Genomic DNA, 115,343 nt, shown 5'->3' with positions numbered 1-115,343 from the left:
GTTGGGCCGGTTTGAAAGGTTCCCTTCGTAAGATTCTCTTATAGGTATATTTAATAAAAATGTCATGCTTGATTTAATAGGTTTACATTATCTTGTCTTTATCAATTAAAAGAAGCTTCTCATTAGTCATTAGACTTTTGGGAAGCTTCATTTTTGATTACATGCTATCCGTTGACAATCGTGCCGCCATTCACATGAATAATCTGCCCGCTAACATAGGATGAATCATCACTTGCCAAATATACATAGGTTGGTGCGAGTTCGTATGGCTGTCCTGCACGTCCAAGCGGCGTGTCGGTTCCAAATTGAGCTACCTTATCAACAGAGAATGTAGATGGGATTAACGGGGTCCAAATGGGTCCCGGCGCTACCCCGTTTACACGAATTCCTCGTCCTGCAAGTGACAGCGCAAGAGATCTAGTAAAGGTAACGATTGCCCCTTTCGTTGCTGAGTAATCAATCAGCTGTTCATGGCCGGCATAGGCTGTTATCGAAGCGGTATTAATAATGGAACTGCCTTTTTGTAAATACGGTAGAACCATTTTTGTTAAATAAAAATAGGAAAAAATATTTGTTCGGAAAGTTCTTTCGAGTTGGTCAGAAGAAATATTCAGGAGACTATCCTGAGGGTGCTGCTCTGCAGCGTTATTTACTAACACATCTATTTTCCCAAACTGGTCAATCGTCTTATTGGCAATCTCCCTGCAAAAAGATTCAATTCCGATATCTCCTGGAAGTAATATACATTCTTGTCCTTCCGCTTCTATTAATTGCTTCGTTTCGTCTGCATCTTCCTGCTCTTCTAGGTAGTTGATTGCAATATTGGCCCCTTCTTTAGCAAAATAGATTGCTGCCGCCTTTCCAATTCCACTGTCACCACCTGAAATTAAAGCTATTTTTCCTCTTAATTTCCCTGATCCTTTATAATTGGGATCAATCGAGGTTGGTTTTGGATCCATCTGACTCTCTAATCCTGGCTGCTTGTTTTGATGCTGAGGGGGAAAAGCTTTTTGATTCGACTGATTTTGTTTGCTTGGCATGTTGACCGAACCTCCATCTAGTATTTACTTTCCTAGTATGGAGTGAATGGGCACGGAATATTTGTCAAAAAGAAGAACAGAGATGACTCCAAAAGTAGTGGATGTGGCGTTCGACTTTCTTTCACTGCGTTAGTTATTTCTACCGTCATAAAGGCAAGTTCTGTTTAGGTCAACTGACAATTAATTATTCACACAGAGAAGGACTTTCTCAAAAAACGGTCACCATGTAAAAATTAGAAACATTGATATATCAACATTAAAAAGGGAGTCTCAGAGCCGAAAAACTCGACTTATGAGACTCCCTTTTTATCTTTTCTTGACATTCCCAATCTTTTTAACTCAACTCTATTAAAGCGCTGGTAAATGGAATTTTTCTTATTCAACTTTGAAATTTTCTACTAATTTCTCTAATTCATCAGAAAGTTGGTGTAGATTATCAGAAGCATGATATATATTTTTAACGCTTCCTTCTTGCTCTTGAATTTTGAGATTTAGTGAACCAGAAATAGTCGCATTCTTTGCTGAAATATTCTCCAATTGCTGAGAGGTAGCTGTTATCTCTTCAGTAGATGCAGAGATTTGTTGAGATGATGCGGATACTTCCGAAATGTTTTGAGACACTTGATTTGTGTATGTTTGAATTTGACCAAATATTTCATCGGTATCTTTTCCGATACTTATCCCTTGAGCAATTTCCTTATTTCCAAGTTCAATGAAAGAAACAGCGTTATCCGTTTCAGTCTGAATTTCTTTAATAATATTAGCAATCATATCTGTAGACCTTCTTGATTCTTCAGCTAATTTTTTTACCTCTTCAGCTACAACTGAAAAGCCTTTTCCTGCTTCACCTGCTCTTGCAGCTTCAATAGCAGCATTTAAAGCAAGTAAATTTGTTTGATCGGCAATCGAACCGATAATCGTTAGGAAATCATTAATAGATTGAGAACGTCCCTTTAGTTGTGTGATCGCGCTTGTTATGTCAGCGAATGATTGATTAATCGAATCCATTTGTTCAATTAATCTCTTAATGGATTGAGAGCCTTCTCGTGTTATTTCATCCATTTCGATGGAAGATGTACTAACATCCTGTGAATTTCCTGCAATGGTTTGAATTGCGGTCGCTACTTCTTCTATTGCAAGTACAGTATTAGAAATAGATTCTTCCTGTGAATTCATTCCATCATTCATCACCTGAACGTCATGGGCAACTTGTACAGAATTCTTTCCTGTTTGCTCTGCGGATTGATGAAGAATGGCGGATGCGTGATTTATTTCAGCAGAAGTTTCCTTGATTTTAAAAATCATCTGCTGCATGTTATGTATCACTTTATTAAAGAGTGCAACGATTTGCCCGAGCTCATCATCCTTCTCTACCTTTAAGTTTACTTGAAGATTGCCGTTCCCAACTTCATTTAATCCTCTGAGAAGCTCATTTAGTGGCTTAAAAGATTTCCTTGTATAGAAAATCTGGAAAAGAATGATTAGAATCAACCCTGGCAGAAGTACAAATAAGGCCATCTTAGTTAACTTAACTTGACTCGTATGAAATAATTCTGCGCTAACGTCAACACCGAAATAAGCAAAGATTTCTCCATTGTTGTCCGTAAGCGGGTATAATTCTGAAATCCATGTACCGATGTCATCGTTATATATTTCAGAAGCAACCGTTGTTTTCGTTTCCATCATTTCATTAATAGCTGCTATAATTCGATCTGGCTGTGGAAATGGGTCACCTACTTTAACTCCCTCTTCTTTTAAAACCTCGACGAGATGTGATGGAGCACCGATTAACGGTGTGTTGTTTCCATCAACAATTTTAGTACTGAATATATAGGCTTGAGCGACTTTGTTATTATTTTTGGAAATTTGATCAAAGAAGGAAATTAACTTTTGTTGGGCAGGAGAATCATAATCTTCCTTCATAGCTTCCTTCACTTCAGCAATATCTAACTCTGTGCCCCATGTATGAACGATATTATTTGCTTCCTTGCTAATATCATTTTTTAAAATGTCTGATATTACTTGATAACTGGAAAAGCTGATGACAGCGCCGATAAAAACTGAGATGGCCACAGAAATAAATATGTTTCTGAAAATAAACGATTTTGTTCTTCGCATGTATCTTTCTCCTCGTTTAGATTTGATAGGAATTAGTTCTTTTATTCCTTGAAAAAATCGAAATCAGTACATCGTTATTGTGTGAGAGATTTTTCATAAAATCGTCAAAGAATAGGAGCGTAAATATGATTAAACCATTATTATCTGTAAAAACGATGAAAAACACTGACTTAACTATTATCGACAAATTTCACGAAATGGTTAGTATTTTTCCGAAATATCCAGCAATTTCAATGAATAATGAATCATTAACATATGATGACTTAAATAAAATGTCGAACGAGGTTGCCTTTAAACTGATAAATCAGGGAGTAAGAAAAGGAGACTTCGTCGGTGTTTTCTTAAACCGAAGCATGGAGGCCATCATTAGTCTGTTAGGAATTATGAAATCAGGCGGCGTCTATGTGCCAATTGACCCATCTTATCCAGACGAAAGAATTAGCTACATGGTAAATGACACAGCTTGTGAGCTTGTCATCACGAACTCCATCCTTCAAGGGAAATTAGATGAGGTTGGATTCTCCCGAAATATTTATCTTGTTGATAAGATTGGGTTTGATGATCGTAACATCGAATGCCAGGAACTTACTTCAGCCGATTTAGCTTATGTCATTTATACTTCGGGATCTACTGGGAATCCAAAAGGTGCTTTAATCAAACATCAGGGTGTCCTTAATTTAGCAGCATGGCTTTCAGATCACTATCAGTTTGATAATGATACGGTTATCTCTGAATTTGCATCTTTAAGTTTTGATGCATCCATTATCGATATTTTCCAAGCGCTGCTAAATGGCGTTCGTTTACATATTTTATCTGAAGAATCACGGAAAGACCCCAATCAATTAGCGAAAGAAATTGCTGATCAAAAAATTACTAATATGATTTTACCAACTGCTTATTTTCATCATATGACGAGTATATTAAATGAACATGATCTGCAAAAACTTGCTTCTTTAAAAGTAGTCGCATTAGCAGGAGAAGCTTTAACAGGAGAAATGGTCAGATTGTGGCAGGGGAAATTCGGGTATGCTATTCAAATCAGTAATTTCTATGGGCCAACTGAAACGACTGTGATGGCATCGTTTTATGATATTGCTGGCGAATGGCCGGAAGAGATGGCGAATGTCCCTATAGGTAAACCAATTCGAGGATTCGATTTTTATATTGTAAATGAAAAAGGAATGGACTGTAAGACGAATGAACCTGGGGAACTATTAATTGAAGGGCCGGGATTATCTGTTGGCTATTTAAATCAACCTGAAAAAACGGCTGAGGCATTCATCGATCATCCTACTAAGAAAAATACAAAACTCTACCGAACAGGAGATATTGTAAGATTATTGGAAGACGGAAATGTTGAATTTATCGGCAGAGATGACCAGCAAGTGAAAATAAGGGGGCATCGAGTGGAAATTGGAGAAATAGAAGACAAAATGCTGAAACTGCCTTTCTTGAAAGAGGCGGTTGTTATACCAAGACAAGTGAAGGGGCATGAAAAAGAGTTATTTGCGTTTTATACTGGTAAATCAAGTGAAAAGATTGAAAAAAATAAAATCCATCATGAATTAAAATCGGCATTACCGGACTATATGATACCTAGTTACTTTATTCAATTGGACGAGATGCCAATTGCCCCTACAGGAAAAATTGATCGGAAACATCTTGAAAAAGTCGATTTTAAAGAAGTTCTTTCTGCTAATATCATTGAGCCAAGAAATGAAGTAGAGATGATCATATCACAAGCTTTATGTGATGAATTACATGTGGACAAGCTTGATATTAAGGAAGATTTGTTTACAAATGGCTTAAACTCGCTAAAGGTTTTAAATGTATTAGTTAAGTTAAAGCCCCATTTTCCTGAAATCAGTATTCAGGACTTCTTCCAATGTAGGTCAATAGAAAAGTTAGCCGAGCATATAGCTAGTCTTGAATCGGAGGAATGGGATGAAGGGCAACTGATTGAGAAAAATCTGATTGAGCATCCACTTTATACAAAACCGCTGAAGGGCTACACCTATAAAATGAAACCGGAGTTAACGGCTATTCTTTTAACGGGTGCAACGGGATTTCTTGGCAGTCACATTTTATATGATTTATTAGAAAATACGAAAGCTCATATTCATTGTTTAACGAGGGCTAGCAGCACAGAAGAAGCTAAAAATCGATTAGAAGAAATACTAAAATATTATTTCGTTGAAATTCCGGAAACTTGGTTATCACGAATTGTCCCCGTTCTAGGCGATCTTTCTCAAGAAGCTATGGGACTTACATCTGCAGCAAGAACGTACTTGGAAACAAACCTAGATATGATTATTCATTGCGCGGCTGATGTAAGGCATTTTGGTGAGCAAAGCCACTTTAATAAAGTGAATATTGGTGGAACAGCTTCTTTATTGAATCTAGTTAAAAATAATAAAGGTGCCAAGTTCATCTATATTTCAACAATCGGCATTCCTGATGATCTTGCACATTCCAATTTGTGGGGAGAGTTTATTGGTACCAATCTAACTAGTTTTTCCTATACACTGACAAATGTGTATACGAGTAGTAAATTGGAAGCCGAGAAGCTTGTCTATCAAGCAATGGAAGAAGGTACACTAGCTACAGTTTGTCGGATGGGGAATATAACAGGCCATTCAGTTACAGGGAAATTCCAAAGAAATATTGAAACGAATGCTTTTTACCGCATGTTAAAAGCAGTCATGACCCTTGGAGAAATTCCTGAGTATACTGCAATCATTGATGTCACACCTGTAGACATTGCTAGCAAAACTGTTGTTGAACTGGCTATGAAGGAAGATGCAATTGGAAGGACGTTCCACATCGTTGATCCTGAGCCTACCCCTTTTGTGCAGTTTATTAATTATCTGAAAGAACTAGGTTATGCGATAGAATTAGTAGATAAGGCTTCTTTCTCAAAGCTTTTGTTACCAGAAAAAGGGCTGGATTCGGAGACGCTTCAGCTGGCAGTAAGTATCCTTGAAGGTGAAGGTGTGAAGGATTCCTTATACCGTTGGGACTGCAGCCAAACTGAAATGTTTTCAACACAAAAGCCACTCGATAAAGAGATTTATCTTTCTTTACTTGTCCAGCATGGTGAAGAGGTAGAGTATTTTCCAGCGCTCCAAAAAAGAGATTTAGTTTTAGTATAGTAGAATGTTTGGATTAAAGGTTAACTCGCCAAAAGCTGTTATTGCTCTTATGAATTTCACTCCTGTTTCAGAGCAAACCTTTAATGAATTACTAGATAAGTGTTCTGTAGATGAACGAGAATCGATTCTTAAATATAAGCAGCCACTCGATCAATTACGATCATTACTTGCTGTGATACAAATCAAATACTGCTGGAAAAAGTACTTTAATGTAGAAAGAGAATTATCGATAAAAAAAGATAAATATGGGAAGCCGAAAGTTGATCAATGGATAGGAGACATTAGTATATCGCATTCAGCTGAATGGATATTTACGGGCATTAGTTCAGAGGGAAAAATAGGTGTTGATATCGAAAGTTTAAATCCTTTTCCTTTCCTAGAAGGAACGGAGGAGCTATTTTTATCAGAAAAGGAATTATCCTTTTTTCGAACGATACGAAATGTTGAGGAATCCAAGCGGTATTTGCTTACACTTTGGACATTAAAGGAAGCATATCTAAAAGAAGTTGGTATTGGTTTAACACAGCTTAATCTAACTTCCTTATCCTTTAATTACAACGGAAAAAGCAAAAGTAAGTACTTTACATACGATGGGGCTAATGGGATTAGTATATTAAGAACCTTTGATATTGATAGAGCTACCCAAGCTTCTGTTTCAACTTCCAGTATCATTAGTCCGTTCATTCATTATTATAGACATGATCAAAAAAGAGTTATATCAGCATTTATTCATTCGAAATGAATATATACAGGGCCCTCTAGTGCAAATTGCATTAGAGGGTTTTTCTAAAAGGGATGGGGACAGGCACCCTCTCATTCCTAAAAAAGTAGTGACGTCGCGAAAAGAAATCTACTTATAATAGGAAAATCACTAATAAATGAAGAGTATATAATTGAAGGAAATTTTGTACCTATGTCAGGCCTTTTTCTCTTAGTTTACATTTTCAGGATGAATTTACATGGAATTAACACTCGTTCTTTATACTTAAGTATAGGAAATCCGATAAGGAGTGATTCAATTGCACCGGAACAATGAGGAGAAAGAATTTTTTATACGGCTAAATCAATACAAAAAAATCGCAGCAGTGAAGAGCCCTAAAGGGATTGAAAAAGTTATTAAACATAAGGATAGGATCAGTGCTGTTTTTTTGCTTACTGGAAATATCATGTCAATAAAAAGATACGTTGATTTATTCAAAAAAGAAGGCTTGCCTGTTTTTGTTCATATTGAAAAAATAGGCGGTTTGAGCATGAATGATGAAGGAATTGATTTTATTGCGAATTATGTACAGCCTTTAGGCATTGTATCAACCAAGCCTAATATGGTTGCAAAAGCGAAGAAGAGGAAGCTTATGGCTGTACAGCGAGTGTTTATGATCGATACGGAAGTATATGATTATGTATTGCATTCATTAGATCAAAACACCCCTGATATAATTGAGATCATGCCATCAAGACTTTCGCATGTAATTAGGGACTTAAGCAAGCAATTGAAAATACCGCTGATTACTGGCGGGTTGCTTTCGGAAAAAGCACATGCTATGGAGGTGCTTGCCTGCGGGGCGATTGCGATAACTACCTCTAATACGGATATTTGGAAAGAGGATCTCTAAAGCAGCGCTAATAGTTTCCTATAAAAACCATTATTTGATTATTTGATCTTTAGGGTTTATTTACATAATTATAAAACTTCTATAACAATTAATCGTTACAATCATAATTGAAAAGTGAATAGAAAATATTGGTTCTAATGAGAGAGACCTCAAATACTAACGGATCATCCCGTTTTATTTGAGGTCTATTTGTTTTTTCGGAGGTGGTGAAAAGGTCTTAACGGACAAAGAAATTAAGCTTGGATAAACGGACTATAGCATTTTAATAATATGAATGAATAAATGGAGGAATAACAATTGAAAAAAATATTTGTTTTCATGCTAACTCTATTAATGATTTTCCTTACAGCCTGTCAATCGAATAAAGTAGCAGGAACAACAGGGGACGGCGGTAGTGAGGCGGACGGAAAGAACGGAGAAAAGATTGAAATTACATATTGGTATGCCTGGGGAGATAAAATTGGGGAAAACAATGAAAATCTAGTAAAAATGTTCAATGAATCCCAAGACAAAATACATGTAACAGCAGAATACCAAGGCACGTATGTCGACCTTCATGCTAAAACACAGGCTGCATTGGCTGCTAAAAATGCTCCTGAAGTTACATTGAACGAAATTTCTTCAATTGGTGTATTTGCGAAATCAGGAATGACACAGGATTTAACGCCATTTATCGAGCGTGATGATATAAAAATGGACGATTTTAATCCTGGATTAATGGGGAATTCCTATGTAGGTGGCAAGCTTTATGGTCTCCCATACTTGCGCAGTACTCCTATTCTCTATATGAATACAACGATGCTAAAAGAGGCTGGTCTTGATCCATCGGGTCCAAAAGATTGGGCAGATTTTGAAAATTATTTAAGAGTTCTTACAGTAGAAGACAAATCAGTCGGAATGACAATGCCGGTAAACATTTGGATGTATGAAGCTTTTGTTGGATCTGTTGGAGGTCAAATGGTGGCAGATGACGACTCAAAAGTAACATTCAATGATATAGCTGGTGTTGAAGCACTGAAATTTTGGAAAAAGCTTGCCGGGGAAGGAATCATTAAGGTTCCAGGTGGAGAAACAGCAGCTGAAGTAGCCAAGCAAGACTTTGCAAACAGCCGTTCAGCAATGATTTTTTCTTCAACCGCCGACCTTTCCTATAATCTATCTGTTGCTAAAGACCAGGGATTTGAATTAAATACAGCATTTATGCCTTCACATAAAAAAAATGCTGTGCCTACAGGCGGAGCTAATCTTGTCATGACAGCTGGATTGGACAAAGAAAAGCAAGAAGCGGCATGGGAATTTATTAAATTTATGACTGCGAAAGAGCAAACGATTTATGCAAGTAAATATACTGGGTATCTACCAAGCCGTTTGTCCGCAGTTGAGTCAGAAGAAATGCAAGCTTTATATAAGGAAACACCGCAATTTAAAGTAGCAGTTGATCAATTGCAATATGGACATCCTCGTCCAATGGCTGAAGCCTATCCAGAAATTGCTACGATTCTTACGAATGAAATTACAAGAGCTTTATTAGAAAAGGATCTATCACCTAAAGATGCACTTGATGCAGCAGCTGAAAAATCGAATCAATTGCTTCAAAAATAAGAATGGCAGATTTATAGATTGTTCTGGAAGAAAAGTGTGAAGAATCAGCTTTTCTTCCTTACTTTCAAGGGGGGAACACGAATGATGGACTGGATAAAAAAAGTTAAAGCTGTGATTTTTGATTTAGATGGAACATTATATCAGGATTACACATTTTTAGGTCGTTATATTCAGCATATGCTTAAAGAGCAATTATCAAAAAGTGAATTAGAACAAGTCATTCTAGAAGCCTATTCGATATTAGAAGGCAGCCATCCTATACGTATTGGTTACTATTATAACCGCGAAAATCAAAAGGTGTACGCTCATGAAAACCTTAACCCAACCGCATGTTTTTCCTGGGATGGAGAAGAGCATGAAGAGGTTATGGAGGAGAGAAAGAATCTTTTCTATTTAGGAGATCCATGGGGAATCGCTGGACTATACGCTGAGAAGTATAACGTGGATAAATCAAGCAAGATGATGGCATTCGATTTGGTGCGCAAAGAAATGCTCTGTGAGCCAAACAAAATTTATCGTCATCAAGCTTTATTTGTAGCAATTTCTGATTTAAATGTAGAGAGAAAAGTTTTTATGACCAATACACCTGGACCGTCTGGACTCGAATTCTTAAAGTATTTAGAGATTGAACGCCATTTTGATGAATATATTTTTGACGCCAAAAAGCCTGTTGGAATGCAGCAAATGATGGAAATACTGCTAGCAGAGGGTTATCAGCCTGATGAGATATTGTCGGTTGGAGACAACCCATTTAATGATTTGTATCCCGTGAAAAATCTTGGTGGGAGAACATGTCTAATTTCAAGATATTCTCATGCCGATTCGACTAAATGGGATGTTAAAGTCCAAACAATTGAAGATCTGACAGCGTTTCTTCGGCAATTATGCAGTCATTCATTAGATGAATCGAAAGAAGATAGCTTGAGAGATGAGATCACGATTATACATTAGTCAATAGATTAATTGATTCTTTGAGAAGGAGAAGTGACGCATGGCTGAGATTATTCTGAGAAATGTTTCAAAAATTTTTAAAGATGAAGAGGTAATAAGTGATCTAAATCTAACGATACGTGATGGTTCATTTACCGTCTTGGTCGGTCCTTCTGGATGCGGCAAATCAACCACTCTTCGCATGATTGCGGGGCTTGAAAAACAATCATCTGGCGAGATATGGATTGGCGATCAGCTTGTTAATGATACACCGCCAGGCAAGCGTAATATTGCGATGGTTTTTCAAAACTATGCTCTATATCCAACTATGACGGTACGAGGGAACATTGAATTCGGTTTAATTAATAAGAAGGTGCCTAAACTTGAGCGTGAGGAACTAATTAAAGAAATCTCTGAAATTGTTGGCTTGACAGACTATCTAAATAAAAAACCTCAACAGCTATCCGGTGGACAAAGACAGCGTGTCGCTCTAGCACGAGCAATGGTCAAAAAGCCAAAGGTTTTTATCCTGGATGAGCCACTTTCTAATCTCGATGCAAAGCTGCGCGGACAGATGAGAACAGAATTAATTCAGCTGCATAAACGTTTAGGCACAACCTTTATTTATGTGACACATGATCAGGTCGAAGCCATGTCCATGGGAGATGAAATCGTTATTTTAAACAAAGGGGAAATTCAGCAGAAGGATAGTCCGATGAATGTTTATCATGATCCGAATAATATTTTTACAGCTAATTTTATCGGTACTCCAGCGATGAATATTATGGACTTTGAAAAAATGAAGAACTTTTTGCCTGCACTTAATGGTGATGTGAAATATGTTGGATTCAGACCCGAGCATATTCAATTGTCTGCAGCAGAAAAAACTGATCCCCACTCTATTATTTTGCTTGGTGAGATTTTAACAAGAGAAACTCTAGGAGCTGAAACGATTTATTCTGTAAAAACAAATGCGGGAATGATCAATTGTAAAAGCTTTAGTGAGCCGGTTGACCGTTTAAGGAATGTCCAGCTTCGAATCCCGCATGAAAAACTGTATTTCTTTAACTATCACGGTGAACGAAACCGTTCCGTCACAATTAAGCACAATGAACCTGTTCTCATAAAGGGAGGGAGATAACATGGCTTGGAACAGACTGCGGCCATATGTCATGATTTCTCCAGCCATTGTGATATTTTGCTTGTTTTTTATCTATCCAATTGGCTACATGATTTATTTAAGTATGCATGAATGGAACTTCGTGAGCCCGGATAAACAATTTGTTGGTCTGCAAAACTTCACGACACTCTTTGCTGAGCGTGAATTTGTTGAAGTCATGCAAAACACATTTACATACACGGCATTAACTGTCTCACTCACGATGATAATCTCACTCATTTTAGCTCTTTGGCTTAATCACAATGGCACTGTATACAGCTTCGTTCAAGGGGCCATATTTAGCCCGCATATCATTTCACTTGTTTCGGTTTCCATGCTATGGATGTGGCTGATGGATACAGATTATGGCTTATTAAATTGGTTTTTAAATTTATTTGGCCTATCGAATGTATCTTGGCTGACAGATCCGAGTACATCCCTTTTTTCGCTAGTTATTGTGGCTGTTTGGAAAGGGATTGGCTTTAATACGCTAATTTTCATTGCCGGCCTGCAAAGCATTCCTCGGGATATGTATGAAGCGGCTCAATTAGATGAATCGAGCAAGTTGCGTACTTTTTGGAAAATCACATTGCCCATGCTGTCGCCAACTTTATTTTTCTTAACAATCATCAGCCTAATTGGCTCCTTTCAGGTGTTTGAGACCATATCCATTATGACTAAAGGCGGGCCAATCAATTCAACGAATACATTTGTGTACTATATTTATGAATATGGTTTTCGATATTTTAAAATTGGATATTCGTCCGCGGCAGGTGTGCTATTGCTCATCATTGTCGGTTTACTGACGATTTTATACTTTAGGCTACTTGCAAAGCGCGTTCATTATCGCTAAAAATGGAGGATTCATATGAAGACATCCTATTTAGGAAAGCTTTTAAACGGAATTGGATTAATTCTTATTGTATGTGTGTTTGCTTTTCCTTTTGTGTGGATGATATCAACATCCTTTAAGACTTTAGGAGAAACGCTAACCTTTCCGCCTAAGTGGATCCCAGAACAATTTATTTGGGAAAATTTCACAAAGGCTTGGAATTCAGGGCCATTTTTTAAATACTTTTTAAATAGTTTAGTGGTGTCAGTCGGGATATTGATTTTGCAATTTTTAACGATTATTCCCGCCGCTTATGCATTTGCCCGATATCGTTTTGCGGGAAAGACATTTTTCTTCGCCCTAACGATGATTACCTTAATGATTCCAGGCCAGCTCATATTCCTCCCAGTTTATTTGCAGATGAGCTCGTGGGGTATACTTGATACGCTTTGGGCGCTTATTTTACCATTTGCTTCGAGTGCGTTTGGCATTTTCATGCTTCGCCAATCGTTTATGCAAGTCCCGGAGGAGCTTTTAGAAGCGGCCAGACTGGATGAAGCGCCAGAATGGAAAATCATTTTAAAAATCATGATCCCAATTGCAAAGCCAGTGTTGATTACTTTTGCTTTATTTAGTTTTATTAGTCATTGGAATGATTACTTTTGGCCACTTGTTATGACAACAAGTGATGCGGCCCGAACACTTCCGCTCGGAATCTCGAAATTAAGAGAGGTTGATGGAGGAATTGCCTGGAACGTCCTGATGGCTGGAAATATGATTTTAGTTCTTCCGATCTTAATTGTTTTCTTTTTTGCTCAGCGTCAAATTATCCGAGCCTTTGTTTATACAGGAGTTAAATAATTTTCGGAAGGGTGAAAGCATGGGGAGCCTAACAATCTCTTTTATTATTCCTTCATATAATGAGGCAGAAAATGTTCAAAATGTTCTCAAAGCAATCGAGTCTGAAATGCTGATTCAGCATTATGAATATGAAGTAGTGTTTGTGGATGATGGCAGCAAGGATGGAACAGTTGAGGCTATTCAAGATTTGGCTTTTTGTTATCCAGAGGTTAAATACGTATCTTTCTCACGTAATTTTGGAAAAGAGGCTGCCTTATTAGCAGGCCTCCGCCATTCACAAGGAGATGCTGTTATTATGATGGATGCTGATTTACAGCATCCTGCCTCTATGATTTCTAAGCTTTTAAAGGGATATGAGGAAGGATATGATCAAGTGATTGCCAAAAGAAATCGCAAGGGTGATTCACTTATTAGATCATTCATTTCCTTCGCATTTTATAGATTAATAAATAAAGCTGTGGATGTGGAGCTATCTGACGGGGAAGGAGATTTTCGACTTCTTAGCCGTAAAGCGGTTGATGCGCTATTAGTGCTTAGTGAAGGGAATCGATTTTCTAAAGGCTTATATTCATGGATTGGCCTTGAGAAAAAGGTCATCTCCTATGAGAATGTGGCAAGAGAAAAAGGGGAGACAAAGTGGTCCTTTGCAAAACTTATAAACTACGGAATAGATGGAGTAGTCTCCTTTAACCACAAACCATTACGTGCATGCTTCTATATAGGGGCCTTTGTTCTAATATTGTCTCTGCTTTATATTATCATTACTTTCACTGAGATATTGCAAAATGGCATCGCGGTTCCCGGATATTTTACTACAATCTCAGCTGTTCTCTTTTTAGGAGGGGTTCAGCTTGTCTGTTTGGGGATTATTGGGGAGTATATCGGCCGCATCTATTATGAAACAAAAAAACGCCCGCATTATATAATAGGAAAAACAAATATTGAAACAGCCGCAGAGAAGAGAGATAAGCATGTTATTCAATAAAAAAGAGTTTTTAAGGTTTGTCATTGTTGGGGTCGTGAATACTCTTCACTATTACGTCCTATATATGGCTTGTCTGCATATATTAGAGTTCCATTATATCCTCTCACATACTATCGGGTTTTTATTTAGTTTAATAGGTTCCTTTTTATTAAATACGATGTATACGTATAAGGTAAAGCCGACGTGGTCAAGGTTTCTTCGTTTTCCATTCACTCAAGCTTTTAATACAATTGCAACAGCCGTTTTATTGTTCATATTTGTTGACCTTTTCCATATTAGCAGCAGTCTTGCGCCAATTGCAGCCGTCTTTATTACTGTTCCAATGACCTTTATTCTTACAAGGAGAATATTGAAGCCATCATGATACAGTCAAAACATAAATTACCTCAGCTTTTTCCTAATGACCAATCTTTACTTGACCGCCTGATCCAACGTTTGAAAAAAAGGAAAGATTTATTCATTCTATTTTTATTAAGTTTGACCATAGCATGGATGAGCCATTTATTCTTTATTACGGAATGGTTTGATGGCCGTTATATGACTGGGATAAATGATGGGCTTTCTCAAATGCTTCCATTTAAACAATTACTGTACGATCAATATAAAAGTGGGGAATTTTTTTATTCGCCTAATTTTGGATTAGGAGGAAGTACATATACCCTGCTAGGTTACTATTTTTCGATGTCGATCGTTTTTATGGTGACAGCATTTGTCACTTTTTTGCTGGAGAGCGCTCAAGTAATTGATGAGCCTGATTTATATTATTGGGCAGACTTAATTCTTGTCATAAGCGTGATCCGCTTGACGATTATCATAATGTTAACGACATTCTATTTTCGGTATATGCAGTTTTCTAAAGTGCCGGCTTTTACTGGTGCAGTTGTGTACGGAACAAGCATTATTTACTTTCGTCATGTTACTTATTGGGAGTTTTTCGCTGATGCGATGATATGGCTGCCGCTGCTCCTTATTGGTGTAGAGAAAATCATTAGGGAAAGAAAAGCGGGCTGGTTTATACTAGCTGTTTCCATTAGTTTGTTTGATAATTTTTATTTTTCCTATGTGGATTTTTTATTAGCGGGATTTTATATCCTTTTTCGATGGATGATTCGGCTGAGGGATATAGAAACAAGTAAATGGACTCAAATTAAGCTTTATCTTCTAAGTGGTCTTTCAGGCATTGGTATTAGTGCCGTTTCATTTGTACCATCTGTTCATGGTTATTTAAACAATTACCGTCCTCCATATGAAGATCCTGTGCCCGTGTTTGATTTTGTCGATAATCTTTTATTAAATGGCCGGATTGTTTATTTACCAGCCTTTGTACTACTTAGTCTTTTTTTGTTTTCATTTTATCGTCATCGTCTTTTTCGCTTTTATGCATCAATAATCATTTTGCTAATTTTTATGCATTATAGTCCTTTTATAGGCAGTGTTTTCAATGGTTTTTCGGCGCCGCAATATCGATGGGAGTATTTTTTATCGTTAGCAGCAGGAGGAATGACAGCATCTGCACTAGAACAGTTAGGAAAAATAAAGAAGTGGCAGCTGGTTCTATCGAGCGCAATGTTGTTGATGTTGTATGCTCTTATTTATTTTTACGATCCTACAATGGAGTTTACTTCTCTAAAGTCGGCCAATATGGCGATATCGGCTGGTTTCGTCGTGTTTGTTGTCTATATTTATGCATTTACGAAAAGTCATCAAGTGTGGAAGGGATTAATCATCATTATTGTCGTTTCGTGTGTGTCGATTGCGAATTTTTTTCAAGAGGAGAGGCTGACGAAGACAGGTACAGAGTATAGAGTATCAAAGGAATTTATGCAGAGTGATCTATATAATGGGAAGCAACAGGAGGAACTAATCCGTTTTATTCAGAGTGAAGAGCAGGATTCGCTTGCTCGGGTTGACTGGATGATTGAAACGAGAAATAATACACCGATTGTTCAAGATTTTAAAGGATTTAGTGTGTACTCCAGCATTTTAAATAAAAATTTGCTGTTGTTTTATTTAAATGATTTGGGAATTGATATGGGGCGCGAGAGTGTCAGCAGATATGCCTCTCTAGGAGATCGGGCGAATTTGTATAGTATGTTAATGGGGAAGTATTATGTTGCAGAACGGGGAGACGATGCAATACCATATGGATTTTCGGAGTTTGCCTCTGTGGGAAAATATGTTGCCTACCAAAATCAGAATATGCTTCCATTTGTAAGAACAACAGGCAATGTTTTTTCTGAAGAAGCTTTGCTAGGGAAATCTCTAGTTGAAAAAGAGCGGGCAATGTTAACAGGAATTGTTTTAAAGGGAAAAAGCGATGATATGCCTGCTGCGATTCCAGCAAGCAAGAACATTATAAATCATGCACAGATTGAAGCAGTTAATGCCAAGTATGAGAATGGTTTGTTAAAGGTGACTGGTAAAGAGGGCGGGGTAGATCTCGTTCTTGATCAATTGGATCCGTCTGTTAAGGATCTCTATGTTTCCTTTTATATAAAAGACAAGGGCAATATAAAAGGGAATATTAATAAGGAGGAATTCACGCTTCAGGTAAATGAATATAGGACCACAAGGAAAGAAATGGGATCTACTTACAGGACAAATGTGAATAAGATAACGGTCAGGATAGCAGCAAAAGAGCGCATAGAAATTAGAGTTCCTAAAGGTTCCTATGAATTCAATGATTTCAATATTTATGAGGAAAATTATGATGTACTTGAAGCGGTAAAGGATAAGTATGCAGAGAAGCCAGCACCTATCGTAAGTTGGTCTGGAAATTCTCTATCATTTACAGTAGATAATGAAGAGAATGATCAATTCGCCCTGATTCCTGTTCCTTTTGAAAAAGGCTGGAGCGTTAAAGTGAATGGTGAAAAACAGGAAGTATTAAAGGCGAATTATGCGTTTATTGGAATTAAGCTGCAGGAAGGAATAAATGAGGTTAAGCTTGTTTATTATCCCCCGTACTTTCTTTTATGCCTTGTATGTTCATTAGGATCTTTAAGTATCGTTATTTTTTACTTGAGAAGAAAGAGAAAAATAAAAAGGGCGATTCACCAATGATAAGGTGATCGCCTTTTTGGTATGGATATGCGGGATCTATGACTCTTGATGATATGTATTTGTTCCTAGAAAAAGTAAATCTGTCCGTGGTTTTTAAAGGTAAATCAGTTTTTACTTCCAACTGGTATGAGCGGGATCCGGCATTCACGGTCCTCGTCGGTACCTCTTGCAATCGGATTATGTGAAAAGTGTTTAATATTGTTATAAATAACGGCAGCACTTTCCATTAGTGAATTATTTTTTACATCAATCGCTTGAACAATGATCTCTTCAGAAGTAATGTCTATATGACGGAATGCCTGCTGGTCTAGGCATGCAGATGTTTGGACAAAGGTCCAGTTTTTCTGGCGGACAATGGAATCAACATGTGTATGTCCGTTAAAATAAACACCGATTCCGTCCTTTTGATCTAATATCCTCCACATATCAATACTAGGATGGATAGAGCCTTTGTCTATATCGGAGCGTTTTGTCGTATTAAATACAGGATGGTGGGCAAAAACGAGGAGTGGTTTAGATCCAGATTCTTTTACGACATTTTCAAACCACTGCAATTGCTCTTCGTCAACCCAGCCTCCCCAATCTTCAAAATCCATTTCCTTTGCAGTGTCTAAGAATGCAAATACAGCTTCGTCTGTTGAGATGGAATGATAGCGTGCTTGGCCTGTCATTTTCAGCACATCTTCTCTTGGCTGTGCATATAAATCATGATTCCCTAAAACGTGGATAAAGTTCTTCTCTTTTCTTTTTAAATGAGTATAAATTCCTTGAAGTTCAGAATAACGGCCAAAATTCGTTAAGTCCCCAAGTGATACATGTAAATCCGCGTCAACCTCTAAAAATCTGTCAATAAAACATTCATAAAAGTTAGCTCGTGCTTCAAATAAACCTGGAACTGTTTCATCGATTGCTGGATAATGTAAATCCCCTATTAAAACAACCTTCATTTGAAATTCTCCTCTCAAAATATTTATTTGAAGAAAAATAGGATGGGCTAACAAACTATCATCCTCTATATAAACTTTATCGAATGAATGTTAATTACTGGTTTGAGTTGTATGAATTATTTGTAAAAGGTATATTTTTAGGAGACACATAGATTGTTTATAGTCATCAAGGGGTGCGAAATATACTTAGGTGCTACTAAGGTCAGCTCTTATCTTATTTTTTTTAAGTTGTTGACAAAAGAAATGATAAGTATTATTATTATCTCGAATCAGAGATAATTTAATTCGAGATTTATAGGTGGTGAAATAAATGGCGAGAAAATGCATGAATTTGCCCTTTTTGATATTAATGCAAACATCTAAAGAAATTCATGAGCGAATAAAGGAAGAAATGACAAAAAACAAGCTAAGCATAACGGAATTTTCTGTTTTAGAGGTACTGTATCAAAAAGGGAAACAAACCATTCACCAAATTGGAAAGTGCATATTAATTTCGAGCAGTTCGATGACCTATTGTTTAGATAAGTTAGAACAAAGAGGATTATTGAATCGAACCGCCTGTCCAGATGACCGCCGGGCGATACATGTGTTATTAACCGATAAGGGAAAAGAATTGATGAAGGAAATCATGCCGAAATACCATGAGTTAGTTGATGATCTGTTTGGTTCACTAGATTCTGATGAGGCAGAGACATTGGTGCATCTTTTGAAAAAGGTGAGGAATAATGTGTAGACTTATATTTTTTTAATAATATATCTTGGATTCGAGATAAAAATTTGTAGGAGGATTAATAGATGATAAATATTGGTTTATTAATTATTCGTTTAGTAATTGGAATTTTATTCATTGGCCATGGTGCTCAAAAATTATTTGGCTGGTTTGGTGGTTATGGGTTAAAGGGTACAGGAGGCTGGTTTGACTCCATTGGAATGAAGCCAGGAGTAACGATGGCACTCTTCGCAGGATTAGCAGAGCTTATTGGTGGAATATTGTTTGCTTTAGGTCTTTTAACCCCACTTGCAGGAATTATAATTGCAGGAACCATGCTCATAGCTATCTTTAAGGTTCACGGTCCTAACGGATTATGGGCGACTTCAAATGGATATGAATATAACTTAACGGTGCTTGCAGTTGCGGTTGCTATTGCTTTAATCGGTGCAGGCCAGTATAGTCTTGATGCTTTTTTATTCTAGAAATGAAGTGAAAAGAAAGGCTTCGTTATTAGCTATGCTTTTCATAATGGCTGCCAAGGAGAAAGGATGGGGTACCTGTCCCTTAGATTAAAACAAATTTATTAAAAGGGAGGGAAATTAAAATGAATAAAAAGACAATGGGCATCCACCATATTTCTGCCATAGTAGGTCATCCACAAGAGAATGTAGATTTCTACGCGGGAGTTCTCGGACTGCGTTTAGTGAAACAAACAGTAAACTTTGATGATCCAGGCACATATCACCTCTATTTTGGTGATGAAGGCGGTAAACCAGGAACGATTATTACGTTTTTTCCATGGGCAAATGCGTATCAAGGAAGGATTGGCGACGGTCAAGTAGGCGTTACTTCTTATGCCGTTCCTAAAGGTGCCATGAGTTTCTGGGAAGAGAGATTAGAGAAGTTCAATGTTTCTTTTTCTAAATTAAAACGGTTTGGCGAACAGTATTTAGCATTCGATGATCCACATGGTTTGCACTTGGAAATTGTGGAGCGGGATGAAGGGGAAGTCAATACGTGGAACTTTGGAGGCGTAACTCCAGAAGTAGCGATTAAAGGCTTCGGTGGTGCAACATTATTTTCCGCTCATCCAGATAAAACAGCAGAATTGTTAGAGCAGGTAATGGGACTTGAACTCATTGGAAAAGAAGGAGACTTTATCCGCTTCCGCTCTTCAGCTGATATTGGAAATATAATCGACCTAAAAGCAATTCCAACGGGTAGAGGTCAAATGGGTGTTGGTACTGTTCATCATATCGCTTGGAGAGCGAGCGATGACAATGATCAATTGGAATGGCAGAAATATGTTGCAGCAAATGGCTATGCTGTAACGCCTGTTCAAGATAGAAATTATTTTAATGCTATTTATTTTAGAGAACATGGAGAAATTTTATTTGAAATCGCAACAGATCCTCCTGGATTTGCTCATGATGAATCACAAGAAACAATGGGGGAGCAGTTAATGCTGCCTGTACAGTATGAACAATATAGAGAGGAACTTGAACGCAGATTGATACCGATTAAGGTGAAAGAAATAAATTAATATCTCGAGTTCAAGAGGCATGAAACTGGTGTAGTATTAAATTCCTTGTAATAGGGAATAAGAGAACAGTAAGCATTGAAAATTATTTGTTTTCAATGGGGGTGGTTCTAATAAGCGTTTTTAAAAACTAACAAATGGAAGGTGTCATATATGGGCTTTTTAGACAAGTTGTTTGGAAAATCAAAGGAGATGGAAAAGATGACAAACGTTAAATTAGCAGTAGTTTTTTATAGCATGGGTGGAACAAACTATCAATTAGCAAAATGGGCTGCAGAAGGCGCAAAAGAAGCTGGTGCTGAAGTGAAAATATTAAAAGTACAAGAATTAGCACCTGAATCTGTTATTGCAGGAAATGAAGCATGGAAAGCAACTGTCGACGCAACAAAAGACGTTCCAGTAGCAACATCAGCTGACATGGAATGGGCAGACGCCATCATCTTTAGTGTTCCAACGCGCTTTGGCAACATGCCATCACAAATGAAGCAATTCCTTGATACTCAAGGCGGACTATGGGCTTCTGGTAAAACAGTGAACAAAGTGGTAAGTGCGATGACTTCTGCACAAAATCCACATGGTGGTCAAGAAGCTACATTGTTATCCTTATATACTTCTATGATGCACTGGGGTGCGATTATTGCCACTCCTGGTTACACGGATCCAGTGATCTTTGGTGCAGGTGGAAACCCATACGGCACAAGTGTTACAGTCGGTCAAGATGGTAAAATGATCGAGGACGTTCAAGGTGCTGTTAAGCATCAAGCCAAACGTACTGTTACAGTTGCGGAATGGGTTAAAAAAGGAAATCAATAAGCATATTTCAAGAAGAGCCAATTCGATTTGATTGGCTCTTTCTTGAATGAATTGAAAAAAGACCGTTAAGAAACGGTCTTTTCAAACTTTGTTTACTGCTTATATTGTGGTTCTTCCTGCTCCACTTGCTGAAGTCGAGGATTTAGTTGGTCAATAATTAATTGTGTTTGTTGAGCCGTATTTTTATAAAGTTGTTTTGCTTGTTGGTTGTCAGTTTCAAGCGCAAATCCTTCTAAGCTTGCTTGTGCACTTTTTAACCCTGCTATCGTTTGTTTTATGTTTGTGATTACTGTCATTTGTGAATCCTCCTTAATGTATCGAAATAATTTTTCGAACAATATATAGGATGTCGCTCTTAAAAAAATATATGTTACCATTTTATGTTTCTACGGAATTAGGTTTTCATGTCTAAATTTGGTAATGAACTCTAGTTTGACGAAGAAGATTAATGATAAACTCAGCACTCGCTAGTGGATCTACATTTTGTTGGAATTCCCTTATCCTTTCTTGCAAAAACTGCATCTCAGTTGAGGAAATAAGCAAATTCCCTATTAATTCGTCGATATGATTTAATCCATCAATTTGAATGGCCAAACGATTTTTTACTAAATAATCACAATTTCCTTCTTCATGACCGGGAATTGGTTGATAAATATACAGAGGCAGCCCTTTTGATAATGCCTCATAACAGGTCAATCCACCTGGTTTTGTAATAAGTAAATCAGCCGCAATCATCCATTCGTCAATATGTTCAACAAACCCAATAATATGAACATGAGGATGATGAACCATTTTGTTTTTCAACAAGGTTCTTCTTAGTTTTTCATTCCTTCCAGTGCATATGATTACTTGAATCTTTTCTTTCCATTTTATAAGTTCGTTGGCAAGCTGCTGGATTCCACCTAATCCTAATCCCCCTCCCATTACCAATACAGAAGGCATATTTTTTAGTTTTAATTTTTTTCGTATTTCCTGTTTGTTTTTTCTGAGCCAAAAATTCGAACTTATAGGCAATCCTGTAGCGATAAGGCGATTTTCTGGAATTCCCATTTGCATTAATTGAGTAGATATATCTTCACTGGATACTAAATAAATATCTACCTCAGAATGAACCCATGCTCCATGAACATGAAAATCTGTTATGACCGTGCAAAGAGTAAAGGTATGACCAAGCCTTTTTAATCTTGATAAAGATGAACTAGTAAAAGGATGAGTGCAGATGACAAGATGAGGCTTTTCCTGTTCAATAATAACCTCAATCCGGCGATGAAACAGTTGGTAAATAACTGATTTTTTCCAATCAGAAAGAGGCTGGTTTTGTTTATATTGATACAATTTTCTCCATATTGAAGGAGAAAGGGAAATCATTTTGAGGTAAGAGTTAACTAGCAGCTTTGAAGTAAGAGGATGAAGTGTCTGGCCTACCTCTAGAATCTGTGTTTGAATAGATGGAGCAAGATGAGAAATTCCTTGCATTAACCCTTCTGCTGCTTTAGTATGCCCATCCCCAATAGCTTCAGATAGTATCAAGACCTTTTTACTCAAGATGGAAAAACCCCTTACTTTAATGTAATCCTTAAATAGTATTTACAATGCAGCTAATAAAAACATCTTTTCTAAAGATGATTTCAAATACTTATCAAAATATTTTCTGGGGTTTTTTTTCGTATTTATGGGGATAAATGAGTTGAATATTAATTTGGGAGAGAGAATTTTGGAGATTAACGTAATTACCTATAACATTCATCATGGCAAGGGAATTGATAAACAGGTCGATCTATACAGAATTGCTGAAGTTATTGATAAATCTGATGCTGATCTCGTAGGTCTTAATGAGGTCGATAAACATTTCTCAAAACGAAGTCTCTATGAAGACCAAATCAGCTGGCTTGCGAATCAACTAAATATGGAGCATGCTTTTAGTCCGTCTATTTCAATAAAATCTAAGAATTCAACAAAGGTACGGCAATATGGGAACGCCCTTTTATCTCGATATCCGATTGTAACAAAGAAAAGCCATTCATTTAACTATATACCTGGTCTAGTCGAAGGAAGATCATTACTGGACGTAGCCATTCAAATAAACAAACAGTTATTTCAAGTTAATGTTACCCATTTAAGTCTTAATCCCTTTCTACATAAAATGCAAACGGACTTCATCGTGAGTAAGCATAATAAGAATCCCCATCCTATTATCATCATGGGAGATTGGAATATGAGACCTGGATCAAGAGGATGGAGAAAATTGACTAGGAGTTTTCAAGATGCTTGGTATACTGAGGGAATAGGAGCAGGCCACACTTATCCGTCACATCGTCCAAGAACTAGGTTGGATTATATATTTGTCAGCCAAAATGTTAAAGTTGTTGAAGCAAAGGTTTTAACTAATATGTCAAAAGCCTCTGATCATTTGCCATTAACAGCAAGGCTACTTTACTGATATAGCGAAAATAAATGCCCACATTGTAGTGGGCATTTTGATTTAAAAAAATTATTTGTTTGTATTTGAACCTCTGTTAGGTACTAATTCCTTTGCAAACTCCGTTAAATTGGCCATTTTTGGCATTTGGCCAGCGCTTCTAAATTGAAAATTATTCATTAAGTTTTGAACGGGATTCTGCATATTGTTTTTTCGATTCCTTCCTAAGCCATAAGCAGCTGCACTAGCTCCTAGACCTAACAAAGACGCCCACATCATCCCTCTATTATTTCTTCTTCTGCCAAACATATTTAAAAGGTTTTGTCTTCTCCCTAACCTGAAAAGTAATTGTATCCAGTTATTCAATTACAAACACTCCCCTAAGAGAATTTTGGAAAGCGATGTTTTTCACCATCCACCATCTAATATTTGCTTTAAGGGGATTAAAGATGCTGGCAATGTTTGATATGTCCCCCAATATACTCGTTTTTGATAATTAAATGACACGATGGACAACATAAAAAAAATGTTCTTTTGTCCATGGGATGCAGCTAGAAAGGTTCCTTTCGTTACAAGGGAAAAGATATTTACAGGGGTGAGGAAAGTGGGAAGAGATAAAAGTACAATGATTCATATTATATTACTGCTGATTGTTATTACAGTTTTTATTTGGTCGGCTATTCGGCCAGTTCGATACTTCAATTGGACACTCGAAGTACTTCCAGCCGTAACAATACTGATCATCGCGATTACTACATATAGTAAGTTCCGCCTTACCACATTATCCTATTTCATTATTGCTATTCTTTCGATCATGATGTTCATAGGCGGGCATTATACTTTCCCAAAGGTTCCTCTTTTTAATTGGATAAAAGATTATTTTGATCTGAAACGAAATGACTATGATCGGTTTGGGCATTTCCTAAAAGGTTTATTGGCGATTGTGATAAGAGAAATATTGATACGGAGATCACCCCTTACGAAAGGAATATGGTTATATACGGTTACATTAAGTATTACCCTTGCCATTTCCGCCCTATATGAAATTATAGAATGGTTAGGCTCTGTCATAATAAAAGGCGGAAAAGTATCAGAGGACTTTCTAGGAACTCAAGGTGATGTTTGGGATACACAGTGGGATATGTTCCTATCATTCATTGGTGCCATACTTGCGCTACTTACCTTTTCAAATCTCCATACTAAGCAGCTAAGAAAAAAGATTTCTGGACCAAATAATTTTAATAGATAAAAAAGAAAAATAGATACTGAACGACTACCTGTCACGAATCGAATTTTGTCGAAAGAATTTAGTAGCCTTGGTATTTTTTGGGTAATGCCATTTTTATCCACCTAATCACATTACAAAATTGTTAAAAATGTGTTTTTCTTTAGCCGTAAACGCAGGTAATTACTAGAAATATTACAATTATATTAAAATAATAACTATATTAACAAATTTACCATTTGCATTTTGCGTTCCAATACACCATGTATGTCAATTGAATATAAACAACAAATATAATGGGTTAACCTAGTATAAAACCTTTACCTGACAACTAGTTGGGTAAAGGTTTTTTTTAGTATTTGTTTGAAAAAATGAAGTTGAATTCCGGAATAATTCATTGAAGTAATCACATTTTAAGATTTCAATAAGCACACCAATATTTCAGTTCTATAAAGATTGTCTCATAAATAACGATTTGGTAAAAAAGCGTGGAATAATATTGAAATCCCCTCTTTTAAGACTTATTATCGTCATTGCAAAGGGATATACATAAATGAAAAAAAGTTCGACTATTATTCACGAGTTGAACTTAAAACCACACTAATTTGTTTCTTTTAGTTAAGGCTCTGTTAATTCATATGTTGACGTATTAACCGTAAATCCAACAAAAAGAGACAGATTATTCGGAAGTTTGGAGTTCCCATTTTGGGGGTGGGGTTAGTGATTGATTAGAAAGTGCGCACTATGAATCGTTCATGGTGACCGTTTTCGGTGTTACCTTTGGAAAAACCACTATATGAAGTGTTCATGGTACTCGTTTTCGTTTGTGAACTTGAAAAACGCATTCCATGAATGGTTCATGGCGCTCATTTTCGGTTGTGAACTTAAGAAACACGTACTATGAATGGTTCATGGCACTCGTTTTAGTCGAAGCCCTTGGAAAACGCGTACTATAAAGTGCTCATGACGCTCGTTTAGGTGTAGCCCTTGGAAAGCACGTCCTATGAAGTGTTCATGACGCTCGTTTTTAGTGTAACCCATGAAAAACACGTCCCATGATTCGTTCATGTCACTCGTTTTCGTGGGTGAACTTGGAAGACGCGTACTATGAACCATTCATCACCACAATTCATTATTAAAGGAGGCGGAAAAAATGGTACTGATCCCCTTGGTTTGCATTGCGCTTTTAATAGTAGGGGTTATCGAGAAAAGAAAGCATCAGAAAAATATTGATCAATTAAAAATTCGTGTAAATATCAATGGCATTAGAGGGAAATCCACTGTTACTAGATTAATAACAGGGATATTGACTGAAGCGAAATTAAGGACTGTCGGGAAAACGACAGGGACATCAGCAAGAATGATCTACTGGAATTCAAATGAGGAGAAACCGATTAAACGGCGACCAGAAGGACCAAATATTCGTGAGCAGAAAATGGTGGTTAAAGAAGCGGCTGAGTTAAATGCAGAGGCACTTGTTAGTGAGTGTATGGCTGTTAATCCCGATTATCAGATTATTTTTCAAGAAGTCATGCTGCAAGCGAATATCGGCGTTATTGTAAATGTTCTTGAGGATCATATGGATGTTATGGGCCCGACATTAGATGAAATTGCCGAGGCCTTCACAGCAACGATTCCCTATAATGGGCATCTGATTATCTCTGAGTCACCATATGTGAAATTCTTCACAGATGTCGCGAAAAGCCGAAATACGAAAGTGATTGTTGCAGATAATTCAAGTATATCCGAAGACTTTCTTAAACAATTTGAGTATATGGTGTTTCCGGAGAATGCTTCACTTGCTTTAGGAGTCGCGGAAGCTCTTGGTATTGATAGAAAAACCGCATTAAGAGGCATGCTCAATGCTCATCCAGATCCAGGTGCCATGCGGATTTTGCCACTAGGAACACCATCTAATCCTGGGTATTTCGTGAATGGCTTTGCTGCAAACGATGCGGCATCCACTTTAAATATATGGGAGAGAGTGAAAGAGCTTGGATATCCCGCCGAAAATCCTGTTGTCATTATGAACTGTCGACCAGACCGGGTGGATCGTACGGAACAGTTCGCAAGGGATGTGATGCCCTATATTGAAATGTCTACTCTCGTTCTAATAGGAGAAACAGTTGATCCGATTCGGGACGCTTACGAAGCAGGAGAAATCCCAGCACAACGATTACTTAATTTAGAAGGCAAAAATACAGAAGCAGTCTTGCGGGAGATTAAGGATATGTTTGCTGGGCACGTCATATACGGTGTAGGGAATATACATGGTGATGGAGAACCGTTAATTGAAAGACTTCAAGAATATAAATTAGCACAACATGTTAGCTAGGAGGAAATGAAATGTTTGGCTCGGATTTATATATAGCTCTTGTACTTGGTGTTATATTAAGTTTAATTTTTGCTGAGAAAACAGGCGTATTGCCCGCAGGCCTTGTTGTTCCGGGATACCTTGCTCTTGTTTTTGACCAGCCTATATTTATGTTAATGATATTTTTCATTAGTTTGCTTACTTATTTGATCGTCACTTATGGGATTGCGCGTCTTACCATTTTATACGGGCGCCGGAAATTTGCCGCCATGCTTACGACAGGGATTGTTCTGAAATTGGTCTTTGATTATTTTTATCCCGTCATGCCTTTTGAAATTCATGAATTTAGAGGGATTGGGGTTATTGTTCCAGGATTAATTGCTAATACGATTCAAAGGCAAGGGTTAGTTCTTACATATACATCAACACTTCTATTAAGTGCTGCAACTTTCATTATCATGTTTGTCTATAACTTTATTTAGGGTGACATAAGATGTCGAGAAAACTTACTATGCAAGAAAAAATTTTGAAAAGAATAAAAAAAGACAAGAAAAGAACGCTTCGTCAATCAGTTATTATGTTAATCATTACAGGAATTATCATGTTTGGCTTAACACATTTAAATAAGACGGTAACTGCTGTAGCAACAAAGGACCCGGATCAGCTCTTAACAGCTACGATGGTAGGCGATATCATGCTAGGCCGGAATGTTGAACAAGTAACACAGCGATACGGCCATGATCATGTATTTCAATTTGTAAAACCATTTTTTGATGAATCAGATTATGTAACAGGGAATTTTGGACATCCAGTTGTTTCAGGGGAAGATGATCAAGAATCCACTCGTTCCATTCATTTCAAAGCAGATGAGGAATCCGTTAAGACAATGAAAGAGTTAAACGTTTCAGCGATGACGATTGCTAATAACCATATCATGGATTTTGGCAAAAAGGGGCTGACGGACACTCTACAATCGTTTAATAAAGCGGGCATTGATGTCGTGGGAGCGGGACGAAATTTAGAAGAGGCGAAAAAGATTTCTTATCAAGTAAAGAATGGAATAACAATTGCCATGCTAGGAATCACAGATTCTTATGCTAAAGGGGATAACGCACTTGAAAATCGCCGAGGGGTACTTGAGGCTGATCCAGATATTTATTTGCCATTGATTACGGAGGCGCGCTCTCAAGCGGACTTAGTCATTGTAAATATGCATTGGGGCCAAGAGTATGACAGTGAGCCGAATCCGAGGCAAAAAGGGATTGCTAGAGCAATAGCCGATGCCGGTGCGGATATCATTGTCGGCCATCATCCACACGTCCTATCATCTGTAGAAGTTTATAATGATACCGTTATTTTCTACAGTCTAGGGAATTTTGTTTTTGACCAGGGCTGGTCAAAAACGAGAGACAGTGCACTCGTTCAATATAAGCTGAATAAAGACGGGAAGGCGAGATTCGAAGTAACGCCATTAAGTATAAGAGAAGCGAGTCCCGCACCGTTAGGGAAGTTTAGTTTTCTTCAAGAACAAAAAATCTTTCGATTACTTACAAAGTATTCAGAGTCAAAAGATCTTTGGAAAAGAGAAAATGGAAAGCTGGTCTATGAAGTGGACCACTCCCGTGTATTGAAAGGAGCTTCCACCCTTGAAAATTAAAGGGTTTCTTCTTTTCTTGTTCTTCTGTGCAATGATTGGTTTGACTGTTTATATTTTTAACGATATTAGGGTTGAACAATCAGAAAATAATTATCAAGTTAAGCAATCTAAGCCTTTGAAAAGTGATAAAGGCTACGGAGTTAGTTCATCCCATCCACTGGCAGTAAAAGTAGGGATGGAGATATTAGAAAATGGCGGAAACGCTGTTGATGCTGCAGTTGCTGTGTCGTATGCGTTAGGGGTTGTAGAGCCATATAGTTCTGGGATTGGCGGAGGCGGAGAAATGATTATTATGCCAGGTGATAATCAGACTCCGATCTTTTATGAATATCGTGAGACCGCGCCTTTTTCTGGGAAGATCCCACAAGGATATGTTGGGATCCCCGGTTTAGTCAAAGGAATGGAATTGATTAATGCAGAGCTAGGATCTATGAATATAAAAGAATTGATCCAGCCAGCTGTCGATCTCGCCGAGAAAGGTTTTGAAGCAGATAACGATTTATCTAAACGATTAGAAAATGCGTCTTATCGAATGCCAGTTTCTTCTCTCCCTCACTTTTATCCAGATGGTGTAGCAATTAAACCAAAGGCCGTTATTAAGCAACATGATTTAGCTAATACCTTAAAACTTATTCAAGAGCACGGCTCGGATGCTTTTTATGATGAAGAAATTGCTGAACAAATAGTGGATAAGGTAAAAGGGTTGAAAGCGACTGACTTAAAAAATTACTCAGTAGTGAAAGCTGATCCCGTGTATGGCAAATTTAAGGACTTTGAAATCATATCCGCGCCGCCCCCGCTTTCGGGGGTAACATTGATCCAATCTTTGCGAATGGCAGAGATATTAAACTTACAATCTACTAAAGAAAATACGGCTGACTTTATCCATCTTGTCGGGGAAATCTCAAAGAGAGCCTATCATGACCGGTTGTCTGAAATTGCAGATCCAGCATTTTATCAATCCCCAAAAGACTTGACCAGTCGAAAGTATTCGAAAAAACTAGCAGAAGAAATATCAATTAAGAAGCTATCGGATGATTACAAAGTAAATGATTCGATAGCAGACGAAGAAGATTATGATAATACTACCCATTTTGTCATTATGGATAAAGAGGGGACCATGGTATCAGCCACTCATACTTTAGGTCATTTATTTGGTTCTGGAAAATATGCTGCAGGTTTTTTTCTAAATAACCAGTTAAGCAATTTTAGTCAAGCTGCGAATCGGATCAATAGTATTGAGCCTGGTAAAAGGCCGCGAAGCTTTACGAGTCCCTCTATATTAAGAAATGATGAAATGATGATTGGAATTGGCACTCCTGGCGGGAAGCGCATTCCCCAAGTGCTAACTCAAGTGTTAGCTAGACACCTTTTATTTGGGGATTCCATCCAGGATGCCATTGATGCTCCTCGATTTTATGTAGAGGATAAAAAAATTTATGTCGAAGATGGATTTCCAAGTAAAGTTTTGGACGAGCTCCGTGATAGAGGTTACAGGGTAATTATTAGAGATTCCCCCTATTACTACGGGGGAGTACAAGCATTAATTGAAGATAAAGAAGAGAAGATTATTCTCGGCGGTGCTGACCAGCGCAGAACTGGCATATGGCAAGTAAGAGAATAAATTGAAAGTTGGAGTGAAATCAATTATGAAAAAGTTTTTCCGTTCAGGATTACCATTCTTATTTTTGTTTGCGGCTCTATACGCTATGAGTACATTAAAGCATCTTGACACACTGTCTGTTAAAGAGACAGAGCAAATAAAAAGCTTCTTTGCGACTCAAGAGAATGGAACAATTAATTCCGAAGAATAAAAAAGTGCCTGGCACTCCTTGAATAATGTCGATTTTATAAAGTTTTTTGACAAAATTCAGGTGGTGACAGGCACTTTTTAAAAACCCTAAATCATACTTGACTTATAGGAATAGTTTAAATTATGATATTACTTAAAAATAGGAGGGGGGCCGTGGGGACCCTATGCAGCCGTTAATTATTAATTTAACAGGTAAGAAGGTCGTCATTGCTGGTGGCGGAAGGATTGCCGCGAGAAAAGCACAGACTTTAGCAGATCAGCGGGCAGAGATTACTTTTGTCGCTCCTCACTTTTGCGAAGAGATTCTAGAGCTATCTAATGCAAAGAATTTTTCCATTATTAAGAGAATAGCTCATCCAAATGATTTTGCAGGTGCATTCCTGGTCATCCTAGCGACAAATGTTCGAAGTGCTAATAAAGCATTGGCAAATCAGCTTTCACCTAATCAATTAGTTTGTGTAGTTGATGAATCTGATGAAGGAAATGTATCGTTTCCTGCGACGATCCAGAGGGGACACCTCCAAGTAGCGGTAACGTCAAATGGTGCGAGTCCAAAGCTGACGAGAAAGCTGAAAAAGGAGTTAGAAAAACAATTTGATCACTCCTGGGGAGCTTATTCTGAATTTTTGCTTCGATGCCGAAAAAAGCTGAAAGAGCTAAATGTTCCACTTGAAGAAAGAAACAAATTATTAGAAGAAATCCTTGATGAACGTTATCGCCTGGATAAATATGATCAGGAGGAGATATTAGAGCGCCTTAGCAAAATAGGGCCTTTTAAAGGTTAGTGAGGGACTATCTGACTATTTATTAGAAAATTTTATTTTCTTATTTACATTAATCCTATCGGCATGGTAGTATTTATGTAAATTATTAACATAACTTATAAGCGGGTTATGGAAAATATACAATAAATTTTAGCGGCTATTTCCAGTCATTATTATAAATTGGGGGAAGTTGATTAGTATTTCCTCCACGTATCAACATGTTGAAAGGGGGACGAATCAGCTGAATAATGGGGGAAGGGAAGAGCTGTATACACAGCTTGAAAAAATGCTGGACTCTTTAAAATTCGGATCCATCACGATAGTTGTTCAAGATGGCAAGGTCGTGCAAATAGAGAAAAATGAAAAGGTTCGTCTTCAATCAAATAAAACTCGCTGACTAGATAAACTAGAGGCGGTCTTCACTATTTTAATAGTGGGAGACTGCCTTTTTTTATTGATTATTACGCCCTTTTTCAATAACCCGCTTTATTTTTTGCTTGATTAGGAGGTTTACAAACAATGGAGACTGCTGTCACTTATCAAAACTGGTCCCAAATTTCTGACCGTTTTCACATTGGCGATGAATCAAAAGGGGCAAAGGAGGTTCTCGAGTGGGCGTACCATTCCTACCCAGAAGAGCAGCTTGTCTATGCCTCAAGCTTTGGGGCAGAAGCGATTGTCTTAATCGATCTGATCCAACAGTGTCAGCCAAATGCCCATATTGTTTTTTTAGATACTGGTTTGCACTTTCCAGAAACTTATGAAGTGATTGAAAAAATCAAAGCCCGTTTTCCTAGCTTAAGAATCGAGCGAAAACAGCCGCACTTAAGCCTGGACGATCAAGCAGTTCAATTTGGTACCGCCTTATGGAGAAGGAATCCAAACGAATGCTGCCATATTCGTAAGGTCATTCCATTACAAGAAGTACTCTCGACAAAACTAGCATGGATATCCGGCCTCCGTCGAGAGCAATCGCCGAATAGAGCCCATACTGAATTTATTAATAAAGACGAGAAGTTCAAGAATGTGAAAATTTGCCCGCTTATCCATTGGACTTGGAACGACATTTGGGAACACATCCGTAAAAGGGACCTTCCTTACAACAAGCTACATGATCAGCAGTACCCAAGTATTGGGTGTTTTCCTTGTACACAGCCAGTTGGTAACAATGGCGACTCACGTGCAGGACGTTGGACAGGAAGCGGCAAGACAGAGTGCGGTCTTCATACCCGATAAGGAGGACATGACAAGTGGTAACGATAATGGCAGTGATAATTGGATTGTTTTTTGCCATGAATATAGGTGGAAGCGGGGCAGCCGCTTCTATGGGCATTGCCTACGGTTCAGGAGTGATTAAAAAAGGCTTGGCATTAATGCTTTGCAGTATCGCGGTATTCCTAGGTGCTTGGCTTGGCGGCGGGGAGGTCGTAAAGACAATTGGGAGCGGAATTGTCCCTTCATCCACGTTCACAGTCCCAATTGCGTTGATCGTTTTAGCATCTGCGGCTTTGTCATTATTTTTGGCTAATATCTTTGGCATTCCGCTTTCAACGAGTGAAGTCGCAGTGGGGTCGATCATCGGTGCAGGAATTGTCTATCAGTCTGTATACGTGTGGAATCTACTCTGGATTATGAGTTTCTGGCTAATTACACCGCTAGCCGCATTTATAATTGCTGTTTTTGTTAGCTATCTATTAAAAAGTACATTCATTAAACGGATTATGAAAGCCCCTAAGGCTGTTCCCTTTCTAGCGATACTAGTTGTATTTATGGGCTTATTTGAAGCATTTTCGGCGGGGATGAATAATGTAGCAAATGCTGTTGGACCGCTTGTTGGCGCTGGAATCCTTTCTACGGGAAGCGGGATCCTCTGGGGCGGGTTATTTGTAGCATTCGGAGTGGTACTGTTAGGACGGCGCGTGCTGGAGACAAACGGTAAAAAAATCACTGAATTAAAGCTTGAAGAAGGCTGTGTCATTTCAGGAACAGGTGCAAGTATTGTCACAATCGCTTCATTATTCGGCATTCCTGTACCACTCACTCAAATAACGACTTCTTCCATCATAGGAATTGGGTTTGCCAAACAGGGCAAGGCGGTTTTGAAAAAGGGGATCGTTATTCAGTTGCTCACTGTTTGGATCGTATCACCCGTTCTTTCTATGGTTTTATCATATACGCTCATCCAGCTGATTATTGAACAAAATTTTTATCCAGTTATTGCGATGGCTGGTGTGCTGATTTCTGTTTTCGGAGTACTGTCATTAATCAAAAAGAAGCATACAGTCATTCAACATACTCCGCTAAAAGAATAGCAACATTAACCTAGTAAGCTCAAAAGCAATCAAAAAATATACGGAAAGGTCTGATAGGAATGTCATTTTTACCAACACCACATGGAGGAAAGTTAGTTCAATTATTTAACCCAAACTATGATTTTTCCCATATCGATAAAGAAATCGAAATTGATGCGGTTGCCCAAAGTGATTTAGAGCTAATCGGCATTGGCGTGTTCAGCCCGTTAACAGGTTTTCTTGGGAAAGAAGACTATGAATCTGTTGTCGCGAATATGCGGCTCGCAGACAACACCATTTGGTCAATCCCCGTAACACTTCCGATATCGTATGAAATAGCAGACACACTTAAAAAAGGCGAGGAAATTAAGCTTCTTAATAATCAAGAGGTTTATGGAGTGATTAAGGTTTCCGAATGGTATGAACCAGATTTAAATAAAGAAGCTCTCTTCGTTTATCGGACACAGGAGTTAGCCCATCCAGGAGTAAAGCGACTTTTTGAAAGAGGGCCGGTTTATGTCGCTGGAGAGATCACACTAATTAAAAAGGCGGAAAAAGGCATATTTAGCGATGTATGGTTTGAACCGAAGGAAACTCGCGCACTTTTTGAAAAAAATGGCTGGAAAACAGTAGTCGGGTTTCAAACGCGCAATCCGATTCACCGAGCGCATGAGTATATCCAAAAGGCCGCACTCGAAACTGTCGATGGACTGTTCGTTCATCCTCTTGTAGGAGAAACGAAGTCCGATGATATTCCAGCTGATGTCCGTTTAAAAAGCTACCGCGTGTTGCTCGAAAATTACTATCCAAAAGAACGCGTACAGCTTGGAGTTTACCCTGCGGCAATGAGATATGCGGGCCCAAGAGAAGCTATTTTTCATGCTATCGCCCGTAAAAATTTTGGCTGCACCCACTTTATTGTCGGCCGCGATCATGCGGGGGTAGGCAATTACTATGGAACATATGATGCACAGAAAATTTTCAGTGAGTTTTCGGAACATGAATTAGGAATACAGCCTTTATTTTTTGAACATAGTTTTTATTGCCGGTCATGCGAGGGAATGGCCTCAGATAAAACCTGCCCTCACAGTAAAGAGGACCGAGTTATTCTTTCGGGAACAAAAGTAAGAGAAATGCTTCGCAGTGGAGAGATTCCGCCTTCCGCCTTTAGCCGAAAAGAAGTTGTGGAAGTGCTCATCGATGGCTTGAAAGAACAAATAGAGGCATAAGGAGGGTCCCCAAAGATGTCCAAAGCAACAAATATTACTTGGCATGATGTTTCTGTTAAAAAGAACGACCGGCGAGCGCAGAACGGTCACGGAAGCTGTGTATTATGGTTTACTGGCCTTTCTGGATCGGGAAAATCAACGATTGCGAATGCAGTTTCAAGTGAATTATTCAAACAAGGCATTAATGAGTACGTTTTAGATGGTGATAATATCCGCCACGGTCTTAATCGAGATCTCGGTTTTTCAGAAGATGACAGAACGGAGAACATTAGACGGATTGGCGAAGTGGCTAAGCTTTTTGTTGATAGCGGCAAGATTGTGACAACTGCCTTCATTTCTCCATTCCACAATGATCGCGATGAAGTCCGCTCTCTTTTTGAAGCAGGGGAATTTATTGAAGTTTTTGTTGATTGTCCGATTGAAACGTGTGAAGACCGTGATCCGAAGCAGCTTTATGCAAAAGCACGAAGAGGGGAAATAAAGGATTTTACAGGGATTGACTCTCCATATGAGATTCCGCAAAATCCAGAAATCGTTATTCAGTCCCAATTATTAACCGTTGAGGAAGCGGTGCAGCAAATCTTTGGCTATCTTCGAGAGCATTTCATTATATAAGTTTTTTTACTCCAAAAATAAGAAGGAAGAAAGGCTGGTAATGCAATGATCGGCAAGGTCTATTTAGTAGGAGCAGGTCCTGGCGATCCAGACCTGATTACGGTAAAGGGATTGCGGTGCCTGAAAGAAGCGGATGTCATTCTTTATGATCGGCTCGTGAATCCGGAGCTCTTGCAGCATGCAAAGGAGGGGGCGCAGCTCGTCTACTGCGGCAAGCTCCCTCATTACCATACGATGAAGCAGGAGACAATTAATCACTTCCTAGTGAAATATGCAAAAAAGGGCAATCGCGTTGTCCGATTAAAAGGGGGCGATCCTTTCGTTTTCGGACGGGGCGGAGAAGAGGCTGAAGTATGTGCAAAGCACGCGATCCCATTCGAAATTGTTCCCGGCATTACGGCAGGAATTGCTGCTTCAGCTTATGCAGGCATTCCTGTAACCCATCGTACATTAAGCAAAAGCTTTGCTTTTATCACTGGTCATCAAGCTGGGGACGAAGCAGCGGAGCATCAATGGGCACATCTTGCTAATGGAGTAGACACCATTTGTGTCTATATGGGAGTATCTCAGCTTCCGACAATCATTAAAAATTTAATTGCAAATGGCAAATCGAAGCAAACGCCAATAGCATTAGTGCATTGGGGGACACTCAACGAGCAGAGAACGGTAGTAGGAACCCTTGAAACGATTGAAGAGCTAGTGAAGAAAGCAGAAATTTCGAACCCGAGTATGATTGTGATCGGCGAGGTTGTCCGGTTGCATCAAAAATTAAACTGGTTCCCGGAAGAGGTCATGTCCAAAGTGCCTGTCATCCATGGTTAAGAGAAGAAAGGTGGATGAGATGAAAGGAATTCTCTATATTGCCCACGGCACCCGTTCCAAAAAGGGAGCGAATGAAGCACGGAATTTTATTGAACGAGTAAGAAATCGAGTGGATATTCCTATTCAAGAAATTAGTTTCCTTGAACTAACGGATCCTTTAATAGATGAAGGCTTTAGACGATGTGTGGAAAAGGGGGCAACAAGCATTACCATTATTCCTCTTTTCTTGCTTGCGGCAGGGCATATAAAACAGGATATTCCGGAAAGCTTATCCGTTTTACAAGCCCAATTCCCTCATATTCGGATCCAGCTAGAGGATCCATTTGGCGTGCAGGAGATCATTCTTGATGCGGCGGCTGAGCTTGTGAAGAGAACGGCAGGTGGCCTTCAGCAAAACGATCGCTTGTTGATTGTCGGAAGGGGGAGCAGTGATCCGTCCATTCAGGGGGATTTTTCCGCGATTGCAAACGGAATCAAGAATAGATTAGGGATCCAGCACGTATCTGTTTGTTATTTAGCAGCTGCTGAACCAAGACTGAAGAACGGGCTAGATACTATTTTGGAAAATGCGGAGAGCCGAGTGATCGTTCTTCCTTACTTATTATTTTCCGGTCTGCTTAGTGCAGAAATAGAACGCGAAATAGTGAAGCGGAGTAAGGAGAGAAAGCAGCTGATCAATACGGGGCCATTGAGCCGACATCAAGTATTTGAAGAGATTGTTATGGAACGGGCAACTGGTGCCTAATGATTGTATCTAGGGTCGATAGATTCATATCGGCCAAAAAATATGAACATGATGATAGTGAGGTGTATTTTGTTGCAACTTCAAGTTTTAAATAGTCCATTTAATCAGGAGCAAGCTAATCTCCTTAGCCAGCTTCTGCCAACATTGACAGAAACACAAAAAGTTTGGTTGAGCGGGTATTTGGCCGCGACCGTTCAGGTAGGACCTTCTACCGCACAGACAGGGACCCTTCCGGCACAAAGTACTGTGGCGGTTGCATCGAAAGAAGTGACGATCCTATACGGTTCACAAACAGGAAATTCCCAAGGACTTGCGAAGAAAACGGCAAAAGAGCTGGAAAGCCACGGTTTTAACATCACTGTATTATCAATGAACGACTTTAAACCAAATCAATTAAAGAAGATTGACAATCTATTAATTGTCGTCAGTACACACGGTGAAGGGGACCCGCCAGATTCCGCATTAACCTTTTATGAATACCTTCATAGTAAAAGAGCGCCGAAGCTACATAATCTCCAATTTTCCGTTTTAGCACTTGGTGACAGTTCATACGAATTCTTTTGCAAAACAGGCAAAGATTTTGATCAGCGCTTAGAGGAGCTTGGGGGCACAAGGCTTTATCAGCGTACTGACTGCGATGTTGACTTTGACGAGCCCGCAGCCAAATGGACTGAAGGCGTTCTTAGTAGTTTAAAAAATGCAAGCGGTCAGGAAAGTGTTAGCGAAGCAGCAGCAACACTGCAGACAGTCGGTACAGTATATTCAAGAACAAATCCGTTTCAAGCGGAAGTGTTAGAAAATATTAATTTGAATGGACGGGGCTCAAGTAAAGAAACACGTCATCTTGAATTATCGTTGGAGGGCTCAGGCTTATCATTTGAACCTGGTGATAGTCTCGGTGTTTATCCTGAAAATGACCCGGCGCTTGTGGAACTTATTCTTCATGAACTGAAGTGGGATCCAGAAACAATCGTAACTGTCAAGCAAGGGGAGGCTCGAACTCTTAAAGATGCCCTTCTCTTATTCTATGAAATTACTGTTCTAACAAAGCCGCTTCTTGAGAAAGTGGAGCCGCTTTTAGCCAATAGTGAGCTTCAGGAGCTTTTGCGCTCTGGCAAAGTAAAAGAATATATAGAAGGCCGCGACTTGCTTGATTTCATTCGTGATTTCGGAATTTGGGGGGAGTCTGCTCAAGAGTTTGTTTCCGTTCTTCGAAAAATACCGGCTAGACTGTATTCGATTGCCAGCAGCTTATCTGCCAATCCCGATGAAGTTCATTTAACGATCGGGGCCGTCCGCTATGAGGCTTATGACCGGGAACGCCACGGGGTTTGTTCTATTCAAGCCGCAGAACGCCTCAAGCCAGGTGAGTTCCTGCCTGTTTTTATTCAGCATAATGAAAACTTTAAGCTGCCAAATAGCCTGGAAACGCCGATCATTATGGTTGGCCCTGGAACGGGCATTGCTCCATTTCGTTCCTTTTTGCAGGAGCGTGAGGAAATAGGAGCTGAAGGAAAGTCATGGCTATTTTTCGGGGATCAGCATTTCGTAACGGACTTCCTTTACCAGCTTGAATGGCAAAAATGGCTGAAGAGTGGAGTTTTGACGAAAATGGATATTGCTTTTTCAAGGGACGGGGATAACAAGGTTTATGTACAGCACCGCATGCTTGAACATAGCAAAGAACTATTCGAGTGGCTGGAAGAAGGCGCGTATATTTACGTATGCGGCGATGAGAAAAACATGGCCCATGATGTCCATAACACATTAATTGACATTATCCAAAAAGAAGGGGGCTTAAGCCGTCAGTTGGCGGAAGAATATGTAGCCAGCCTCCAACAGCAAAAGCGCTACCAGAGGGATGTTTATTAATATTGGAAGAAAGGGAGTTTGGTTGATATGGTCTTAAAGCAAGGATTAAAAGCACCGGACGGACCTCCGAGTGATGTTGAACGGATTAAAGACGATAGCCAGTATTTACGTGGGACATTAGAAGCGGCGATGCAGGATAATTTAAGTGCAGGCATCAACGATGATGATAACCGTTTAATGAAATTTCACGGCAGCTATTTGCAGGACGACCGTGATCTTCGGAATGAGAGGCAAAAGCAGAAGCTTGAACCTGCCTATGGATTTATGCTGCGTGTACGTGCCCCAGGAGGAGTTGTCAGCTCAGAGCAATGGCGTGTCCTTGAGGAGCTAGCTGATCAATATGCCAATGGAGCTTTAAAGCTGACTACTCGGCAATCCTTTCAAATGCATGGCATATTAAAATGGAATATGAAAAAAACCATTCAAGAGGTTAATAGTATTCTATTAAATACGCTTGCTGCCTGCGGAGATGTCAACCGGAATGTGATGTGCAACCCGAATCCGTATCAATCGGAAATACATGCAGAAGTATATGAATATGCAAAAGCTTTAAGTGATCATTTATTGCCGCGAACGAGGGCTTATCACGAAATTTGGCTTGATGAAGAAAAGGTAGCTGGCACGCCGGAAGTAGATGAAATTGAACCGATTTATGGAAAGCATTATTTGCCGAGAAAGTTCAAAATCGGCATTGCTGTTCCGCCATCAAATGATATTGATGTTTTCTCTCAAGATCTTGGATTTATCGCCATAGTGAATGAAGGCATTCTTCAAGGCTTTAATATCGCAATTGGCGGAGGAATGGGCTTTACACATGGTGACAAAGCGACCTATCCTCAAGTAGCAAAAGTGATTGGCTTCTGTACACCAGACAAAATAACCGAAGTAGCGGAAAAAATCATCACCATTCAGCTAGATTACGGAAATCGATCTGTCCGAAAAAACGCTCGGTTTAAATACACAATCGACCGTTTAGGACTGGAAGTAGTCAAAAATGAACTTGAAAATCGACTAGGCTGGAGCTTGGAAGAAGCAAGAGCCTATCATTTTGATCATAATGGCGACCGATACGGCTGGGTGAAGGGGATAGATGGAAATTGGCATTTTACCCTTTTTGTTCAAAATGGCCGCGTGATAGATTATCCAAATTATAAACTGAAGACCGGCCTGCAGGAAATCGCAAAAATCCATACAGGGGATTTCCGGCTAACGGCCAATCAAAATTTGGTTATCGCTAATGTTTCAACTGAAAAGAAAGAACAAATCAATGAACTAGTCGAAAAATATGGATTAACGAATAGTGAATTTTATACAGCCCTTCGTCGCAGCTCCATGGCATGCGTGGCCCTTCCGACTTGTGGATTAGCGATGGCAGAAAGTGAAAGATATTTACCCGTTCTAATTGATAAAATCGAAGAAATCATTGATGAAAACGGCCTGCGAGATGAAGAGATAACAATCCGCATGACCGGCTGTCCTAACGGATGTGCTCGACCTGCCCTCGGAGAAATTGCTTTTATAGGTAAAGCGCCAGGAAAATATAATATGTACCTCGGTGCAGCCTTTGACGGAAGCCGCCTGAATAAAATGTACCGTGAAAATATTGGAGAGGAAGAAATTTTAAGTGAAATGCGTGTACTGCTCTCACGCTACGCAAAAGAACGTGAAGAGAAAGAACATTTTGGTGACTTTGTCATCCGCGCTGGAATAATAAAAGCAGCCACCGACGGGACGAATTTTCATGAATAATTGAGATAGGGGAAAATAGAAGCTGAGATCAATGGCTTCTATTTTTATTTGGGGAAATCGGCCCCTTCAGAATTAAAAGAGGAGGCTTTGCCAATGAATAACAGTTATCTAAATACAAAGATGTAAAAATTTAATACTTTATGAAAATAACACTTCTATCTTCCTATGTCAGAATATAGAAGTGTTATTATTCTGTTGAAATAATATTGTGAAAAATATAAAATTATGATTAATGCAAATTTTAAAGGGGGAGTTACTATGACTAATGAAATATATCAATTATTAGCTATTATTATTTACATGGCTGCAATGGTGTTCATCGGTTGGTATGCATTTAGACGTACATCTAACTTGACGGACTACATGCTTGGCGGGCGTTCACTCGGGCCGGCGGTTACGGCTTTAAGTGCCGGAGCTGCGGATATGTCAGGCTGGTTACTTATGGGGCTTCCGGGGGCAATCTATGTAAGTGGTCTTGTTGAGGCTTGGATTGCTATCGGTCTGACGGTGGGCGCCTATTTGAACTATGTACTCGTTGCACCACGTCTTCGCGTATATACGCAAGTGTCGAATGATTCTATTACGATACCGAGTTACCTAGAAAGTCGTCTGAAAGATAAATCTCGTCTTTTGCGAATTGCTTCAGGAATTATTATTCTTATTTTCTTTACTTTCTACGTATCTTCCGGAATGGTTGCGGGCGGAAAGTTTTTCTTGAGCTCATTCGGACTTAACTATCACGCTGGTCTTTTGATTGTATCAGCCGTCGTTATTTTCTATACTTTGTTTGGAGGATTTTTAGCGGTTAGCTATACAGATGTTGTTCAAGGTCTAATTATGTTTTTCGCGCTTTTACTTATACCGATCGTCGGGGTATTTATGACGGGTGGTCTTTCGGAAACAACGACGAGCATTCGGGAAGTTAATCCGCAATTGTTGAACTTCATTTCTGGTGCCTCCTTCCTTGGGATTTTGTCGGCGGTAGCATGGGGACTTGGCTATTTTGGACAACCACATATTATTGTCCGTTTCATGGCGATCAGTTCGGTTAAAGAAGTGAAAAGTGCACGTCGCATCGGAATCGGTTGGATGTTCCTCAGCCTATTTGGGGCAGTTGTAACAGGACTTATCGGGGTCGCTTATTATCAGCAAAATAACGCCACACTCGCTGATCCGGAAACGGTTTTCATCGTTCTCGGGCAGATTATTTTCCACCCGTTTATCGCGGGAATTATGCTTGCAGCTGTACTTGCAGCTGTTATGAGTACGATTTCTTCACAGCTGATCGTCACATCATCAGCACTCATTGAAGACTTGTATAAAGCGGTTATTAAGACTGACGCATCTGATAAACAATATGTATTTTTAGGGAGAATGGCTGTTCTTGTCGTTTCGCTTATTGCGATGGTGCTCGCTTGGCCAAATAACGAGTCCATTTTAAAAATTGTATCGTTCGCGTGGGCTGGATTCGGTGCTTCATTCGGTCCGGTTATCTTACTTTCCCTATACTGGAGGAAGATTACCGCTAAAGGTGCCCTTTGGGGGATGGTTGCGGGTGCGATCACCGTTATGATTTGGGGTAATGTTAAAGCATTGTCGGGTAATCTCTATGAAATTGTTCCTGGTTTCATCATCTGTTGGATCGTTACTTACTTTGTAAGTTTAGCGACATATCGACCGAATGCTGAGATTGATAAGGAATTTACAGAAGCTCTTAATATACTAAAGAAAGAAAGCTGATCGAAAAGCCTGCAGTGTATGCTGTGGGCTTTTTTACCATTTGGTTGAATAATAATTACTATACAAACGGATTCCAAAAAAAGTATGATAATAGTATCAATTAGTTTGATTAAAAGGGTGTCTGGTACAACTTGAATTTTGTCAAAATAAAGAGAGAAGGTTTTTTATGAAAAAATTTAAGGGTGAACTGTTAATGCTCATTACCGCAGTCATGTGGGGAAGCGGTTTTGTCGGTATGGCGATTGGGTTAGAGCATTGGACAGTTATTCAATTAATGGCCCTGCGTTTTACATTAGCGACCATATTACTGGGTGTTGTATTTCATAAAAAAGTAAAAGTTATTTCGCGTAGTGTATTGTGGAAAGGGGCCGTTTTAGGCGCTATTTTGTTTGTCGCTTTTGTATTACAAACGATGGGTCTGGAATATACCACCCCATCAAAAAATGCGTTTTTAACAGCTATTAATGTTTTGATTGTCCCGATAATCGCATTTGTTGTTTATAAACGTAGAATCGATCGCTTTGAAGGGATTGCGGCTACGATCGCAGTTGCAGGAATCGGATTTTTATCTTTACACGATTCATTATCAATTAATATCGGTGACTTATTTTCTATTCTTTGTGCGGTTGGATTTGCATTCGATATTTTTTATACAAATGTTTTCGTGAAAAAGGAAGATGCACTAGCTTTAACGATTGTGCAATTTCTTGTAGCCTCCATTTTAAGCTGGATTGGCGTAATGATATTAGGAGAAGTACCAACTACAGCTAGCAAAGAAGGAATATTAACGATTATTTACCTCGCAGTATTTTGTACATTAATTGCTTATGTATGCCAAAATGTTGGTATGCAATATGCGAACCCAACTAAGTCTGCGATCATTCTTTCAACAGAATCATTATTTGGTACAATTGCTTCTGTCATTGTGTTAAATGAAATATTAACTGGAAAAATGATTATTGGTTGTTTTTTAATCTTCATTGCCATTATCGTAGCAGAAGTAAAGCCAACCTTTAATAAATCCATCATAAACGCATCACAAAAAGGCTAGGCTTCAAGGTACAGAAGCCTAGTTTTTTCTTTTCCCAACTAAATAATATGAATTAATCCACGAGGCAATTGGAATAATTAGAGCTATGCCAATTCCGGCACAAAAGATTGTGATCATTTCAGCACTAAATACTTTTGAATTGGCAATTTCTCCGACAGAATAGGATAAGTCCTTAAACCATATAAGCAATCCCATATAGCCTCCAAAGAACGCGAAGAATAGCGTATTCGTATTAGAGCCTAAAATGTCCTTCCCAATATTTAGCCCAGAAATGAATAAATCTTTTCTACTAATCAATGGATGATGATTAAATATCTCCCGCATAGGAGATGTAATGGAAATAGCCACATCGGTAATGGCACCTATTGTACTCATAATAATCACGGACGCTCCAATTTTAACAAAATCTACCCCGATAAATAGGGAGAACATGCCGAGCTCCTCTATTTCTTCCTCGCCAAATCCCTGAATCATTGCCATTCCTGTGATAATGTTAATAAAAATAAGTAAACCAGCAATCGTGATAATAGTCGAAAGGAATGCTGTTGTTGTTTTGCTATTTACCTCATTAATATAAAACAAATTAATACAACTAATCACTGTACACGCAATCATCGTTAAGATAATCGGATTAGCATTTGGATTGGTCATAAATATAACGGTAAGCAGGATGACGCCAAAGTTTAAGAATAAAGAAATAAAAGAACGGACTCCCTTACTTCCGCCGATAAGAGTCATCAATATAAATAATATGACTGCCAACAACACTAATACATTCATGATCTTGCCCTCTTTCGATTAACAAAGAAAATTGACGTATAGAGGCCAATTGGAATAGCTAACACAATTCCAATCCCTCCAGCCAGTGCTCTAGCTAATTCTAATGAAAGGTTCATGGATAAGGAATATGCCAATGGAGAAGCATTTTTTAAATATAAAATAAGCATTGGAATAGACCCGCTTATATAGGCAAAAAACAAAATGCTTGTCATCGTTCCCATAATATCTTTTCCAATATCTAATGCTGATTTTTTCAGTGCCTTTACCGGAATATTGTTGTCTTTTTCGTATAGTGCAAAGATAGAAGAAGACATTGTAATGGCCACATCCATAACAGCTCCTAAAGACCCGACGAATAATCCAGCCATAAAAACAAGTTTATAAGGGCGGGTTAAAAATTGCATTTCTTCATATCGAAGGCCATTTTCCGAAGTTATCCTCATAACAAGATAGGTAATAAGCAGAGAAATAAAAGTTCCGAGCAAGGTCGCAACAATCGCAGCATATGATTTTTCATTAAAGCCGTTAACAAGTAACAAAGAAATGATAGTAAACAAAATAGCACATATACCGCATATCAATAGCAAACTAATAGAGGGGTTTTTCACATACACATCCAATGCATAGGATAGCAAAAGGGCATTGACTGCCAAGCTGATTATAGAAAACAACCCATGTTTTTTGCCAACGATCAGTAAAATAAAGATAAAAACCCAAGCAATCATTAACACGTATTTATCGCGTTTAACATCTTTGATCGTTCCAGTTAAATATGTACTGTCCTTAATGTTCTCATTGATCAAAACAAATAATTCATTTCCAACACGATATGCTTGATCATAAGCCCCAGAAGATGAATACTCATTCTTTAAATGGATCAGCTGGCCTTTTTCAGGTCCATTTTTTAATTCGGCTATAATCTGTTGAGTGAATCGCTGATCTTTATTATCAAACATATCCTTTATTTCAATTGTCTCTTCGAGATTGGTTTTGATGATTTTAGCTATTGGGCGGTCATAGAATGAGTAATTGTAATTCACAAACAAAACTGAGGCGGCAAAACAAAGTAATATTATGGTGTACAAAGCAATTTGCATGTATGTCATTTTTTTAAATTTGTTTATGATGACATTCAAAGAAATACCTCCAACATATTGGTTTTTTGACCCCTTAAAACTATCAAAAAAATGTTCCTTTCTTCGCCGGTGCAAAGGTGGCTAGTTAACAATGGGCTTAGAATAACAAGAAAGTTTTCGAGGGTCAAGAGAGCCTCTACCCATTCAGTCTTTATGAGGAAAGCGGAAGACAGGAGCGGGGGTCTGATTTATCTACGAAAGAAATCCATATATTAAACCAAATTCATTATGTTTAAAGAGGCAAAACCACTAATCTTAGATGGGAATAAATACTATATAGAAATCGTATCTAGGAGTCAGTGGTATACTGTAGAACTTACCAAAGTCAAAGCTTGGACTCAGACTCTTCAGGAAGAAACTAGGCACTGTTCTAATATGTACGCTCGGATACTTATGTCTTTTATAGTAGGCACCTGCTTAATTTATTATTAATCCGCTCTTGTCCATACAGTTTTCTTTTAAGGGCATATGTTATTACTACCGCTGAACAAGTAACATCTTTCATTAAATGTCCAATTCACTCTGGTCTAATAAAATATATACAAATCTCCTACTGCTATATCCAACGTCGTACCCATATGATCCTCAGTACAGATACTTCTGAATGAAAGGAGGATAAAACAAATGCCATTTTTTGGATTTAATCGAAGAGTATTTTTTCGTGATGGTTTTAGAAGAAGGCGGTTTTTCCCAAGACGGTTTTTCCCATTTAGGAGACGTTTCTTCTAAATAAGCAACTCGTACTTGAATGATAGTTCTTGGAGCGGGTGCCTGCATGTAGTTCTATCCTGACTAAGCGTTCACGGCGCTTAGTCATTTTTTATATTATCCACAACAATCTTAACGATGAAGCGACATTTTGATTCAAAGGCGAAAAAAGTATTTGATGCTTGGATCAATCCAGAATTGTTTGGAAAATGGCTTTTTACGATGGAAACAACCAATAAGGATGCAAAGAATGAACCACAAGTTGGCGGTATTTGGGAAATAATTGATCAGCGAGGTGGAAAGGATTATAGAGCTATCGGTGAGTACATAGAAATTGACCGGCCAAATCGAATAGTTTTCACCTTTAGAATGCCTCAGTTTAGTGATACTGAGGACGGAATTACTGTCGTAATTAATCCAGTTGAAAATGGGTGCGAGATGACTTTTACACAAGAGATAGTCGTTCCTCATCAAGAAGGCTGGAGTGATCTTGAAGAGCTCCATTATAATAAGTAAGTTAAAATAGGACCGGGCGGCTTTCTCCCGGTTCTTCTTTATACGTGGGCGAAATTTTCTTTAAAATTCCAAGACACTATATTGGAAGCAAAAGGCTAATTCCCATAATTTTCATGATTTTAGTAAAGAACACGCCATAAATAAAAGGTAGCGTATGATTCCCAGTTCTTCCATAGAGTAGATAATTCTAAAATTTCATCTTTGGTAGGCTTTCGGTCCATATTCTTTACTGTTTTTATCGAATTAATAAGGCCTACGTCATCGATTGGAAAAGCCGTTGGGAACCTAAGGCAGCGCATTAGAACATAATTCGCAGTCCATGGGCCGATGCCGCGTATCTTCATTAAACTTTTCTCAGCCTCTTTAAAGTTCATTTTCATTAATTTTCCCTTCGATAATTCTCCACTTGCCATTAACTTCGCAATCCCAATGATGTATTCACTTTTTTTTACAGTCATTTTAATATCCGCCAGGTCGGCAGGCGTTAACATCGCAATCCGTTCAAAGGATGGGAAAACCCAATATTTTTTCCCGTTCCATTCAATAGAATCGCCGAATTTTTCTACAAATTGTTTCTTTAATGAGTACGCGAACGCTAAGTTAATTTGTTGCCCTAAAACTCCCCAACATAAAGCTTCAAATAAATCGGGAATTCCAATGACTCGTAATCCAAAGAATTTTTTTGCAGGCATTGTAAGTAATGGATCAGCTTTCGCCATTTCATAAAATGGGGTTAAATCGTTATCAAGATCAAACCATTCACGAATATATTTAACAATCTCTTCCCGTTGCCACTTTTCAGTAGGTCTAGAGTCACTTAAGAACTGAATAATCATTTGTTTATTATCGATTACGGTTAGCTGTACTAAGAAGCAAATTTCTTCGATGACTATGACTCTTCTAATGATACCGTTCTCGATTTCATACATGCATTCATTCTTTTCTCTTGTCAGATACCCCAGGTTTGCATTCATATCAAACTCTTTAGGTAATGGAATCATAATTTCATCATTGACTTCATGGCATGTCACTGTATCATTCTCCTTATCCTAATTACAATTTCTGATACTTTTTTCAAAAAATTAGAAGGAATCCTCAATGAATGAAGTTTCACTATATCACAAAATCATCTTGACGGATTTTGTTATCTTGCTATTACATTCTGAAAGTCTTATTTTTAAAATCAACTAGATAAAGACTATACGGATCTAAATAAATTTCAATATCTTGCTTTTTCATTTTTAGAACCGTGCATTCTGAATATATAGAGGATATATTGTAAGGAGAGGTGAGGGATATGACGGACAGGACCAATAATGGATTTCAAGAGTGCTATGATCATGGAATGTTAAATGATGTAGAAATGATGACAAATGAAAAGTGGCAAGCGATTATTAACAATGATGCATCGTACAATGATCGATTTTTCTATGCTGTAAAAACAACAGGGATTTTTTGTAAACCGTCATGCAAATCTCGTGTTCCCAAAAAAGAAAATGTACGCATTTTTCAGAACGCAGAACAAGCCCTCCATGCAAATTATCGTCCTTGTAAACGTTGCAAACCTACCAATGAGAGATTGCCTGATAGTGAGTGGGTGGTTCTTATCACTGAGTACATTGATAAAAATTTCACGGAAAAGTTAACGCTAGGAACGTTAGCAGAGATGAGTCATGGGAGTCCCTATCACTTACATCGTACGTTTAAAAAGATGAAGGGCATCACGCCAGGTGAGTATATACAACACGTTAGGATCAACGCGGCTAAAGAATATTTGCTTCAAACAAATAAAGCAATTGCGGATATATCTATATGTGTAGGTATGCCAAACACGCCTTATTTTATTACTTTTTTTAAAAAGATAACCGGACATACACCAGAACAATTTCGGAAGAATCATCGTTATACGGATAAATCGGAGGAAAAATAAAATGGAATTAAAGAATAAACCAACTATTTATTGGTCCTTACTAAAGAATAAGGATTGGAATTTTTATCTTGCTTCAACAACGAAAGGGCTATGCTTTGTTGGCTCACAGAATAAACCATTTGAGGAATTGTTCGAATGGTCTGAGAAACGCTTTCCGGGAAGTCCTCTTGTTGAAGACAGTGTAGAGCTTGAACCGTATGCAGTTGAAATCACCGAGTACCTAGAAGGAAAACGGAAAACTTTTACTGTACCATTTGATTACAATGGGACAGCGTTTCAGCTTGCAGTCTGGAACGCACTTTGTGAGATTCCGTACGGACAGACTAAATCCTATTCCGACATTGCAAATTCTATTAATAATCCATCCGCAGTTCGTGCTGTAGGGGCGGCGATTGGAGCTAATCCGGTATTAATTACTGTACCATGTCATCGTGTAGTGGGAAAGAATGGATCGTTAACCGGCTATCGAGGCGGATTGGAAATGAAGACACAGCTTTTGGATCTGGAAATACAAGGTTCATTCAGCAGTGAGTGAAGTCTTCGTACAGTGAATGGAAGAAAGATTTAGCCATTAAAAGTGCATGGTTCTACAAAAATCCGAAAACCAAGTTTTATTGTAAGTACCATACTAAAAAGCAATTTAGTGTAACTGAAGATCTATTGAAAGATGCGGCTAATCTTTAATTTAATTAATACTGTCTAAATATTTGATATAATCAAATGATTGTGCAATTATTAATTGGTAAATAAAATTTAATTAAAGAGGGTGTTAAAAGATGTCAAACGAAAGTTTATACCAAAAATCTTATATTCGTCGATTACCAGAGTTAGGGAAGCTTGCTCCGGATACATTTAAAGCCTTTATCGAATTTGATAAACAGGCACTGGCTGATGGAGCAATTACGAAGAAAGTGAAGGAATTAATTGCGGTAGCAGTTGCTCACGTCACTGGTTGTCCGTATTGTATTGATATTCATGTGTCGAATGCGAGAAGTTTAGAAGCCTCAAAGGAGGAAGTTGCGGAAGCCATTATGGTCGCAACGGCATTAAAAGCGGGTTCTGCGATCGCTCATGGATTGAATGCTTTAAATGCTTTTGATGAATCTGATCAGGAAGATCTTTATCAAAGAGCTAATATATCACGATTTAAGGAGTTTAAAGAATTAAATCCGGAAGCGTTTAGTGCTTTTAATAAATTTGATATGGAAGCAATGAAACCTGGATTAATAAGCAGAAAAGATAAAGAGTTAATTGCGGTTGCTGTTGCCCATGTTACCGGATGTGCCTATTGCATTGAAATCCATACAAAGGGTGCGAAAAAATTAGGAGTTACATTAGAAGAGCTGGCTGAAGCGATTTTTGTCGCTACAGCATTGAAAGCAGGTTCAGCACTTGCACATAGTGTGAACGCATTAAATGCCTATGATAATTAAGTTAAGAGATAAGGATCTTGTTCTTACCTCACTATAAATACAAACAATAAAAGCTAAGAGGATAATAACTCTTAGCTTTTACACTTAATTGTTGGTTTTTAAGCGATGGATGATTCTTCTAATGATCCAGCAGGGCCAAAGAATTCGTAACGAATATGTTCAGGTGCTACGCCAAAATCCTTTAATATACGGTAAACGGTTTTCATAAAAGGGGTAGGCCCACAGAAATAAAAGTCTGCATGGTTGCTTGGTACAATTGATTTCAGCCATTCTAAATCGATAAATCCCTCTTTATCAAAGCTTTTCTCAGTTCGGTCTTCGTTCGTTGGTTCCGCATAGCAAACATAGCTTTTCATATTTGAGTGTTCATTTGCGAGCTGTTTGACATGCTCCTTAAGGGCATGTACTTTGCCGTTTCTAGCCGCGTGAATAAAGAAGACCTCACGTTTGGAATTCTGCTCCATAAGGGTGTTCAGCATGCACATCATCGGGGTTAAGCCCACCCCTCCGCTAATGAGAACAACAGGGCTCTCTGTTGATGTATCAAGGACAAAGTCCCCTGCAGGTGCGGAAACTTGGAGAATATCTCCAGCTTGGACGGTTTGTTGAAGATAATTTGATACAATCCCCGGTGGCATATTTTTGCATTCATCTTCGCGTTTTACAGAAATCCGATAATAATTCTTACCTGGCGCATCCGATAAACTGTATTGTCGCAGTTGAGTATTCTTTTCACTTTCAGGCTGCACTTTTAACGTAATATATTGCCCAGGCTTAAAAGTAGCGATACTCCCACCATCTTCTGGTAGTAAATAAAATGACGTGATGACATCGCTTTCAGTCACTTTCTTGTCAACGATGAAGTTCCTAAACCCTTCCCAACCGCCGCTTTGCTCTTTTGCTTCTTGATACATGCCTTGTTCAACATCGATAAATGCCTGTGCAATTACATTGTATGCTTTTGCCCATGCATCTATAATTTTATCGGTCGCTGCATCACCAAGGACATCTTGAATGGCCCGTAGCAATGTTTCGCCAACAATTGGGTAATGCTCAGGCTGAACCCCCAATCCTCTATGTTTATGTCCGATTTGTTTAACGACGGGAATAATCGCTTCTAATTTATCAATATTTGCTGCAGCCGCATAAACCGCATTGGCTAATGCCGTTTGTTGACGTCCTTGTTTTTGATTAGCATGATTGAAAATATTCAATAGTTCGGGATGATTGCTAAAGAGTAATTCATAGAAGCGAGTTGTAATACTTTCCCCATGCTTTTCTAATACTGGAACGGTTGATTTAATAATTTCTATCGTTTGTTGATCAAGCATTGAATCATCTCCTATATCCGATTTTACCTTTCAAGGGGAAATAATTACCGCCACACCCTGTTATCTTGCTCCAATCTCATGAAAAGTATGAAGAGTGCTCTGACAGCTGCGGGACAAGGTACACGTCCCCATTTCCCAATTAGGGAAAAGGCTCACGTTCTCCGGGCTTATTATTTTTGACAATACATTTTACTTTGAGGTAATGTAACTGGGTAAGATGCAAACAATAGTGATAGAAAGATTTTTTATCACATTTCTCTTAAATAGGGTTAAAGACCCTTGCTATATAAGACTTTTTCTCGAAATGTTCATAGTTGGGATGAAGTAATCGATCATTACTAGGAGGAATTATTATGTCACAAACTACCTATGTAACCGAACAGCAAATGTTCCTCGACGTCATTAAGGAACGCCGTTCTGTTCGTACGTATGATCCAACAGTGCAAATTTCACGCGAAGAAATGACAGAAATATTGGAGCTAGCAACGTTGGCTCCATCGTCTTCGAATCTACAGCCATGGCGTTTTCTAGTCATCGATAAGCCAGAGCTGAAGGAAAGACTTCTGCCGATCGCGTTTAACCAACAGCAGGTAGTCGAGGCTTCAGCAGTTATTGCTGTGCTTGGCGATGTGGAAAGCTATAAGAAATCTGAAAAGATTTATACTCAAGCTGTTGATGCAGGCTTCATGCCGGAGGATACGGCTAAGTCATTTATCGAGCGTACGGTCGGGATGTACTCAAGCTTGCCGCCTGAAGTGGCTCGCCAAATTGTCTATACAGATGGTGGTCTCATTTCGATGCAGCTCATGCTGGTTGCCCGAGCTAAAGGATACGACACTGTTCCGATGGGTGGATACGATAAAGCGAAGTTCGTTGAAGCGTTCGAAGTTTCCGAAAAGTATGTGCCAGTTATGCTGATTGCGATTGGAAAAGCAGGGAAACCCGGACATCCAACAACACGTCTTCCTATTGAGGATGTAGCGTTCTTTAACGAAATGCCATCGGAATAAGGAAGACGTAATCACTAAAAGGGTATTTCTGATAAACCAATACTCTTGTTATAAAACACCCCTTCATTGTTAGGATGAACTAACAATGAAGGGGTGTTTTTATGTAGAGGGTTTAATAAAAGTTTTTTCACTGCTATATCTCCCATGCCCAGCACGGTAATCAGTAGCTCTATCTGATACCCGGTTTCTGCAAAAGCTGCCAGCATTAATGAGCTGTATTGTTCGAGCAGATATCAGTTGACAATTTTTAATGTACCGTTTAGAGTGGAATTAACTTACAAACCGGAAGGGTGACCCAACTCAATGAAGTTCTAATCCTATTTTCGAAAGCAAACAATTGAAGGGAATTTTTTTAACGCAACAAGTGCTTATTTGTGTTGCCTTTAATTGTCGTTTTTCAGAATAGGATTGGATTTCTATAGTTGAACTGTAAAGGAGTAACGGCTTTGCCTGCTCTTTTTGTCGTGCACCTATATCTTTCCATGCCTCCTATTCTGAATGAAGTAGGAGGCTTTTTATGTCTCCAGAATTTGTTTTTAAGGAGATGTTCATATGTTTTTATTAGAAGCTCAACATATCAAATACTACGTACAGGATCGTTTATTAATTGATGTTGAACAATTACAGATTCAGCAAAACGATCGAATTGGATTGGTCGGCAGAAATGGATGTGGGAAGACGACTTTAATGAAAATTTTAGCTGGAAAAATAACTCCCGAGGAAGGAACCGTCCTTCATTATTCTTCATGTAAGATGATCCCGCAGTTAAAACGATCAGATACGGTCAAAAGTGGCGGGGAAGTCACACAGCAATATATAAATGAAGCCTTCCTTAATAACCCGGAGCTCTTATTCGCAGACGAACCAACAACAAATTTGGATACGGATCATATTGAATGGGTCGAAAAAAAGCTGCTTCAATGGAGCGGTGCGTGTGTTGTTGTTTCGCATGATCGGGCATTTTTGGATGCTCTCTGCACAAAGATCTGGGAAATTAATGAAGGAAGAATAAAAGAATACCGCGGAAATTACAGCGACTATATTACGCAAAAAGAATTAGAACAGCAACAAGAGAAATTAGCCTTTGAAAAATATGAAAAAAAGAAAAAACAGTTAGAAGAAGCTCTACAACTAAAAGAGAAAAAGGCTGAAAAAGCGACAAAGGTCCCGAAAAAGGTAAGCAAGTCAGAAGCAAGTATTACAGGAGCTAAGCCCTACTTTGCCAAAAAAGAAAAGAAACTGCAAAAAACTGCAAAAGCGATTGAAACGAGACTAGAAAAGCTTGAAAAAGTAGAAAAAGTGAAAGAGCTCCCGCAGCTCAAAATGAATTTACCGCATGGAGAAGTGATTAAAGATCGGATTATTATGCGAGTTGAAGATGTATCAGGAGTTATTGGAAAACGAATTTTATGGAATAAAGCGAGCTTTTTTGTCCGCGGCGGCGATAAATTAGCGATTATCGGCTCAAATGGAAGCGGAAAAACAACTCTTGTTAAAATGCTGGTTAACGAAGATAAAGGGATTACTCTTTCACCCTCTGTAAAAGTGGGCTACTTTAGCCAAAATTTAAATATTTTAGATGCTGAAAAATCAATTTTGGGGAATGTCCAGTCCACTTCAAAGCAGAATGAAACACTCATTCGAACAGTGCTTGCAAGGATGCGTTTCTTTCGAGAGGATGTGTATAAGCTTGTAGGGGATTTGAGCGGGGGCGAGCGAGTAAAAGTAGCGCTTGCTAAGTTGTTTTTAAGCGATATCAATACGCTGATTTTAGATGAACCGACGAACTATCTAGATACGGAAGCTGTAGAAGCATTGGAATCTCTTCTGAAAGAGTACGAAGGGACAATTCTCTTTGTTTCCCATGATCGGCAATTTATCAAAAATCTCGCTACAAGAATTTTGGCGATTCGCCATGAGGAAATTGAATTGTTTGAAGGAACGTATCAACAATATTTACAATCTGATCCGCAAAAAACTAGGGTTGCCAATGAAGACGAACGGCTCATACTTGAAACGAAAATATCGGAAGTACTAAGTCGCTTAAGTATTGAACCGTCAGAAGAACTAGAAATGGAATTTCAAAGACTATTGAAAGAAAAACGTGAATTGGATAAGTTGAAGTGATCTTGAATAACGATATTCTTTTAACTATGTCAAAATAAGACTGGTCGATTTTCTCCCGGTTATTCTTTTTAATTTCAGGATGCTATACTTAGTAATAGTTTTTATTTTCTGATTCTATTTCAAGTGTCAAATATGGAATAAAGGATAGTTTCGGGAGGAAACGATGGAATTTTTTGAGTATGATGAACGTTTTAAAAGTGAAATTGAAAAGTATGTATTATCTAATGAGCAGCTTCAGTTTACAGGTAAGCCATTAGATTGCATAGAGCTATCAGAAGAAGATTCAGACAGACATTCGATATTGGCGTTTGAAAACAACGAATTTGTGACTTTCTTTGTTCTTCACGAAAACGAAGGGGTAAAACCATATTCTGGAAATTGTAAAGCCATCTTGTTAAGAGCATTTTCAACAAGCTATCACCATCAAGGGAGAGGATATGCAAAGAGGGCATTAATGTTATTGCCTGAATTTGTTCGGACAGAGTTTCCTGCTATCAACGAGATTGTCTTAGCTGTGAACGTACAAAATTTAGCAGCTAAATCACTTTACCAAAAGCGTGGCTTTATAGATGAAGGAGTTCGGAAAATGGGAAAGAAAGGAGAATTAATTATCATGAGCTATTATCTATGAGGGAGCTGCCAAGCGGCTCTCCCTTTAATCGTGCAGAAAAGCGGCATGGACTCCCTTTTGACATCCATTCATATTAATCTGTCTTTAACAAGGAATACATATATAAATCATCGAATTTACCACAAGTATATTCATATTTTCTTAGAAGCCCCTCACGCGAGAATCCGATCCTCTCAAATAATCTAATAGAAGCAGTATTGGGTGGTTCAATTAAGGCTTGTATTCTCATTAAATTAAAATGATTGAATCCATAAGGGATAATTGCCGATAATGCCTCGGTCATGATCCCTTTTCTCCAGTAATCCTTTGAAAGTTCAGCACCAATCTCTCCTCGGACATGCTTTTTAGAGAGGTCATGAAAGCCACAGCTCCCAATCACTGCATCATTTCCTTTTATCGTGATCCCCCAGCGTATTCCTGTCTTATTTGAAAAAATCTCATTATACCATTGGATCTCTTCCAGGGCATCCTGTTCACTTTGAAAGGGCTCCATCCCAAAATACTCCATAACTTCTTGATCTGATAGGTAAGTCAATATACTGGCTGCATCACTCGGAACAACCTCTCTTAGAAATAACCGTTTTGTTTCCAAAACGGGAAATGGTTTTGTTAACTCCATAAGACAATTACCTCCATTTTGTTACATTATCAATTATTTTAAACGATATACCGGCAACTCCTGTGTTACTCCAAAAAATATGTACTCTTGGTTAGCTCACAATGAATATATTAAATGATAAAATAAACTTACTATTTAAAAGATAAAAAATGGGGGAAGCAAAATGTTTACTCTTTCTACACTGAGTGCGTTCTTGGTTATTGTACTTGGACTATTTTTGATACCAGGCCCAGCGGTTCTTCTTGTCGTTACTCGTACCGTTCAAAGCGGGCGTAAAGAAGGAGTGATGACGGGACTTGGAATTGCGACCGGTGATTTAATTCATACATTGTTTGCAGCAGTTGGACTGTCAGCCATTTTGATGACCTCTGCATTAGCTTTCAATTTTATTAAGTTTGCTGGGGCAGCCTATTTGCTTTACCTGGGGATTCGCGCCATTTTGGAAAAGCCTGCAGATCCGCAAATGCCAAAGGTTTCTCCGGTGTCAGCAAAAGATTCTTATCGTCAGGCTATTTTAGTTGAAGTTTTAAACCCAAAAACAGCCCTATTCTTTCTAGCGTTTTTGCCACAATTTGTACATCCGGAGCAGGGATCGGCCATCTTTCAATTTCTAATTCTGGGTTGTATTTTAGTGGTGTTAAGCGTGATCTATACAACGATTATTGCCTTTAGCGTACGTGCAGTGATGCAGCAAGTCAAGCGAATAGCGTGGCTTGGCCGTTGGAGCGGCAAGATCGTAGGGGCCATCTATATCGGACTCGGATTGAAAGTGGCGATTCAGAGTCGAACCTAGGAAAAATGTGCTTCCTAATTTGCAAAGCAATCGAAGTTTTAAGCCATAAATAAAACGAGAATAGACACTTTTTCAGCATGTCTATTCTCTACATTGTTACGCATTCAATCTCCGTCTCATGTCTTCCGCAATTTTCAACCCGTGAAACCTTCCATCTTCAATGTAAACACGATTTGTAATGCCTCCAGTTACAACTCCTGCTAAATAAACGTTAGGCACGTTCGTTTCGTAAGTTTCTGAGTTGAAGGCAGGGACCAACGTGGAAGAATCGATCTGAATGCCGATGCTTTGAAGCATCCCGATATCTGGTTGGTATCCGATTAATGAAAAAGCATAATCATTTGGAATTGTGACTAATCCTTCAGGAGTTTCAAGACAAATGGTTGTCATGTTGATCTCTTTCACACTTGAATTCGCGTAAAATTTGATTTTTCCCTTTTCGATGAAGTTTCGAATATCTAGTAGCAAAGATGGCTTAATGCCTTTGTAAACATTATCTCCACGATGGACGAGTGTGACATGTGCCCCGTTACGATATAGATCAATCGCCGCTTCGACAGCAGAGTTTTTTCCACCTACTACGGTTACATTTTGTCCGTGGTAAGAATGACCCTCTTTATAATAGTGCGCAACCTTCGATAACTTTTCCCCTTCAATCCCGATCTTTTTCGGATGATCAAAAATTCCTGTAGCAATCACAATCATTCTTGCTTGATAGGAAAAATGAGTTCCTGTACGGTCAACGGTATGTACTGTAAAAGAATCCGAGTCTTTCGAAATGCGATCTACTCTTTGAAAGCATTTAATATTAAGAGCTTGCCGCTCTGTAACAAGGCGATAATATTTGAGCAGTTCACTTCGAGTGGGGCGTACTTCCTGAGAAAGGAATGGGATATTCCCAATTTCCAGCCGATCCGAAGTACTATAGAAGCGAATATCTAATGGACAATTAACGATGGAATTGACAATCGCCTCCTTTTCAATAATGACATATTTAATCCCTTTTTCTTGAAGAGCAAGACCTGTTGCTAAGCCGCATGGGCCTCCACCGATAATGACAACATCATACATAAGCGAAAATCCTCCAATTTCCAATCTTTTGTTTGTAACCATTTTTACCAGAGCAGGATGTAAAGATACTTCTCCCTATTTATTTTTTGCTTAAAACCGGTGTTACATTTCTTTCAAGTTGTGATACTGGAATACACAGGCGAATATTAATGAAAAATTGAACATAAAAGTTGAATAAGCGAGGTTAGGATACTAAAATAAATGTTAAGTTTATAATAGGCAGATATTTCATTTTGGTTGTCGCTATCGTGTTACTAATGTTAAGAATCGTGTTACTAAAAAACTAGCATTTTAAAGGAATCAAATTAGGAGGAAATGATGGAAGAGTCTACATTAAAAAGGTTCGGAATATCGATGGATGGGCATTTACTGCGCAAGTTTGACCATTTAGTTAAGCAAAAAGGGTATGAGAATCGGTCTGAAGCCATTCGCGATCTTGTCCGCGATGCGCTTATTCAGCATTCGTGGGAAAAGGATGAACAGATTGTGGCTGGAAGCATTCTTTTATTTTATGACCATCACAAACGAAATTTACTAGAAGAACTGACGAAGGCCCAGCATGATATGCACGATATTATTATGTCCACTACCCATTTTCATCTGGACCATGCGAATTGTCTTGAACTTATCATCGTAAAAGGAAAAGCAAAAGACATCCAGCAGCTAAGTCATAAACTAACTAGTTTAAAGGGTGTTCATTATGGCAAGTTTACAGTGGCACCAATAGAAAATATTTAAGTCAAATTTATAAAATAGAAATCTATGCATTTATAGGACGGGACTAAATGAAAGAGATTAAATGATGAGGTGAATAATTTGAGGAAAAAATGGTTTGGAATAATCGTCTTAGCAACTTTTATTTTATCATTTGTGCTAGCAGGCTGCGCGCAATCGAAGCCGAACGAATCAAGTACTGAGAGTAAAAATAACGAAAATAAAAAGGATGAGCTTGTGCTCGCTTTTGGATCGGAGCCTGAAACAGGATTCAATCCAACATCAGGCTGGGGGCGCTACGGTTCACCGCTATTCCAAAGTACACTGCTAAAAAGAGATGACAAGCTTAATATTGTTAATGATTTGGCAACAGATTATAACGTAAACGAAGAAGGCACTGTTTGGACAGTAAACATGCGTGATGATGTGAAATTCTCAGACGGTCAGCCATTAACAGCTGACGATGTCGTATTTACTTTTGAAACAGCTTCTAAAAATGGTTCTGTTGTTGATCTGAATGTATTGGACAAAGTGGAAGCAATAGATGATCACACAGTAAAGTTCACATTAAAAGAGCCTCAATCCACATTTGTTAATACGTTAATCGGAACGGGAATTGTTCCAAAACATGCATATGGAGCAGACTATGCTGAAAATCCTGTAGGTTCGGGGCCATTTCAGCTCGTTCAATGGGATAAAGGCCAACAGCTCATTATAAAAGCTAATCCTGCATACTATGACAAGCAGCCATATTTTAAAAAGATTACGTTCTTATTTTTAAGCGAGGATGCATCTTTTGCTGCTGCTCAAGCGGGTGAGGTTGATCTTGCTTACATACCAGCTGCATTTAGCAATCAAAAAGTTTCCGGAATGAGGTTAGAATCTGTTAAAACAGTAGATAACCGAGGGATTGTTTTCCCATTTGTAAAATCTGGGGAATTTACGAAAGACGGTTATCCAATTGGCAATGATGTGACAGCTGATCCAGCTATTCGACATGCGATCAATATTGCGGTAGATCGCCAAGCCCTTGTGGATGGAGTGTTAGAAGGACACGGAACGCCAGCCTATACTTCAGTAGATGGACTTCCATGGTGGAACCCGGATACGGTCATTAAAGCTGCTGATATAGAAGGGGCACGAAAGCTTTTAGAAGAAGCTGGCTGGAAGGATAAAGACGGAGACGGAATCCTTGAGAAAGGGTCTTTAAAAGCGGAATTCACTCTTTATTATGTAGCAAATGATGCGATCAGACAATCTCTTGCCATTTCGGTTGCAGATATGATGAAACCGCTAGGCATTCATATTAAATTAGAGGGCGGCAGCTGGGATGTCATTGAAAAGAATATGTATTCGAATGCTGTTCTTCTAGGCTGGGGAAGCCACGACCCTCATGAAATGTACAATATATATAGCAGTAAATTCGCAGGAGTAGACTTCTACAACACTGGCTATTATCAAAATAAAACAGTCGATGAATACTTTGAAAAGGCTCTTCGGGCTACAAATGAAAAAGAGGCGATTGAGTATTGGAAGAAGGCACAATGGGATGGAACAACAGGTTTAAGTGCAAAAGGTGACGCTCCGTGGGCGTGGTTAGTAAATATCAATCACTTGTATTTAGTGAAAGATGGACTTGATATCGGAGATCAAAGAATCCATGTTCATGGGCATGGCTGGCCAGCAACTGATAACATTGCCGAATGGAAATGGAGTAAGTAACTGTGGGTAAAAATCTAGGGAAATTCCTATTGCTGAAAGGATTAAGAATGGTGACATTATTAATCGCCATTTGCTTTATCTCCTTTCTTTTAATAAAAAATTCTCCGATTGATCCGATACAAGCTTACATTGGCGCGGATATGTTGAAGGTAGGTCCTGAGCAGCGAGAAATGATTGCTAAATATTGGGGCCTTGATCAGCCAGTCCTCGTACAATTTTTTAATTGGGCATCGGCATTGTTGAAAGGAGATCTAGGTACTTCGATGATGTTTCGCCGTCCGGTGGCTGACATTATTAGTGAACGTTTCTTAAATTCCCTTGCTCTTATGATCTCCGCTTGGATTTTATCAGGAATCATTGGATTTATAATGGGCGTGATCGCTGCCATGAAAAAAGGTACGTGGATCGATCGTATGATTAAATGGTACTGTTTCACACTAGCCTCCACTCCGACTTTCTGGATGGGGCTTCTTATCCTTATTGTCTTTGCTGTATGGCTAAGGTGGTTTCCAATTGGAATGGGAGTTCCCGCCGGTGTCCTGGCTGCTGATGTTACTATGGCGGATAAAATCAAGCATCTTATTCTTCCTGCCCTCACGCTTAGTGTAGTTGGGGTTGCGAATGTGGCATTACACACGCGGCAGAAGCTAATTGATGTTCTAGCCAGCGATTATGTTTTATTCGCAAGAGCGAGAGGAGAACAAGGGCTTATCCTATTTTGGCGGCATGGATTACGGAATGTGGCCTTGCCGGCGATTACCTTACAATTTGCTGCTTTTAGTGAATTATTTGGCGGAGCCGTGCTAGCTGAGCAAGTCTTTTCTTATCCCGGTTTAGGACAGGCTACAGTCGAGGCTGGGCTGAGAGGGGATGTTCCTCTTTTATTAGGATTAGTTATATTTAGTACACTATTTGTTTTTGCCGGAAATCTATTGGCTGATTTGATTTACCGCATTTTAGATCCGCGGATGAGAGAGGGGCGTTCGATATGATTCATAGCCTGAATAAACGATTCCCTCTTAATAGAAGGCAATGGACGATGATTTCGATTTTATTTGCTATTGCTTTTTTAGTTGTTGTGATTGTAGGGAGTTTTCTATTAGATGAAGGAAGAATGGCCACTAATCTTCAAAATCGCAATTCGCCCCCATCTTTCAACCATTTGTTTGGGACGGATTGGTTAGGCAGAGATATGTTTACCCGAACGGTAAAGGGACTTTCATTGAGTATATGGGTGGGCTTGATCGGAGCGATTGGCAGTGTGTCCATTGCTCTTTTCCTAGGCATGGCCGCGGCAACGATGGGAAAAGCGGCCGATCGTATCGTATCATGGCTCATTGATCTTTTTCTAAGTGTGCCGCATCTTGTCACCCTAATCCTGATTGCTTTTACATTAGGGGGCGGATTTAAAGGAATTGTCATTGGTCTTGCCTTAACCCATTGGCCAAGCTTAGCTCGTGTCATTCGGGCAGAAGTGATGCAAGTCCGTTCCGCAGAATTTGTACAAGTGTCTCGGAAAATGGGAAAATCCCAATGGTGGATCGCGATGCATCATATTTTGCCTCATATTTTGCCTCAAGCTTTAATTGGTTTTATGCTCATGTTTCCTCATGTAATTTTACATGAAGCAGCCGTAACTTTTTTAGGCTTAGGGATGTCTCCTCACGAACCAGCGATTGGAATTATTCTATCGGAATCGATGAAATACTTATCTTCAGGAATGTGGTGGCTTGCCTTTTTCCCTGGGCTTTGCTTGCTGTTGATTGTGAGGACATTTGATCATATTGGAGAAAATTTTAGAATGCTTATTGATCCTTCTAGAGCCCATGATTAATAAATTAGAAAATTGAGGAGTTGAGAAATGCCTATCCTAGAAGTAGAGAATTTATCAATTTCTTTTAAGCAGTATACAGCTGGACTTAAACAGATGAATAGTCAAGTGATTTCAAGTTTAAGCATCTCTTTAGAGGCGGGGGAAATTCTTGCGGTTGTAGGAGCGAGCGGATCGGGGAAAAGTCTGCTTGCACATGCCATACTGGGAATTCTCCCGAGCAATGCAGATACGACTGGTACGATAAAATATGATGGAGAGCCCCTTACTCTCGCACGGCAAAAGGCATTAAGAGGGAAGGAAATTGCGATTGTACCGCAATCGGTCAACTTTCTAGACCCGCTGATGCGTGTGGGGAAACAAGTCCGTACGGCTGTCAAAAATGGGGAGGCAGTTGCACGCCAACGAGGCGTATTTGAGCGTTATCATTTGAGACGAGAAGTTGAAAATATGTATCCGTTTCAACTGTCTGGAGGGATGGCGCGAAGAGTGCTCCTCTCGACTGCTATGGTGAGCGAAGCAAAAGTTATTATTGCTGACGAGCCTACTCCGGGTCTGGATCCTGTTGTGATAAAAGAAGCGTTAAGTAATTTCCGAGAGTTTGCCGACAACGGCTGTGCGGTGATGCTTATTACTCATGATATTGAATCTGCCTTACAAATTGCCGATAAAATTGCCGTGTTCTATGCAGGAACGACTGTTGAGATTGCTCCTGTCGAAAACTTTACCGGTCAAGGGGAGGCGCTCAGACATCCTTATACGAAGGCTTTATGGAAAGCACTTCCTCAAAATGACTTTATTCCAATTCCAGGCTCACAGCCCCATCCAAGTGAATTGCCAACGGGATGCTTGTTCGCGCCTCGCTGTCCAATTGCCACTTCCGAATGCCATGAAAAACAACCAGATATGAGAGAGCTTAAGGAAGGAATGGTGAGGTGTATCCATGCAAATTGAAGCAAATGGAATCGGATTTCGTTATGAAAATGGACCATGGTTGTTTCGAGGTGTCGATTTAACCATAAAGCCAGGTGAAATTATGGGGATTACCGGACCGAGCGGACGCGGGAAAACAACTTTTTGCCGGATCTTATCTGGTTTCGAACAGCCTGTTGAAGGGACGATTACATTTGATGGCAAACCATTGCGGAAAAACGGCTATCATCCTGTTCAGCTAGTCTTTCAGCATCCAGAAAAAGCAGTAAACCCGCGCTGGAAAATGGAAAAAACGCTTACTGAAGGATGGAAGCCTGATCAAGAACTGTTAGATTTATTAGGAATAAAACAGGAATGGTTAGGTCGCTGGCCGAATGAGTTATCTGGCGGAGAGCTGCAACGATTTTGCGTTGCTCGCGCATTGGGACCAAACACTCGCTTCCTCGTTGCTGATGAAATGACAACTATGCTAGATGCCATTACACAAGCCCAAATCTGGCATGCCGTTATGGAAATTGCCAAACAAAGAGACATGGGGATCGTCGTTGTTAGCCATGAAGCTAAGCTGATTCAAAGACTTTGCCATCGGGTGGTTGAATTGGATAAGTTGTCATCCTACAATTAGTGATGAAAGAAAACTAACCCTATTGGAATAAGCATAAATTAATTAATAGTTCAACGCTAAAAATCCATCAAAAAGTAGCCTTCGCGTAGACCTTAATTAAAAAAGCCGACACTATTTTTTCAGTGTCGGCTAACAATACATTGTGAGTAAATAGCAAAGGTCGTAATTATACATACTAACGATAGGCTTCGTTAAAAGTACCCGTCTAAAATAGAAAGCCAAATTTAGACTTGGAAATCATTTTATTTGAGGTGATTAGAACCATGCCTATGTTAGATGTGGATGATATAAGAATGTATTATACCGTTAAGGGGGAGGGGATCCCTATTGTTTTTATTCATCCGCCCTTACTTACAAGCGCAAATTTTATGTACCAAATGGAAGAATTATCTCGGAACTTTAAAGTTATTGCCTTTGATATAAGAGGTCATGGAAGAAGCCCGTACTCAAATCAAGCAATCACTTATCAGACAATTGCTGAGGACATCCGGCAGCTGTTAGATTATCTGGGAGTCAAGAAAGCTTTCATTTGCGGATATTCAACCGGCGGCACGATTGCGTTGGAATATTTGCTGGCTTACCCAGACAGGTCATTCGGAGGCATTGTCATTAGCGGAATGTCTGAAGTAAATGATAGGAAACTAAAGCAGATGATTTCAATAGCCATTACACTTGCGAAAGCTAAAACACTTCCTATTCTGTCGTTATCCATTTCATGGAGCAATTCTGATACAAATGAGGCTTTTAAGAAATTATATACAGAAGCACTAAAAGGAGATGCAAGGAATATTGAACAGTATTACCGGTATAGCTTGCATTATAATTGTACCAGTCAGCTCCAAAAAATAGATCTCCCCCTTTTATTGGTCTATGGTAAGAAAGATAAAACATTTATTAATTATGCCAACATTTTGCACGAAAAATTACCGTGTAATGATTTAAAATTTATCGAAAATGAAAAGCATCAGATTCCTACAAAGGCTGCAGTTATATTAAACGAAATGATCAAACAGTTTATACAAACTTTAATGGAGAATGGTCACATAAATGATCCAACATGGAAATATTGACTGTACTTCAATAACGTAACCTGGCCAAATTAAATAGAGCATGATTCTAAATCTGATAAATATAATAAAATTGGATATCAAGTCGCTGTTTTAAATTTTTCCAATGTAGCAAATTTAAAGAGATCGTCATTTTAAGAGGATTTTTCAAAAATAATGAATGGAGGTAATGTTATGGATGAAAAAAGTCTAGATCCTTATTTGTTTGTCCAAACGGCGAAAAATCCTGAATATGGACCAGATGGAAAGAAGATTAGTTTTATTTCTGATTTTATGGGTTTACAACAGGTATGGGAGATCCAGCAAGGAGATGGGCGGCCTGCAAAAACATCTTTTACAATGGAAGGAATCACCTTTATAAAACGTATTGAAGGTACATCGGATATGATTATCGGGGTGGATGCAAATGGAGATGAAAGAGTACAGTTATACTTATTAAAGGAGAATGGTGATCCGATTGCCTTGACAAACTCTCCAGAGCATGTTCATTTGTTCGGTGGAATCTCCCCTGATGGAAAATGGATTGCTTGGTCTAGCAATCGCCGCAATCAAGCTTTTTTTGATATTTATATTCAAAACCTTGAGACACGGGAATCTCGCTTCGTTTTTGGCCAAGATGGAATGTTAACAGTAGTGAAATGGTTTCCTGACGGGCATTCATTATTGGTGAAAAAATCAAATTCATCCCTTGATCATGATTTAGGCGCACTTTCCCTTTTGACAGGGGCTATAGACTGGATAACAGAACATCTAGGCGAAGCAAGCTTTAAAGATGTTCATTTTAATAAGGATGGCGATCATATCTATTTATTATCAAATAAAGACCAGGAATTCTTTGGGCTCGCATTCATTCATTTATCTACCAAACATTTCACATGGCTGGAGCGAGGAAAGTGGGATTTTGAAGAACTAGCAATGAATAAGGAAAAAAATAAATTAGCTTTTACCATGAACGAAGGGGGAATATCCAGAGGGTATCTATTAGACTTGGATCGGAGTACCCTTTATACGTGGGAAACGCCAATGGGCGTTATCACCAACCTAAAGTTTTCACCAGATAATCAAAAGCTCGCTTATGTATTGAATGGCCCAGCCCATCCATCTGATATATGGGAGCTCGACCTTAAAACAGTCCAAGCAAAACGGCTTACCTACATCTCTCGTACCCCCATTCTGGAGCAAAAATTAATTGAGCCAGATCTAATAACCTTTCGATCTTTTGACAACCTTCAAATACCTGCTTTTTACTATAAACCAAAAGATGCCACTCAGAAACGTCCTATTGTCGTATATATTCACGGTGGCCCGGAAAGTCAAAGTCGTGCGGTTTATAATCCTCTCTTGCAATATTTTTTAAACGTCGGATATGCGGTAGTCGCTCCAAATATTCGCGGAAGTACTGGTTATGGAAAAACGTACACCCATCTAGATGATGTTCGAAAACGAATGGACGCTTTGAAGGATCTTATTTTTTTAGTGGAATGGCTTAAAGGAGATGAAAACATAGATACTAATAAAATTGCGGTCATGGGAGGCAGCTACGGTGGATTTATGGCTCTTGCTGCTATTAGCCACTATCCAAATTTGTGGGCAGCTGCCATTGATACCGCAGGAATTTCAAGCTTTCGAACGTACCTAAAAACAACAAGTCCTTGGCGTAAGAAGCTTAGAGAGGCCGAATATGGAACGATTGAGAAAGACGGAGGTTTTTTTGATCAAATCGATCCTTTGTATTATGCTGATAATATCACCTCTCCTCTTATGGTTGTCCATGGAGCAAACGACCCGCGTGTCCCGATTGAAGAATCCGAACAGATTGTGAATAAACTAAAGGTGCGAAATCATCCTGTTGTGTATATTCGTATGGAAGACGAGGGACATTCGTTCAAAAAAATAAAAAATAAGATTTATTCTTATTCCAATATGGCTAGTTTTCTTGAGCATTACATGGGGAATAAATAGTATTTGTTACAGGCATTACCGATCAAGAAAGTGGTGAAGTTTCCTTATTCATTTCTTTAGTGGAATAGAAACGATTGAAAGAGTAAATAACTCTTTCAATGTATGGATTCCATATCCGTTCAGTAATGTAAACAACTACGCTAGTAAAACCTCATAATAAAGCAATATCTGCAATATCAGATGGATAATGTTGTCCCATCCAAATGCGAGAGAATCCTGCCAAGAACGCTAAAGGTACATAATACAACCTAAGAAATGCTTGTAAAAAATGAAAGAAGTGGCTGCTGCAAATGCTAGAGCAGTGTGTTTACTTGGAAATGAAGAATTCTTTTTCGATGGGGACGGGGGGAATAAATGCACTCAAAGACTTAAAAATGGTCGAGGTTTAAAAAATTACCGTTTAATTATTGTATTCAGAAGGAATGTAATCCCAACTGAAATTCCTGTTAACAAAGTAATCTTTTTATGAAAGTGATTACGAAACCACATTAGGATTATTATAAGAACGAACAAATAACGAACTTTTTGAGAATTTGTTATCATAATCATATCTATAAGCCGGTAATCAGCTAGGAAAAAAGAATTTAAAAGAAATATTATGAACAAATAACGGTCTTGCCCTTTTGTGGGGAAGACCGCTTTTGTGTATTGGCCTAATGATCATCGGCAACTTAATTATGTATCACAAAGTTGGTGCTTCCATCCCATGCTCGCCCCATTCTTCAAGCGAAGGTCCGTATACACCAGGAACTCTCAGCCCTGCTTGACGCATTAATACAGTCATTTGCCCTCTGTGATGAATTTGATGTGAATTTATAATAGACAGTGTCAGTCCTTTTGGCCATTTTTCCCCATACATATCATCTACTTCTTTAAGGGAGTCATCTGTCCATTGTGCCTTAATTGCTGCAACCATATTTTCATTTGATGTCCGATACTGCTCAGCAATTTCTTTAGCGGAAGTAGGAACTGGGCCATCGTGCTTGGCACCTTCGAATTTTAGTCCAGTCCGTGAAAGCATTTCATCCAGGGATGTTACGACATGCCACGCGAGTCTGCCTAAAGTGCGATGATCTGCCGTGACTTGCTGATTCAAGGATTCATCAGTTAACGCATCCAAAACCTTTTGTGTAGAGTTACCTTCATGTCCCCAAAGATTAATAAAATCATCAATTGAATGAAACATATAAAAAAGCCTCCTTAAAATTGTACTTACATTCTTATTCTTTCATTTACATAATAGCTCCTTCTTAAACATGAAAAAAATTTTTGAATGGATTAATAAGCAAAAACGAGACGTAAAAAAATGCCTCAACATATGTAAGAAAATAAACTTTATGAAAATAAGCTAAAAAAGTACAGAAAAAGTTAAAAGATTACTATTGATAACGTTCCCTTGACTGAATATTTAGAATTTATAATTAAAGTGTAAATACTTTAAAAGGAGTGGGGAGAGTTGGGCAAGAAATTAAAGGGATTAGCACTTTTGGCAATCTTGCTGGTTTTTGGACTACTAGTCGTTGGATGTAGCAGTAGTAGCAGTGGTGGCAGCGGTTCAATCGATGTAGGCATCGTGTTGCCAACAAAGGATGAACCAAGATGGGTACAAGACGAGAAGCGTTTTAAGGACGCGTTAGTAGATTCAAAGTATTCGACTGAAATACTATTCAGTCAAGGATCTTCAGCCAAGGAAAAAGAAAATGTAGAAGCATTATTAAATAAAGGCATTAAAGTATTAATCATTACTCCCCACGACGGTGCAGCAGCTGCATCGGCAGTAGAATCAGCAAAGAAAGAAGGCGTGACGGTTATTGCCTATGACCGTTTAATAACAGAAACAGATGCAGTGGATTACTATGTAACCTTTGATAGTTTAGCAGTAGGTGCAGCGCAAGCGCAATATTTAGTGGATCGTGCACAAGGGTCTGGTGTTCCGCTTTATCTGTATGCAGGAGCGGCTTCAGATAATAATGCATTCCTATTCTTTGAAGGGGCATGGAAGGTGCTTCAGCCGAAAATTGCTGATGGTACTTTTAAGATTGCAAACTCCAGTGAAGCGGAAGGGTTAAAAAATTCAGGGGATCTTTCTAGGGATCAGCTAGGAAAAATTATTGGCCAAATTACAACGAACTGGGATCCGAACGAAGCAAAAAATAAAGCACAAACACACTTAACAGCTACGGGCAGCGATCTAAAAAGGAATGTGGCCATTCTTGCCCCGAATGATGGCACTTCTCGAGCAATCGCAGATGTATTTGGTTCCGATGGTGAGATTACAAGCTATATTGTAACAGGTCAGGATGCTGAGAAGGCATCTATTCAATATATCATTGATGGAAAGCAATCAATGACTGTATTCAAGGATGTACGAACTTTAGTAAAAGATGCAATGGGGATGGCGATTGATATTCTAGATGGCAAAACACCAGAAACAACAGGCTCTTATAATAATGGTTCCGTAGAAGTAAAGGCAAAGCAAACGAATGTCATCGTGGTGGATAAAGACAATGTGAAGAAAGAGTTAATCGACTCAAAATACTATGAAGCAAGTGAATTCACGGGTTTATAGAAAAAAATCAAATAGGAAGGGAGAATAGTGATGGCCGTTTGTATCACTATTTCTTCCTTCCAATTTTGGCTAATTATCTTAGTTGGGGCCTGTTTGACCCGTTCGTATGAGGCAAAGGCGTTTAGAATTTTTATCGGGGGGATGACGGAGTGGGTAAATATATTTTAGAGATGAATGACATATCTAAAGAGTTCTCAGGAGTCAAAGCCCTTTCGAATGTGAATTTCAAAGTAGAAAAAGGCGAGATCCATTGCTTAGTTGGTGAAAATGGTGCAGGAAAATCAACACTAATGAAGGTTTTGAGTGGCGTCTATCCATATGGCACATATGGAGGCGATATCGTTTTTGATGGTGAGGTTCAGCAGTTCAAGGAGATTAATGACAGTGTAAAGGTAGGTATTGGCATCATTTATCAAGAGCTTGCGCTATTTCCTGATCTGACTGTTTATGAAAATATCTTTGCTGGCAATGAGGTGAAGAAAGGTCTCTTCGTTGATTGGAATCAAACAATTGTCCAAGCAGCAAAGATGCTGAAGAAAGTAAAGCTAGACGTGAAGCCGGAAACGAAGATCAAGGAATTAGGTGTCGGAAAACAACAGCTTGTGGAAATTGCTAAAGCATTAAGCAAAGATGTCCGCTTGCTAATATTAGATGAGCCAACAGCTGCTCTAAACGAGGATGACAGTGAAAATCTTTTAGAGCTTTTAAGGGAACTGAAAAAGCAAGGAATTAGCTGCATCATGATTTCACATAAACTGAAGGAGGTCATTTCCATTGCCGATAAAGTAACGGTTTTGCGAGACGGAAAAACAATATGCAGTCTTGATGCAAGTAAAGGAGAAGTTGCGGAAAATGTGATTATCAAACATATGGTGGGACGTGACATTGAAGATATATATCCGAAACATCCAGAAAGGTATATTGGGGAGACTGTATGCGAACTAATCAATTGGTCGGCGTATGATGTGAAGCTCGGGCGATATGTTGTGAAAGATGTTAATTTACATGTAAAAAAAGGTGAAATTATCGGCATTGCAGGTCTGATGGGATCAGGTCGCACAGAGCTTGCTCTCAGTATTTTTGGGAATCCGAAGGGCTACAAGCTACAAGGGAATCTGAAAATTAAAGGGGAGCCGAAAGTATTAAAGCATACGAATAATGCTATAAAGGAAGGCATTGCCTATGTGACAGAGGATCGAAAAGGTGACGGGCTATTTTTATTACAAGATATTAAGAATAATATATCCGTTGCACATTTAAAAGGGATTGCAACGAAAGGGATTCTTAATTTAAACGAAGAAGTAAAAGTCGGTAAAGAATACAAAGACTCGTTATTAATTAAAGCGAATTCACTGGAGCAATCGGTGGCCGAGCTAAGCGGCGGAAACCAACAAAAAGTGTCACTCGGAAAATGGTTGTTTACTGGTCCGGAGATTCTAATCCTAGATGAACCGACACGAGGAATTGATGTAGGGGCAAAATTTGAAATATATACGATAATGAATCAGCTCATAAATGAAGGAATGAGTATTATTATGATCTCCTCTGAGCTTGGTGAAGTGTTAGGGATGAGTGATCGAGTGTATGTCATGGCAGACGGGGCAATCAAAGGCGAGATGAGTGTGAAGGAAGCCACACAAGAAAGAATTATGGAATTGGCGACGCAATAGGAGGGAATAACGATGGACTTTTATAAAGAAGGGAAAGAGCTCGTTAAAGCCAACATTCGAGATTACGGAATGTATATTGCGTTAATCGTCATCATGTTAACTTTTACAATATTGACGGACGGCTTGTTTATGTCTTCCCGAAACATTAGTAATTTACTAGATTCTGCTGGTTATATTGCCGTACTGGCAGTTGGAATGACTCTTATCATCGTCATTCGCCATATCGATTTGTCGGTGGGGTTTTTGGCAGGGTTTCTTGGTGCGATTACGGCTATTTTTTTGACTCAAGTCGGTTTACCGGTATGGCTGACCATTTTGCTCATATTAATTTTTGGTACGGTGATCGGATTAATTAGCGGCTCGTTAGTTGCGAGGCTAGGGATTCCATCATTCGTTGTTACACTTGCTGGCATGCTGATTTTCCGTGGTGCACTCCTTCAAGTTACAGAAAAAACAGGCACGATTATTATTAAAGACAAACAGTTTAATGCAATTGGGAACGGATTTATTCCATCCATCATGCAGGTGAATGGCTTACATCTACTGACGTTATTAGCGGGATGTGTCGGAGTTTTATTATATGTATACACCGAAATCTCCAATCGTCGCAGTAAGCAAATATATGGTTTTCATGTCATGTCAAAAGAAATTTTTATTGTAAAGCTCGCTTTAATATCAGCCATTATTGGCTATATTACTTGGATTTTAGCAGGGTATAACGGGTTATCGTGGACTGTTGTCATTATGATTCTCGTTGTTATTATTTATCATTTTCTTACGACTAAAACTGTACTCGGCCGTCATATTTATGCTGTAGGAAGTAATCCCGAGGCGGCACATTTAAGCGGGATTAACGTGCAAAGAATCACATATATTGTTTTCGGATCAATGGGGATGCTTGCCGCGTTATCTGGTATTCTATTTACTTCCAGGCTGCAATCGGCAACAACGACAGCGGGAACCCTATTTGAACTTGATGCTATCGCTGCGGCCTATGTTGGCGGTGTATCCTCAGCTGGCGGCGTCGGAAAAGTAACGGGTGCGATTATTGGTGCAATTGTTATGGCTTCGTTATCAAATGGAATGAATTTGCTCGGTGTCGGAATCTCCTATCAATATATGATTCGCGGTGGTGTTTTAGCTGGAGCGGTAATCTTTGACGTTATGACACGAAAGCAACGAGCGTAAAAAAGGGAATAATAGCTATGAAGGCATCCTATTTACAGGGTGTCTATATTGTTTTGTACTTATAGTTTAGGTGATAAGATGGAAGGAACTAGCTTAAGGAAATGGGGAAGGTGTATGCGAAAAAAAGTTGTACTTACACTAAGTATATTCATTATCATTTTTAGCTATTTTACTATTTTATCAGCTACTAAAGTGTTTCGTTCAACGAGTCATATGCCCGCCCCACTTACTTCTGTTGAAGAAGCCATTCGTCTTGTCCTTATTACGAAAGAGTTGGATACGCCTTTTTGGAATAGAGTTGGTCAAGGAGCGTTGAAGCAGGCGAAAGCAGAAAGTATTCAGCTAGAGGTATGGGGGAGCTACGGAAATAATCAAGAAGATTTTTTGAAAAAAGTGGAGATTGCTATTCAATCGAAGGTGGATGGAATCATTGTCCAAGGGCTTGATACTGACGAGTTCAAAGAGCTGACAAAGGTGAAGGCGGCTTTTTACGGAATTCCTGTAATTACGGTGGCGAACGATGTGCCGGCTGAACAGAGCTTACGGAAGACATATGTTGGTTCTAATCATTATTTGGCTGGGAAAAAGGTAGCTCTGCAAATGCTTAAAGATATGGGCGCAAATGGTGAAGTCATTATACTTGGTGACATGGAACCAACCTATTATCAAAAAGAACGTTTAGCTGGTATTCAGGAAGTATTAAGTGGGTATCCAGACATTCATATTCTTTTTAAAGGAACAGCAAATACGAAGGAACAAGTGATGGGAACAACGCAGCAAATAATGAATGAAGTTCCTAATGCAACTGCTTTTATAGCCATTAATGCAAACTATGCAGGCACGATGATTCAAGAAATTAGTAGACGGACACAAGTAGAGCCGTATTTTATTTATACGTTCGATGATGGAGTCGATTCAACACCTCTTTTAGAACAAGGAAAGCTAGATGCCATTTTGGAGCAAAAGCCAGAAGAAATGGGTAGTGAAAGTGTAAAAAGATTGATGGAATGGATCACAGGAAAGACTGTACCGCTCAATTCAAAAGGATATTTTACGGAAACGCGAATGGTTGAAGCTGCGGGTGTTAAGCGATGACGACGACGATTCAGAAAAAGATTTGGACGCTTGTTTCCGTTGTACTGCTGATCATGGTGATGATTTGGCTGACATTGACCTATTACAATCAGAAAACACAGAAGCAATCCAATGATATTTTACAGCGTTATTTGCAGATAAACGAGGTTACAACAGCTAGTCAGCAAATGATAACTAATTTAAATAATTATTTACTTGTCCCAACCGAAAAGCGCAAACAAGAGGTTGAAAAAAGCATAAGTACGATTAAAAAGGTAAAAAGAGATGTAGCAGATTTGCGTAATGAAGAAAATACATTTTCAGTAACGAATTATATTCACTTAATAGACAGTCTTATCGAAACGGCAAATCGTTCTATAATGTTTTCTAATAATCATGAAATTGAAGATTCCACGAAAGAATTTAATGAAGCCAACCGTATTTCGATGTACATATCAGAAATGACATTAACCATTTTAGATCGTGAATTGAAGACGTATAACGAGTTTTATCGTGGGATTATTAAGCAATCAGAAGAGTTAAAGAATCTAGGAATCTCGTTATTGCTTTTAATTACATTCGTATTACTATTAGTAGCCTACTTGTTTTCACTAAGTATTACACGACCGATCTATCAACTGACTAAGGCAGCTAATGAATTGTCTCAAGGCCGTTTTAATAAGCGGATCGAAGTGGATTCGACTGATGAAATAGCTTTTCTGGCAAAAACTTTTGATGAGATGAGAATAAATATTAATAATTTAATCTTGGAAATTCAGCAAAAGGCTCAGCTTGAGCATGAGCTTCAGCAAAGCAAACTGCTTCTAAGGGAAAGTCAATTAAGAGGCTTGCAAAGCCAGATAAATCCGCATTTTTTATTCAACACCTTGAATACATTGTCGAAAAAGGCCTATTTGGATGGTGCAGAGGAGACAAGTGATCTCTTAGTTAGTGTGGCTGGCATACTGCGTTATAACCTAAAGCGAGTCGATCGCTCTGTAACGCTGTTTGAAGAAGTGATTGTCTTAAATCAATATATAGAGATCCAAAAGGCGCGTTTTACGGATCGCCTACATTTTGAATCAGACATTGACGAAGACTGCTTACACTTTGAGATTCCAAGCCTTACTCTTCAGCCAATCATTGAGAATGCTGTTATTCATGCTATTGAGCCAGAGGAAGAAGGGGGCAGCATTTCGTTTAGAATTAAGAAGAATGGATCTTGTGTCATTATTGAAATCGAGGATAGTGGAAAAGGGATGCCTCGGGAGAAAATTGACCAGTTACTTGGCGGGAGCATTCTTCCAAATGAGGGGCATTTTACAGGGATCGGTTTTCAAAATGTCGTCAAGCGATTAGAGCTATATTACGGAGTAAATGATTTAGTCACGATTTATAGTGAAGTAGGCCGTGGTACGAAAGTAGTCATACAAATTCCAAAGACAAAGGTGGAGGAAAATGTTGATGAAGCTTCTTATTGTTGATGATGAACCGATTGAGCGGGAAGGGATGCAGGCCATTTTACAAAAAGCTTTCCCTGAACTGATGATTTACCAAGCGAAAAACGGGAAATTGGCAATAGAATTCACAAATACTATTCAACCAGATTTGATCTTAATGGATATTATGATGCCGGGTATGACAGGGCTTGAAGCGATTGAAAGAATTCAGGCAGAACACCCGACTATCAAGTTTGTTATGGTGACGGCATTTGATACGTTTAGTTATGCTAGACAAGCAATCAAGCTAGGGGTAAAGGACTATTTATTGAAACCTAGTAAAGCAAGTGAGATTGTCTCAACAGTTGGAAAAGTGTTAGATGAATGCAGGCAGGAACTTAAAGCGAGAATGATAAGTCAGATGCAGCAAGAAAATTGGAAAAAGGCTTTAACATTAGCAGAAACAGATATTGTGACACAGCTAATATTTGATCATATACATGAACTGCAAATTGAGATGCTTGTCGATATGCTTGATGCTCATTCGGCTTATGAAAAATTTGTTATGGTAGTGACTCTTCCTGAGAGAGCTGAGCATTACTATGTGCGAATCAAGGAAAAGGTTCACGAAACGAGCAATGCTTGGGTGGGAGCCTTATATGTTAGACAGCTTCCTATTATTGTTTTTCGTGACAATAGAAAATCATTTCGCTGGCAGGTGCAAAACCTGGCTAAAGCAATCTTATCTTTAGATAAAGAGCAGTTAAGGGCGGACTGGATTATAGGAGTTGGTGAAATATACGAGTCACTAGATAAAGTTCGTCAATCATACCAAGAGGCACTTATCGCCTTAATGGATACAACGCTCGCCGCCAAAGTCCGATTTTACTCCGATGTTCCAGCAAATAGCTTAGAAACAGATAATCCGAATTTAGAACAGCAACAGAAAGCTTTCTTTGACAATATTCGCTTAGGAGACTGGGAATCTATTCGTTCGATTGTGTTGAATACTATCCAACAGTATGAATCTGAAAGAAAACCACTCATTTATACACAGCAGCGAGTACTTGAGTTGCTCTGGATTGTGAGCCGAGTGATGAATGATATGAGGATTGAAACGGATGCTCCATTTTTCTCACTTCAAGCACAGGATTACCGTCAATTGCGAACTGAGACTCTTCAAATGCTTAGGCAAATGAACTCGATCTATAATGCCCATTTCGATCAAGCGGAGTCAGATAAAATCCAACAAATCCAGCAATATATCCGTGATCATTCGCATGAGGATATTTCACTTGAAACTTTAGCACAGAAGATCAATTTAAATCCTATTTATATTAGTAAAATGTTTAAAGAGAAACTAGGAATCAATTATATCGATTTTTTGACGCAGTGCCGCATTGAAAAAGCAAAAAAGCTCTTGAACGACCCGGAGCGAAGTCTTAAGGAAATAACTTACGAGATTGGATATAATGAGCCGAATTATTTTAGCAAAGTATTTAAGAAAATGTGCGGGATATCCCCGAAGGAGTATCGAAAAACTTTATTAAGCAAGAAGACGATATCTAGATAGGATAAAAATGGCAAAAGAGGGGTGAGTGTTTGAGCCGTATAGCTATAATTCTAATAGGAATAAACTTGCTGTTAGTTGCTTGCACAGGCACTTCAAGTCAAGTTTCGGACCCAGTTAATCCAGCAAAAGAGATTCCTCTTGGTGAGAAAAATCGTCCAATCCGTATTGGTTTTTCGATGGATACATTGCTAGAGGATAGATGGCTGAGGGACCGTGATTTGTTTAAGGAAGCGGTTGAGGCATTAGGAGCGGAAGTCGAGATTATCGCGGCAAACGGAGATGATGCTCTGCAAATGACACAGGCTGAGAAACTCATTCAAAGCGGGATCGATCTCTTAGTCATTGTCCCGCATAATGCAGAAGCAACGGCTGCGATTGTCCATAAGGCACATCGCGCAGGAATTAAAGTTATTGCCTATGATCGGCTTGTCAAAAATGCGGATCTCGATATGTATGCATCCTTTGATAATGAACAAGTGGGTGAAATGCAGGCAAAAGCCATTACGGCTCTCGTACCAAAAGGGAATTACGTTTTTATTGGAGGGGCAATTACTGATAACAATGCACATTTATTGAAAAAGGGTGTGTTTAACATTCTTCGGCCGTATATTGAGCGCGGCGATATTCAAATTGTTTATGATCAGTGGACAAAGGATTGGAATCCAGTAAATGCGAAAGCCAATATGGAAGAGGCTATCCGGGCAACTAACGGACAAATCGATGCGGTGATTGCTGCCAATGATGCAACAGCAGGTGGTGTTATCCAAGCCCTCACAGCAAATGGACTTGCTGGTAAAGTCCCAGTTGCCGGACAGGATGCTGACTTATCAGGCGTGCAGCGAATTGTTGCTGGAACTCAGAACATGACAGTTTATAAACCCATTCACATGCTTACAGAGTCTGTAGCAGAACTAGCAGTCAAAATGGCTAAAGGCGAGCAGGTCTCCACAGACCGCAAAGTTTATAATGGAAAGGTAGAAGTCCCTTCTAAACTAATAACGCCAATTACTGTAAATAAACACAACATAGATCGTACAATTATTTCAGATGGATTTCATTCTTATGAGGATGTGTATAGTTCGACTTCGGAGTAAAGAAAATATGTACTTCGCCCGGCCTAGAATGCTTAAACCAACTACTTCCATGTTTGAAATTTAGTCGTGTTGTTTTGGGTTTCATTAAATTATCTGTTCTATTAGGTGGCTATAACCACTAGTGCGAAAAAAATTAGCCACCTTTTTAGATGACTTGTAGCTCAGTATTCACTGCTGACTATTATTCTGCTCTTCTTTATATTTATTTAAGCAATTTTTACATATACAATGTTTCCTTCTGCTTTCTTCAGGAACTAAATCAAAGATTCCTACTGGAAACTTTTCTTCATTGCACCAGCATTGTCCTTGTTCGCTACCGTTAGTCATACACTTATTTTCTTCTCCACATATGGGACAGTATTTATTAGTCAAATTCAATTCTCCCTTAGCTTTTAAAAAATGATTTTCAAATTAATCATACATTATTTAATAACATTCAGTCAGAAACAAGTACAGCAACGTTTAATGTTTCTGGAGTTTGTGGGCAGAAAGAGTTGGTTACAACTCCCTGAGAAGAAAATGACTACTAATATTATTTATGATTGGTGTGGAGGAGTAAAGGATAAAAGGACAATTAGAAGGGGGTTATTAAAAAACTTTAATAAGGTTGGTAATTATCAGTGGACTTACTATAAGTGAGCTAAGAGGCAACGGACATTTTAAGATCAGTTATTTGTTCGAAATGTCCGTTATCGCTCATCTAACGGACATTCCGGGGTTAATTGTTGAACCAAATGTCCGCAATTGTTCATCTAACGGACATTTCGCAGTTCACCAAAGCACCAATTGTTATCGTCATCGTAAAGTACTCATTTAGAAGTCAGTTTCCCTCGATCGGCTGCTTCTGGGGGTTGCTCAAACCAGCCGTTTTCAATCATTAGTTTTGCAGCCGATTCGACAAATAAAGAAATATTTGTTAAAGATTTTAAATACATCAAACCGAGATCGCGTCTGCCATCTACAGCTGAGGAGTTTCCAATGGCCCTAATTTTCATTGAAAACATATCCACCTTATGAAATAACATAATTTTATCCGAAAAAGGGGAAACGGTGGATGTCGTAACTAAATGACCTAAAAATGATGGAGATGGCAAATTTTCATTATGTAGCTTATCCATATAGCGTTCAATTGATTTTCTTGTAATCTCTTCGCCTTTCTTTAATACTTCGCGCACCTTTTCTTTTTTTGCTACTTGAGTAAAAGCTACGAGCAGCGCTTTGCTTGTCACGTTATTTTCGATATTATCGTAAAGATGGGCAATTTCTAAGGCGTGTAAAGGGCGCACATCTCCAAAAAAGCCATTTAGAAAATCTTTTTGTACGAAACGCACCTGTTCTGGGATTGGAATATAAGGTGGCTTTATTATCATTCCTCTCGCCATTAATATCTTGTTGACTTGTTCGATTAAACTAATGCAAGCATTCATGCAGTGGATAAAAAAGTCTTTTACGTCTTTTCTGTACATTAAAGGAATGGCTACATTATAAATGCTCATCCCAGCTTTTCCGACATACTTTAAATAATATACATAGAACTCGTCTTCAAATAATTTTGGGGCATCAAGATTAACATCTTTATCAGTAAATCCTACTGGGATCGGATAATTTTCTTTCGTAAATATGTCCTCAATGGTATTTAAAAATTCATTAGCAAATTGTAATGCTGTGTTTAATAGAGCTTTAATTTCTTTATCCTCCACATGATTAAGAAAATAACTCATAATGCATTTAGTCATGCTATTTCCCATATAGGACGCCCACAGTTTTCCGATTTCTGCAGATGTTAGTTTGTCATTTGAGTTATTTGGATATTCAGCTGTATTTTCGGGTTTGGTCGGTTCCAAAGCAAATCACATCCATCTTTTTTTCAATAGCTTTCCCTCTCAATTTAAAAACTTATTCTCAAACGAAAATTAAACATGTAAAATCTGCGCTTCAGCATAATCCCTTATCTAAGCAGTCATTCTTTTTGAAAAGTATGGAGATAATAAGAAATATTGTATTTACTTGGAGGATGTTCAGCTTGAATGCCATTTATGCTTTAGTTTGGTTGTTTGCTTTATATAAATGGGGAGATTATAAAAATTGGAGAAAATATTATCCAACCATTCTCTTCTATATTTTGGGGAATTTTATTTATCTCTATTTATTATCTGAAACTTATCCAATGTGGAGATACAATCCGCAAGGAATAAATGAAGATATTGGATTAACGAATGCACACATATCCTTTTCTATTATGATCATACAGTATCCGGCTACCATTTTAATTTATTTATCAAGGTTTCCTGAAAGAAAATGGAAGAATCAATTGCTGTTTGTCATTGGTTGGGTGCTCTTATACGCATTACAGGAGTTCATCGATATTAAGTTTAACTTCATGGACTATTACAATGGTTGGAATTTTTATTGGTCTATATTGTTTAACTTTGTCATGTTTATTATCCTTAGAATTCATCATACCCGACCACTTTTAGCTTGGCTCCTTTCCTTTCTCTTTATTATTTTTTTATGGAATGTATTTGATGTACCGAAAGAAGCTTTTAAATAGTTATTTATATACCTGCAAATACACTTCGTTTCCTATAATCAGGCTTTATGAAAATCTTAAGTTTAAACGGTAGTTCTATATTATAATGGATGAAAATTAATATATTCAGTATAGTTATTTTCAGGTTTATGAGCATGTTCAAAGTCAAATTAAAGGGGGAAAGAAAAATGCTAGCAACAATTCAAAAAAGTGAAACGGGTTATATTGCACGATTTGAAAGGAATTTAGAACATCCAGTTAAAGATGTGTGGTCGATGTTAACTAACAATGAAAAACTAGAGCAATGGTTCTCTGAGCTGCATATTGAGGATTTGCGTAAAGGTGGATTCATTAAGTTTGATATGCAGGATGGAACGTTTGAGGAGATGGAAATCACAGAACTTGTTTTGAATTCTGTATTGGAATTTACATGGGCAGAGGACATCGTTCGATTTGAATTATACCCAGAAGGAAATGAGTGTCTTTTAGTTTTAATAGAAAAAATCAATAAGATTACAGATCACACACCAAGGGATTTGGCAGGCTGGCATGTATGTTTAGATGTGATTCATGCATTACTTGACGGCCGCTCGTTCTCGCGAAAAGATGAGTGGAAAAAGTGGTACGAGAAATATGTAGCTGCTGCGGAAGCAGTTACAGCAAAATAATATAATTGTGAACTTGGCAGGCGAAGTCTTTGAAAGGCTTTGCTCTTTTTCAAAGGGGAGAGAAAATTTGCGTACATGGGGAAAAGTTTTATTTAGTATCGTCATCTCTATTGTCGTTTTGTTAAGCGGTTTCCTTTTTTATATAAGCATTGCGGATTATAAACCAGATGACGAGATTGCGTTAAAAACAGAGAGAAACCAGCCGTTAATGTTTAATCCAGCACAAGAATTCTCCATTACGACTTTTAATATTGGCTATGGCGGCCTAGATAAGAATGAGAATTTCTTTATGGATGGCGGCAGCAATTCCCGTGCAAGCAGTAAAGAGAAGGTTGAGGAGAACATGCGGGCAATGGGGGATTTTTTAAAAAAGGAATCATCTGATTTTTACTTTTTACAAGAGGTGGATCGCGACTCAACGAGAAGCTTTCATGTAAATGAGGAAGCGTATGTAATGGAACGGCTTCCGCAATATAGCTCGACATTTGCGCAAAACTACCTCGTAAAATGGGTGCCAGTTCCTATTACAAAGCCGCATGGTGCTGTAAACAGCGGGCTTGTCACTCTAGCAAAATATCATATTGAAGAAAGTACACGATTCGCTTTAAAAGGACAAGAAAGCTGGCCAAGACAATTATTTGAATTAGATCGCTGCATGCTTGAACAGCGAATTCCACTTACGAATGGAAAAGAGCTTTTATTAATTAATGCACATCTATCTGCTTATGATAAAGGCGGGCAGGTTCGTAAACAGCAGCTTGGATTTATCAGTGATTATTTAACAGAGGAATATGAAAAAGGGAATTATATTATTATCGGTGGCGATTGGAATCATTCCATCCCGGGCACAGATCCGAACAGCTTTCCATCTTTCGAGGCTTGGCCTGATTGGCTGCAAATGATCCCAGGAGATTTCCTTCCTGAAGGCTTTCAATGGGTGGCTGACAGAGTAGTTCCGACATCGAGAACAATTGCTGAAAGCTATATTGAAGGTGAGAATTTCCTTTCGATCATCGATGGCTTTTTAATCTCTTCTAATATTAAACTAGTAGATGTCAAAGGCCATTCACTAAACTTTGAACATAGCGATCACAATCCAGTAACGGCTATTTTTAAGTTAATAGTTGAATAGAAAAGCTACATAATAAAATCTTTTGTCTAACTATTGACAATAATATGAAATAGGTGGTAATCTTCAAGAACACTAATTAAATTTTACGAAAAAAGCAGTTTAGCTTATATGGCTGACGAAGCTTTGACAAAAGGAGGAATGGATCATGAGAATCTTTGATATGAACTTTAAATTAATTAATTTCATACATGATCCACGCTCTTTTTCTGTAAAATTATATTCTTAACGAGAAGAAGGGTATGGTAAGACTTCTATACCTTTTTTGAGATGCATGCTCTTTGGGTATGCATCTTTTTTGTTGGAATTTTTTAGTGGATAGAAGAAAGGGAGCGGATGATGATGAGATGTAGACAAAAAAGATTGATTTTCAAAAAGGATTTGCTGGATAGTGGGTAGCAATTTTCACAACATAAGTGGGAAGGAAGGTTTGATATATGTTTGATGTGTTAGGGAAATTAGGGTGGTTTTTCAAACAGAGCTGGAAGCAATATGCACTAGCAGTTGTTTTATTGATGTTTGCCTGTTTGCTAGATGTCGTTCCGCCGTATTTATTAGGCTCGATCATCGATATTTTAGCGGCAGGGGGCATGACGAAAGGGATATTAATTCAATATGTACTCTTTTTCGTTGCGATTATTGTCGGGGGCTACTTTTTAAATTTTGTATGGCAATATCGACTATTTGAAGGTGCGATTAATCTGGAAAGGATCATGCGCCAGAAGTTAATGCTCCAATTTTTAAAAATGACCCCAACCTTTTATGAAAGAAATCGTACGGGTGATTTAATGGCGCGGGCGACGAATGATTTAAATGCTGTTTCATTAACAGCAGGCTTCGGGATTATGACACTTATTGATTCTACGTTATTTTTGGGTACGATTATTTTGGCGATGGGATTTATGATTTCATGGAAATTAACGTTTTTCGCCATGCTTCCGGTTCCTATTATGGCTATGCTCATTCAATATTTTGGCAAGCTTGTACATGAACGATATATGAAGGCACAAGACGCATTTGGAGAGCTGAATGATAGTGTTTTAGAATCGGTTGCCGGTGTGCGTGCCATTCGTGCCTATGTGCAGGAGAAAAAAGATGAAGTGAATTTCGCTGACAAGAGCGAAGAAGTTTACGAGAAAAATATGCATACAGCAAAAATAAATGCTTTGTTCGGACCGATTACAAAGGTTGGAACAGGCATTAGCTATGTGGTGGCGATTGGATATGGCGCCATTTTAATCTCAAATGGCGAAATGTCTGTCGGACAGCTCGTCACCTTCACCGTTTATTTAGGGATAGCCGTTTGGCCAATTTTCGCTATTGGCGAGCTAATCAATGTGATGCAGCAAGGAAATGCTTCGCTAGATCGTGTTCAAGAGACGCTTATTTATGAAGCGGACGTTCAAAACACGAAACATCCTGTTGCCATTGCGGCACCAAGTGCGATTGGCTTTAATAACTTGCTGTTTCAATATCCGACGAGCCAAGTGAAAAATTTGCAGCAAATCTCTCTATCACTCAAAAAAGGGGAGACTCTTGGCGTAGTTGGGAAAACAGGTGCAGGCAAAACGACTTTCCTTAGACAATTATTGCGTGAATATCCACTTGAAGAAGGCCAATTGAACATAAATGGAATAGATATTGCCTCACAGACAAAAGAGCAAGTTCTCGATTGGATCGGCTATGTCCCGCAGGATCACGTATTATTTTCACGGACGATTCGGGAAAATATATTATTCGGGAAAGAGGATGCAACCGATGTGGATATAGAAAAAGCGGTTCACCTCGCCTATTTCAAGAAGGATTTGGAGAACTTACCAATGGGGCTAGAAACGCTTGTTGGGGAAAAAGGGGTTTCTTTATCAGGAGGGCAAAAGCAGCGGGTATCCATTGCGCGTGCGCTTATTAAGGACCCTGAAATATTAATTCTTGACGATTCACTATCAGCTGTCGATGCAAAAACGGAAGCAAATATTATCAAAAACATTCAAAATGAACGGGCTGGGAAGACGACGATTATTACCACTCATCGCTTATCTAGTGTCCAGCACGCCAATGAGATTATCGTGTTAGATGAAGGGAAAATAACGGAGCGGGGAACACATGAAGAGCTTCTAAAGCAGGATGGCTGGTACAAAGAACAGTTTGACCGTCAGCAGCTAGAAGGAGGCGGAGCATGAGTACGAGTAAACGATTAACGAAATATGCTTTGTATTTTAAGCGGCCGATTTATTTAGGGCTATTTTTCTTAACGGCTGCAGTGTTTACAGAGCTTGCTGGGCCATTTATTGCCAAATATATTATTGACGAGTATATGATCATCGGTAAATTTGACATAAAGCCGATTGCGTGGCTTCTTTGTTTATTTCTTATTTTAGCAATGGCTACTGCTGTATTGCGTTACTTTATGTATATATTTTTGCAGATAGGCGCCAACCGGGTTGTGCAGAAATTACGTAAAGATGTATTTGGGCATATTCAAACATTGCCGATTCAATATTTCGATCATCTACCAGCTGGTAAAATTGTGGCACGTGTGACGAATGATACGGAAGCGATTAGAAATTTATATGTGCAAGTCCTTTCAAATTTTGCGACGAGCATTATTTCCGTCGCAGGAGTGTATATAGCGCTATTTATTTTAAATTGGAAAATGGCGATGATTGCATTAATCATGATTCCGATCATCTATTTATGGATGATTTTTTACCGAAAATATGCTGCTCAGTATAATGACGTCATTCGGACAAAAATCGCTGATCTTAATGCGATGATCAATGAATCTATTCAGGGTATGACGATCATTCAAGCCTTTCGCCGTGAAAAACAGATGACGAAGGAATTCGACGATATGAACGAAGAGCATTATACGTATCAGCGAAAATTATTATTTCTAGATTCGGCTACTTCCTTTAACTTAGTCAATACGCTTCGTCTGATTATGTTTATGATTTTTATCGTTTATTTTGGGACACGATCAATTTCAACGACGGAAATCGTTTCTGCAGGTACTTTATATGCGTTCGTTGATTATTTAACGAAATTGTTCAATCCAATAACGAATGTCGTGAATCAGTTTTCCCAGCTCGAGCGTTCACTCATTGCGGGGAACAGGGTGTTTGAAGTGTTGAATACGACTGGTGAAGAGGTATCAGAGGAAACGATGCCAAGATATAAAGGGAATGTCGTATTTGATAGTGTAACATTCGCCTATAAAGACAATGATTATGTTTTGAAAAACATTTCATTTGAGGCGAAGCAAGGCGAAACGATTGCGCTCGTTGGCCATACGGGTTCTGGAAAAAGCTCGATCATGAACTTGCTGTTTCGTTTCTATGATCCTTCAAAAGGGAAAGTTTTCATTGATGGGATGGATGTGGCGGCTTTGCCAAGGCAGACGCTCCGCCAGCATATGGGGATTGTTCTGCAGGATCCATATTTATTTACTGGAACGATTGCCTCGAATGTAAGTTTAAATGATCCGAAAATTACACGGGAAAAAGTGGAGAATGCACTGAAGGCGGTTGGAGCTGAACGGGTTCTCAAGAACTTGGAAAAAGGGATTGATGAGCCTGTTATTGAAAAAGGCAGTACGCTTTCGTCTGGCCAGCGCCAGCTTATTTCCTTCGCCCGGGCACTTGCCTTTGATCCCGCTATTTTAATACTGGATGAGGCAACATCCAATATTGATACAGAGACAGAAGAAATCATTCAGCACGCGATGGAGGTATTGAAGAAAGGGCGTACAACATTTATCATCGCACACCGTCTTTCGACTATAAAAAATGCTGACCGTATTCTTGTTCTAGACCGTGGCGTTATTAAAGAACAAGGAACACACGACGAGCTGTTAGCCCAAGGTGGCATATACGATCAAATGTATCAGATGCAGGCAAAATCCTTACACCCAAAAGTGCAAATGGGTTCGTAGCATTAATAGGGCAGGAAGAGATTACTGAAAGCGAGAATTTTTTCAGTGGTCTCGACCTGCCCTCTGTTGTTAGTTGCGTGAATGCACTTTTTCCCCTTGAACCCACACTTCACGAATGTTTTCAGGCCGGGTTAAGTACATGATTTTTTGAAAAATATCATGCAGATCTTCGTTAGCATCATAAATCGGTAATTTAGCCGACGTTAATGATGTATCAATGATTTGTACATCCCATGTATAATTTTCTGCCAGACGGCCAATTGGCAAGCTTAAGCTTTCGCCGCCTCCAGCAGTTGTGAGATAAAATGCCTCATTAATGGTAATCCGTGAGTTTGGCACACCACGTTCTTCAGCCGGAAGCTTCGGATTCACACCATCCTCTAACATTCTCGATGACATCACAGCTTGTCTCGCATTATCAAAGAGACTTGGTGAGAAGCCGCCGGAAATATCGGAACCTAAGCCGATATCAACACTCTTTGAATGTAAATGAGCGATCGGAATAACACTGTTGGCAAAATAAGCATTTGAGATGGGGCAATGGCCAATAGCTGTGCCAGTTTCCGCGAATAAGTCTGCATCGTCATCATCTAGGAAATTACAATGCGCCATAACAGACTTTTCACGCAGCAAACCAAAATCATTTAAAGCAAACGCATCATTTTTATTAAAACGTTCTTTCACATATCCATGCTCCCAGTCACTTTCGCTGCAATGAGATTGGACATGAGTGTCATATTTCGCTGCCAATTCCCCTAAACCTTTTAGTGCCTCGTCCGTACAGCTAGGGATGAAGCGAGGTGTTACAACTGGATAAACACCCTGTTTCGTTGATTTAGCCAATTCTTTGACGGCCAAAATAAATTCCTCTGTATCTGCTAATGCTGTCTCAGTATCGGCATCACGATAATATTCAGGGTTCTGTTCAGGATCATCCATGACAACCTTCCCAACTAAACCGCGTTGTCCCTTCTTCGCACATATTTCGGCTAATAATAAGCTTGCTTCTTTATGAACGGTAGCAAAATAAAGGGCGGTCGTTGTTCCGTTTGCGAGAAGAGTGCTCACAACTTCTTCGTACACATTTTTCGCAAAATCTAAATCAGCAAATTTCGATTCAAGCGGGAATGTATACGTATTTAACCAATCATAGAGTGGAATGTCTAAGGCATTCCCAGACTGAGCCCACTGTGGCGCGTGAACATGCAAATCGACGAAGCCTGGCAAGAAATACTGACCGTGAGCTAAACAATGGAAGTTTTCCTTATTTTCATAAGCATCAAGCAGAATTTGATAGTCAGCTTCTTCAGGACTAATCGTTTTTTCAATCATCCCATCTGCATTTATACAAAAAAGGTAATCTTTTAATATTTGTACTTCCTTTGGTGACTTGCTCGAAAAAGCAGTCCCTTTAAAAACTTTCGAATATTTTTTCATGAGTAACACCCTACTAGTAGTTTTTTAAAAATGATAACTGATTTTTTAGAGAAAATAAAGAGTAAAGTCCATTCACGAAAAAGGTCCGAAGTTATTTTAAGAAAGTATAATTACATTAGTTTGAATTTTTCTATGACATTGAATAGTGAATATAGTTACAATAGAGATACTAGATCATATTCGTTAATCAAGTTTCAAAGATTGTGTGCCTTTTAAAGGGGGAAGATAAATATGCCAATGAAAATTGGAACGGATGATTTTAATAATCGGGTAGATGCGGGTGTTCATAATGCTTTCATGAGAGGGGCTGTTGTTAGTGCACAGGATAATTTGCGGACAAGGAAGTTGGATGCGGCGGAAGAGCTTGGCAATTGGGAAGAATGGCGTTCTCATGGCGAGGAAATTCGCCAGCATGTACTAGAAAATCTTCATTCTTATTTATATCAATTAAGTGAAAATGTCGCGAATCGAGGCGGGCATGTGTTTTTTGCCAAAACAGCCGACGAAGCGAATGAATACATTCGTGGAGTCATTGAAAAGAAAAACGCCAAAAAGGTAGTCAAATCGAAATCAATGGTGACAGAAGAAATTAATTTAAATGCCTGTTTAGAAGAGGCGGGCTGTGAGGTCATTGAAACGGATTTAGGAGAATACATTCTTCAGCTGGATGACCATGAGCCACCTTCTCATATTGTTGGCCCTGCCATGCATAAAAATAAAGAACAAATTAGGGATGTTTTTGCAAAAAAATTAAACTATCAAAAATCTGAGAAGCCTGAAGAGCTGGCTTGGCATGCTAGAGAAATGCTGCGGCAGGAATATTTAACAGCGGATGTTGGAATCACGGGCTGCAATTTTGCTGTCGCTGAAACGGGTTCAATCTGCTTAGTGACAAATGAAGGCAATGCCGATTTAGTAACGGCATTGCCGAAAACTCAAATAACGGTTATGGGGATGGAAAGGCTTGTTCCAACCTATGAAGAGCTAGATGTCCTAGTAAGCATGTTAACAAGAAGCGCGGTTGGCCAGAAGCTGACAAGCTATGTGACGGTTTTAACGGGGGCGAGAGATGCAGGGGACGCGGATGGACCTGAAGATTTCCATTTAGTAATTGTTGATAATGGCAGGTCAGACATTCTTGGCGGAGAGTTTCAATCGATTCTTCAGTGTATTCGCTGTGCTGCATGTGTGAACGTTTGTCCTGTTTACCGCCATGTCGGGGGCCATTCGTACGGTTCCATCTACTCTGGACCTATTGGAGCGGTGTTATCCCCATTATTAGGTGGCTATGATGACTATAAGGAACTTCCGTATGCATCAACATTATGCGGAGCATGTACGGAAGCTTGTCCTGTGAAAATTCCGTTGCATGAATTACTCCACAAACATCGACAGGTAATTGTTGAAAAGGAAGGAAGGGCGCCGATTTCGGAAAAATTAGCGATGAAAGCATTTGGTCTCGGTGCTGCATCTCCTTCCCTATACAAATTAGGCTCCAAAATGGCGCCGTCTGCGATGAATCCGTTCACGGTGGGAGATAAAATATCGAGTGGTCCTGGTCCGTTAAAGGCTTGGACAGAAATCCGGGATTTCCCTGCACCGAATAAAGAACGCTTTCGGGATTGGTTTAAAGAGCGTTCTAAAGGAGAGGACAAATAATGAGAGGGACGATACAGAATAGAGATGAATTTTTAAGCAAGGTTGCGGGGCAATTAGGGCAACGTTCATTCACTGAAGGCGTAGAACGACCTAAATGGAAATATCAGCCTCAACACGCTGTATTAAAAGATGCGGGCTCGGATGAATTATTAGAGATTTTGAAAATGCAATGCACGAAAATACACACGGATTTCTTTGTTTCGGGCAAAAGCGGCTTAATGGAAACATTGAAAACAGTTGTATCCAATTACGGTGGGGGCCCGATTTTGACTTGGAAAGACTCTCGCTTTGATACCATTGGGCTAACTCCTTTGTTTAAACAAATATGGCCCGAAGAAAATGTTGAAATAAATGAATGGGAATCTTCAAGAGGAGAAGAAAATATTGAGCTAGCCGAAAAAGCCAATGTGGGAATAACGATAAGCGATATTACCCTTGCCGAATCTGGCACAGCCGTCCTTTTTAGTAGCAAAGATAGGGGAAGAACAGTGAGCTTCCTGCCTGCTAAATCCGTTATCCTCATCCCGAAATCGACGATCGTACCGAGAATGACACAGGCAACAAAAATCATGAGGGAAAAAGTAAAAAACGGAGAGCACGTCGCTTCTTGTATTAATTTTATTACCGGACCAAGTAACTCCGCAGATATCGAATCGAGGCTTGTCGTTGGTGTCCACGGACCGACAAAAGCTACTTATATAGTAATAGAGGACCTATAAAAAAGTTCACAAAAAAGCAGGAAGATCTCCAAAGGTCTTCCTGCTTTTAAATTGGTGTTAATTTGTCCGCTCACGGAGGAAAATTAGCTCATTTGTCTTTCTTTGGTGTCTGACACCATGCTGTGGATGAGTGTTTCTAGCATGATTGGGAGCTGGACGAAGGCACTTTCGATATGAAGGCGCTCGGTGCGTTTATGCGCGTCTTTTCCGAATGGGCCTACGTTTAGTACAGGTGCTTGCAGCTGCTGCATTTCAGTAAATGGAATGCTGTATGTGTCTCCCCATACTGGTGTGTTCCGTTCAAATGCGGTCCAGCCATCATTTTCATCCTTATAAGAAACGTAGCTGAGGTCACAAATGCCATTGAAATAATGGATTTGATTGACTTTTAAATTAAATTCCTCTATACCGGTTTTTTTCATTAATTCAATCGCCTCGATAACGAGCGGATCATTAGATGTGTTGACTGCTGGGTAGTAAGGCGGTGCATAAAGCAGAACCATCGTCGGTCCAAGTTCTTGGCACTGAATCATGAGAGAATCAACGATACGGATCGACTTTTCACGGTCATCCCAATTTGGGTTTTCTAATGCTTTCGATTTAATTTTTGCCACGGCTTCAGCACCTAATTTTTCTTTGGCATGCTGGAGCAGTTCTTCGTAGAGTAACACGTTTACTTGACCGACCGGCTTCACACCTTCGCTTTTGCAAATATTTAAATAAGCCGTATTACATGCTTCCGCTGCTTTTTTAGCTACTTCGGTGAAAATATCCATCACTTCCGCTGCGCTTCGTTTAAAAAGAAAGACATTGTAAAGAGCTGCGGCCCGATATGGAGTTTGGGTCGAATACTCCATTTTTAAGTCTTTTTGCTGAAGTGAAACAGGTAATGGTGTGCTTTCACCAAGGTCAGATTCGCGGAATAACGGATTCCATTCCATTTGCTGTGTTAAAAATGATGCCATAAAGTTTGCTGTCATTCCGCTCATCGGTTCGCCGACATGTGTTTCTTTTCCGTAAAATAAGACTGCAGGCATGATTTTTCCAATGGTTCCAGAATAAATATAATAATTCGGATCTCCTGGTTCTTGAGAGAAGGATGGTTCGCTATTCAAGAATAATTTGTATGTTAATTGATGCTCATCCCGTAAACGGACTAGCTCAGGGACCGCCGCACGCATGCCAGCCGAATTCACCTCTTCATCTGGTACAGTTACAAGCAGTAAATTGATTGGCCAATTTTCTATACTCGCTTTTTCAATCAGCGCCATTTGCAGGGCTAGACCCATTTTCATATCCATCGTTCCACGGCCGAATAAGTATTGGCCGGACTCCAAATCAATTCGCGCCTCTTTAGGTAGCTCATGTAATCGAGTCTTTAAGATTTTTGTTAGTTCCTCAGGCTGGAATGCTAACGGCTCAAGATCACCGTATTCTTCTGTATGAACTGTATCAAAATGGCTGATCAGGACAATTGTGTCTTCCACTTCTGGTTTTTTATATAAAGCGGTAACGGCATGGCGTCCCAATCCAGCGTCATGTAGGGCAATGTGGGACGGGTTTTCTTTGAAGTAATCTAGCTCCATTAACTTCGCTTTCACATTATATGCGAATTCGCACTCCCCTTCTGTGAGGGTTCTGCTTTGCCAGCTCACAAGCTCACAAAGTAAAGCGCGTAATGATTCTGGTGTACCCCATTTTACATTACTCATTTTAATAGCTCCTTTTTACGTGAAAAATTTTGGGATCATTCATTTAAATAAGAAACCTAGATACTAACTTTGTGATCAGGCCTCTTTTTTAATGATGCAATAAACTGCTCGAGTCGGTCCATTCCTTTTTCTAACATCGGCATCGCATAAGCATAGGAGATACGGATATAGCCTTCTCCATGTTCAGTAAACGTGCTGCCTGGAACGACTGCTACTCCACCTTCGTGAAGCAGTTTTGTGGCAAATTCATACGACGGCATTCCAAACTTTTTAATCGAAGGGAAGATATAGAAAGCCCCATTTGGTTTTACGACATCAAGTCCCATGGTTGTAAGCCGATCAAAGACGTAGTCCCTGCGCTTTATATATACAATATTCATCTTGGCAGGTACATCCCGGCAAGCAGTCAATGCTTCAATTCCCGCATATTGGCTTGGCAATGATGCACAAATGGAATTATACAAATGGACGTTTAAAACGTGATGCATTAATTTTTCAGGCCCGAAAACAAAACCAATTCGCCATCCTGTCATCGAATGAGATTTCGATAGCCCATGAATTAGAAACAAGCGGTTACGGAGCTGTGGATACGATGCGAACGAGCGATGCTTGCCAACAAACGTATTTTCACTATAAATCTCATCTGACAAAATATAAATTTCTTCGTTTTCTAAAATGCTTACCAAACTGTCCATTAAATCGGATTCTAATGTAATCCCGATCGGATTCGATGGGTAATTCATTAATATGGCCTTCGTTTTCGGCGTAATCATTGCTTTCAAACGTTCCGGTGATGGGAGAAAGCCCGTGTCCGATGTATTGAAGTAAACAACCTTTGCCCCGCATAATTCGATAATGGGCTCATACCCCGAATAAATGGGGGCAGGGATGATGACTTCATCGCCTTCTTCAAGGATCGTTCGGAAAACAGAATCAATACCCTCGCTTGCTCCATTTGTCACGATGATTTCCGTTTCCGGGTCGTAAGAAAATCCGTAAGTATCTTCGAAAAAAGAAGCGGCGGCCTGCCGTAATTCTAGTAATCCAGCATTATGGGAATAGCCTGTTTGGTTGCTTTTGATGGCACGAATACCCGCGTCTTTAATAGCATCAGGAGTTGGAAAATCTGGTTGCCCGATTGTTAGATTGACAGCGTCAGGGAAATGAATGAGTTGATTGGCAAATTGCCTAATTCCAGGAACCTCCAATTCCTTTGCCCTAAGATTAATGGATAATGGCATGCTTTTCACCTTTCTTGATGTAATCATTATTTTTTTCATTTTTAACTCAAATCTTGCACCCAATACACTAAAGTAATAGGTAGCTATACAGTATGTCATCTGGATAATAGAAGCTGTGTGAACTTCTATTTATTTTCTAACTGAACTAACGGTTTATCAGGTTTGATAAAGAACCATAACAAAGCAGCAAATATGACAGGGAAAATGTTAATTAAAAGGGTAACATTCCAACCCATTTCTTGAGCAAACCATCCACAAATAATAGGAGAGGTGATTCCCCCGATACTTCCCCAAGTATTCATCCATCCACTAACAGAACCAGCAAATTCCTGCCCTAAATCGTTTGCGATGGCCCAAGAAGCAACGATAGGGAGTCCTAATGCTCCAAGTGCTACGGTCAACCATAGAACATTCATCCAAGGACTAACAGCGTATGCTGCGAAATACAATCCCGCAATGAAAAAAGCGAATCCTAAAATGGCCATTCCTCCACGGGCTTTCATACGTGAGTTTGTTTTTTGTAGAATTTTATCTGAAACAGCGCCTCCGATTAGAACTGAAAGGCAGATAGCTAACCAAGGGAAACTTGCAGCAAATCCCATTTCTTTTAGGGAGAAATTTCGAGCCTCTATCAAATAGGTAGGTAACCATGTTAAGAAGAAAGTGTTCATGTAAATTACAACAAGGTATTGAACCCCTACTGCCCAGAAACGTATGTTTTTTAGATACAGCTTCCAAGGTGCAGATTTTTTTTCTGAACTACTAATATCTCGGTTTTTGATAATAAGCGATTTTTCACTTTCGGAAATCCATGGGTGATTCTCTGGTTTATCACGCCCTATGAAATACCAAACAAGTGCAATCACTATGCCTAGAATACCAAAAATATAAAATACCCATTGCCAACCAAACCATGCTAGAATTGCTACTGAAATCCCGGGAGCTAAAACGGGTCCAAAGAAAGAACCAGCTAATAATGCGCTAGCCGCGCGTCCCTTTTCATGCCTTTGAAACCAGTAAGAGTTAAATACGGCATTCCCTGGGTACATCGGACCTTCTCCAGCTCCAAAGAAAAATCTAACAACACATAATACAACATAATTGACGGAAGCGGCTGTTACGGCTGTAAATATCGACCACCATGTAATAGCGATGGTCACTATATTCCTCGCACCAAATCTCTCAGCAAGCATTCCGCCTGGAATTTGGGCGAAACAGTATCCAAGGTAAAAGAGTGAACCCAATAATCCAAATTGAACCTTATCCATACCAAAGTGTTCCATCATTGGTATTGCTACAATTGAAATGTTGGCACGGTCCATGTAAGCAATAAATCCGACGATAAAAAAGACAAAAGCAAGTCCCCAGCGCAACCCTATCTTTTTCTCTTTTGTCGGTAATTCTTTAGAGGTATCTAATTGTTTTTCAGCCGATAAATTCCCCATCTTACCCTCTCCCTTTTCGGTAAATTCGTAAAAAACAGTTTAAGGTATTGAAATTTACATATGAAAACCTATTAAATTAGTTGTTTTTATGCTTTTCTAACATCTCGTTCCAAAGTGGGTCGAAGCGACGTAGATAATTCTCTGCACCCAACCGTTCTAAATCTTCACGGCGTTTATCATCAGCTTCTTGTTCCTTTTTACCAATTTCTAGATACGCTAAAGCTTCTTCCTGTGGTACTACCAACAATCCATCGTTACTTCCGACAATAATATCGCCAGGATTAATGATGCATCCCGAGATAGATACTGGTACGTTCACATCGCCATCAAGACTATACACTTTAGTTGTTAAAGGAGAAACTGCATAAGAAAATACATTAAATTGGAGATCCGTAATTACTTTTGTATCTGTAACTGGTCCGTTTATAATAGCGGCGATAGCGCCTTTTTCCATAGCAATTTTTGTCGTAATTTCCCCCCAACATGCGAAACGTTCTTCTTCATTCATATCGATGACAACAACATCACCAGGCTGCACAAGATCGAGCGCTTTATTTACTAATAACCCATCATTAGGGGGGATCCTTACAGTTATCGCTGGGCCGGCAAAAGTGTTTTCGATAGGGAATAGCGGCTTAATTTTTCTTGCACTGATTAATTGGAAATTAATATCGTGTCCATAATCACTCGGAGAAATTGCTCCTAATTCCTTTATTATTTGCGAGTTTGGTCTTTGAATCATTGAATTGATTTTCATCATTATTATCATTCCCCTTTCATTTCAGCTACCCTTTGTATTTGTATACAAATCTGATACGGTGTACTATTGCCACCACCTAAAATATAAAGAGCGAGGATTCTTTTATTCGTTTTCCTCGCTTTCCTCATTGCGGAAAAGGCTTAAGAATCTTTTTTCTACATTTTGAAAATGCTCATACATTTTTTCCTTGGCTAACGCTACATCCTTCAATTCAAGAGCTTCAATGAATTTTACATGTTCTTCGTAGGCTTCGTAAGCACTTACTTTCAGAGTGGTTGATAATAACAGGAATGCGCGATTGACCCCTGTATTCATGTGATGAATCATTTCTTGGTATTTCGTGTTGTTGTTTCTTGAGGCAAGAATAAGGTGGAATTCACGGTCGTATTCGATGAAGTCATGATAATGATTGTTTTCAACCGCTTCTTGTTGGAACTTTAAATTATCCTTTAATTCTTCAATTAAGGTTTCATCTACGATAGGCATGATTTTCTCGATATTAAAAATCTCAAGTACTTTCCGCAGCTCCATGTATTCAAGAGAATCTTCTTTTGTAAATGTAGCAACGGTAGCAGGGCGTCCTTTTTGCAGTACGATTAAGCCTTCCATCGCTAATCGTTTTAGCGCCTCTCGAAGTGGAGTGCGGCTAATGCCTAGATCTGCTGCTAGTTTTTCCTCGGGTAGTTCTTCTTTGGGTGCAAGTTCGGCTGATACGATGGCTTTCTTTAATAAGTTGTATGCTTGATCAGCCAGTGACACATTTTGAATCAGTTTTTTCAAGTTACTCCCCCTTTCTTTTTGTTGTATTCAGTATACTGTATACAGAAATATTAAATTATTGTAATCTATTTGTAAATATAAATATTTTAATAATTTGAAAGAGTTAGCAATTATGATAATCTACTTTTAAATGGAAATTTTAATAATGGAAGGTGTTTTTATTGTTTATTCAACAACTTATCGAGCGTCTTGGAAGTGAAAAGGTAAGCCAAAGTGAAACTGAATTGTATCGTCATAGCCATGATGAATCGTCTCATCAAGCGGTAGAGCCAGATGTCGTCTGTTTTCCCGAAGGCAGGAAAGATGTTGAAATAATCATGGCTGTAGCCCGTGAGTTTAAAGTTCCTGTAACGCCATTTGGGGCTGGATCAGGCTTAGAAGGTCAAGTGATTCCTATAAAAAAGGGGATATCTATTAATTTTGAAAGAATGAATAATGTCGTAAAGTTTTCACCTGAGGATTTAGTGATTACTGTGCAGCCGGGAATAACGCGTTTGCAATTAAATAAAATAGTGAACCGGCATGGCTTGATGTTCCCAATCGATCCAGGAGCAGATGCGACTATTGGAGGTATGGTCGCAACAAATGCGAGCGGCACGACAGCTGTACGATATGGATCGACTCGAGATCAATTGCTTGATTTAGAAGTAGTTTTAGCTGATGGCACAGTGATTCACACTGGTACAAATGCTAAGAAATCGTCTTCAGGCTATCATTTGACAGGACTGTTTGCCGGTTCAGAGGGTACGTTAGGCATCATTACAGAAATAACATTACGGCTACATGGGATTCCTGAACATACAGTGGCGGCTCGATGCACATTTGATACGCCGAAAGCATGCGCGGAGGCAGCTCAGACCATTTTGCTAAGTGGTATTCCTGTGATGCGTATGGAGCTAGTGGATGAGGATAGCATCTCACAAGTGAATCAATACGGAGGCTACGGTTTTCCGGTATGTCATTCCTTGTTTTTTGAATTTGCGGGCACAATGAGAGCAGTAGAGGAAGAGTCAAAACTAGCAGAACAATTAATGCGTGACCTTGGCTGTGAAAATTGGGAAGTAGCAAGCGGATCGAAAGAACGGATGGAGATTTGGAAAGCACGCCATGAAATGGCGTATGCTTACCAGCATGTTAAAGGAATGTCTACTACGGGGGCGGATGTGTGTGTGCCCATTTCTCGTTTGGCGGAACTAGTCGAATTTGCAAGAAAGTTAATTGATGAAAGTGGATTGACTGGCGGCGTATTGGGGCATGTCGGTGATGGGAACTTTCATACCATTATTATTTATGATCCGAATGTGGCAGGTGAAAAGGAAAAGGCAGAGTATACGAATGAAGCACTTGCTTTAAGGGCAATTGAAGTTGGAGGCACATGTACAGGTGAACATGGAGTTGGGCTCGGCAAGATGAAATTTCAAGAAACGGAGCATGGTGCAGCGGTAGCCATTATGAAGCAAATGAAGCGAATGCTCGATCCGGATTGTTTGTTGAATCCGGGGAAAATATTTTTAGATTAATTTTTTAGCCGTTTTCACGACAGTGCTTCTTCGTTCAGACCCAACACCTGGGTCAACGACTGATACAAATACAGATCCTTCGGGCCAATAAGAAATGGTTTGATAAAGGCGATAAGATGCTTCCCATATATTATATTGCGGAATATCGTGAGTTAGGTCATAAACTTTAAGATTAGGATTCACGGAAAGGGCCACTCCATACATTGCACTTACTGCACCATCACTCACACCAAAGTCTGATTGTAAAATTAATAAATTATTACACATAATAAATTCCTCCATTTTTATGATTTTGAAAAATAAATTAAATTAGATGCAGATTCATGCTTTCCAGATCAACCCCCTAAAAACACAAAAAACCGCGTCTGTATCTATAAAAATAGATAAGGACGCGGTTTATATCTCACGTGGTACCACCTTAATTTACTGTATGCTCACGCAATACAGCCTCTGCAAGTACGAGAGCCCAAAAAATAAAGCCCTTTATACTGTGGTATTGATAACGAGTACCAAATCTCGTCGGAACCTACTAATATTGCTTAAAGTAAAAAGTCAATACGTTCAGCACGAAGCTCGGAGGCCATTGTTCAGATTAGAACTTTTGCTTCTTTTCAGCTACCGAAGCTCTCTGTGAAAAATTACTTAATCTTACTTTTCCTCTTCATTGCTTGGAAAAAATATTATGATGTTAAGGTTGAGAATATTATAAACAGTCTATTTTAAATAGTCAAGTAAATCTAAAAATTTTTTCTTGTGTTTAAAAATAGCTTGATTCATATTTTTAGAATACTTATAATTATCGTAACACATTGACTTTTCTTTGTATTACCCCGGTTAGTTTTTAGGTAATAATACTTAATTTATGTGTTTAACTATAGTTTTAAAGTAATGCTTTTGCCGTTTGATAAATGGGGTTATAGAAAAGTGATTGTGGAACAAATAAGGGGGTCATAAAGTGAATAAGAGATTATCGGTCTTATTTAGTATGCTGCTCGTTCTAAGTATGTTTCTTGCAGCATGCGGCGGTGACAAGAAAACAACTACCGAACCACCAAAAAACAACGAAAATGGTGGAGAAAAGCAAGAAGAAACGGCTGAAGTACCACAGAATTTACGAATAAACATTAATACTGAACCACCATCTTTACATCCTGGATTAGCGAAGGATACAACTTCAGGATCAGTATTGAATCAAACCTTCGAAGGTCTAACTCGTATTAACCAAGAAGGGAACGCTGTAGAGGCAGCAGCAGAAAAAATTGAAGTTTCAGATGACCAAAAGGTTTATACGTTCACTATACGTGATGCACAGTGGACAAATGGTGATCCTGTAACTGCAAATGACTTTGAATATGCTTGGAAATGGGCTTTAGACCCTAAGAATCAATCTGAGTATGCCTACCAGCTTTATTATATTAAAGGTGCAGAAGCAGCAAACACGGCTGACGGATCACTCGATGAAGTTGGCGTTAAAGCAATAGATGAGAAAACGCTTGAAGTTACACTAGAAAATCCGACTCCATACTTCACAGAGCTAACAGCGTTCTATACTTATTTTCCAATTAACAGCAAGGTAGCAGAAGCTAATCCGAATTGGGCGAACGATGCTGGAGATGACTATACTTCTAATGGACCTTTCGTTATGACTGAATGGTCTCATAGTGATAAAATTGTCCTTAAAAAGAGCGAAAATTACTGGGATGCTGGCGCTGGAAAATTAGAAACCATTGAGATGATCATGATTAATGATCCAAATACAGAACTTTCTATGTTCGACAATGGGGAGCTTGACTGGGCTGGAATGCCAACTGGTAATCTACCTACAGATGCCATGCAGGTTCTTAAAGATCAAGGACGTTTAACAACTCAAGCTATTGCTGGTGTTTACAACTACAAGTTCAACACAACGGTTGAACCTTTCAATAATGTAAATATCCGTAAAGCATTTGCTCATGCAATCAACCGTCAAGAACTCATTGACAACATTACTCAAGGAGAACAGCTTCCAGCGATGGCGATTGTACCTCCATCCATGTTCCCTGAAAATGAAAAGGGTTACTTCCCAGACAATGATGTTGAAAAAGCAAAAGAATTTTTACAAAAGGGCTTAGAAGAGCTTGGGTATAAAGATGTATCTGAATTCCCTGCTGTAACACTTTCTTACAATACATCTGAAGCACATCAAAAGATTGCACAGGCGATCCAAGATATGTGGAAACAAAATCTAGGTGTTGAAGTTACGCTTGAAAATGCTGAGTGGGCTGTATACTTAGATAAATTACATTCACTTGATTACCAAATTGGACGTTTAGGCTGGTTAGGTGACTTTAACGATGGAATCAACTTCTTAGAAATGTACCGTGATGCTGATGGCGGGAATAACAATACAGGCTGGGAAAACAAAGAGTTCAAAGAGTTACTTAATAAGTCTGCCGTTGAAGGCGATCCAGCGATGCGCCAACAATTATTAAAAGATGCAGAAGCGATCTTTATGGATGAAATGGCAGTTGCGCCAATTTACTTCTACACACAAAGCTGGGTAAAGGTTGATAACTTAAAAGGTGTTCATGTTTCTGGACTTGGTGATGTCCAATACAAATGGGCTTATTTTGAATAATCATTTACTAGTTTCATAGAATTTAGAAAAACGAACTCAATTTTGGGTTCGTTTTTTTCGTCGTGTATGAGATATGGGGATTTTTCATATATTAGGGGAGACTTCAATTCACTTTCTAGAAGCTAAAGGATGGATGGAAAGAAGGAATCTCAAGTGCAAAAAAATATGATAAAAGGTGCATTTACGATTAGAAAAAATCCTTATCCGTGGACGAGGGCTATTTCGGCTGGAATATGTACCTCCTTGCCAGTTATGATTGGCATTTTATTTGAAAACTTTCAGTCAGGTTTGCTAGCGGGATTAGGGGGATTTTCTTATCTTTATGTCTTTAATGAACCATATCCGCAAAGAGCGAAGAAGGTGTTTTTTATCTTGCTTGGGCTAGCAGCTTCTATAGGATTAGGGACACTTACAGCTTCATCGCCCCTTCTTTTTGCTATTATGTTGGGGTTAATCGGAGCAGTTGGAACGTATATTTTTGGAGCGTTAAAAATGCCCGGGCCTGCTTCTATCTTTTTCTTGATTGTATTCGCTATGACTTCCATGATGCCTGGTGATCTAGAGGATGCTGCATTTCGGGCAGGTCTTGTTCTGCTAGGAGGATCTATTTCCTGGATTGTAGCCATGATAGGCTGGTTTTTCGATCCTCATGGCCCAGAAATGAAAGCAGTTAAAAATGTTTATTTACAATTAGCCACTCTTCTTCAATCCGTTCGTACAGACGGTTTTAATGATGCGAAGGAGAAAACACTTTCGGCTTTAAAGGACGCAGATGACATTCTGGTGGAAGGATCTATTTCATGGCAAAGCTCTAATTTATTTAAAAGGCTCTATTTATTAAAAGAAAAGGCTCATTTGATCTGGTCAGATATTCTTGAACTATCTGCAGAAGAAAGGACTAAATTACCGCCAGAATTAGGAGATTCCCTGCAAGCATTAGCTGACTCGCTTGATCGGAAAAGCAGCCCTTTAAAAATTCTGCAGGTAAAAGAAAAGGATTCATCTCTGGAGCAAATTATTTCAAAAATTTATGAAGCGGCAGCCGTTTTAAATGAACCGATTTCACAGATTGATGAAGAAATTAAGCTAATCAAGCCAACCTTTAAAAGAATTCTTTCCGATGCATTTGATAAACATTCCATAGTATTTCTCTCTTCTATAAAGTATGGAATCGTGTTAATGATTGCCGCGTTGATTGCATTCATATTTGAATTTGAACGATCCTATTGGATTCCTATATCGTGTGGAGCGGTGATGCTAGGTTCGACGGTCCTAAGCACATTTCAACGAGCGATTCAAAGGTCAATTGGGACGATAGTAGGCATCCTTCTAGCGGCTGTCATTCTCTCAATAAAGCCAGAAGCTATAACGGTTGCTTTTTTCATTGCGCTATTACAGTTTTTGACGGAGCTTTTTATTGTTAGAAATTACGCGTTTGCCGTTACATTTATTACACCAAACGTATTGCTAATGGCTGAGAGTACGTCTCATGTCCATAATCTTCCCCATATGGCAACAGCGAGAGTGGTCGATATTATCATTGGCTCTTGCATTGGTTTAATCGGTGCATTATTAATCGGCAGAAAATCAGCTTCAAGCCGCTTGCCACACTTAATGGCCAAAACCATTCGCAGCCAGTCACAGTTATTTCATCGCTTGTTTTCAGCACATACAGATGAAATTATGAATGAGAAGAATATCCCGCAAAGCAAAATGCGTACCAATTTAGCCAACTTAAAAACGGTCTATTTTACAGCGTTAGGCGAAATTTTAAATAATGTAAACGAGTTAGAGTACTTTTCACCTGCCATTTTTTCAATGGAACATTTAGGCTATTTACTTGAAGCCAGTTTAAAGGATACTGAACGCCCTAATCTATCTGACGAAAGCCTGGCACAATTTCTTATAGTATTTGAATCGATGGCATTGACGGTCGAATTTAACCTAGAGGTTGAAAGAAAAAGCGTTCCGTTAATAGAAGGGTATTCAAAAATACGAAATGAAATTATTAGCATGGGAACGGTACTTGCAAGTCCAAAGTAACATGAGGGGGGGTTTCTTCATTTTTATTTTACCCTGAAATTTACCAATAAGGATTTATTGACATTTAATGCTTGATGTAACTATAATGATTACATCAGGAGGTGAAGGAAATGAAAATCAGCAGCCGATTTACTGTAGCTGTTCATATTTTGTCCCTTGTATTCATTGAAAGGAGTACACTTTGTACATCTGAATGGATTGCAGGGAGTGTGAACACAAATCCTGTAGTTATCCGCCGTGTAATGGGGAAACTTAAACAGGCAGGCTTAATTCAAGTTCGTCGGGGTACAGGCGGTGCTGAGCTTCAAAAGCCTTTGCAAGAGATAACCCTCCTTGATGTGTATCGTGCTGTCGAAGTTGTTGAAGAAGGCGAGCTGTTTCAATTTCATGACAGTCCGAATCCAAGTTGTCCTGTAGGTGCTAACATTCAATCGGTTCTTGAATTGATTTTAATGAAGGCTCAAGAGGCAATGGAATTAGTATTAAAGGAAGTCACGATGGATGACATCGTAACGTTTTTAAATAAAAAAATTGGATGATGCATCTAATTTTTTTTTACGACTGATGTAACCATTTAGGTTACATCGATTGAGAAAAGAAAAAAAATTTAGGAGGTTTTTCAGTTGAAAATTGGAGTAATAGGAGCAACGGGAAAAGCAGGGAGCCTTATCGTAAAAGAAGCATTGGAGAGAGATCATGAGGTTACAGCGATTGTAAGAAATGCAGCCAAATTAACAAATACAAAAGCAGAAGTTCTTGAAAAAGATATTTTTGAATTGAAAGCAGAAGATGTATGCCAGTTTGATGCAGTCGTGAATGCGTTTGGTGCGGCACCAGGACAAGAGCATCTTCATGTGGAAGCAGGAAGAGCATTAATCGAAGCGATGAAAGGAGCGCCGGCGACAAGATTAATCGTAGTAGGCGGGGCAGGAAGCCTTTTCGTCGATGAAGATCAGAAAATTCGATTGATCGATACACCTGAATTCCCGAAAGAGTACTACGCAACGGCCTATAATCAAGGTGAAAACCTGGAAGATCTTCAAAACACAGCGGACATCAAGTGGACCTTCCTAAGCCCAGCTGCCTTCTTTAACCCAGAAGGAAGAAGAACAGGCACTTATCAAAAAGGAAAAGACAACCTCATTGTCAATTCAAACGGAGATAGCTATGTAAGCTATGCAGATTATGCAATTGCAATTGTTGATGAAATTGAAAATCCAGCTCATATCAATGAGCGCTTTACAGTTGTGTCTGAGGCGTAAAAAATAGAGAAAAAACATGGTGCCGGTTCTTATGCTTCCTTCTAAAAGCATGAGGACCGGCACCATGTTATTTACCGGAGAATTTTCTGCAAATAAATTGCTCTTGTAATAAAGAAGTAAGCAAATTGAAAGAGCAGATAGAAGCCAATCGCTGGAAGGTGGCAGCACCTCATTGGGATTATTGGGCTGTTACAACTTGTAAAAATGATCGACCAGGAATTGATGGAGGCATTGGAAAAGGACCGAATGATTACCCTCATGGCACCCGTATACAAATAGAAGTGGATTCCATTGATGAAGCGATTGCGAAAGCCGTAGAAAGCGGTGCGATGGTTGTACGCGAGAAAATGGAGTTTGATGAATTTTATCTTGCTTACTTAGTCGATCCTGTTGGGCTAGGCTTTGGTTTGATTGAAAATAAAAATAGATGAGGAGCAAATATTAATTCAAGGAAATAAATGAATTGGTTAAGGCCGGATTTCCTGCATCCACTACTTAAGGTGGAAGCGAAGGGATGGTTATCTCTATTATTATGGCAACTAAATACGAACATACATATCAATCAAACGTTTGATTAAATCCCCTCTAAACCAAAAGAGGCAACGATTTCAGACGTTCCAATCAAACGTTTGATTAACAAGCTTTTGCATTGATGTTGAAGTTGATCAAATGCGAACATACATATCAATCAAACGTTTGATTAAATCCCCTCTAAACCAAACGGGACAACGATTTCAGACGTTTCAATCAAACATTTGATTAACAAGCTTGTACATTGATATTGATGGTAATCAAATACGAACGTACATATCAATCAAACGTTTGATTAAATCCCCTCTAAACCAAACGGGACAACGATTTCAGACGTTTCAATCAAACATTTGATTAACAAGCTTGTGCATTGACGTTGAAGGTGATCAAATACGAACATACATATCAATCAAACGTTTGATTAACACGTGTTAACTAGGAAAAAGAGCCTTCCCGGCTCATCTTAAATATCATTCGGAACTCATAGTTGCTGCAATCCCTTACTTTTCACATGCAATTTTATCTTTATCTCTGTCCAGCTTTTTGTTAGCATCATATAATTCTTTCGATACATACGGCTTATATTTCGTTTTCCCTCCTTTGTTTTTGGCAGAAGAGGACTCCGCTACTCCTCCTTGATAGTCCTTATTCAGTTCTGTGCAATTCTTGTATGTTTTTGCAGAGGAAGCCGCTTCTGTTGTTATACTTGAGCCAATTGCCAAAATAAGGCCAAAACAAAGAATGATAGTTAAACTTTTCTTCAAATTAGACCGCACCCTTCATATATTGTTATTATCATTTTAGGGAATATTTGCAAAATATTCAATCTTGATCGATGCTGGAGGGCTCAATTTGAATCGTTCTTTTTATGCTTTACTATTTAGTCAAACCTCCACGAATTTAGGGTTTGCTCTCTATACAATGGTCGTTGTGCTGCATCTTTATAATGTGACTGGTTCGACAGCGTTATCGGCAACTGTCACGTTAATTAGTGTATTAGCACGAATGATGAGTGGAATTGTTTTACCTTCTATATCAGACCATTTTAGGCCGAACCATCTGCTGATTTTTTCTCAAGCCGTACAATTGATACTGCTGTCGGGACTTTTTATTCTTTTTCTGCAAAAACTGAACACAGTTATATTAATCACTATCTTTATTGTATTAGCCTTCATTTCATTTTTTAATGGTTTTTTTTCACCTGTGAAAGGCACGATAGTTAAAGTGATAGTGCCTGAGCATGCTAGAGTGAAAGCGAACAGCCTTCTATCAAGTGTAGACCAAACCTTTCTATTTTCAGGCTGGACATTTGGCGGGGTGTTGTTAGCGTTTTTAGGAAAACAAACAACTCTTACGATTACCATTTGTTTAATAACGGTATCCATAATTGGCTTATTTTTTATAAAAATGAACAAAGCCTCTAGTGTAGCGGCTCCAGAAGGAATGCTGAGCCGATTAACATCTGGGTGGAAGTATCTATTTCAGCATGAGGGTTTACGGATCATCATTATTATGGAGTTAATCGAAACGCTGGTCGGATCCATCTGGATAGGGGCGGTAACGCTTGCTTTTGCCAAAGAGGCTCTCGGAAAAGGGGAAGCCTGGTGGGGATATATTAACGGCGGCTATTACTTGGGTGCAATCTTAGGAGGAGTCCTTGTTTTTCGATTTTCAAAATTCATGCAGGGTCGATTAACAATCCTCATGTTAACCGGTTCGACGACCTTTGGCGTTTTAACTTTTGCCTATGGCTTTGTTACGGAAGCGTATCTTGCTTTACTATTAGTCATCTTAATGGGGCCATCTTTTCAAATTCGAGACTTAGCGCAAGAAACTATGTTTCAAAACAGTACAGACGAAACGACGCTTACAAGGATCCTTGCAGCTAAATCTACCTTAGTCCAACTTATCTTCATTATTTCGATTGTAGGTGTCGGGGCTTTGACTGACCTTATCGGTGTTCGGCCTGTCTATATCCTGTCGGGGAGTTTAATGATCATTTCTTCGTTATTTGGATTTATCCATCTACATATACGTGGAAAAGGTCTTTCGTTAGAGCGTGAGGGAGAGAGTGCTTCATAGTGAATAAGCTGGAAGAAGAAAAAGCCATTCATATGGTATGGGGTCTCAGGAGTATTTTGAAGGAGAATCATGAATGATTGTAGAGAGCTTAATGTTAGTAAACGTCGCCATTCGTTTTTTGCTGGAGCTTTTTGGTCTCTTTGTTTATGGATATTGGGGATATAAAGTTGGGGGTACGGCGGCTATGAGGTGGGGGCTTGCCATTGGTATTCCGTTAATCATCGCCACTGCTTGGGGATTATTTGGGTCACCAAAAGCAGCCTTCCTGCTTTCTGGGTTCCCACATTTATTGCTCGAAATAGGCGTCTTTCTTATTCCTGCCGTATTGCTGCTTAATTTAGGAAAGGTTCCATTAGCTTTGATTTATGGAATCATAGTGATTTTGAACCGACTCCTCATGTATATCTGGGATCAATAAAAAGTCATTTGATTCATGATTGCGTAATTTGTTAAAGTAGAAAAAGAGGCAGGTGGAAGAAATGACCAAAACAATTGTCGAAAAACTAAATCTTACAAAGTATAAAAAAACTGCAGTTTTACAAATGCCTAAAGGTGGAGATTATCTTCAAGAGTTAACAGAGTATGATACAGACCTTACGAATAGTCCGTATGACCTTATTTTTGCCTTTGTGTTAGATATGGAATCTTTAAAAGGGCTAGTCGATAAGGTGATTGAAAAAAATTATTTAAACAAGAATGGATATCTATTTTTGGCTTATCCGAAGAAGGGGAATAAAGTATATCCTACCTATATTCATCGTGATCATTTATTAGGCGGGTTAGGTGAAGATGAGGATGGATACGTAGGAGGAAGCAATCTTAAATTTGCCCGTATGGTAGGACTGGATGATGTCTTTACAGTCGTGGGCCTTAAAATTGATGTTAAAAGTAAAGAAAGCACTTCTACAAAACCGAGCCAATGTGTAGATGATTATATCGAGTTGATTCCAGATGTGGAGAAAGACTTGCAGGATACGCCAAATTTGCTTGCAATCTATCAATCACTAACCCCTGGTTATCAAAAAGATTGGGCTCGATACGTATATAGCGCCAAACAAGAAGCAACAAAAGCGAAACGGCGTGATGAAATGAAAATAATCCTTGCTGCGGGATATAAGAGCAGGGAATTGTATCGTAGAGATCATAAGTAAAAACACCGGACTGGTGTTTTTTTTATTTGCGAAGGGTTTGAAAAGACACAGTATCTATTTTCTAAATGCCGCCCGCCATGCCTTATTCATGGTGATGGATTTAAATGAATCACATGCCAGTTGCTTGTCATGGACCAGTCAAATTTAGTGTTACCTAAAGCATGAGCCAAATATCCAATAACTTTTTCATACATATAAATAAGAGGATTTAAGGGTTTGTAATCGAATGTATTCTGGTGTAATAGTTGTCGGTTTTCTACTTATAACTTAAATCATAACGAATGAGGAGGGATCTATATGAAAGCTATCGTAATAACCGAATTTGGAAATCCTGAAGTCATGAAATATATAGATGTGGAAATCCCGCGCATAAAACCAACCCAAGTACTGATCAAAGTAGAGAAAACAAGTGTGAATTATGCGGATATAAAGGCCAGGTATGGGAAAAAAGGGGGCTGGACATCACCATTTGTTCCCGGACTTGATGCCGCGGGTGTCATTGTAGAGGCTGGATCTGAGGTTCAGAATTTGCGAGTCGGCCAGAGAGTTATTACTTTTCCATCTGCAGGGTCGTATTCAGAATATGTTGTTTCAGAAGAAAAGCTTACTTATGCAATTCCAGATAACATTGACTTTGATACGGCTGCAGCTAGCCCGATTGTTTCATTTCTTTCATATAAAATGCTTCATGATATTGCGAGAATAGAACAAGAGGAAACCGTGCTTATTCATTCAGCGGCTGGCGGGGTAGGAACAACGGCTATCCAAATGGCCAAGCTTTTAGGTGCAAGTAAAGTAATTGGAACAGTTGGAGATGAAAGTAAAGCGCCAGTTGCAATGCAGGCAGGAGCTGATCATGTCATTAGTCACAAGAATGATAACTTTGCTGACCTGGTGAATGAGTATACGGATGGGAAGGGTGTTAGTATTGTCTTAGACTCTATTGCAGGAACGGTCACAGAAAAAAGTTTACTATGCTTAGCGCCATATGGCAGATTAGTTCAATTTGGCAATTCTAGCGGAACAGCGGGAACTGTGAAAACAAGTGATTTGCATATGAGCTGCAGATCAGTACTCGGATATAGTTTAGGCACGACGAGAAAGCTCTGGCCTGAATCGCTGCAGCATACGGCCAAACAAGTTCTTAACTACATTAGCGCAGGGAAACTGAAATTTGAAATCGGTCATCGTTTTCCTTTAGAAGAAGCAGCAGTCGCCCACGAACTCATCGAAAGCAGACGAAGTACAGGAAAGATTTTGCTAGATGTATAGCATGGGGACGGTTCTCATGCTTTTTTTTGCGAAAAAGTTCTAAAATTAGAGCAGGAGAATTCTCCTGCTCTTTCCTTACGTGTTTACCGAATATTATCTATGGCATTTATGCACTTAATTAAATCTATAATGGCCTGTAAATGCATTCCTTCATGAAAAATAGTCCGAATCAAAACTTGTTCAATCGTATTCATTCCCATTTCTGTAGCTTCAAACTCCACTTCTAAATGATTTCCATATGTCTCTTTAATGTGTAAGGGTTGGTATTTCAGCATCCTCTTTAATTCTTCGAATGAAGGAGTTTCCTCACTAAAATTAGCTGGAGTGGTGCCAAATCCAAACCAAACATTAAATTGATCAGGAACCACTGTTTTTTCTTTAGTGACAGCTTGGATCCAGAGATATTGGTCAAGAAAAATATGTCCCAGATTCCAGCGGATATTATTGTTAAAAGCCTTTGGAATAATTTCAGCCTCTTCTGCTGTTATTTTATCTACTGCATCTAAAACTTCATTTCGATAGTTTTCTAATTGTCTAAATAGTACTTCATGACGTTGCTTCATAATATAATCCCCCTTTTTTGATAGGTATTCGATGAACATATTTTCAATTCCTGCAAAAGGGAATTCGTATATTTTTAAGAAACTCTGATGTAAAATGAATTTTGGGAATATTAATAAATATTGTTCCCGTTACTTTTAAAAGAAAAAGGAGATTTCAATGTTAGACGTTCACAAACTAAACTTAGACCCAAACCGGCGCATCATTATTATTTCAGATATACACGCTAGTCTATCTTTATTTATAAATCTCTTAGAAAAAGTTCGTTATCATAAGGATGATTATTTATTTATTATCGGTGACCTTTGTGAGAAGGGGAAAAACAGTTTAGAGGTTGTTCGCTATGTGAAGAAGATGACAGAGCAATCGGAAAATGTTTTTGTTACGAAAGGGAACTGTGATATTTTGTATCGTTATGTATTAGACGGGGATGAAAGAATTCTTCATTATATGAAGGTTAAGCGAAATTCAATTTTAAATGAAATGCTTGAGGAGCAAGAACAGTCCCTGACAGATTTTAATCAAATTCAGCAGCTTGCACAATACTATAAGACTTACTTTAAAGAAGAACTGGATTGGATTGAATCATTGCCTGTTGCCTTCGAAACTGAAGATTTCATCATGATTCATGCAGGCATTGAAAACCGAGAAGATTGGACGGAAACGGATGAATCTGCCGCTGTAGCCATTGATTCTTTTTATGACAAGGGTCATCAAGCAAATAAAACTGTTATTGTCGGACATTGGCCGGCCGTCAATTATCGGTTTGGTTCTGAAAGTTCTAATAACCCGCTAATTGATTTGCAGAAAAATATCATCGCGATCGATGGAGGCAATCAGATTAAAGCGGATGGGCAGCTGAACGCTCTTATTATCGAAAATAATGAGTTCTCATTCGAGTTTGTAGATGAGCTACAAGAAGCAATCAGCGTTAAAAAAGAATATATTGACGAAACGCATCGAGTGGGAACAGTAACTTATCCAGATTATGAAATGAATGTGATTTGTGAAGATCAATATTTTACCTTATGCAGAAATGTAAAGCTAGGCATTGATCAGTGGGTAAAAAATGAGTATTTACTTGCAAATGAAGAAGGTGTGTTTTGCAAGAGTGATTTAAGCACAACATTTCTATCGGTCCAAAAAGGTGAGCAGGTAAAGGTACTTGATAGCCAACAAACAGGCTATTTACTAGTAAAAAAGCTTAATGGACTCGTAGGATGGGTGCCTGTTGAAGTGCTTGAGGAGAATGAATTGTAAAATCTTAGTAAGAATGAAAACGGGGCAGTGATGAAAGGGGACTTTATAATGACGACAATTCAGCCAAATATTCTTGTATATAATCCAAAGAAGGAAGAAGCGAAAGCTTATGCTGAGTGTATCCGCGATTTTGGATTTACATCGGTAAAAGAAGCGTCCACCTTGGAAGCGGTGGAAAAATATTTACCTGATACCGAGGTAGTTTTAGGATGGAAGTTTCCAACTGAAATCCTCAATCAGCCGATTGCTTCAAAAGTCCGTTGGTTTCAATCAATGGGAGCTGGGGTAGATGATTTAGTTGCAGACAAATCGATACCTGACCATATCCATTTAACGCGGATTGTGGACCAATTCGGAACCTATATATCTGAATATGTATTTACATATCTTTTGCACATAGTAAAAGACGTCTCCTGTATAAGGCAATCACAAAATGAACAAATCTGGGATCCTTTCATTTCGGAATCTTTAGCAGGAAAAACGATTGGGATTGCTGGACTTGGTTCCATTGGAGCTGAAATTGTACGCAAAGCCCGGGCTTTCGATATGAATGTGCACGGATTAAGCTTTAGCGGGAAACAAGCTTCATTAGTGGAACGCCACTATACTCCGGATGATTGGACTGAGTTTGTCAAAGATCTTGATTATTTGGTCACCATCCTTCCGTTAACAGAGGCCACTTATCATATCGTAGATCGTGAACTTCTTTTAGCGATGAAACCGACTGCTTGTATTGTCAACGTAGGCCGTGGAGCTCTAATTAATGAGGAGGACTTAATCAATGTGATGCAAACAGGTCATCTTCGTGCTGCGGTTCTTGATGTTTTTGAAAAAGAGCCGTTGCCGAAGGAGCACCCCTTCTGGTCAATGCCAAATGTGTACGTTACTCCCCATATATCAGGACCGAGTACTGTAAATGGAGTTTGCCGCTTTTTTGCAGAAAATCTAAAACGCTTCATAAATGAACAGCCATTATATGGATTAGTGGACCGTGAGCGCGGGTATTAAAGCAAGGCAGGTGGGCACACTCTAAAATGAAAGTTCCAAACTAATCATTTCGGGGAGTGTTATCGTGAATAAGAAAAATCAGCAGGAAACTCCAGTCATTGCAGAAGGCATCGATACGGAGGATGTACTAATGAAAGACGCAACACCAAGTGAAGTGGCTAGAGGCGAGTATACGAAGGTTGTCACAGTGTCTTTAGATGAAAACGATCCTAGCTAGTGCTGGGGTCGGCTGACAAGTCTTTGTGATTCTTATGACGGACAAATTTTAGGGTGATTACAACTATGACGGCCATTTTGACACCTTTTTGCTGATGATATGACCGTCATAGCCTTCATTAGGTGCAAACTTCGCGTGGACACTCACTTCTCCTTTTACCGAAACCCTTCATATGCACAATGCGTCTACTCTTTATAGAAGGAGAAGAATGTGAAGGAAGAAATATATTGTCCTTAGACGGAGGCATTATGAAAAAAGTCATCCTATTAAGTGTTTTATTTTCGCAAGTCATATTTTTTGCGCTATGGCCGGTTTGGCTTGAACTAACAAACTATTTGCATCCGCTAGTCGTGGGGATCGTTTGGTTCATCATATATTTTGTTACGTTTTTTATTATTTGTTTGTTAAATGGCACAAAAATTCGGGTTTCCAAGCACAATATTCATCTATTCATACTCTCCTACTCTATTGGACTCCTTATCTTATTATTTTTCAGGCCAAATAATCAGCATTACGGGGCGATTAATCTCATTCCCTTTGACACCATTCGCTTATTTCTTTTTGGAAATGTTGATTTTCTAATAGCCTTTTATAATATAAGTGCAAATATCGGCTTATTTATTCCATTTGGACTGTATTACGGTTATGTGAAAAACAGTCCAACATTAAAGCAACTGCTCTTCATGTCTATTGGTTGTGTAAGCGTGATTGAAATGATGCAATTCATTTCAAACCGAGGAAGTTTAGATATTGATGATCTGATACTAAATGTGCTAGGTGTATGCTTCGGGTATATCATAATCCCATTTTTTCAAAAAGTTGTGCTCATTAAGCAGGAATCCATCATTAATAAATAAAGGATGTAGGCGTTGCCTTGTAAATATGAATCATAGAAAAAGCGGGTTACCTTAAGGGTCACCTGCTTTTTTTATTTAAATAGGGGATATGTTTCATTTGAATATAGTTCCTATAAATTCCCCATTCGAATCTCTGACATCTAGCCGACACAATGGGCGGTTAAATTTATAGATGAGAAATTTGGTTGGCTGAGAAAATAAAAAAACAGGAGGAAAATGAATGAATTTTATAAAGCGTGCTTTATTAAGTGTTAAGGCTCGGAAAGGGAAAAGCTTGTTACAAATTTTTATTTTTACTGTTATTTGTGTGCTTGTTCTATCAGGGCTTGCTATTCAAACAGCTGCGAATAAATCTGCAGATAGTGCAAGGAAATCTCTTGGTGGAGATGTAACCCTTCAGGTCGATATGGAAAAGATGATGGAAAAGATGCGATCGGAAGGTGGACGAGTTCGGATGCAAAGGACTCCTATCCCTGTAGCAGCCGCTGAAGAATTAACCACTTATCCAGATGTAAAGGGGTTTAATTTCTATTCATCGGCTATGGGAACAGCAAGTGACTTTACTCCAATTAAAAATGAAGAAGATACAGAAGCAGAGGATGTTGGTAAGAATGGCCAAGCAATGAATGGGGGTTTTACTGTTCGCGGTTCAGCCATGGGGGATATTAGCCTTCAAGGAGTCTTATACTCTGATTCGGTTCAAGAATTTATGGACTCAAAGTCAAAGGTTATCGAAGGGCGTCACTTAACAGACAGTGACACGGACAAAAGTGTGGCGATGGTTGAAAAAACGTTAGCGGAAGAAAATGATCTGAAGGTCGGGGACCATATTACAATACAATCTTCAAATAATGAAAATACTTATACATTCGAAATCGTTGGAATATATGAAACGACATCTACTGGAGACGATATGGGCATGTCATTCGCTGCCTTAAACCCTGTGAATAAAATATATGTCCCTTATACGGCTGTTAATAAGATGAAAGGGGACGAATTTGCAGGAACCATTGACAGTGCAGTCTATTACATAAACGACCCTGCAAATATTGACCAATTTATTGATACAGCACAAAAAGATAGCAGTATTGATTTTGAAACATTTAAGCTAGATGCCAATGATGCAGTTTATAAACAAATGGTTGGTCCGCTTGAGAATGTTGCTTCCTTTTCCAAAAACGTAGTTTATTTAGTCACAATCGCTGGAGCTATTATCCTTGGGTTAATCGTCATGATGTCGATCCGTGAAAGAAAGTATGAGATGGGTGTTTTACTGGCACTTGGGGAAAAGAAATGGAAAATGATTGGTCAATTCATTGTTGAAATATTAGTTGTAGCCATACTTGCACTAGGAATTTCAGCTGTAAGCGGGAAGGTTGTAGCCAATCAGGTTGGTGAACAGCTGCTGACGCAACAGCTTCAAATGGAGGAAACAAACGCACAGCCACAATCCTTTATGGGACCGAGAGCAGGTGGAATGGGAATGAGGATGGGGCAACCAGTCCAACATGTTGATCCTATAGATGAGTTATCAGTTAACATTACGTCAGAAGATTTGGGGATGTTAACCATTATTGGTTTACTTATTGCCATATTATCCGCATTATTGCCGTCCTTGTCAGTACTACGTTTACAGCCGAAAACAATTCTAACAAAGCAAGACTAAGAAAAGGGGGATAAAATGAGTAAATTACTAGAATTTAATCAAGTAAGTTATTGGTACAAGCAAGAAAATAAGCAGCTTAGTATTTTAAATAACATTCATATAGAGTTTGAAAAAGGAAAGTTTTACACAATCATTGGGCCTTCAGGTTCGGGAAAAACCACATTCTTATCACTTGCAAGTGCGCTAGATATACCGAAAGAAGGGGAAATTCTCTATGAAGGAAAAAGTATAAAAAAAATTGGATTATCAAAGTTTCGCAATAAATATATCTCGATTGTGTTTCAGTCCTATAATTTGCTTCCTTATATGACTGCATTACAAAATGTCATGACGGCAATGGAGATAACGGGATCAACTCCAGTCAATAAAAAGCTATTTGCGTTCGAAAAGCTTGAAAGTGTTGGCATTTCGGAAAAGCAAGCTCGCCAAAAGGTACTAACACTAAGCGGAGGGCAGCAGCAAAGGGTTGCAATTGCTAGGGCATTATGCAGTCAAGCTGACTTAATTGTAGCGGATGAGCCTACAGGAAATTTAGATGAAAATACAGCAGACGATATTATCCGCATTTTTCAGCAGTTAGCACATAAAGAAAATAAATGTGTCATCGTTGTCACCCACTCTAATAAAATTGCCGGGGTCTCTGATATTATTATAGAGCTCTCTCGTGGCGGCTTATCTATCGTTCCGAATAAACAAAATTTGCAAAAAAATTTGCTTAATAGGTCATAAAAACCCCCAATGATTCGAATTACTGTACAGTAATTCGAATTTACTATAGAGATATATGGGGGCAATTAAATTGAATACAATTTCAACAAAAAGAAAACAAAGAATTGCTGAAATGCGTAAACAAAGAATTAGAGCGCGTAATAAAAAGGTGGCCGTGACAACAGCGGCAGGGGCTATCACAGCACTTATCCTATTAAATAGCAAAGCAGAGGCAAGTAGTTCCGTTTATACTGTGAAATCAAAAGACACTTTATATACCCTTTCTAAAAAGTATGAAGTTAGTGTGGAGCAGTTAATAAAAGTAAACGGTCTTACATCTGAAAGAATTTTCGTAGGTCAGAGCCTTCTGATACCTAATGAACAAGTGGTGAAAAAATCTACTTCCTATACAATCCAAAAAGGTGACACTTTGTATTCTCTTGCTAAGCAATACGGAGTATCAGTCGAAGATTTGAAAAAGAAAAATAATATTCAATTAGATCAATTAAGTGTTGGAGGACAAATTATAGTTCCGGCAGAAAGTTTCGAACGTAAGAAAGAAGAAGTAACGTATACGGTTGTGCCGGGTGATACGTTATGGGGAATCGCTAAACGTTTCGGGTTAACGGTCGAAGATCTTGCAAAGGAAAATGGGCTTAACAAGGAAATGGTTCTAATTGGCCAAAAGCTCAATGTTCCCGGTGATTTTCATTATTCTAAAGTTGAAATTGTCGGAGCTGCCGATAGTTTTACTGTAGAATTTCTAGAGCAAGGAAAACCGCTTGTTTTAAGAGTGCCTTATGGAACAGCTGCAGATTATCAAAATAAATCAGGTCAAAAAGTAAATCTTATTCATAGAAACGGATCTGTTATCTCCGTAAATTAATTTCTATAATAAATATAAAAAGCCGCTTCTTATAGAAAGCGGCTTTAATATTGTAGGTTCCCTGCTTATTTACGTGTAAATTAAGAGATTACTAACTATCTAAAATGTAATTTTAGAATAGTTGTTGACATGATTGAAAAATAATAGTAATATAAAAATCTCGCAACAAGTTATAAGCGAGATGAGAGATGAAACAATCTCAAAGAAATAATTAAGTGTTGACAAACACAAGTAAGATTGCTAAAATAAGAATCTGTTGCACAAGCACAGAAAAATTATTTTAAATTTTAAAAAAGTGTTTGACGACATTGGGATAAGGTGATATAATCTTATCTTGTCAGCAACAAACGAAAGATAGTTCTTTGAAAACTGAACGAACAAAACGTCAACGTTTTAGTCTTTTTATCAAAAAGACATTATGAGCTAATCAACTCACAATTTATTGGAGAGTTTGATCCTGGCTCAGGACGAA

Annotated in this window: 104 protein-coding genes, 1 pseudogene and 1 other annotated feature; of the genes and pseudogenes, 81 read left to right on the top strand and 24 right to left on the bottom strand. The window is 38.9% G+C overall.

Annotation, left to right across the window (positions count from 1 at the left end):
* Positions 1-164: 164 nt before the first annotated feature.
* Entirely contained in the window at positions 165-1,040 is an 876-nt protein-coding gene (locus tag F7731_RS17850; RefSeq protein WP_151536162.1) for an SDR family oxidoreductase, read from the bottom strand.
* 375 nt (positions 1,041-1,415) lie between these two features.
* A complete protein-coding gene (locus F7731_RS17845; protein WP_151536161.1) occupies positions 1,416-3,158 on the bottom strand; it encodes a methyl-accepting chemotaxis protein in 1,743 nt (580 codons plus the stop codon).
* 125 nt (positions 3,159-3,283) lie between these two features.
* Here F7731_RS17845 and F7731_RS17840 point away from each other — a divergent pair, with 125 nt between their 5' ends.
* The 11 genes from F7731_RS17840 (at position 3,284) to F7731_RS17790 (ending at position 17,355) form a co-directional block, all read left to right on the top strand.
* Positions 3,284-6,310: an amino acid adenylation domain-containing protein gene (locus F7731_RS17840; RefSeq protein WP_151536160.1), complete on the top strand. Its 3,027-nt coding sequence runs from the start codon at positions 3,284-3,286 to the stop codon at positions 6,308-6,310.
* A 4-nt stretch (positions 6,311-6,314) separates the two neighbouring features.
* The gene (locus F7731_RS17835; protein ID WP_151536159.1) at positions 6,315-7,052 is read left to right on the top strand and encodes a 4'-phosphopantetheinyl transferase family protein; all 738 of its coding nucleotides are present in this window, start codon (positions 6,315-6,317) and stop codon (positions 7,050-7,052) included.
* Positions 7,053-7,329: 277 nt separating this feature from the next.
* The gene (locus F7731_RS17830) at positions 7,330-7,923 is read left to right on the top strand and encodes a glycerol-3-phosphate responsive antiterminator (protein WP_151536158.1); all 594 of its coding nucleotides are present in this window, start codon (positions 7,330-7,332) and stop codon (positions 7,921-7,923) included.
* A 297-nt stretch (positions 7,924-8,220) separates the two neighbouring features.
* Positions 8,221-9,525 carry an ABC transporter substrate-binding protein gene (locus tag F7731_RS17825; protein WP_151536157.1) on the top strand — a complete coding sequence of 435 codons (1,305 nt, stop codon included), beginning with the start codon at positions 8,221-8,223 and terminating at the stop codon, positions 9,523-9,525.
* A gap of 81 nt (positions 9,526-9,606) precedes the next feature.
* Positions 9,607-10,476 carry an HAD family hydrolase gene (locus tag F7731_RS17820; protein ID WP_151536156.1) on the top strand — a complete coding sequence of 290 codons (870 nt, stop codon included), beginning with the start codon at positions 9,607-9,609 and terminating at the stop codon, positions 10,474-10,476.
* A gap of 40 nt (positions 10,477-10,516) precedes the next feature.
* Positions 10,517-11,596, top strand: a complete 1,080-nt coding sequence (locus tag F7731_RS17815; protein WP_151536155.1) for an ABC transporter ATP-binding protein — start codon at positions 10,517-10,519, stop codon at positions 11,594-11,596.
* 1 nt (position 11,597) lies between these two features.
* Positions 11,598-12,467, top strand: a complete 870-nt coding sequence (locus F7731_RS17810) for a carbohydrate ABC transporter permease (RefSeq protein WP_151536154.1) — start codon at positions 11,598-11,600, stop codon at positions 12,465-12,467.
* A 15-nt stretch (positions 12,468-12,482) separates the two neighbouring features.
* Positions 12,483-13,307: a carbohydrate ABC transporter permease gene (locus tag F7731_RS17805; RefSeq protein WP_151536153.1), complete on the top strand. Its 825-nt coding sequence runs from the start codon at positions 12,483-12,485 to the stop codon at positions 13,305-13,307.
* 19 nt (positions 13,308-13,326) lie between these two features.
* Positions 13,327-14,292, top strand: coding sequence for a glycosyltransferase family 2 protein (locus F7731_RS17800; RefSeq protein WP_151536152.1), 966 nt, complete (start codon positions 13,327-13,329; stop codon positions 14,290-14,292).
* Positions 14,279-14,656 (top strand): GtrA family protein, encoded by a 378-nt coding sequence (locus tag F7731_RS17795; RefSeq protein ID WP_151536151.1) that lies wholly within the window; start codon positions 14,279-14,281, stop codon positions 14,654-14,656. The genes F7731_RS17800 and F7731_RS17795 overlap by 14 nt, the downstream gene beginning before the upstream one ends.
* Positions 14,653-17,355: a YfhO family protein gene (locus tag F7731_RS17790; protein ID WP_151536150.1), complete on the top strand. Its 2,703-nt coding sequence runs from the start codon at positions 14,653-14,655 to the stop codon at positions 17,353-17,355. Before F7731_RS17795 ends, F7731_RS17790 begins: the two co-directional genes overlap by 4 nt.
* A gap of 104 nt (positions 17,356-17,459) precedes the next feature.
* Here the strand turns inward: F7731_RS17790 and F7731_RS17785 are convergent, their stop codons facing one another.
* The gene (locus F7731_RS17785) at positions 17,460-18,302 is read right to left on the bottom strand and encodes a metallophosphoesterase family protein (protein WP_151536149.1); all 843 of its coding nucleotides are present in this window, start codon (positions 18,300-18,302) and stop codon (positions 17,460-17,462) included.
* Positions 18,303-18,612: 310 nt separating this feature from the next.
* Here F7731_RS17785 and F7731_RS17780 point away from each other — a divergent pair, with 310 nt between their 5' ends.
* From F7731_RS17780 to wrbA, 4 genes are all read left to right on the top strand, one after another.
* A complete protein-coding gene (locus F7731_RS17780) occupies positions 18,613-19,035 on the top strand; it encodes a MarR family winged helix-turn-helix transcriptional regulator (RefSeq protein ID WP_151536148.1) in 423 nt (140 codons plus the stop codon).
* 62 nt (positions 19,036-19,097) lie between these two features.
* Positions 19,098-19,496: a DoxX family protein gene (locus F7731_RS17775; RefSeq protein ID WP_151536147.1), complete on the top strand. Its 399-nt coding sequence runs from the start codon at positions 19,098-19,100 to the stop codon at positions 19,494-19,496.
* Positions 19,497-19,618: 122 nt separating this feature from the next.
* Positions 19,619-20,557 carry a ring-cleaving dioxygenase gene (locus tag F7731_RS17770; protein WP_151536146.1) on the top strand — a complete coding sequence of 313 codons (939 nt, stop codon included), beginning with the start codon at positions 19,619-19,621 and terminating at the stop codon, positions 20,555-20,557.
* Between the two features lie 198 nt (positions 20,558-20,755).
* Entirely contained in the window at positions 20,756-21,367 is a 612-nt protein-coding gene (wrbA, locus tag F7731_RS17765; RefSeq protein WP_151536145.1) for an NAD(P)H:quinone oxidoreductase, read from the top strand.
* 92 nt (positions 21,368-21,459) lie between these two features.
* Here the strand turns inward: wrbA and F7731_RS17760 are convergent, their stop codons facing one another.
* Positions 21,460-21,663 carry a DUF1657 domain-containing protein gene (locus tag F7731_RS17760; RefSeq protein ID WP_151536144.1) on the bottom strand — a complete coding sequence of 68 codons (204 nt, stop codon included), beginning with the start codon at positions 21,661-21,663 and terminating at the stop codon, positions 21,460-21,462.
* A 112-nt stretch (positions 21,664-21,775) separates the two neighbouring features.
* Positions 21,776-22,912 (bottom strand): MGDG synthase family glycosyltransferase, encoded by a 1,137-nt coding sequence (locus F7731_RS17755; RefSeq protein WP_151536143.1) that lies wholly within the window; start codon positions 22,910-22,912, stop codon positions 21,776-21,778.
* Positions 22,913-23,081: 169 nt separating this feature from the next.
* Between F7731_RS17755 and F7731_RS17750 the strand changes: the two genes are divergently transcribed.
* Complete coding sequence (locus F7731_RS17750) at positions 23,082-23,807, top strand: endonuclease/exonuclease/phosphatase family protein (protein ID WP_246197280.1); 726 nt, start codon at positions 23,082-23,084, stop codon at positions 23,805-23,807.
* A gap of 51 nt (positions 23,808-23,858) precedes the next feature.
* Here F7731_RS17750 and F7731_RS17745 read toward each other — a convergent pair whose 3' ends face one another.
* Positions 23,859-24,152 carry a hypothetical protein gene (locus F7731_RS17745; protein WP_151536141.1) on the bottom strand — a complete coding sequence of 98 codons (294 nt, stop codon included), beginning with the start codon at positions 24,150-24,152 and terminating at the stop codon, positions 23,859-23,861.
* 259 nt (positions 24,153-24,411) lie between these two features.
* Here F7731_RS17745 and F7731_RS17740 point away from each other — a divergent pair, with 259 nt between their 5' ends.
* The 18 genes from F7731_RS17740 (at position 24,412) to F7731_RS17660 (ending at position 43,673) form a co-directional block, all read left to right on the top strand.
* Entirely contained in the window at positions 24,412-25,035 is a 624-nt protein-coding gene (locus F7731_RS17740; RefSeq protein WP_151536187.1) for a DUF2238 domain-containing protein, read from the top strand.
* Positions 25,036-26,164: 1,129 nt separating this feature from the next.
* Entirely contained in the window at positions 26,165-27,346 is a 1,182-nt protein-coding gene (gene pgsB, locus F7731_RS17735; RefSeq protein ID WP_151536140.1) for a poly-gamma-glutamate synthase PgsB, read from the top strand.
* Positions 27,347-27,357: 11 nt separating this feature from the next.
* A complete protein-coding gene (gene pgsC / locus F7731_RS17730; RefSeq protein ID WP_151536139.1) occupies positions 27,358-27,807 on the top strand; it encodes a poly-gamma-glutamate biosynthesis protein PgsC in 450 nt (149 codons plus the stop codon).
* Positions 27,808-27,818: 11 nt separating this feature from the next.
* Entirely contained in the window at positions 27,819-28,982 is a 1,164-nt protein-coding gene (locus F7731_RS17725) for a CapA family protein (RefSeq protein WP_151536138.1), read from the top strand.
* Positions 28,972-30,606, top strand: coding sequence for a gamma-glutamyltransferase (ggt, locus tag F7731_RS17720; RefSeq protein WP_246197279.1), 1,635 nt, complete (start codon positions 28,972-28,974; stop codon positions 30,604-30,606). Before F7731_RS17725 ends, ggt begins: the two co-directional genes overlap by 11 nt.
* 25 nt (positions 30,607-30,631) lie before the next feature.
* Positions 30,632-30,796, top strand: a complete 165-nt coding sequence (locus F7731_RS26560) for a hypothetical protein (RefSeq protein ID WP_170289741.1) — start codon at positions 30,632-30,634, stop codon at positions 30,794-30,796.
* A gap of 163 nt (positions 30,797-30,959) precedes the next feature.
* A complete protein-coding gene (locus F7731_RS17715) occupies positions 30,960-31,580 on the top strand; it encodes a precorrin-2 dehydrogenase/sirohydrochlorin ferrochelatase family protein (protein ID WP_151536137.1) in 621 nt (206 codons plus the stop codon).
* Between the two features lie 265 nt (positions 31,581-31,845).
* Positions 31,846-31,956 carry a YezD family protein gene (locus tag F7731_RS17710; protein WP_151536185.1) on the top strand — a complete coding sequence of 37 codons (111 nt, stop codon included), beginning with the start codon at positions 31,846-31,848 and terminating at the stop codon, positions 31,954-31,956.
* A 122-nt stretch (positions 31,957-32,078) separates the two neighbouring features.
* Positions 32,079-32,795 carry a phosphoadenylyl-sulfate reductase gene (locus F7731_RS17705; RefSeq protein ID WP_151536136.1) on the top strand — a complete coding sequence of 239 codons (717 nt, stop codon included), beginning with the start codon at positions 32,079-32,081 and terminating at the stop codon, positions 32,793-32,795.
* Positions 32,796-32,821: 26 nt separating this feature from the next.
* Positions 32,822-33,871 (top strand): sulfate permease, encoded by a 1,050-nt coding sequence (gene cysP, locus F7731_RS17700; protein WP_212031214.1) that lies wholly within the window; start codon positions 32,822-32,824, stop codon positions 33,869-33,871.
* Between the two features lie 59 nt (positions 33,872-33,930).
* Entirely contained in the window at positions 33,931-35,079 is a 1,149-nt protein-coding gene (gene sat / locus F7731_RS17695; RefSeq protein ID WP_151536134.1) for a sulfate adenylyltransferase, read from the top strand.
* A 15-nt stretch (positions 35,080-35,094) separates the two neighbouring features.
* Positions 35,095-35,694, top strand: a complete 600-nt coding sequence (gene cysC / locus F7731_RS17690) for an adenylyl-sulfate kinase (protein WP_151536133.1) — start codon at positions 35,095-35,097, stop codon at positions 35,692-35,694.
* 45 nt (positions 35,695-35,739) lie between these two features.
* Complete coding sequence (gene cobA, locus F7731_RS17685) at positions 35,740-36,516, top strand: uroporphyrinogen-III C-methyltransferase (protein WP_151536132.1); 777 nt, start codon at positions 35,740-35,742, stop codon at positions 36,514-36,516.
* Between the two features lie 19 nt (positions 36,517-36,535).
* Complete coding sequence (locus tag F7731_RS17680) at positions 36,536-37,261, top strand: sirohydrochlorin chelatase (RefSeq protein ID WP_151536131.1); 726 nt, start codon at positions 36,536-36,538, stop codon at positions 37,259-37,261.
* Between the two features lie 72 nt (positions 37,262-37,333).
* Positions 37,334-39,133, top strand: a complete 1,800-nt coding sequence (locus F7731_RS17675) for an assimilatory sulfite reductase (NADPH) flavoprotein subunit (RefSeq protein WP_151536130.1) — start codon at positions 37,334-37,336, stop codon at positions 39,131-39,133.
* Positions 39,134-39,160: 27 nt separating this feature from the next.
* On the top strand, positions 39,161-40,882 hold the full coding sequence (gene cysI / locus F7731_RS17670) for an assimilatory sulfite reductase (NADPH) hemoprotein subunit (protein ID WP_151536129.1): 1,722 nt from the start codon (positions 39,161-39,163) through the stop codon (positions 40,880-40,882).
* Between the two features lie 258 nt (positions 40,883-41,140).
* Positions 41,141-42,622 (top strand): sodium/proline symporter PutP, encoded by a 1,482-nt coding sequence (gene putP, locus F7731_RS17665; RefSeq protein ID WP_151536128.1) that lies wholly within the window; start codon positions 41,141-41,143, stop codon positions 42,620-42,622.
* A gap of 166 nt (positions 42,623-42,788) precedes the next feature.
* Positions 42,789-43,673 (top strand): DMT family transporter, encoded by an 885-nt coding sequence (locus F7731_RS17660; RefSeq protein ID WP_151536127.1) that lies wholly within the window; start codon positions 42,789-42,791, stop codon positions 43,671-43,673.
* A gap of 18 nt (positions 43,674-43,691) precedes the next feature.
* Here F7731_RS17660 and F7731_RS17655 read toward each other — a convergent pair whose 3' ends face one another.
* Entirely contained in the window at positions 43,692-44,453 is a 762-nt protein-coding gene (locus F7731_RS17655; RefSeq protein ID WP_151536126.1) for a YibE/F family protein, read from the bottom strand.
* Positions 44,450-45,589 (bottom strand): YibE/F family protein, encoded by a 1,140-nt coding sequence (locus tag F7731_RS17650; RefSeq protein ID WP_425482019.1) that lies wholly within the window; start codon positions 45,587-45,589, stop codon positions 44,450-44,452. Before F7731_RS17650 ends, F7731_RS17655 begins: the two co-directional genes overlap by 4 nt.
* 846 nt (positions 45,590-46,435) lie before the next feature.
* On the opposite strand from F7731_RS17650, the gene F7731_RS17645 reads away from it, so the two are divergent.
* Positions 46,436-46,813 carry an SRPBCC family protein gene (locus F7731_RS17645; RefSeq protein WP_151536125.1) on the top strand — a complete coding sequence of 126 codons (378 nt, stop codon included), beginning with the start codon at positions 46,436-46,438 and terminating at the stop codon, positions 46,811-46,813.
* 119 nt (positions 46,814-46,932) lie between these two features.
* Here F7731_RS17645 and F7731_RS17640 read toward each other — a convergent pair whose 3' ends face one another.
* Positions 46,933-47,844 (bottom strand): DNA-3-methyladenine glycosylase family protein, encoded by a 912-nt coding sequence (locus F7731_RS17640; RefSeq protein ID WP_151536124.1) that lies wholly within the window; start codon positions 47,842-47,844, stop codon positions 46,933-46,935.
* A gap of 266 nt (positions 47,845-48,110) precedes the next feature.
* On the opposite strand from F7731_RS17640, the gene F7731_RS17635 reads away from it, so the two are divergent.
* From F7731_RS17635 to F7731_RS17625, 3 genes are all read left to right on the top strand, one after another.
* Positions 48,111-48,743, top strand: coding sequence for a bifunctional transcriptional activator/DNA repair enzyme AdaA (locus F7731_RS17635; RefSeq protein ID WP_151536123.1), 633 nt, complete (start codon positions 48,111-48,113; stop codon positions 48,741-48,743).
* 1 nt (position 48,744) lies between these two features.
* Positions 48,745-49,278, top strand: a complete 534-nt coding sequence (adaB, locus tag F7731_RS17630; protein WP_151536122.1) for a methylated-DNA--[protein]-cysteine S-methyltransferase — start codon at positions 48,745-48,747, stop codon at positions 49,276-49,278.
* A gap of 241 nt (positions 49,279-49,519) precedes the next feature.
* A complete protein-coding gene (locus F7731_RS17625) occupies positions 49,520-50,176 on the top strand; it encodes a carboxymuconolactone decarboxylase family protein (protein WP_151536121.1) in 657 nt (218 codons plus the stop codon).
* A gap of 98 nt (positions 50,177-50,274) precedes the next feature.
* Here F7731_RS17625 and hmpA read toward each other — a convergent pair whose 3' ends face one another.
* Positions 50,275-51,507, bottom strand: a complete 1,233-nt coding sequence (hmpA, locus tag F7731_RS17620) for an NO-inducible flavohemoprotein (RefSeq protein WP_151536120.1) — start codon at positions 51,505-51,507, stop codon at positions 50,275-50,277.
* 353 nt (positions 51,508-51,860) lie between these two features.
* On the opposite strand from hmpA, the gene F7731_RS17615 reads away from it, so the two are divergent.
* The 3 genes from F7731_RS17615 (at position 51,861) to F7731_RS17605 (ending at position 55,275) form a co-directional block, all read left to right on the top strand.
* A complete protein-coding gene (locus F7731_RS17615) occupies positions 51,861-52,517 on the top strand; it encodes a nitroreductase family protein (RefSeq protein ID WP_212031211.1) in 657 nt (218 codons plus the stop codon).
* 552 nt (positions 52,518-53,069) lie between these two features.
* On the top strand, positions 53,070-54,644 hold the full coding sequence (locus tag F7731_RS17610) for a Vga family ABC-F type ribosomal protection protein (protein ID WP_151536118.1): 1,575 nt from the start codon (positions 53,070-53,072) through the stop codon (positions 54,642-54,644).
* A gap of 163 nt (positions 54,645-54,807) precedes the next feature.
* Positions 54,808-55,275: a GNAT family N-acetyltransferase gene (locus tag F7731_RS17605; RefSeq protein WP_151536117.1), complete on the top strand. Its 468-nt coding sequence runs from the start codon at positions 54,808-54,810 to the stop codon at positions 55,273-55,275.
* Positions 55,276-55,348: 73 nt separating this feature from the next.
* Here the strand turns inward: F7731_RS17605 and F7731_RS17600 are convergent, their stop codons facing one another.
* Entirely contained in the window at positions 55,349-55,894 is a 546-nt protein-coding gene (locus F7731_RS17600) for a GNAT family N-acetyltransferase (protein ID WP_151536116.1), read from the bottom strand.
* Positions 55,895-56,057: 163 nt separating this feature from the next.
* On the opposite strand from F7731_RS17600, the gene F7731_RS17595 reads away from it, so the two are divergent.
* Positions 56,058-56,687 (top strand): LysE family translocator, encoded by a 630-nt coding sequence (locus F7731_RS17595; protein ID WP_151536115.1) that lies wholly within the window; start codon positions 56,058-56,060, stop codon positions 56,685-56,687.
* Positions 56,688-56,783: 96 nt separating this feature from the next.
* On the opposite strand, the gene F7731_RS17590 is transcribed toward F7731_RS17595, so the two are convergent.
* A complete protein-coding gene (locus tag F7731_RS17590) occupies positions 56,784-57,758 on the bottom strand; it encodes a YpdA family putative bacillithiol disulfide reductase (protein ID WP_170289740.1) in 975 nt (324 codons plus the stop codon).
* A gap of 318 nt (positions 57,759-58,076) precedes the next feature.
* Here F7731_RS17590 and nikR point away from each other — a divergent pair, with 318 nt between their 5' ends.
* The 8 genes from nikR to F7731_RS17550 all read left to right on the top strand — a co-directional run bounded on the left by nikR (position 58,077) and on the right by F7731_RS17550 (position 66,612).
* Positions 58,077-58,496: a nickel-responsive transcriptional regulator NikR gene (gene nikR, locus F7731_RS17585; protein ID WP_151536113.1), complete on the top strand. Its 420-nt coding sequence runs from the start codon at positions 58,077-58,079 to the stop codon at positions 58,494-58,496.
* A 78-nt stretch (positions 58,497-58,574) separates the two neighbouring features.
* Positions 58,575-60,194 (top strand): ABC transporter substrate-binding protein, encoded by a 1,620-nt coding sequence (locus F7731_RS17580; RefSeq protein WP_151536112.1) that lies wholly within the window; start codon positions 58,575-58,577, stop codon positions 60,192-60,194.
* A gap of 47 nt (positions 60,195-60,241) precedes the next feature.
* Entirely contained in the window at positions 60,242-61,186 is a 945-nt protein-coding gene (locus tag F7731_RS17575; protein WP_151536183.1) for an ABC transporter permease, read from the top strand.
* Entirely contained in the window at positions 61,183-62,028 is an 846-nt protein-coding gene (locus F7731_RS17570) for an ABC transporter permease (protein ID WP_151536111.1), read from the top strand. Before F7731_RS17575 ends, F7731_RS17570 begins: the two co-directional genes overlap by 4 nt.
* A gap of 27 nt (positions 62,029-62,055) precedes the next feature.
* A complete protein-coding gene (locus F7731_RS17565; RefSeq protein WP_151536110.1) occupies positions 62,056-62,979 on the top strand; it encodes an ABC transporter ATP-binding protein in 924 nt (307 codons plus the stop codon).
* Positions 62,969-63,583 (top strand): ABC transporter ATP-binding protein, encoded by a 615-nt coding sequence (locus F7731_RS17560; RefSeq protein ID WP_151536109.1) that lies wholly within the window; start codon positions 62,969-62,971, stop codon positions 63,581-63,583. Before F7731_RS17565 ends, F7731_RS17560 begins: the two co-directional genes overlap by 11 nt.
* 263 nt (positions 63,584-63,846) lie before the next feature.
* On the top strand, positions 63,847-64,653 hold the full coding sequence (locus F7731_RS17555) for an alpha/beta fold hydrolase (RefSeq protein ID WP_151536108.1): 807 nt from the start codon (positions 63,847-63,849) through the stop codon (positions 64,651-64,653).
* A gap of 171 nt (positions 64,654-64,824) precedes the next feature.
* On the top strand, positions 64,825-66,612 hold the full coding sequence (locus F7731_RS17550; protein WP_151536107.1) for a S9 family peptidase: 1,788 nt from the start codon (positions 64,825-64,827) through the stop codon (positions 66,610-66,612).
* A 682-nt stretch (positions 66,613-67,294) separates the two neighbouring features.
* Here F7731_RS17550 and F7731_RS17540 read toward each other — a convergent pair.
* Positions 67,295-67,798, bottom strand: coding sequence for a DinB family protein (locus F7731_RS17540; protein ID WP_151536105.1), 504 nt, complete (start codon positions 67,796-67,798; stop codon positions 67,295-67,297).
* Positions 67,799-68,110: 312 nt separating this feature from the next.
* Here F7731_RS17540 and F7731_RS17535 point away from each other — a divergent pair, with 312 nt between their 5' ends.
* From F7731_RS17535 to xylF, 7 genes are all read left to right on the top strand, one after another.
* A complete protein-coding gene (locus F7731_RS17535; RefSeq protein ID WP_425482020.1) occupies positions 68,111-69,181 on the top strand; it encodes a sugar ABC transporter substrate-binding protein in 1,071 nt (356 codons plus the stop codon).
* A gap of 149 nt (positions 69,182-69,330) precedes the next feature.
* Positions 69,331-70,851 (top strand): sugar ABC transporter ATP-binding protein, encoded by a 1,521-nt coding sequence (locus F7731_RS17530; RefSeq protein ID WP_151536103.1) that lies wholly within the window; start codon positions 69,331-69,333, stop codon positions 70,849-70,851.
* 12 nt (positions 70,852-70,863) lie between these two features.
* Positions 70,864-72,039, top strand: coding sequence for a sugar ABC transporter permease (locus F7731_RS17525; protein ID WP_151536102.1), 1,176 nt, complete (start codon positions 70,864-70,866; stop codon positions 72,037-72,039).
* Positions 72,040-72,153: 114 nt separating this feature from the next.
* Positions 72,154-73,134: a substrate-binding domain-containing protein gene (locus F7731_RS17520; RefSeq protein ID WP_151536101.1), complete on the top strand. Its 981-nt coding sequence runs from the start codon at positions 72,154-72,156 to the stop codon at positions 73,132-73,134.
* On the top strand, positions 73,131-74,597 hold the full coding sequence (locus tag F7731_RS17515; RefSeq protein ID WP_151536100.1) for a sensor histidine kinase: 1,467 nt from the start codon (positions 73,131-73,133) through the stop codon (positions 74,595-74,597). The genes F7731_RS17520 and F7731_RS17515 overlap by 4 nt, the downstream gene beginning before the upstream one ends.
* A complete protein-coding gene (locus F7731_RS17510) occupies positions 74,575-76,125 on the top strand; it encodes a response regulator (protein ID WP_151536182.1) in 1,551 nt (516 codons plus the stop codon). The genes F7731_RS17515 and F7731_RS17510 overlap by 23 nt, the downstream gene beginning before the upstream one ends.
* 29 nt (positions 76,126-76,154) lie before the next feature.
* Complete coding sequence (gene xylF / locus F7731_RS17505) at positions 76,155-77,219, top strand: D-xylose ABC transporter substrate-binding protein (protein ID WP_246197278.1); 1,065 nt, start codon at positions 76,155-76,157, stop codon at positions 77,217-77,219.
* A 168-nt stretch (positions 77,220-77,387) separates the two neighbouring features.
* Here the strand turns inward: xylF and F7731_RS17500 are convergent, their stop codons facing one another.
* Complete coding sequence (locus F7731_RS17500; RefSeq protein WP_151536099.1) at positions 77,388-77,591, bottom strand: cysteine-rich CWC family protein; 204 nt, start codon at positions 77,589-77,591, stop codon at positions 77,388-77,390.
* 437 nt (positions 77,592-78,028) lie between these two features.
* A complete protein-coding gene (locus F7731_RS17495; protein ID WP_246197277.1) occupies positions 78,029-79,063 on the bottom strand; it encodes a DUF3231 family protein in 1,035 nt (344 codons plus the stop codon).
* 179 nt (positions 79,064-79,242) lie between these two features.
* Here F7731_RS17495 and F7731_RS17490 point away from each other — a divergent pair, with 179 nt between their 5' ends.
* The 5 genes from F7731_RS17490 to F7731_RS17470 all read left to right on the top strand — a co-directional run bounded on the left by F7731_RS17490 (position 79,243) and on the right by F7731_RS17470 (position 85,477).
* The gene (locus F7731_RS17490; protein ID WP_246197275.1) at positions 79,243-79,770 is read left to right on the top strand and encodes a CBO0543 family protein; all 528 of its coding nucleotides are present in this window, start codon (positions 79,243-79,245) and stop codon (positions 79,768-79,770) included.
* Positions 79,771-79,937: 167 nt separating this feature from the next.
* Entirely contained in the window at positions 79,938-80,417 is a 480-nt protein-coding gene (locus tag F7731_RS17485) for an SRPBCC family protein (protein ID WP_151536097.1), read from the top strand.
* Positions 80,418-80,484: 67 nt separating this feature from the next.
* Positions 80,485-81,549: an endonuclease/exonuclease/phosphatase family protein gene (locus F7731_RS17480; RefSeq protein ID WP_151536096.1), complete on the top strand. Its 1,065-nt coding sequence runs from the start codon at positions 80,485-80,487 to the stop codon at positions 81,547-81,549.
* A 434-nt stretch (positions 81,550-81,983) separates the two neighbouring features.
* Positions 81,984-83,726 (top strand): ABC transporter ATP-binding protein, encoded by a 1,743-nt coding sequence (locus F7731_RS17475; protein WP_151536095.1) that lies wholly within the window; start codon positions 81,984-81,986, stop codon positions 83,724-83,726.
* A complete protein-coding gene (locus tag F7731_RS17470; protein ID WP_151536094.1) occupies positions 83,723-85,477 on the top strand; it encodes an ABC transporter ATP-binding protein in 1,755 nt (584 codons plus the stop codon). Before F7731_RS17475 ends, F7731_RS17470 begins: the two co-directional genes overlap by 4 nt.
* Positions 85,478-85,546: 69 nt before the next feature.
* On the opposite strand, the gene guaD is transcribed toward F7731_RS17470, so the two are convergent.
* Positions 85,547-86,914, bottom strand: a complete 1,368-nt coding sequence (gene guaD, locus F7731_RS17465) for a guanine deaminase (RefSeq protein ID WP_151536093.1) — start codon at positions 86,912-86,914, stop codon at positions 85,547-85,549.
* A 231-nt stretch (positions 86,915-87,145) separates the two neighbouring features.
* Between guaD and F7731_RS17460 the strand changes: the two genes are divergently transcribed.
* Together F7731_RS17460 and F7731_RS17455 are read left to right on the top strand one after the other, a co-directional pair.
* Positions 87,146-88,573, top strand: coding sequence for a LutB/LldF family L-lactate oxidation iron-sulfur protein (locus tag F7731_RS17460; RefSeq protein ID WP_151536092.1), 1,428 nt, complete (start codon positions 87,146-87,148; stop codon positions 88,571-88,573).
* Positions 88,573-89,292 carry a LutC/YkgG family protein gene (locus F7731_RS17455; protein WP_151536091.1) on the top strand — a complete coding sequence of 240 codons (720 nt, stop codon included), beginning with the start codon at positions 88,573-88,575 and terminating at the stop codon, positions 89,290-89,292. The genes F7731_RS17460 and F7731_RS17455 overlap by 1 nt, the downstream gene beginning before the upstream one ends.
* Before the next feature lie 83 nt (positions 89,293-89,375).
* Here the strand turns inward: F7731_RS17455 and F7731_RS17450 are convergent, their stop codons facing one another.
* The 5 genes from F7731_RS17450 to F7731_RS17430 form a co-directional block, all read right to left on the bottom strand.
* Positions 89,376-91,004, bottom strand: a complete 1,629-nt coding sequence (locus tag F7731_RS17450; RefSeq protein ID WP_151536090.1) for a M20/M25/M40 family metallo-hydrolase — start codon at positions 91,002-91,004, stop codon at positions 89,376-89,378.
* Between the two features lie 56 nt (positions 91,005-91,060).
* Positions 91,061-92,245 (bottom strand): aminotransferase class I/II-fold pyridoxal phosphate-dependent enzyme, encoded by a 1,185-nt coding sequence (locus F7731_RS17445; protein ID WP_151536180.1) that lies wholly within the window; start codon positions 92,243-92,245, stop codon positions 91,061-91,063.
* A gap of 125 nt (positions 92,246-92,370) precedes the next feature.
* On the bottom strand, positions 92,371-93,690 hold the full coding sequence (locus tag F7731_RS17440; RefSeq protein WP_151536089.1) for an MFS transporter: 1,320 nt from the start codon (positions 93,688-93,690) through the stop codon (positions 92,371-92,373).
* Positions 93,691-93,766: 76 nt separating this feature from the next.
* Positions 93,767-94,450 carry an RraA family protein gene (locus tag F7731_RS17435; RefSeq protein WP_170289739.1) on the bottom strand — a complete coding sequence of 228 codons (684 nt, stop codon included), beginning with the start codon at positions 94,448-94,450 and terminating at the stop codon, positions 93,767-93,769.
* 102 nt (positions 94,451-94,552) lie between these two features.
* The gene (locus F7731_RS17430; RefSeq protein ID WP_151536087.1) at positions 94,553-95,230 is read right to left on the bottom strand and encodes a GntR family transcriptional regulator; all 678 of its coding nucleotides are present in this window, start codon (positions 95,228-95,230) and stop codon (positions 94,553-94,555) included.
* Between the two features lie 161 nt (positions 95,231-95,391).
* Between F7731_RS17430 and F7731_RS17425 the strand changes: the two genes are divergently transcribed.
* Entirely contained in the window at positions 95,392-96,750 is a 1,359-nt protein-coding gene (locus F7731_RS17425) for an FAD-binding oxidoreductase (protein ID WP_151536086.1), read from the top strand.
* A gap of 9 nt (positions 96,751-96,759) precedes the next feature.
* Here F7731_RS17425 and F7731_RS17420 read toward each other — a convergent pair.
* Positions 96,760-97,017: pseudogene (locus tag F7731_RS17420) on the bottom strand (SAM-dependent chlorinase/fluorinase); the annotation flags it as partial.
* Between the two features lie 115 nt (positions 97,018-97,132).
* Positions 97,133-97,424, bottom strand: a binding site (T-box leader).
* A 281-nt stretch (positions 97,425-97,705) separates the two neighbouring features.
* Here F7731_RS17420 and F7731_RS17415 point away from each other — a divergent pair.
* The 5 genes from F7731_RS17415 (at position 97,706) to F7731_RS17395 (ending at position 103,103) form a co-directional block, all read left to right on the top strand.
* Positions 97,706-99,367 (top strand): peptide ABC transporter substrate-binding protein, encoded by a 1,662-nt coding sequence (locus tag F7731_RS17415; RefSeq protein ID WP_151536085.1) that lies wholly within the window; start codon positions 97,706-97,708, stop codon positions 99,365-99,367.
* A 153-nt stretch (positions 99,368-99,520) separates the two neighbouring features.
* The gene (locus F7731_RS17410) at positions 99,521-101,410 is read left to right on the top strand and encodes an FUSC family protein (protein ID WP_151536084.1); all 1,890 of its coding nucleotides are present in this window, start codon (positions 99,521-99,523) and stop codon (positions 101,408-101,410) included.
* A gap of 110 nt (positions 101,411-101,520) precedes the next feature.
* Positions 101,521-101,949 carry an Rrf2 family transcriptional regulator gene (locus F7731_RS17405; protein WP_151536083.1) on the top strand — a complete coding sequence of 143 codons (429 nt, stop codon included), beginning with the start codon at positions 101,521-101,523 and terminating at the stop codon, positions 101,947-101,949.
* Positions 101,950-102,033: 84 nt separating this feature from the next.
* A complete protein-coding gene (locus F7731_RS17400; protein WP_151536082.1) occupies positions 102,034-102,672 on the top strand; it encodes an NAD(P)-dependent oxidoreductase in 639 nt (212 codons plus the stop codon).
* Between the two features lie 125 nt (positions 102,673-102,797).
* Positions 102,798-103,103: a VOC family protein gene (locus tag F7731_RS17395; RefSeq protein ID WP_246197273.1), complete on the top strand. Its 306-nt coding sequence runs from the start codon at positions 102,798-102,800 to the stop codon at positions 103,101-103,103.
* A gap of 600 nt (positions 103,104-103,703) precedes the next feature.
* Here the strand turns inward: F7731_RS17395 and F7731_RS17390 are convergent.
* Positions 103,704-103,967, bottom strand: a complete 264-nt coding sequence (locus F7731_RS17390; RefSeq protein ID WP_151536081.1) for an excalibur calcium-binding domain-containing protein — start codon at positions 103,965-103,967, stop codon at positions 103,704-103,706.
* A gap of 88 nt (positions 103,968-104,055) precedes the next feature.
* Here F7731_RS17390 and F7731_RS17385 point away from each other — a divergent pair, with 88 nt between their 5' ends.
* The 4 genes from F7731_RS17385 to F7731_RS17370 all read left to right on the top strand — a co-directional run bounded on the left by F7731_RS17385 (position 104,056) and on the right by F7731_RS17370 (position 107,708).
* A complete protein-coding gene (locus F7731_RS17385; protein ID WP_151536080.1) occupies positions 104,056-105,285 on the top strand; it encodes an MFS transporter in 1,230 nt (409 codons plus the stop codon).
* Between the two features lie 73 nt (positions 105,286-105,358).
* Positions 105,359-105,703 carry a YrdB family protein gene (locus F7731_RS17380; protein WP_151536079.1) on the top strand — a complete coding sequence of 115 codons (345 nt, stop codon included), beginning with the start codon at positions 105,359-105,361 and terminating at the stop codon, positions 105,701-105,703.
* Positions 105,704-105,764: 61 nt separating this feature from the next.
* Positions 105,765-106,436 (top strand): YdeI/OmpD-associated family protein, encoded by a 672-nt coding sequence (locus F7731_RS17375; RefSeq protein ID WP_151536078.1) that lies wholly within the window; start codon positions 105,765-105,767, stop codon positions 106,434-106,436.
* Positions 106,437-106,733: 297 nt separating this feature from the next.
* Positions 106,734-107,708, top strand: coding sequence for a quinone oxidoreductase family protein (locus tag F7731_RS17370; protein WP_151536077.1), 975 nt, complete (start codon positions 106,734-106,736; stop codon positions 107,706-107,708).
* 83 nt (positions 107,709-107,791) lie between these two features.
* On the opposite strand, the gene F7731_RS17365 is transcribed toward F7731_RS17370, so the two are convergent.
* Positions 107,792-108,271, bottom strand: coding sequence for a DinB family protein (locus F7731_RS17365; protein ID WP_151536076.1), 480 nt, complete (start codon positions 108,269-108,271; stop codon positions 107,792-107,794).
* Positions 108,272-108,428: 157 nt separating this feature from the next.
* Here F7731_RS17365 and F7731_RS17360 point away from each other — a divergent pair, with 157 nt between their 5' ends.
* The 7 genes from F7731_RS17360 (at position 108,429) to F7731_RS17335 (ending at position 114,871) form a co-directional block, all read left to right on the top strand.
* Complete coding sequence (locus tag F7731_RS17360; RefSeq protein WP_151536075.1) at positions 108,429-109,529, top strand: metallophosphoesterase; 1,101 nt, start codon at positions 108,429-108,431, stop codon at positions 109,527-109,529.
* Positions 109,530-109,577: 48 nt separating this feature from the next.
* Positions 109,578-110,537, top strand: a complete 960-nt coding sequence (locus F7731_RS17355; RefSeq protein WP_151536074.1) for a D-2-hydroxyacid dehydrogenase — start codon at positions 109,578-109,580, stop codon at positions 110,535-110,537.
* A 64-nt stretch (positions 110,538-110,601) separates the two neighbouring features.
* Complete coding sequence (locus F7731_RS26555; protein WP_170289738.1) at positions 110,602-110,754, top strand: hypothetical protein; 153 nt, start codon at positions 110,602-110,604, stop codon at positions 110,752-110,754.
* A 248-nt stretch (positions 110,755-111,002) separates the two neighbouring features.
* Entirely contained in the window at positions 111,003-111,611 is a 609-nt protein-coding gene (locus F7731_RS17350; protein WP_151536073.1) for a VanZ family protein, read from the top strand.
* Between the two features lie 220 nt (positions 111,612-111,831).
* Positions 111,832-113,277 carry an ABC transporter permease gene (locus tag F7731_RS17345; protein WP_151536072.1) on the top strand — a complete coding sequence of 482 codons (1,446 nt, stop codon included), beginning with the start codon at positions 111,832-111,834 and terminating at the stop codon, positions 113,275-113,277.
* Positions 113,278-113,292: 15 nt separating this feature from the next.
* Positions 113,293-114,006, top strand: coding sequence for an ABC transporter ATP-binding protein (locus F7731_RS17340; protein WP_151536071.1), 714 nt, complete (start codon positions 113,293-113,295; stop codon positions 114,004-114,006).
* A gap of 70 nt (positions 114,007-114,076) precedes the next feature.
* Positions 114,077-114,871 carry a LysM peptidoglycan-binding domain-containing protein gene (locus tag F7731_RS17335; RefSeq protein WP_246197271.1) on the top strand — a complete coding sequence of 265 codons (795 nt, stop codon included), beginning with the start codon at positions 114,077-114,079 and terminating at the stop codon, positions 114,869-114,871.
* The last annotated feature ends 472 nt before the right edge of the window (positions 114,872-115,343 follow it).

It is taken from the genome of Cytobacillus depressus (genome assembly GCF_008923245.1).
GTDB lineage: Bacteria > Bacillota > Bacilli > Bacillales > Cytobacillaceae > Cytobacillus > Cytobacillus depressus.
Note: the sequence above shows the minus strand (reverse complement) of the source record. Positions and strands in the feature narration are given on the sequence as shown.

Bases quoted from the DNA above. Each gene is read 5' to 3' on its own strand.
- F7731_RS17850 (WP_151536162.1), bottom strand. From the start codon at position 1,040: ATGCCAAGCAAACAAAATCAGTCGAATCAAAAAGCTTTTCCCCCTCAG.
- F7731_RS17845 (WP_151536161.1), bottom strand. From the start codon at position 3,158: ATGCGAAGAACAAAATCGTTTATTTTCAGAAACATATTTATTTCTGTG.
- F7731_RS17840 (WP_151536160.1), top strand. From the start codon at position 3,284: ATGATTAAACCATTATTATCTGTAAAAACGATGAAAAACACTGACTTA.
- F7731_RS17835 (WP_151536159.1), top strand. From the start codon at position 6,315: ATGTTTGGATTAAAGGTTAACTCGCCAAAAGCTGTTATTGCTCTTATG.
- F7731_RS17820 (WP_151536156.1), top strand. From the start codon at position 9,607: ATGATGGACTGGATAAAAAAAGTTAAAGCTGTGATTTTTGATTTAGAT.
- F7731_RS17815 (WP_151536155.1), top strand. From the start codon at position 10,517: ATGGCTGAGATTATTCTGAGAAATGTTTCAAAAATTTTTAAAGATGAA.
- F7731_RS17810 (WP_151536154.1), top strand. From the start codon at position 11,598: ATGGCTTGGAACAGACTGCGGCCATATGTCATGATTTCTCCAGCCATT.
- F7731_RS17805 (WP_151536153.1), top strand. From the start codon at position 12,483: ATGAAGACATCCTATTTAGGAAAGCTTTTAAACGGAATTGGATTAATT.
- F7731_RS17800 (WP_151536152.1), top strand. From the start codon at position 13,327: ATGGGGAGCCTAACAATCTCTTTTATTATTCCTTCATATAATGAGGCA.
- F7731_RS17795 (WP_151536151.1), top strand. From the start codon at position 14,279: ATGTTATTCAATAAAAAAGAGTTTTTAAGGTTTGTCATTGTTGGGGTC.
- F7731_RS17790 (WP_151536150.1), top strand. From the start codon at position 14,653: ATGATACAGTCAAAACATAAATTACCTCAGCTTTTTCCTAATGACCAA.
- F7731_RS17785 (WP_151536149.1), bottom strand. From the start codon at position 18,302: ATGAAGGTTGTTTTAATAGGGGATTTACATTATCCAGCAATCGATGAA.
- F7731_RS17780 (WP_151536148.1), top strand. From the start codon at position 18,613: ATGGCGAGAAAATGCATGAATTTGCCCTTTTTGATATTAATGCAAACA.
- F7731_RS17775 (WP_151536147.1), top strand. From the start codon at position 19,098: ATGATAAATATTGGTTTATTAATTATTCGTTTAGTAATTGGAATTTTA.
- F7731_RS17770 (WP_151536146.1), top strand. From the start codon at position 19,619: ATGAATAAAAAGACAATGGGCATCCACCATATTTCTGCCATAGTAGGT.
- wrbA (WP_151536145.1), top strand. From the start codon at position 20,756: ATGACAAACGTTAAATTAGCAGTAGTTTTTTATAGCATGGGTGGAACA.
- F7731_RS17760 (WP_151536144.1), bottom strand. From the start codon at position 21,663: ATGACAGTAATCACAAACATAAAACAAACGATAGCAGGGTTAAAAAGT.
- F7731_RS17740 (WP_151536187.1), top strand. From the start codon at position 24,412: ATGATTCATATTATATTACTGCTGATTGTTATTACAGTTTTTATTTGG.
- pgsB (WP_151536140.1), top strand. From the start codon at position 26,165: ATGGTACTGATCCCCTTGGTTTGCATTGCGCTTTTAATAGTAGGGGTT.
- pgsC (WP_151536139.1), top strand. From the start codon at position 27,358: ATGTTTGGCTCGGATTTATATATAGCTCTTGTACTTGGTGTTATATTA.
- F7731_RS17725 (WP_151536138.1), top strand. From the start codon at position 27,819: ATGTCGAGAAAACTTACTATGCAAGAAAAAATTTTGAAAAGAATAAAA.
- F7731_RS26560 (WP_170289741.1), top strand. From the start codon at position 30,632: ATGAAAAAGTTTTTCCGTTCAGGATTACCATTCTTATTTTTGTTTGCG.
- F7731_RS17715 (WP_151536137.1), top strand. From the start codon at position 30,960: ATGCAGCCGTTAATTATTAATTTAACAGGTAAGAAGGTCGTCATTGCT.
- F7731_RS17710 (WP_151536185.1), top strand. From the start codon at position 31,846: ATGCTGGACTCTTTAAAATTCGGATCCATCACGATAGTTGTTCAAGAT.
- F7731_RS17705 (WP_151536136.1), top strand. From the start codon at position 32,079: ATGGAGACTGCTGTCACTTATCAAAACTGGTCCCAAATTTCTGACCGT.
- cysP (WP_212031214.1), top strand. From the start codon at position 32,822: ATGGCAGTGATAATTGGATTGTTTTTTGCCATGAATATAGGTGGAAGC.
- sat (WP_151536134.1), top strand. From the start codon at position 33,931: ATGTCATTTTTACCAACACCACATGGAGGAAAGTTAGTTCAATTATTT.
- cysC (WP_151536133.1), top strand. From the start codon at position 35,095: ATGTCCAAAGCAACAAATATTACTTGGCATGATGTTTCTGTTAAAAAG.
- cobA (WP_151536132.1), top strand. From the start codon at position 35,740: ATGATCGGCAAGGTCTATTTAGTAGGAGCAGGTCCTGGCGATCCAGAC.
- F7731_RS17680 (WP_151536131.1), top strand. From the start codon at position 36,536: ATGAAAGGAATTCTCTATATTGCCCACGGCACCCGTTCCAAAAAGGGA.
- cysI (WP_151536129.1), top strand. From the start codon at position 39,161: ATGGTCTTAAAGCAAGGATTAAAAGCACCGGACGGACCTCCGAGTGAT.
- putP (WP_151536128.1), top strand. From the start codon at position 41,141: ATGACTAATGAAATATATCAATTATTAGCTATTATTATTTACATGGCT.
- F7731_RS17660 (WP_151536127.1), top strand. From the start codon at position 42,789: ATGAAAAAATTTAAGGGTGAACTGTTAATGCTCATTACCGCAGTCATG.
- F7731_RS17655 (WP_151536126.1), bottom strand. From the start codon at position 44,453: ATGAATGTATTAGTGTTGTTGGCAGTCATATTATTTATATTGATGACT.
- F7731_RS17645 (WP_151536125.1), top strand. From the start codon at position 46,436: ATGAAGCGACATTTTGATTCAAAGGCGAAAAAAGTATTTGATGCTTGG.
- F7731_RS17635 (WP_151536123.1), top strand. From the start codon at position 48,111: ATGACGGACAGGACCAATAATGGATTTCAAGAGTGCTATGATCATGGA.
- adaB (WP_151536122.1), top strand. From the start codon at position 48,745: ATGGAATTAAAGAATAAACCAACTATTTATTGGTCCTTACTAAAGAAT.
- F7731_RS17625 (WP_151536121.1), top strand. From the start codon at position 49,520: ATGTCAAACGAAAGTTTATACCAAAAATCTTATATTCGTCGATTACCA.
- hmpA (WP_151536120.1), bottom strand. From the start codon at position 51,507: ATGCTTGATCAACAAACGATAGAAATTATTAAATCAACCGTTCCAGTA.
- F7731_RS17615 (WP_212031211.1), top strand. From the start codon at position 51,861: ATGTCACAAACTACCTATGTAACCGAACAGCAAATGTTCCTCGACGTC.
- F7731_RS17610 (WP_151536118.1), top strand. From the start codon at position 53,070: ATGTTTTTATTAGAAGCTCAACATATCAAATACTACGTACAGGATCGT.
- F7731_RS17605 (WP_151536117.1), top strand. From the start codon at position 54,808: ATGGAATTTTTTGAGTATGATGAACGTTTTAAAAGTGAAATTGAAAAG.
- F7731_RS17600 (WP_151536116.1), bottom strand. From the start codon at position 55,894: ATGGAGTTAACAAAACCATTTCCCGTTTTGGAAACAAAACGGTTATTT.
- F7731_RS17595 (WP_151536115.1), top strand. From the start codon at position 56,058: ATGTTTACTCTTTCTACACTGAGTGCGTTCTTGGTTATTGTACTTGGA.
- F7731_RS17590 (WP_170289740.1), bottom strand. From the start codon at position 57,758: ATGTATGATGTTGTCATTATCGGTGGAGGCCCATGCGGCTTAGCAACA.
- nikR (WP_151536113.1), top strand. From the start codon at position 58,077: ATGGAAGAGTCTACATTAAAAAGGTTCGGAATATCGATGGATGGGCAT.
- F7731_RS17575 (WP_151536183.1), top strand. From the start codon at position 60,242: ATGGTGACATTATTAATCGCCATTTGCTTTATCTCCTTTCTTTTAATA.
- F7731_RS17570 (WP_151536111.1), top strand. From the start codon at position 61,183: ATGATTCATAGCCTGAATAAACGATTCCCTCTTAATAGAAGGCAATGG.
- F7731_RS17565 (WP_151536110.1), top strand. From the start codon at position 62,056: ATGCCTATCCTAGAAGTAGAGAATTTATCAATTTCTTTTAAGCAGTAT.
- F7731_RS17560 (WP_151536109.1), top strand. From the start codon at position 62,969: ATGCAAATTGAAGCAAATGGAATCGGATTTCGTTATGAAAATGGACCA.
- F7731_RS17555 (WP_151536108.1), top strand. From the start codon at position 63,847: ATGCCTATGTTAGATGTGGATGATATAAGAATGTATTATACCGTTAAG.
- F7731_RS17550 (WP_151536107.1), top strand. From the start codon at position 64,825: ATGGATGAAAAAAGTCTAGATCCTTATTTGTTTGTCCAAACGGCGAAA.
- F7731_RS17540 (WP_151536105.1), bottom strand. From the start codon at position 67,798: ATGTTTCATTCAATTGATGATTTTATTAATCTTTGGGGACATGAAGGT.
- F7731_RS17525 (WP_151536102.1), top strand. From the start codon at position 70,864: ATGGACTTTTATAAAGAAGGGAAAGAGCTCGTTAAAGCCAACATTCGA.
- F7731_RS17520 (WP_151536101.1), top strand. From the start codon at position 72,154: ATGCGAAAAAAAGTTGTACTTACACTAAGTATATTCATTATCATTTTT.
- F7731_RS17515 (WP_151536100.1), top strand. From the start codon at position 73,131: ATGACGACGACGATTCAGAAAAAGATTTGGACGCTTGTTTCCGTTGTA.
- F7731_RS17485 (WP_151536097.1), top strand. From the start codon at position 79,938: ATGCTAGCAACAATTCAAAAAAGTGAAACGGGTTATATTGCACGATTT.
- F7731_RS17475 (WP_151536095.1), top strand. From the start codon at position 81,984: ATGTTTGATGTGTTAGGGAAATTAGGGTGGTTTTTCAAACAGAGCTGG.
- F7731_RS17470 (WP_151536094.1), top strand. From the start codon at position 83,723: ATGAGTACGAGTAAACGATTAACGAAATATGCTTTGTATTTTAAGCGG.
- guaD (WP_151536093.1), bottom strand. From the start codon at position 86,914: ATGAAAAAATATTCGAAAGTTTTTAAAGGGACTGCTTTTTCGAGCAAG.
- F7731_RS17460 (WP_151536092.1), top strand. From the start codon at position 87,146: ATGCCAATGAAAATTGGAACGGATGATTTTAATAATCGGGTAGATGCG.
- F7731_RS17455 (WP_151536091.1), top strand. From the start codon at position 88,573: ATGAGAGGGACGATACAGAATAGAGATGAATTTTTAAGCAAGGTTGCG.
- F7731_RS17450 (WP_151536090.1), bottom strand. From the start codon at position 91,004: ATGAGTAATGTAAAATGGGGTACACCAGAATCATTACGCGCTTTACTT.
- F7731_RS17445 (WP_151536180.1), bottom strand. From the start codon at position 92,245: ATGCCATTATCCATTAATCTTAGGGCAAAGGAATTGGAGGTTCCTGGA.
- F7731_RS17440 (WP_151536089.1), bottom strand. From the start codon at position 93,690: ATGGGGAATTTATCGGCTGAAAAACAATTAGATACCTCTAAAGAATTA.
- F7731_RS17435 (WP_170289739.1), bottom strand. From the start codon at position 94,450: ATGATGAAAATCAATTCAATGATTCAAAGACCAAACTCGCAAATAATA.
- F7731_RS17405 (WP_151536083.1), top strand. From the start codon at position 101,521: ATGAAAATCAGCAGCCGATTTACTGTAGCTGTTCATATTTTGTCCCTT.
- F7731_RS17380 (WP_151536079.1), top strand. From the start codon at position 105,359: ATGATTGTAGAGAGCTTAATGTTAGTAAACGTCGCCATTCGTTTTTTG.
- F7731_RS17375 (WP_151536078.1), top strand. From the start codon at position 105,765: ATGACCAAAACAATTGTCGAAAAACTAAATCTTACAAAGTATAAAAAA.
- F7731_RS17370 (WP_151536077.1), top strand. From the start codon at position 106,734: ATGAAAGCTATCGTAATAACCGAATTTGGAAATCCTGAAGTCATGAAA.
- F7731_RS17365 (WP_151536076.1), bottom strand. From the start codon at position 108,271: ATGAAGCAACGTCATGAAGTACTATTTAGACAATTAGAAAACTATCGA.
- F7731_RS17360 (WP_151536075.1), top strand. From the start codon at position 108,429: ATGTTAGACGTTCACAAACTAAACTTAGACCCAAACCGGCGCATCATT.
- F7731_RS17355 (WP_151536074.1), top strand. From the start codon at position 109,578: ATGACGACAATTCAGCCAAATATTCTTGTATATAATCCAAAGAAGGAA.
- F7731_RS17350 (WP_151536073.1), top strand. From the start codon at position 111,003: ATGAAAAAAGTCATCCTATTAAGTGTTTTATTTTCGCAAGTCATATTT.
- F7731_RS17345 (WP_151536072.1), top strand. From the start codon at position 111,832: ATGAATTTTATAAAGCGTGCTTTATTAAGTGTTAAGGCTCGGAAAGGG.
- F7731_RS17340 (WP_151536071.1), top strand. From the start codon at position 113,293: ATGAGTAAATTACTAGAATTTAATCAAGTAAGTTATTGGTACAAGCAA.